Raw genomic sequence first — 112,099 nt, 5'->3', positions numbered from 1 at the left:
TGGTGGCCGCTCTCCTCGTCGGCACCGCGACACCCGCCGCCGCACTGACCAAGCCGGTCATCAACGGGCCCGTGTTCAACGACCCGCTGGGCTCGCCGGCGCAGCAGAGCGCGATCTTCACCCAGCTCGTCCGGCTGATCGACGCGACGCCCGCCGGGGCGACGATCCGCAGCTCGATGTACGAGTTCCAGGACCAGGAGGTCGCCGACGCGCTGCTCGCCGCCGACCGGCGCGGCGTCAACGTCAAGCTCATCGTCGACGAGTCGACCTATGAGGGCGCCGCGGGCGTCGCGTACGACAACCCGGTGTACCGGGCCCTCAAGGCCGGTCTTGGAAACAATGACGCCGCGCGCTCCTGGATCGTCGTCTGTGACGACAAGTTCGAGGACGACGACGGCGTGGACGACGTGGTGCGCGGCTGCCTGAGCGTCGCCCCGCCCGCACCGGCGTACAACCACAACAAGTACTTCATCTTCTCGAGGATCGGGCCTTTCGACGACGGCACCAGTTACTCGAAGGTCGTCTTCCAGACCTCCTCGAACCTCTCCGACTGGTACAAGGTCGAGTCCTTCAACGACGCTGTGACCTTCGTGAACCCCACGGTGTACGACGGCTACGCCTCGTACCACGAGAAGCAGCGCGTCGGGCGCACCCTCGCAGGCGGCAACAACCACGTGTACTTCTCCACCCCGACCGGCTCGACCTACCGGGCCTTCTTCTTCCCGCGTGGCGACGCCTCGTACAACAACCCGGCCACCGACACCATCGTCAATGCCCTGAACGAGGTCAGCTGTGCCTACACCGGTACGGACGGTCGACGGCACCAGACCGACATCCGCATCGTGATGCACGCTTTCTACGGCTCGCGCTTCCAGGTCGCCGACAAGCTGGCCCAACTGCGCGGCAGGGGCTGCTGGATCGACATCATCTACGCCGAGACCGACTCCAAGATCACCAACAAGCTGGCCGCAGCCGGCATCCAGCACCGCAGGTGCCGCATCCCCAACGGCCCGGGAATCGACGTCCGTCCGCACAACAAGGAAATCCTGATCGACGGCGACTACGGCGGCGACATCACCCCGCGCGTCTACACCGGCAGCGCCAATCTGTCCGGGTCGTCGCTGCGCTCGGCCGACGAGGCAATCGTGCGGATCGTCAGCGCGTCGTACCACGCGAAGTATCTGAGCACCTTCTACAAGATCCGTGCCGCCTGCGGCGGTTGACGGGCCGTCACTTTCCGGGTGCCTGAGTGAAGCGGTCGGGCGGCGCGTCCAGCCCGGCCGCCGGCCCGTGCGACCAAGGGGCCCGGACACCGGCCTTGATCCTGTCAGGTAGCGAGTTCCGCTTGGCGAAGGCTGCGGAACACCGGCGGGGTCGTCCAGCCGCGCAACGTGGCGTGAATCGCCGATCGGAATGCGGCCTCGGCCGTGGCGGCGTCGAGGGCCCCAGCCAGTTCGAGAGTCACGAGCCCGTGCAGGGTGGCCCAGAGCGACAGGGCGATCGACGTTGCTTCGCCGACGAGGACCGACGCCGCCAACGCGCGATCGATCGCCGCGAGGAGCGGACGGATCGGGTCACTGGCACCGACCGCCCCCGACGGGTCGAAGGACTGCACACCCCCGAACAGCACCGTGTACAGGTGGCTGTGTCCGCGCCCCCAGTGACGGTAGGCGACGGCCAGCGCGTACAGGTCGGCGAGAGGGTCCGCGGAGGTCTGTACCGCCGACACGTCCTGGAAGAGGCCGGCGACGGCTCTGTCGCGCACCGCACCGATGAGCCCGTCCTTGCCGCCGAACAAGGAATACACCGCCGTCGTCGACGCCTCGGCAGCGGCGGCCACGGCGCGGACCGTGAGCGACTCCCGCGGACGGGTGGCGAGCATCTCGGTCGCGCACACCACAAGCCGCTCTTTGACGGCCTCGTCGTTCGTTCTCGGCCTACCCACGACGAGCAGCCTACCCTCTCTGATAACGTCGTTTTGAAACAGTGTTCTGAAACTCTCGGAGGTCCGCCGTGCCCACGTCCGCCATACGTCTCCTGCGCTGCACCGGAGGCTTACTGCTGGCCCTGGCCGGCGTCGCGATGCTGGTCGTCGTCTTTCTCGCACTGATCGCCCTCACGGACGGGGCAGGCTCGGGGCTCGCCGCATGGTTGACGACCCTTGGAGCCGGGGCCGCCCTCGCCATGTGGCGGGGTCGGCGCCGCACATGGCCGGCGCGGCTCGTGCCGTTCCTGCCGGTGGTTGTCGCGGCAGCACTGACGGCGTCGGTCTGCATCCCGAGCGTGCCGACAGCCCGGCGGTATCCGCCCGCCCTGCCGTTCGTGACCACGCAGCACTGGAGCCTGACCACAGGCAGCCGGGTCGCGGTGTACCACTATCCGCCCGCGAACCCCGGCCCCCGGCATCCCATCCCGTTCGTGTACCTCAACGGCGGACCGGTCCGTGGCATCTCGGTGCTCGACCACCGGTTCCTGCAACTCCTGGCACGCCAGGGCTACGACGTCTACGCCTACGAACAGGCCGGTGGCGGACGAAGCGACCTGCTTCCCATGGGCCAGTACACGATCTCCAGGTCGGTCCGCGACCTCGCCGCCTTCGTCGACCGCCTGCACAAGGGCAAGGCCGACATCCTCGGATTCTCCGCAGGCGGGGCCGTGCTCACCCGAGCCCTGGCCGACCCGAGCGTCGCCGCACGCTTGCACCGGGCGGTCATCGCCGAGCCCGGCCCCATGGACGGCCCCACCGCACACATCACCGGGCACAAGGGCCGAAAATCCGCACGGGGCCTCGCGCCGGCCATGACCGGACCGCGATCGACGCACGTCCCCCGGTACGCCGTGGCATTCGGCCTCATGCGACTCGGCCTCCTCACCCCCGACACCGGACTGATCGGACAGGCCGAAGGCGACAACGCCTTCACCGCCGCGGACCTCGGCAGCGACACCGCATCCGCCTACTGCGCGCGCGACGCGCACCGCATCCCCGCCGAGGACACCGCACAGAACTTCTCCTTCAGCCCCGCCGCCAGCGTCCGCGTCCAGCAGACGGTCAAGGACTCGCCCTCCATCGCACCGCAACTGAGGCAGTCCCGGACCCCCGCGATGCTGATGATCGCCGAGTGCTCCTCCCAGGTCCGTCAATGGGCGACCGCCGTCCTGGCCGATGACCCCGCCATCCAGCGCACGCAGTACATGCCCGGAGTCGGACACCACATGTGGAACGGCCTGGACGGTAACGACGGCCGAGCCGCCGCTGTCATCACTGCGTTCCTTCAGGACATGCCGGCCCCCCTGTCGAACTACCCGACCCGCGACGAGATCCCTGGCTTCCTGCGCGATCACAAATGACGATGTGCGGCCCGTCACCGGCAACGGCGCGCGAACCCTCGAAGCCGTCCGGGCCCTGCCCCAGATACGGCCAAGGACGGCCCCTTGGTCCGGAAAGGGCCCGCCCTCATACCCACGCCGTATTCGGCGCTCCGCCTCGAGGAGGAGATGAGGGCGCTGCCTCGTGCGGTGCCACCAGGCAGGAGTGCGGGCACGGGCACGATGCCCCGGGGCATCTCCTCCCGCCAGGCTGGTCGTCCACCCGAACCCAGACCTGGAGATCCGTTTCTCGTGGCTACCTTGCTCTATCGGATGGGCCGGACCGCCTTCCAACGGCGCTGGCTCGTGGCGTTGTTGTGGGCCGTGGTCCTCGGCGGCGTCGGCCTCGGGGCCGCCAAGGCTCCCGCCGCCTCCGACGACGGCACGTCCTTCATGCCCGGTATCGAGGCGCAGAAGGCCTTCGACCTGATCGGGGAGCGCTTCCCCGGCTCGGCGGCCAACGGCGCCAACGCGCGGATCGTGTTCATCGCACCCCGCGGGGAGAAGGTGACCGCGGCCGGCAACCGTGCCGCCATCGACGCGCTCGTGACGGAGGCCGCCCACGAGCCGCAGGTCTCCGCTGCCGTGAACCCGTTCACGGCGGGCGCGGTGAGCAAGGACCGCTCCACCGCCTACGCCACGGTGAACTACAAGGTGAAGGCCGACGACCTCACCGACGCCGACAGGACCGCCCTGGAAAAGACCATCGACAAGGCGCGCGAGTCCGGCCTCACGGTCGAGGTCGGAGGCACCGCACTCGCCGAGCAGCCCGCGGCGGGCGGCTCGGCCGAGGCCATCGGTATCGTCCTCGCCGCCGTCGTCCTGCTGATCACCTTCGGGTCCCTGGCGGCCGCTGGACTGCCGCTGCTCACCGCGGTCATCGGCGTCGGGGTCAGCATGGCCGCCATCATGGCCCTGGGCAGCACCTTCGGTCTGTCCATGACCACCGGGACGCTCGCCACGATGCTGGGACTGGCGGTGGGCATCGACTACGCCCTCTTCGTGGTCTCCCGCTACCGGGAGGAGCGCGCGAACGGGCACGAGCCACGCGAGGCGGCCGGCCTCGCCGTCGGCACCGCGGGCTCCGCGGTGGTCTTCGCCGGCCTCACGGTCGTCATCGCGCTGGCCGGCCTGTCGGTGGTCGGCGTTCCGATGCTGACCAAGATGGGGCTGTGCGCCGCAGGCGCCGTCATCGTCGCCGTCCTGGTGGCCCTCACCCTGGTCCCCGCCCTGCTCGGCATGTGGCCGAACGCGGTCCTCGCCCGCCGTACACGCAAGCGCGGCCCAGCAGTTGGGCGGTCCGACAACGCCGGTTCCCGCTGGGCGCGGTTCGTGCTGCGCCGCCCGGTGGCGGTGCTGGTGGCGTGCGTCGCCGGCCTGGGCGCCCTCGCCCTGCCCGTCACGCAGCTGGAGATGGGCATGCCGGGGGCCGAGTCCAAACCGGTCTCGTCGACGGAACGGCGTGCCTACGACGCGCTCGCCGACGGCTTCGGCGCGGGCTTCAACGGGCCGCTGACGATAGTGGCGGACGTCAGGGGCGCGGCCGACCCCAAGGCGGCCGTGCAGGAGATCACCAAGGAGATCGGCGCCACCCGCGGGGTCGTGTCCGTCTCTCCCGCGCAGTTCAACAAGGCCGGTGACGCCGCGCTCTTCTCGGCGGTTCCGGCCACCGGTCCGAACGAGGAGAAGACCAAGGAGCTCGTCCAGAGCATCCGTACGGAACGGGCCGGTCTGGAGCGCAGGACGGGGGCCACGTTCGAGGTCACCGGCAGCACCGCGATGAACATCGACGTCGCGCAGGCGCTGCAGGACGCACTCGTGCCCTACCTGGCCGTCATCGTCGGCCTGGCCCTGGTCCTGCTGCTGGTCGTCTTCCGTTCCGTGCTCGTACCGGTCAAGGCCGCCTTCGGGTTCCTGCTGTCGGTGCTGGCCGCCCTCGGCGCGGTCGTGGCGGTCTTCCAGTGGGGCTGGGGAGCGGGGCTGCTGGGCGTGGAGCAGTCCGGGCCGATCATGAGCCTGATGCCGATCTTCCTGGTGGGCATCGTCTTCGGCCTGGCCATGGACTACGAGGTGTTCCTCGTCGCCCGTATGCGGGAGGCGTACGTGCACGGGGACCGCGCCCCGCAGGCGGTCGTCACGGGCTTCCGGCACAGCGCACGGGTGGTCGTGGCCGCGGCGGTCATCATGATGGCGGTGTTCTCCGGGTTCGTCGGCTCCGGCGAGTCCATGATCAAGACGATCGGTTTCGGGCTCGCCGTCGCGGTGCTGTTCGACGCCTTCGTCGTCCGCATGGCGCTCGTGCCCGCCGTACTCGCCCTGCTCGGCGACAAGGCGTGGTGGCTGCCACGGTGGCTGGACCGGCTGCTGCCCGACGTCGACGTCGAGGGCGCCGGGCTCACCACACGCTCCGCGCCCGGCGCCGGTCCGGCGGCTGTCGAGCCCGCGCCGCAGGAACCGGCCCGTACCTGACGTGACGGGCACGCGCGGGCCGCGGCGTCAGGCGCACGACACCCGTGGCCCGGGCGTGCCCGAGTAATCTGCCTTGGGAACCATCTCGGAGCGTGATGAGCACAAACTGGCAGCGTCGGGCAGCGACCCGTCCGAAAGCCGTCGAAGCGGCGAAGCTGGTCCTGCTCTTCGCCCTCACGGTCGCCGGCGTCCTCCTCACCTGGGCGGTCCTGCCCGAACGGCCGGCCCTGTGGCCCGGCATCCTCCTGTCCGCCCTCGCCTGCGCCGCACTGCACCGGCGCCGCAGCCACCCCCTTCAGGCCTTCGCGGTCACCTTGCTGTGCACCATGGGACTGGGTGCCGTCGGCTATCTCCTGACTCCCGGGGTGATGGGTCCGCTCCTGGTCGCGCAGTACGCCACGAGCGTGCGCACACCCCGCCGCACCACCTGGAACAGTGCGCTGACGGCTGCGGCCGGCATGGTCGGCGCGGGGCTGTTCGGCAGGGCCTTCCACGGCTCGGTGATCCTCGTCGTCGTCAACCCGGCGGCATGGGTGCTGCTGTCCGCGGCCTTCGGCAGCTACATCCGGGTGCGCCGCGAGTACGCGGCGGCCCGCGCCGAGCACGCCGCCCGCGAACGGGAGGAAGAGGCACGCCACCGGGTGATCCAGGAACGTATGCGCATCGCGCGGGAGTTGCACGACGTGGTCGCCCACCACCTGACCCTGGCCGACGCCCAGGCCGCCACTGCGGCCCACCTCTCCCGGACCCACCCCGAGCAGGCCTTCGACATCATCGGCAGGCTGCCCGAGACGACCGCCGCGGCACTGCGCGAACTCAAGGCCACCGTCGGGCTGTTGCGCGAGGACACCGACACAGCCGACCTGGCCCCCGCGCCCGGACTGCGCCAACTGCCCGAGTTGGTCGACGCCTGCTCGGCGGCCGGTCTGGAGGTGACGGTCGCCGTCGAAGGGCAGTCGCGTCGGCTCACCCCCGTGCTCGACCTGACGGCGTACCGGATCATCCAGGAAGCACTCACCAACGTCACCAAGCACGCCGCCACCCGCACCGCACAGGTACGCCTCTCCTACACCCCCCACTACCTGACCCTGACCGTCAGCAACGACACCGCGCCCGACCGGCCGGCAGCCGCACCCGGCCCCGGAGGCGGATTCGGTCTGCTCGGCATGCGCGAGCGCGCCACCGCCGTGGGCGGCACCCTCCATGCCGGCCGCCGTCCGCAGGGCGGCTTCGAGGTCTCCTGCGCGCTTCCCCTCGACGGCCACTCCGGCGGCCATCCCGACAGCGACGACGACAGCCACGACCACAGCCACGACGAAGGCCCCGCCACATGACCATCCGCGTCCTGCTCGCCGACGACCAGGCCCTGCTCCGAGCCACCTTCCGCATCCTCATCGACTCGGACCCGGAGCTGACCGTCGTGGCGGAGGCCGCCGACGGACAGGAAGCCGTCGACCTCACCGCAAGCCACCGGCCCGACGTGGTCATCATGGACATCCGTATGCCGAACGTCGACGGAGTGGCGGCGACCGCCGCCATCTGCTCCCGGCCGGAGCTGTCGGCGACGCACATCCTCATCCTCACCACCTTCGAGAACGACGAGAACGTCGCCACGGCCCTGCGCGCGGGCGCGAGCGGCTTCCTCGGCAAGGGCGTCAGCCCCGAGGTCCTGCTGTCGAGCATCCGCACCGTCGCGGCCGGCGACTCGCTCCTCTCCCCGGCCGCCACCCGGACCCTGATCACCCGCTTCCTGGCCACCCCGGACACCGACGACTTCCTCGCCCTGCCCGAGGCGGTCAAGGCCCTGACCGACCGCGAACGGGAGGTCATGGCGCTGGCCGCGCACGGCAGGTCCAACGCCGAGATCGCCGAGCGACTCGTCCTGAGCCCGCTGACCGTGCGCAGCCACATCCAGCGGGCCATGACCAAACTCGACGCCCGCGACCGCGCCCAGCTCGTCGTCATCGCGTACCAGAGCGGCCTGGTCAAACCCCGTCCGGATACGGGCAGTTGACGCGCCGGGGCTCCCCACCGCAGCGGCGGGGAGCCCCGAAGACGGTTCGGCGGTTCGCTGCGGCTACCGGGACACGAGCGCGTCCTGGGTGTTGTTGTTGCGGCGGATGCGTTCGCGGACCAGGGAGACGGCGATCACCAGCGCGGCGACGAGCACCGAGAGCAGTACCTGGATGCGTCCGCCGCCCTTGCTGTCGTCGGTGAGCATGTAGACGAGGACGAACGAGATCATCGCGATCGTGGCCCACGTCAGATACGGGAACAGCCACATGCGGACGACGAGCTTCTCGGGGGCCTCGCGCAGGATGATCCCCCGCATCCGCAGCTGCGAGAAGCAGATGACCAGCCAGACGAAGAGCGCGACCGCGCCGGAGGAGTTCAGCAGGAACTGGAAGACCGTGTCCGGCCACAGGTAGTTGAAGCCGACCGCGACGAAACCGAAGGCCACCGAGGCCAGGATCGCCGGCTGCGGGACACCCCGGGAGTTCGTCCGCACGAAGGAGCGCGGGGCGTCGCCGCGCTGCCCGAGGGAGAACGCCATCCGGGAGGCGGTGTAGAGGCCGGAGTTGAGACAGGACAGCACCGCGGTCAGCACGATGAAGTTCATGATCTCACCGGCGTGCGGGATGCCGATCGAGTCGAGGGCCGCCACGTACGAGCCCTTCTTTGCGATCGCGGGGTCGTTCCACGGCAGCAGCGAGACCACGACGAGGATCGAGCCGACGTAGAAGACGCCGACCCGCCAGATCACGCTCCTGGTGGCCTTGGCGACCGCCCGCCGCGCGTCGGCGGACTCACCGGCGGCGAGGGTGACGATCTCGCTGCCCATGAAGGAGAAGACGACCAGCAGGATGCCGGTGAGGATCGCACCGGGCCCGTTCGGCAGGAAGCCGCCGTGCGCGGTGAGGTTGCCGAAGCCCGTCGCGGCATGGTCGGAGCCGGGCAGCACACCGAAGATCGCCAGGCCGCCGAGCACGATGAAGCCGGTGATGGCGACGACCTTGATGCCGGCGAACCAGAACTCGAACTCGCCGAAGGAGCCGACCGAGGCCAGGTTGGTGATGGTGAGCACGACCATCACGATCAGCGCCCAGGCCCACTGCGGCACGGCCGGCACCCACCCCTCGAGGATCACGGCACCCGCCGTCGCCTCCACCGCGAGCACGACGACCCAGAAGAACCAGTACAGCCAGCCGATCGAGAATCCGGCCCAGCGGCCGAGCGCCCGGTCCGCGTAGGCGGAGAAGGAGCCGGAGGTCGGGTTCGCCGCGGCCATCTCGCCGAGCATCCGCATCACGAACACGACCAGGGCGCCGACCAGCGCGTACGAGAGCAGGATGCCGGGCCCGGCGGCGGCGATGCCGGAGGCGGAGCCCACGAAGAGACCGGCACCGATCACCCCGCCGATGGCGATCATCGACAGATGGCGGTTCTTGAGACCAGGCCGCAGAGCTGCCTGTTCGGAAGTCTGACCACTGGTGGGAGGAGCGGTGGCGGGCGCCACAGAACCAGGGGGACGTGAAGTCATGTCGACATCCATTGAGTGGTTGGGAGGGCCATGAGGGGCACGGGGGAGCGGCGTCATGGTCCTGGCGATTCCCGGAAGCGATCACGGCCCGGAGCGGCTGTGGGGAAACCGTGCTCCGTTTCCTTGTGGGAAGTGAGCCGTTTCACTTGCGGAAATGGATTTGCGCAAGCGTATGGGCGGCTGTGGGGCGACGTGTTTGTTCCCGGGGACGAAGTCGTCCTCAATGGCTGTACGGCCGGACAATGCGCAGTGGGCCTCAGACGCCGGGCGGCAGCCGCAGCTGGAGCATGGCGAGCAGGCGCTGGTCGGGGCGGCTCAGATCGAGACCGGTCAGCTCCTCGGCCCGGCGAATGCGGTAGCGCAGTGTGTTGCGGTGTACATGCAGCTGGGCGGCGGCCGCCCGGACGTCACCGAAGCAGTTGAGGTAGGCCAGCAGGGACTCGGCCAGCTGCCCTTGGTGCCGGCTGTCGTGGGCGACCAGTGCGGTCAGCCGCGGGTCCCGTATCTCGGGGTGCGCGGCGAGCAGCGTCAGCATTTCGCTGATCAGTACCTCCGCCTGGATGTCCGGCAGCGCGGCTACCGCGGCCAGGACGCCGGCGCCCATCATGGCGTCGAGGATGCGGTCGGCCTCGTGGCGTGACTCGGGGGCCTGGCCGAGTCCGGACACCAGGCAGCCGATCGAGCCGCGCAGCGGCAGGCCGAGATGGCGGTGGGCGGCGTCGGTGATCTCCTGGGCCCAGCTGCGCAGCGTGTCCGTGTCGATGCTGCGGGGCAGCTGGGGCAGCAGCACGTAGATCCGCGGGTCGACCTGGGTGACCAGTGCGCTGCGGTGCCGGGCGGCGATCTGCACCGAGATGAGGTTGGTGACCTCGGTGTGGGTCAGCTCCGGGGCGGTGACCGCCTCGGCGGTCCCGTACGAGAAGCCCAGCACGGCGGCCGGGCGGCCGGCGTCGAGGCCCAGGTGGGTGGCGAGCGGCTGCGGGCCGGTGCTTCCCTCCAGCAGCCCGGCCAGCAGGGTCCGGGTGAGGGTCAGGTCGTCGGAGAGTTCCCGGCGGCGGCGCACCAGGTGGTGCGCGGCGACCCGGGCGGCACCCAGCAGCGCCCGGTCCGAGTGCTCGGACAGCGGCGTCGAGCCCTCCTGCACCCAGATGGTCCCCAGCTGCCGTTCCCCGGACCGGATGGCCACCGCCAGCCGGCGCCGGATGCCGAGCTCCGGGTGGCTGTCGATACCGATCACCTTGTCGCTGGAGTGCAGATGCTGGAACACACCCCACTCGCGCAGCTTCGCCAGATACCCCTCCGGGCCCTGCCAGCCCAGGATGGAGCGCCGCCGCAGGTCGTCGATCTCGTCGGAGTCGGTGGAGCGGGAGTAGGCCAGCACCCGGTTGGCGGCGTCCTCGATGCTGACGATGCCGCCGGTCAGCACGGCGGTGGTCTGGGCGAGCAAGAACAGGTCGCCCTCCTCGGCCCCTGCCTCGTTCTCGCCCGGCGGTGCGTCGTCGAGGGCGGCGCGGGCCAGCGCGTTCACCTGCTCCCAGCGTGCCTCGCCGCGCAGGGACAGCAGGGCGACCCCGGCCTCGGCGGCGGTCTCGCTGAGGGCGGCGGCCTGGCCGGCACCGTCCAGTTTGACCACGACGGCGGCGGCTTTGTCGCGCCCGGCGGCCCGCAGTGCGGGAAGGGCGGCCCGGCCACGGGCACCGATGGCGAGGACCAGTTCGCCCGGCCGCGCCGTCGGCGGGTCCTCGGGATCGAGCAGCGCCACGCCCTGGATCTCGACGTCCAGTCCGGCGGGAGCGGCCTGCACCTCCACCAGCGAGTCGCCCAGGGCCATCAGCAACTGGCGCAGGCTGACGCCGGCAGGGGGCGGAGAGTCCGCGGCCGGATCCATGATCGTCGCCTCTGCTGGGAGCCACGCCGGAGCTCTGATGCTAACCGTCCCGGCCGGGAGGACCGAACCGGAGCAGTGCGGCCGGTCCTGTGAGCGGCCGAGGTCAGCTGCGCGGGGAGCGGCGGACGGTCAGCACGGCGATGTCGTCGTGGCGGCGGCCGGTGTCGGCGAACGCGCAGGCGTCCTCGTGCAGCGCCCGGGGCAGTTCGGTGGGGGAGAGGCCGAGGTGCTTCGTCAGCCGCTCGTCGAGCGGGTAGAACGTGCCGTCGTCGGCGCGGGTCTCGGTGAGGCCGTCGGTGGTCAGCAGCAGTGTCGCACCGGCCGGGAAGTCGAACCAGTCCACGGTCGTGGGTTCGGCGGCCAGTTCGGCGAGACCGAGCGGGACGCCCGAGTCCAGCGGCGGTGTGGTGACCAGGCCCTCGTGCATCAACCGGGGAGGAATGTGCCCGCAGTTGACGACCTGCGCCTCGTCGCCCGCGTCGACGCCGACGATGAGCGCGGTGACGAACCGCTCGTCGTCGCCGGTCTGTTCGGCGTAGGAGTTGTGGCGGACGACCGCCGCGTCCAGGGCGTCGACGAGCGCGGTGAGCGTCGGCTCCCGGTGGGCCGCCTCACGGAAGGCGCCGATGACGGCGAACGCGGCGCCCACGGCGGCCAATCCCTTGCCCTGTACGTCGCCGATCAGCACCCGGGTGCCGAACGGCGAGGAGACGACGTCGTAGATGTCGCCGCCGACGAGCCGGTCCTCCTGCACGGGTTCGTAGACGCCGTTGACCAGGACGTCGTCGGTGACCAGGGGCAGCGGGTGCAGGATGTGCCGCTGCATGGCCGCGGCGGTGGAGCGCAGCCGCAGCATCTCGTGCTCGCGCCTGATGCGCCGATGACAGGCGTAGACGGAGGCCACACCCAGCGCGAGGGTGAACAGGACCAGCAGGAGCCGGTCGAGCCAGTGCCCGCCGGCCGGGGCCCGCACCAGCGCGGTGGTGGTCACGACGAGCGAGGTCCACGCGGCGACGAACCCGGTCTGGCGGACGGTGCACAGTGCCGAGGCCGTCCCCGGCAGGAAGACCAGCAGCCCGAGCAGCCACACCTCGGACCCGGAGAGCACCCCCAGGACCTCCACCAGAACCGTCACCGACACCACACCGGCGACCAGTTCGGCGTTGCTCGGGGGCTCGATGGCGTCGAAGACTTCGGCGGGTCTCTTTCGGCGGCTACCGGTCATGGGGACTCCCGGGCAGGTGGTGATCACCATCTACGTTATTGCAGGCCGGGCCGCGTGTGAGAGGCGCCCCGCCCGGTGACCGGTTCCCGGGCGGGGGGCTTCGAGGGTGCCGAGGGGGTCGACTAGTCGACGTCCACCGGGCCGTCGTCCGACTTCTTCTCCTTGCCCGAGTGCAGCTGGAGCAAGCCGCTGGCGCTGGGCTCCTCGGGGCGGCGGCTGTCGGTGGCGTCCTGGCTGTTCAGGTTCTGCCGGACCGAGTCGAGGATGGTCAGACCCTGGGAGACCAGGCCGGCGGCGATCTCGCCCAGGCCGTCCGCGCCGTTGAGGACATTGACGTTGGCGCCCGCCAGGCCGCCGGCCGCCTCCTTCACGATCTGCGGAAGCTGGTCGATCAGCATCCGGTCTAGCGCGACCCGGTCGTAGGAGGCCGCCGCCTCGGCCTGGATCTTCATGCGCTGCGCCTCCGCGGCGGCGAGCACCCGGACCCGCTCGGCCTCGGCCTCGGCGGGCTTCACGATCTCGGCCACCAGCTGCTGCTGACGCAGCTTGGCCTGGCGCTGCGCCAGTTCGGTCTGCGCGGCGAGCACCTCCTGCTGGGCGTGCGCCTGCGCGAGCGGTCCGGCCTGGGCCGCCTGTGCCTGCGCGCGGTCCACCTCGGCCGAGTACTCCGCCTTCACGATGGCGGTCTGCCGGGCGTACTCGGCCTGCTTGCGGGCCGCCGCCTGCTCCGCCTCGACCGAGGCCTGGGTGGCCTGGGCCTGGGCGATCTGGGCCTGCCGCTGGATGGCCGCCTTGTGCGGCGCGGACATCGCGTCGATGTATCCGGCGTCGCCGTCGTCGATCGACTGGATCTGCAGCGAGTCCACGATCAGGCCGATCTTCGCCATCTCGGTCTTCGAGGTGTCCAGGACCTCCGCGGCGAGCTTCTGCCGCTCGGTCACGATCTCCTCGACGGTCATCGAACCGATGATCGCCCGCAGGTGACCGGCGAAGATCCGCCCGGTCAGGACCGACATCTGCTCCTGGTCGGAGAGGAAGCGCTGGCCGGCGTTGATGATGCTCTCGTGGTCGTTGCCGACCTTGAACGCGATGACCGCGCGGACGTGCAGGGCGATGCCCTGCCGGGTCACGCAGGTCTCCGTGACCTCGGACTCGCACATCGACAGGGTCAGGAAGCGGGTCTTGCGGAAGAACGGGATCACGAACTTGCCGTGCCCCGTCACCACTCGGAACGGCGCGCCCCCCAGTCCCCGCCTGCCTCCCGAGATCAACATCGCCTCGTCGGGAGCGGGAACGCGGTATCCGAACATGTTTCTTTCTACTCCTCAGTCTGCGCCGGCGGCGTCGCCGTCGAGCGCGTCCAATGGATCCACCCACTCGATGACGCCGACCTCACGGCATCCGCGCGACTCGATCACGAGCACTGTCGCCCCCGTGGGCAGGGGATCTTCGGACCAGGCGAGGAAGGTCTCCGAGCCGCCTCTGACCCGCACCAGGATTTCGCCGGGCCCCGCGGATCCGCGGGTTCCGACGAGCACCTTCCCCGTGCAGCCGATCACGGCTTCGTCCTGCGGCATCATGGCCGCTCTCCTATGTTCTGGCCCACGATTCAGACGATAGACCTACCTGGGGCGGGGACCCAACGGGCATGTCGATTCGGCGCGCGCCGCAGGGCTGTCCTCGTCCGTGGCAGACGAGGAGTTCCGTTCCCGGAACCGGTGGATTCCCTTTGCCGGAAAGGCCAGTTGCCTGCGTCCCGCCTCTGGCCCCGGAGACATACCGGGCGGTATACAGGCTGCGTCGCGTGTGATGCCCGCGCCCCCGGTGCCGGCTCCGCGCGACGTCCGGGTCTCAGGGGGAGGAATCGCATGGCGGACGACACGCGTTCGGGCTCAGCGGCGAGACGTCGGCGGAGGGGGATCGCGGTGGGGGCGGCGCTCGGAGGCTGCGCCCTCGTCGCGGCGTCCACGACGCCTGCCGCGGCGAACGGCGGGGGACACGGCCGGGACACACACTATGTGTCGCTCGGGGACTCCTACACGGCGGGCCCCCTCATCCCGCAGCAGGTGGACGCCAACTGCGCCCGCTCCGACCACAATTACCCCTCGATCGTGGCGGCGGAGCGCAAGGTGACCGCGTTCAAGGACGTCAGCTGCAGCGGCGCGACGACCGACAACATGTGGAAGGCGCAGGGCACCAACGAGCCCCAGCTGGACGCGCTGAACCGGGACACCGACCTGGTGACGGTCCAGATCGGCGGCAACGACGTCGGTTTCAGCTCCATCATCGGCACCTGCGCCCGCCTCAGCTCCCAGGATCCGACGGGAGACCCGTGCCGGCGCTACTACGCCTCGTCCGGGATCGATCAGCTGGCGGTCGACATCGCGCGGACCGCGCCGAAGATCGACGCGGTGCTGCGGGCCGTGCACGCCAGGGCGCCGCACGCCCGGGTGCTCGTCGTCGGCTACCCCGACCTGCTGCCCGACGACGGCAGCGGCTGCTACCCCTCGGTGCCGTTCGCGGCCAAGGACTTCCCCTATCTGCGGGACACCGGCAAGCGACTGAACCTGATGCTTCGCCTGGTGGCCGAGTGGGACCGCGCGGAGTACGTCGACACCTACGGGCCCACGCGCGGCCATGACATGTGCAAGGCGCCCGACGTCCGCTGGATCGAACCGCTCCAGCCGGCCTCGCCCGCCGCCCCCGCGCACCCCAACGCCAAGGGCGAGGAAGCGATGGCGCGTGCCGTTCTCGAACGTCTGGACAAGGGGCGCGGCCGCGGCTGAGCGCTGCGGCGCCGATGTTCGTCACCATTCGTGTGACGTTGGGTACGGGACTGAATGAAAGGTGCTGAACGGGCAACGTTCCCCTTCATGCTCCGATTCATGCCCAGCATCAACAGTCCCCAGCAGGTGATTCGATGACGACGGCGACCAGGGCGTCCCGGTCGCCGTCCGCCACCGCAACCCCGGCCACTACCAAGAGTTCTCCGCCCGCTCCGGCGCCCTCGCTGCCGTCCCTCACCGGCCTGCGGTGGGTCGCCGCGCTGCTGGTCTTCGGACTGCACGTGCACAACTTCCACTATTTCGACGGCACCGCCGGGTCCATCGTCACCTGGGCGTTCGGGGCCGGCGCCACGGGCGTGTCGTTCTTCTTCGTGCTGTCCGGGTTCGTCCTGACCTGGTCGGCCCGGCCGGGCGACCGCGCACCCGCCTTCTGGCGGCGGCGCATCGCCCGCATCCTGCCGGTGCACCTGGTCACCGCCGCGATCGCGCTGCTCATGGCGTACACGCTGGCCCACCAGTCGAAGCCGACCCTGCGCCAGGGACTGGCCAATGTCCTGCTGGTGCATTCCTGGTGGCGCCCCTGGTGGCAGACGCTGGACCCGGTCAGCTGGTCACTGGCCTGCGAGGCCTTCTTCTACGCCGTCTTCCCGCTGCTGGCGCTGCTGCTGCGCCGTCTCGGCGCCCGGGGGGCGGCGGCGCTGGCCGGTGCTTCGGTGCTGGCGGTCCTGGTCCTGGCGTGGGCGGACGCGCACCACTGGCTGGACCAGCCGATCGCCTCCCTCCCCGCCGCGCGCCTGCCCGAGTTCGTCCTGGGCGTCGCCGTCGCCCGGCTGGTGCTCCTCGACCGGTGGCGCGGACCCGGCCTGGAGGCCTCGCTCGCCCTCGCGATCATCGGCTACTTCTTCGTCCCGCACGTCACCGACGGCTACGCGCCCACCACCTGCACCGTCATCGGCTTCGCCCTGCTCATCGCGGCGGCGGCCGTCGCGGACCTGCACGGTCTGCCCTCGATGTGGCGCCACCCGCGACTGGTGCGGCTGGGAGAGCTCTCCTTCGCCTTCTACATGGTCCACCTGCTAGTGCTGCGGGCCGGGACCAACCTGCTCGGCACGAAGCCCCTCTTCGGCCCGACGGCGGGGCTGACCGTCACCGCGGTCGCGTTCGCCGTGTCCCTCGGCCTGTCCTGGGTCCTGTACGAGGCAGTGGAACGCCCCGCGAGACGCCTGCTGCTCCGCGGCCGCCGCTCTTCCGAGCACCGGCCGGTCGTGCGGCAGCCGGACGGCCAGGACTCCTAGGACGCGCTGTCGCGCAGGCCCAGCCGCAGATGCTCCACGTGGTACAGGGCCCGCTCGAGGAACCGCAACTGGTGGGAGCAGGCGGACTGTTCCATGCCCACGGCGTCGGCGAGTTCGGTCGCCGGGCAGCGGGCCTCGTGCAGGCGGGCCCGGGCCCGGGCCGGCCGTCGAGGGCGGCTGACGTCCGCTCAGGCGAGGCGGGCCGCGCCCGGGGATGCGGCGGTGCCCGGCAGCGGGGTCCGCGCCGGTCGGCCTGCGAGTACCTCGAGGATGTTGTCGACCGCGAGGTCCACCATGGCGGCCCGCGTCGCCTCGGTGGCCGAGCCGACGTGGGGGAGCGTCACCACGCGGGGGTCGCCGACCAGCGGCGACAGCTCGGCACCCATCGGTTCGCGCTCGAAGACGTCCAGGCCGGCCGAGTGGATGGCCTCGTCGCGCAGTGCCGACAGGAGCGCGTCCTCGTCGACGACGCCGCCCCGTGAGGTGCTGACCAGCGTGGCGGTGGGCTTCATGGCGGCCAGTTCGGCGGGGCCGATGAGGTGGCGGGTCTGCGGGGTGAGGGGGACGTGCAGCGAGACCACGTCGGACTCGGCGAGCAGCGTGGGCAGGTCCACGGAGGTGGAGAGGGTGTCGGCGGGGGCATACGGGTCGTGGTGCAGCAGCCGCATGCCGAAGCCCTGGGCCCGGCGGGCCACCGCCCGGCCGATCTGGCCGTAGCCGACCAGGCCGAGCGTCGCGCCGTGCACGTCCAGACCCAGGTAGTCGCCCATCCGGAACATGTCCCACTGCCCGGCGGCCAGCGAGTCGCGGGCCGCGCCCAGCCGCCTGCGGGCCATGAGAACGAGGGCGAAGGTCAGGTCCGCGGTGGTCTCGGCGAGCACGCCGGGGGTGTGCGTGACGACGACACCGCGCTCGGCCGCCGCCTCCTGGTCGACCGCGTCGTATCCCATGCTCGCGAGGGCCACGACCCGCAGCGAAGGGCCTGCGGCGTCCAGCAGCGCGGCGTCCACCCGGTCGTTGCCGAGCGCCAGGATCGCGCTCGCGCCCTCCGCCGACGCGGCCAGGTCCGCACGAGGGGGACCCACGACATCCGCGTGCAGGGCCAGGCGGGCCATGCCGTCGCCGGGAAGGCCCGCACGGGTGGCAAGCACACGCTGCTTCATCTGTTTCTCCTGTGGCTGTCCAAGCCGTATCAATTCAACGGCGGATATGCGTGAGGAACGTTAGCCAGCGCACCGCGGAGCAACAAATAATGGATTTGCGTGACGCTATCGGGAATTCATATCCAACTCCGTGATCAGTTCATGGAACAGGTCGTGCACCGCGAGAGCCGGCTCCGACAGCGGCTGGCTGTCCGACGTACACAGCGACAGCTTGACGGGGATGGCCGGGTCGACGATCCGCCGCACCACCAGATTCCGTACGTCGAGGATCGCCCGCGCCGCCGACCAGGGCAGCACCGTCGCCCCGAGGTCGGCGCCGACCGCGCTGACCAGGGTCAGCACCGACTCGATCTCGCCGACCACCCGCGGCTTCAGCGAGGCCTGCTGGAAGGCGCCCTCGACGACCTGGCGGATGGTGTGGATCCGGCTGGGCAGCAGCAGGCCCACGTCGGCCAGCGCCTCGAGGGGCACGTCGCCGTCGCCGGGCGGCAGGGCCGCACCGGGCGCGGCGATCAGGAACAGGTCCTCGGTGCGCAGCGGTTCGAACTGCACCCCGCGCACGGGCCCGGCGCCGTAGATGAACGCCATGTCCATCCGGCCCGTCATGATCGCCTCGCTGATGACGCCGCCGAAGTTCTCGTTGATGTGCAGCAGGATGTCGGGGTAGCGCTCCCGCACGCTGGTCAGCAGCGGCAGCGCGAGGGCCGCGCCCATGCTGTACGGGGCCAGGCCCACCGAGACGTTGCCGGCCGGGGCGCGGCCCGAGACGTCGACGGCCGCGTGGGCGAGCTCGACCTGGCGCAGGATGAGCTGGGCGTGCCGGTACAGCGCGCGGCCGGCCTCGGTCGGGGCGACTCCGCGCTTGCTGCGGATCAGCAGCTGCTGTTTGAACTGGGCCTCGAGCGCCGAGAGCTGCTGGCTGAGCGCGGGCTGCGCGATGTGCAGGATGTCGGCCGCGCGCGTGATGCTCCCGGCATCCACGATCTTGACGAACGAGTAGAGACGCCTGGTGTCCATGCGCGGCCTTCCAGCGTGGGGCGGGGCCTCATCGTAGGGGGACGGCCATCAGGGCGACCCCCGGCGCTGGTGACGCGGGTCATATGCAGCGGTGATTACGTCACGCAGAATGCATATTTGCCGCCACGTCCCGTTGGGATTACGTTCACCGAAACGCAGATTTCCGGCCGCCCGTCCGGGAAGTCCCCGCATATTACGCCGGGCAGCCCCCGCGCGTTACGAATGAATTTCCGACGGCCTTGCAGGCGCCGTTCCCTTCCTTTTTCTGGAGGAAACCCATGACCCACACGGTCGATCTCGTGGCCGACCTCGGCGAGGGTTTCGGCGCCTACACCATGGGCGATGACGAGGCCCTCCTCGACGTGCTGACCTCGGCCAATATCGCGTGTGGATTTCACGCCGGCGACCCGCGGATCATGGACGCCACCGTCCGCCACTGCGTACGGCGAGGCGTCGCCGTGGGCGCGCACCCCAGCTTCCCCGATCTCGTCGGGTTCGGCCGCCGCGCGATGGACCTGTCCCCGGACGAGGTCCGCACCGACGTGCTCTACCAGGTCGGCGCACTGCAGGCGTTCGCGGCCGCGCACGGCACCCGCGTGCAGCACGTCGCCCCGCACGGACGGCTCGGCAACCTGGTCGCGGTCCGCGCGGACTACGCGGCCGCGGTGACCGACGCCGTCGCCTCCCTCGACCCCTCGCTGATCGTGCTCGCCCAGGACGGCGAACTCGCCGACGCGGCACGCGCGCGTGGCCTGCGCGTCGGCATCGTCGGGATCGCCGACCGGGCCTACCGCGACGACGGCACGCTGGTGCCCAGGAGCGAGCCCGGCGCCGTCCTCCACGACGAGCAGGAGATCGCCGAGCGGACCGTCCGGATGGTCACCGAAGGCGTCATCCGCAGCGTCGGCGGCCAGGACATCCCCGTCCGCTGCGACACCGTGCTGCTGCACGGCGACACCCCCGGCGCCATCGCCCTCGCCCACCGCATCCGCGAGGAACTGCTCGCCGCCGACATCAAGATCACGCCGCTCGCCGACGTCCTGGACGGCCGCGATGCCTGACACGGACGGCGACCTCGTGATCGTCGACTGCGGAGACTCGGCCGTCGTGGCCCGGGCCGTGAGCGGCGACGCACAGCGCGACTGGCAGCTCGTGCACGCCCTGGCCGACGCCTTCGACGCGGTCCGCCTCGACGGGGTGCACGGGATCGTGCCCACGTACGACGCGCTGCTGGTCGAGTTCGACTGCGCGGGCACCGACCACGAGACGGTACGGCGGGTGCTGCGGCGCGAGGCCGACCGGCTCGGCGAGAATCCGGAACGGGCGGTTGCGGCACGGCGGTTCGTGGTTCCCGTGGTCTACGGGGGTGAGCACGGTCCCGATCTGCCGGTCGTGGCCGAGCAGTTGGGGCTCACCGAGCAGGAGGTCGTGGAACTGCACTCCGGTGCCGACCTGACGGTCCGCTGTCTCGGCGCACCGGCCGGCGCCCCGATGATGGACGGCCCGGCGTTCCCGAAACCCGTCCCCCGGCTGGCCTCGCCACGCACACGCGTCCTGCCCGGATCGGTCGCGGTGGCCGGCCGGCAGGCGGTCATCTGCCCGATGCCGTCGCCCGGCGGCTGGCCGCTCCTGGGCCGTACGCCGCTGTCCGTGCTCGACCTCGACGCCGACCCGCTCACCCCGTACCGGCCCGGCGACACCTTCCGCTTCCGGCCGATCACCCCCGACGAGTGGGACGACCACGTCGGCGTACCCCTGGCGGCGGCCCATGGCTGACACCCTCACCGTCCACCGGGCCGGTCTCGCCACCGTGCAGGACCTCGGCCGCTTCGGACGCTCGCGCCACGGCCTCCCCGTCAACGGCGCCCTCGACCAGCACTCCGCCCGCGTGGCCAACGTGCTGTGCGGCAACGACGAGGGCGCGCCGCTGATCGAGATCACCGCCCTGGACTTCAGCTGCACCCCCTCGACCGATGTGCTGGTGGCCGTGACCGGCGCACCCGCGGATCTGACCGTGGACGGAGTCGCGCACCCCCAGTGGGAGCCCGTCTCGGTGCGCCGCGGCCAGACGATCCGGATCACCGGCATACGGCTCGGCATCCGCGTCTACCTGGCTGTGCTCGGTTCCCTCAACACCCCGATGTTGCAAGGCAGTTGTGCACCGGACACGATCCTCGGCTTCGGCCACACCCTGCGCGACGGCGACGAAGTCGGCCTGCGCACCCCCTGCCCGCCCCTCGACCACCCGCACTTCCGCCTCCCGCTGTTTCGCCTGAAGGCCCCGGTTCCGCGCTTCCACGCCACATGGACGATCGACGTCACGGACGGCCCAGACCGCGCCGAGTTCGGTGAAACCGCAGAACGGCTCTTCCGGTCGCCGTACACCGTCAGCGCGCAGAGCAACCACATCGGGCTGCGCCTGGGCGGCGACGTGCCGCGGCGGGTGGCGAGGGGCGAGGTGCTCTCCCGCGGTGTCCCGGTCGGCGCCGTGGAGGTCCCTGCCGGAGACGAGCTTCTCGTCCTGCACCGCGGCCGCGGTGTGACCGCCGGCTACCCGGTCCTGGCGGTCGTCACGGCGACCGGTCTGTCCGTACTGGGGCAGGTTCGGCCGGGCCAGTCCCTGCGCTTCCGGCACCGCAGCATCACCGAGGCGGTGACCGCCCACCGGGCCCAACGCCACGCCGTCGACGCCCTCAAGGCACGCGTACACACGGTCTTCGGCGCCCTGCGCATCCCCGTCCCCCCGTAAGCCGCCATCCCCGTCCCCCCACGTAACCCGCACCGCCCCCTGGATCAGACACCCGCACCGAGCCGTGAGCACCCCCTCCCCGTCCCACCTCCAGACAGGAGACGCCATGAGTACCGTGGCCGCCGCTCAGCCGGTACCCAACACAGTCGACCCGAGAACGGCGAGGAAAGTCACCCTCGCCGGCTGCGTCGGCATCTTCGCCGAGCTCTACGACAACGGAATCTTCGGCTTCATGGCCGGGACCCTGGCCGCGGTCTTCTTCCCCGGCTCGGACAACGCGACCGCCGTCCAGTTCGTCTTCATCGGCTACGCCGTCTCGTTCTTCTTCCGCCCGCTCGGCGGCATCATCTGCGGCCACCTCGGTGACCGCATCGGCCGGCAGCGCATGCTCGTCTTCGTCATCATGCTGATCAGCATCGCGACCGCGGCCATCGGCATCCTGCCCTCGCACGCGAGCATCGGCGTCGCGGCGCCCGTCCTGCTCATCCTGCTGCGCGTCGCGCAGGGCTTCTCGGTCGGCGGCGAGGCCTCCGGCGCCATGAGCTTCCTCGCCGAGCACGCCCCGGAGGGCAAGCGCGGCCAGTACACCAGCTACGCCCAGATCGCCTCGTTCCTGTCCCTGCTCACCGGCACGCTGATCGCCGCCGCCATGACCAGCGGCCTCGGCGCCGACCGCATGGAGGCCTGGGGCTGGCGCATCCCGTTCCTGCTCGCGATCCCGCTCGGCATCACCGGCATCTACATCCGCAAGCGGATCAGCGACACCCCCAACTTCACCCGCCTGCAAGAAGGCGGCGGCCTGTCCAAGAACCCCCTCAAGGAGGCCTTCTCCTCCGCCGAGCACCGCCGCGCGATGCTGCTCGCCCTGTTCATCCCGCTCATGAACGGCTCCGGCTACTACGTCCTGTTCAGCTACATGCCGACCTTCATGAACACCGAACTGCACTTCAGCAAGGTGCAGGGCCTGCTCGTCACCGCGACCAGCCTGGTGGCCATCTCGATCGCGATCCCGTACATGGGCCGCCTCTCCGACCGTATCGGCCGCAAGAAGGTCCTCGCGGGCGCCGCAATCGCCATGGCCGTAGCGGGAATTCCCTGTTACCTGCTCATAGGCACCGGCAGCGTTCCCCTCGCCATCCTCGGCGCCTGCATCATGGCGGTCATCTTCGCCGGGCACACCGGCGTCATCCACATCCTGCTCGTCGAGCTCTTCCCCACCCGGGTCCGCTACTCCGCCTACGGCCTGGGCTACAACGTCTCCGCCGCCCTCTTCGGCGGCACGGCGCCCCTGCTGATGACGTACCTCATCGACAAGACCGGCAACACCAACATGCCCGCCTTCTACGCCGTCGTCACCGCCCTCGGCACGCTCCTCGCCGTGTCCCGGGTGAAGGACAGGGCACATCTGCCGCTGCGCGACGCGTAAATCCCCATCTCCTCAGCACCCCTCACACCACCCCCCACATCTCTCCGGAACTCTCTAGGAGTACATCCCCATGCCCTTTTCCGACTACAGGACCGCCCTGGTCACCGGTGCCTCCACCGGAATCGGAGCGGTGGTCGTCGAACGGCTCGCCAAACAAGGGCTCCAGGTCCATGCCATCGCCCGTAACGCCGAGCGGCTCGACGACCTCGCCCGGCGCACGGGCTGCATCCCGCACGCCGTCGACATCACCGACACCGCGGCCCTGACCGAGACCCTGAGCGGCCTCGACATCGACGTCCTGGTCAACAACGCCGGGGTCTCCCGCACCGGAAACATCCTCACCGCCGACGAGTTCGCCGTCGATGAGCAGATCGCGGTCAACATCCAGGCCGTACTGCATCTCGTACGGCTCCTCATGCCGGGGATGGTCGAACGCGACCGCGGCCACATCGTCAACATCAGCTCGATCGCCGGCGTCTACAACTTCGGCGGCAACACGATCTACCACGCCACCAAGGCGGCCGTGCACACGCTCTCCCGCCAGCTCCGGGTCGACGGGTACGGCCGTCGCATCCGGGTCACCGAGATCTGCCCGGGCCGGGTGGAGACGGAGATCTTCGGCCGTCTCCTCGGCGACATGGAGGAGGCCCAGCGCCAGTTCTACGACGGCTACGAGTCCCTGAAACCCGAGGACATCGCCGACGCCATCGAGTTCGCGGTCGGCTCCCCGCGCCACGTGAACATCGGCCACGTGGAGATCCTGCCGACCTTCCAGGTGCCCGGCGGCCTCAACTTCGAGAGGCGGAACGACTGATGACGACCGCCGAGCGCGTACGGCGCATCAAGCCCTCGCCCAGCACCGCGGCCGCCCAGCGCGTCCGCGAACTCAAGGCCCAGGGGCTCCGGATCCTCGACCTCACCGTGGGCGAGCCCGACTTCGACACCCCCGACCATGTGAAGGCCGCCGCCATCGAGGCGATCCGGCAGGGCGACACCAAGTACACGCCGGTCAACGGCACCCCCCAACTCCGGGCTGCCATACGGCAGAAACTCAAGGAACGGCACGGACTCGACTACCCGGCCGACCGGATCGCGGTCGGCGGGGGAGCGAAGCAGGTCATCTTCCTCGCGCTGATGGCCACCCTGGACGCGGGCGACGAGGTGATCATCCCGGCCCCGTACTGGGTGTCGTACCCGGACATGGTCCTCGCCAACGACGGCACGCCGGTCGTCGTCGACTGCCCGGAGACGGACGGCTTCAAGCTCACCCCGCGGCGGCTGGAGTCGGCCATCACCGACCGCACCCGCTGGGTGATCCTCAACGCTCCGAGCAACCCCACCGGAGCCGCCTACACCACGGCCGAACTCACCGCCCTGGCCGAGGTGTTGCTTGAGCACCCGCACATCCAGATCCTCACGGACGAGATCTACGACGAGATCTGGTACGAGCCCGGCGAGGTCCCCAGCCTCGCCGCCGTCGAACCCCGCCTGACCGACCGGGTGTTCCTCACCAACGGCGTCTCCAAGACGTACGCGATGACCGGCTGGCGCATCGGCTACGGCGCCGGTTCCGCCGAACTGATCGCGGCCGTCAACGCTCTGCAGTCGCAGATCTCCTCCTGCCCGTCGTCGGTCAGCCAGGCCGCGGCCGCCGCCGCACTCACCGGCGACCAGGCCTTCGTACGCGAATGCGTGGCCGCCTACCGCGCGCGCCGCGACCTGACGGTGAAGCTCGTCAACGACATCCCGGGCCTGTCCTGCACACCGCCCAGCGGCGGCTTCTACGCCTTCGTCAACTGCACGGGCGTACAAGGCAAACGGACACCGGCGGGCGAGGAGATCCGCTCCGACGAGGACTTCGCCCGCCACCTCCTCGAATCGCAGCAGGTGGCGGTGATCCACGGCGCGGCCTACGGCTCGCCGGGCTACTTCCGCATCTCCTTCGCCACCTCGACCGACGTCCTGACCGGGGCCTGCGAGGCGATCGCCCGCGCCTGCGCCGACCTGTCCTGAAGGAGCGACATGATCCGCGTCAACACCAAGTTCGACCGGCCGGACCCGGAACTGGTCGAGCAGCTCGGCAAGTACTCGGCCGCCACCATCCACGAGGCACAGGGCCGCCTCGGTGCCCTCGACTCGACGATCAAGCCGGTCGACCCCGCGATGTCCCTGTGCGGCCCGGCCTTCACGGTGCGCTGCGCTCCCCGCGACAACATCATGCTGCAGGTCGCCATCGCCCATGCCCAGCCCGGCGACATCATCGTGGTCTCGGCCGGCGAGTACGCGGAAGCCGGCTCCTTCGGCGACGTCCTCGCCAACGCCTGCGTCGCCAAGGGACTCGGCGGACTTGTCACCGACACCGGCGTCCGCGACACCCAGGAACTGCGCGAACTCGGCTTCCCCGTCTTCTCGTTCAGCGTCTGCATGAAGGGCACGGTGAAGGAGACGGTCGGCCCGATGGCCGAACCGGTCCTGATCGGCGGCGAGATCGTCAACCCGGGAGACGTGATCCGCGCGGACGCCGACGGCGTGGTGGTCGTCCGGCGCGACGACGTGGCCGACGTGATCCGCAAGTCCCAGGAGCGGGTGGAGGCCGAGGACGCCTACATCGCCGCCTACCGCTCGGGGAAGAGTGTGATCGAGGTCAGCAACCTCGCCGCGGTGCTGGAGGCGAAGGGGCTGGTCATCGACGGCCACTGAGGCTTTCGTCCTTCAGCTCGGGAGGCGTTCCGCCAGGCGTCGACGCGCCCGCTGTACGTATGAGCCATCAATCCCGTTGCGCGAAGCGGCATTTCATGGCCTCTCCCACAGGCCGGTACGGTCGGATTCATGGGGTGGATATTTCAGACGGCCGAAGAACTCGCGGCTGCTTTGCGTGCCGGTGAAGTGACCTCGGCGGAACTGACCGACGAGGCGATAGCCCGTATCGAGCGGGACGACAAGGCGATCAACGCGATCTGTGTGCCGGACTTCGACCGTGCACGGGCCGCCGCGCGCGGTGCCGACCAGGCGCGCGCCCGCGGTGAGGACCGGCCGCTGCTCGGCATTCCGGTGACGGTCAAAGAGTCCTACAACGTCGCCGGGCTGCCCACGACCTGGGGCATGCCGCTGCACCGGAACTACCTGCCGGCCGAGGACGCGGTGCAGGTGTCGCGGCTCAAGGCGGCAGGCGCGGTGGTGCTCGGCAAGACCAATGTGCCCTTGGGGCTGCAAGATGTGCAGAGCTTCAACGAGATCTACGGCACCACCAACAACCCGTGGGATCACGGTCGCACGCCGGGTGGATCCTCCGGCGGATCAGCGGCGGCCCTGGCATCCGGATTCGGCGCGCTGTCCATCGGCTCCGACATCGGCGGTTCGTTGCGCACCCCCGCACATTTCTGCGGTGTCTACGCACACAAGCCGACACTCGGGCTGGCGGCGCCGCGCGGTATGGTCCCGCCGCCCGCGCCGGCCTTGCCGGCCGAGCCTGACCTCGCCGTCGTCGGTCCGATGGCGCGCACTGCCCGCGACCTCACGCTGCTGCTCGACGTGATGGCCGGGCCGGACCCGCTGACGCTCGGTGTGGCGCACGACTTGACGCTGCCGCCCGCGCGCCACGAGCAGCTCCGCGACTTCCGGGTCCTGGTCCTCGACGAGCATCCGCTCATTCCGACCGGGTCCGCTGTGCGGGCGGGCGTGCACCGGGTGGCCGACGCGCTCGTCGACGGCGGCGCCCGCGTCGAACGGCACAGTCCACTGCTGCCCGATCTGACCGAAGCCGCGGTGCTCTACACGCACTTGCTGTTCTCGAGCATCACTGCACGTTTTCCCGACGAAGCGTACGAGCAGCTGCGGACCCACGCCGCCGCACTGAGCGCAGACGACCGGAGTCTCGATGCGGCGCGGCTGCGCGGCATGGTGTTCAGCCACCGCGACTGGCTCGAGGCGAACAACCGTCGCGAGCTCCACCGCCACGACTGGCGGCAGCTCTTCGCCGAGTTCGACGCCGTGGTGTGTCCGATCACGCCCACGCCCGCGTTCCCGCACGACCACAACCCTGATTCGAGAGACCGCCGCATCGACATCGACGGCGTCGGGTACCCGTACCTCGACCAGCTCGTCTGGGCCGGTCTGGCCACCATGCCGGGCCTGCCCGCCACCGCCATTCCAGCGGGTCGGTCCCCCGAGGGGCTGCCGGTGGGAGTGCAGCTCATCGGTCCGATGTTCGAGGACCGCACCCCGCTGCGGCTGGCCGAACTGCTCGAGCAGAAGATCGGCGGCTTCCAGGCACCGAAATAGGGCAACATCCGCCGCTCGGCAGCGGACACTAGGCCCGCGGGCGCGCCGCCGGTCCCGGCGCCACCGTGACCTCCGTCGGGGAGAGCGCGGTGTGCTCGTCGGGGCATTCGACGACGACGCGCACCGGGGCGCCGCAGTCGCGGTGGCGGATGTCCAGGACCGGGCCTTCGGGATCGCCGACGTAGGTCTCGCCCCACTGGCGCAGGGCCACCAGGACGGGCCACAGATCGCGGCCCTTGGGGGTGAGGCGGTACTCGTGCCGGGTCCGGCTGCCGTGCTCCCGGTAGGGGACGGTGGCCAGGATCCCGGCCGCGACCAGCTTGCGCAGCCGGTCGGAGAGGACCGCCTCCGACAGCCCCATATGGCGGCGGAAGTCGTCGAACCTGCGGACCCCGTTGAAGGCGTCGCGCAGGAGCAGCAGCGTCCACTTCTCGCCGACCAGGTCGAGGGTGCGCTGGACCGTGCAGTTCTCGGTGCTCATCTCGAGCCACTTCATGCCGCCATGGTAGGACACCTGGCTTCGACATTGACAGTCAGCTGAATGGACAGCTAGCTTCGAGAAACATAGCCAGAGGGTCAGGGAGGAAGCGCAGCCGCATGGAACGCTCTCGTACGTACGACTGGGACGACCCCGCGATCTCGGCGGCCACCGTCGGGCAGGGCTCCGGCCTGCACTTCCTCCGCGAGATCCTTGCAGGCCGGCTGCCCGCGCCGCCGATCGCCGCCACGCTCGGCATGGATCTCGAAGAGGTGGACCACGGGCACGCGGTGTTCTCGCTGGTGCCGGGGGAGGAGCACTACAACCCCATCGGCAGCGTCCACGGCGGGATCTACGCGACGATGCTCGACTCGGCGGCCGGCTGCGCGGTGCAGTCCACCCTGCCGCAGGGCATGGGCTACACCTCGCTCGACCTGACCGTGAAGTTCCTGCGCCCGATCACGGCCGACACGGGCAAGGTCCGCGCGGTCGGCAGCGTCGTCAGCAGCGGCCGGCGCACCGCACTCGCCCAGGCGCAGCTCCTCGACCCGGCGGACCGCCTCCTCGCGCACGCCACCAGCAGCTGCATGCTGTTCCCGGTGCCGGGCGCCTGAGGCCCGACTCCCGTCCCGCTCAGCCCTGTTGCTGCCGGTCGTCCATGCCGGCCATCAGGGCCTGATGGCTGCGGCGCACATGCTCACGCATCACGCGCTCCGCGCCGTCGCCGTCCTTGGCGAGGATCAGGTCGAGGACGCGGTGGTGCTCGTGGTCGGACTCGCTGAGCCGGCCCGGCTGGGACAGTGACGTTCGCACGAGGCGCGCGTAGGCGAGCTGGTTCATGAGCGTGCGGTAGTGCGCCTCCAGCTTGGTGTTGTCGGCGCCGGCCACCAGCAGGTCGTGGAACTCGTGCACCAGCTGCGCATACTGCTCGGCGTCCCCCTTGCGCACGGCCTCGTCGGCCTCGCGCATGTTCTCGGCCAGGCGCTCCACCTCGGGCACATTGCCCCGGAGGGCCAGCAGTCGCGCCGCGGCGCCCTCCAGCAGCTCCTTCATCTGGAACAGCTCGGTGATCTCCCGCCGCGACGGCACGGCCACGAAGGTGCCGACCCGGGGCCGCACCTCCACCAGCCCCTCGATCTGCAACTGCTTGAGGGCCTCGCGGATCGGGGTGCGGCTGACGCCGAACGTCTCCGACAGCGCCATCTCGGAGAGGCTGGAGCGCGGCGGCAGCTCACCGGAGATGATCATCTGGCGCAGCTCTTCGGCGACCCTGGCCTGCATGCTGGTCTGCTGCAACGGCTTCCGTGCCCGTCCCGTGGGTTCTTGCATGGTACGTGAACGTAATGTGCCCGCCCGTTCGACGTCAACCGTCCTCGTCGCCGACGGCTGCCATGCAACGCGCTTCATGGATGCGGAGCCGCCCCGGCGCTCCGAGGGCGTGGAATGTCGAGAACCGCATCCCATGACCTTCGCTCTCCCGCTGTGCCATGGCAGTGAGGCTAGGAGTCCGGACCGGCAGCGTCAATGGGTAACGGCCCGGAAACAAGTCTGACCTGTGGATTTGATCGTCACCCCAGTAATTGCACGGCTTTTTTGCGCGAGGTGTTGACAGCGCCCTACCCCCTCCTTACGGTCCTCTGCCATACAAGAGCTGACTGAGGACCCACCATGACCCACACTCTTGACGGCACCGCTGCGCCGGACCGGACCTCCCGGGTCCGCTCCGCGTGGCGGGCCGCCTGGGACCACGGGCAGGTCGAAGCCCTGGACGACCTGCTCAGTCCCGCCTATGTCCGCCGTCGCGGGCCCGCGTCCGCCGCGCAGGACCGTGACCAGCTCAAGGACTCCATCCGTGCGGTGCGCCGGGCCTTCCCCGACCTGCGCACCGAGATCGAGGACATCGTCGAGGACGGCGACCGGCTGGCGATCCAGTGGCGCAGTACCGGTCGGCACACCGGCGCCTTCCTCGGCGTGCCGCCCACCGGAAGGCCCGTCGAGGTGTCCGGTGCGACCTTCGCCCGCTTCGACGGGCCGTCGGTCGCCGAGGAGTGGGTGACCTTCGACTCCCGCCAGCTCCTGGAGGCGCTCGGGATCATCACCACCGGCCACCGGGCCGCCGCGGACCCGGATCTCGTACGCGGGGTGCACCGCAAGTTCATCACCGGCGTGACCGTGGTGACCACGGACGACGACGGCACACCCAAGGGACTGGCCGTCAACGCCTTCTCCAGCATCTCCCTCGACCCGCCGATGGTGCTGGTCTGCGTTCAGCGCAGCTCGGCCACACACCCCGCCCTGCACCGGGCGAGCCACCTCGGCATCAGCATCCTGGCCGCCGACCAGCTGGATGTGGCGAAGATCTTCGCCTCCAAGGGCGACGACAAGTTCGCCCAGGTCAGCTGGACGCCGGGCGGCTTCGGGGCTCCGCTGATCGACGGCTCCTGCGCCCAGCTGGAGGTCGGGATCGGCCAACGGCTCGAGGCCGGCAGCCACACCGTGTTCACCGGCCGGGTGGTCTCCGCCCGCCACGACGACCTCGCCCCGCTGGTCTACAGCGGAGGCGGCTTCTTCGACATCTCGCACACGGCGCCGTTGCCGTGGTGATTCTCTCCCTCAGGAGCACGCCATGACAGAAGGAACACCGGCGCCGGTCTACGGCAGCGCGGTCACGAAGGTCGAGCCGTTCGGTGTCGACCACATTCCCGACAACGAACGGCACGGCAGGCCGAGTTCGCAGTTCTTCGTGTGGTTCGCGGCCGGCCTGAACTTCCCGATCATCCTGCTCGGCTTCAGCGCGGCCTGGTTCGGGCTGAGCTTCTCCGCCGCCGTCACCGCCATCGTCATCGGCGCCGCGCTCGGCTCGCTGCTGATGGCCGTCATGTCCCGGATGGGCGTACGGCTCGGTGTGCCGCAGCAGATCCAGGCCCGCGGCCCGCTCGGCTTCTTCGGCAACTTCCTGCCCGTGGCCTACATCAACGTCTTCGCCGGCGTCGGCTGGGCGGCGGTCACGGTCATCCTGGGCGGCAAGGCGTTCGCGGAACTGACCCATCTGCCGTTCTGGCTGTGTGCCGGTGTACTCACCGCCGTCGAGCTGGTGGTGTCGATCTACGGCTACAACATGATCAACTACCTCCAGAAGGTGCTCACTTACGTCCTCACCCCGCTGTTCCTCCTCATCACCGTGGCCGCGGTGGTGCGCGGCGGCAGCCTCTTCCACGCCGACCCGAAGGCGTCCGGCTACATCGGCTCCACCGGCGGCTGGGTCACCTTCGGCGGCTGGTTCCTGTCCTTCCTGGTGGCCTGGGCGCCCTTCGCCTCGGACTACTCCCGCTACCTGCCCGACACCCCCGAGGTCGTCACGCGCACCGCCTGGTACACCGGGCTGGGCAACTTCGTCACCATCTGCTGGCTCGGCATCCTCGGCGTGGTCGTCGGCGGCAGCGCGACCAGCTCCGACTCGATCACCGCCCTGCACCAGCTGGCCGGCCCCTTCGCGATCCCCGCCCTGCTCGCCGTCGGCCTGTCCGCCCTGGCGCAGAACTTCCTCAACGTCTACGGCGGCGCCATCTCCGTCCAGACCCTGAAGATCCCGGTCAGCCGCTCCCAGGCGGTCACCGTCATCTGTCTGCTCGCCTACGCGATCAGCCTGTGGGGGGAGTCGGGCACCGAGGCCAAGTTCAAGGTGTTCCTCAACCTCACCGCCTACTTCATCGCCCCCTTCGCGGCCGTGCTGCTGCTCGACTTCTACCTCGGCGGGCGCTCCGACCCGTCCCGCATCGCCGAGCTGTACGACCGGCGCCGGGTGCTGGACTGGGGCTTCGTCGCCTGGGCCGGCGGGGTGGCCGCCTCGGTGCCGTTCTGGCAGTCCAGCTTCTACACCGGCCCGTTCTCGAAGGCGTTCCCGGGCGCGGGCGACCTGAGCATGTTCGTCGCCGCCGGCGCGGGTGCGGTGTTGTACCTGCTCACCTACCGGCTCAAGCCCCTGTGGGTGCGCGATGCGTCGGGCGGCTCGCCCGATCTGACCGCCAACGAGCCGTCCACCGCCGTCTCCTGACGGTGAATCAGGGCCGGGTTCCGCCTCTTCGGGGCGGGGCCCGGCCCTTCGGTCTGTACGGACCCGCAACTGGCTGCGGGTCTGCCGCAGGCTACGGACCTGCCACTGACTACGGGCCTGCCCCCTGGCTTACGGGGACCTTCCACGGCGGAAATCTCTCCGTAACGCCGGGAGTGTCTACTCGTATGCAACAACGATTAATCACAGTGGACATCCGGTATCGAGCAGGGAGGGCCCCATGACGACCGACCCCGAAGCGGACACCCCCGATCTCGCCGAGCTGGTCCGCGCCGACGGCATCGAGTTCGTGCTGGCCGTCTTCGTCGACCTGACCGGCAAGCCGTGCGCCAAGCTCGTCCCGGCCCAGGCCGTCGAGGAACTCCGCGACGAGGGCGTCGGGTTCGCCGGGTACGCGGCCGGCGCGCTGGGCCAGCAGCCCAGCGACCCCGACGTCATCGCCCGGCCGGACGTCTCGTCGTACACACCCGTCCCGTTCATCAAGCCCGGCCTCGCCCTCGTCCACTGCGACCCGTACGTGGAGGGCGAACCCTGGCCGTACGCCCCGCGCGTCATCCTGCGCAGGCTGCTGGAGCGGGCGGCCGAGCAGGGGCTGTCCCTGTCGGTGGGTGCCGAGGTCGAGTACTTCCTCGTCAACCGGGACGAGCACGGCGTGCTCAGCGTCGCCGACGCCAAGGACACCGCTGCCCAGCCCTGTTACGACGCCCGCGGGCTGACCCGCATGTACGACCACCTCACCGCGGTCTCCAGTGCCATGAACTCCCTCGGCTGGGGCAACTACGCCAACGACCACGAGGACGGCAACGGCCAGTTCGAGCAGAACTTCAAGCACGCCGACGCCCTCACCACCGCCGACCGGGTCATCACCATGCGGTATCTGGTGTCCGTGCTGGCCGAGCAGCGCGGCATGACCGCCACGTTCATGCCGAAGCCGTTCACCGACCGCACCGGCACCGGCATGCACCTGCACATGTCGCTGTGGCGCGGAGAGGACCCCACCTTCCCCGATCCCACGGACGGGCGAGGCCTGGGCCTGTCCCCGCTCGCCTACTCCTTCGTCGCCGGGATCGTCGAGCATGCGCGGGGGCTGCAGGCCGTCATCGCGCCGACGGTCAACTCCTACAAGCGCACGGGTGCGGTCTCCACCCGCTCCGGCGCCACCTGGTCGCCCCGCCTGGCGGGCTACGGCGGCAACGACCGTACCCACTTCGTCCGAGTCCCCGACGGCAACCGCATCGAGCTGCGCGGCGGAGACGGCGCCGCCAACCCCTACCTCGCCGCAGCCGCCACCCTCGCCGCCGGCCTCGACGGCATCGAACGCGGCCTCGACCCGGGCGAGCCCGGCGCGGCCGGCAAGGGCCCGGAACTCCCGCCCACCCTGCTGCACGCCGTGGAGGCGCTGCAGGCCGACGACGTGATCAGCGGTGCGCTGGACGCGGCGGGCACCGGGGTGAGCCGGTACTTCGCGGACCTCAAGCGCGAGGAGTTCTTCGACTGGCACGCCACGGTCGGCCCCTGGGAGCTGGACCGCTACCTGACCGCCTTCTGACCGTCGTCCGACGTCATCCGACCGCCTTCTGAAGGGACTTGAGATGTGCGGAATCGTGGGGCTCCATCTGCGTGAGCCCTCACTCGAACCACGGCTCGGCGAGCTGCTGACCGCGATGCTGGGGCAGGTCGTCGAGCGCGGACCCGACTCGGCCGGTGTCGCGGTCTACGGTGATCCGCGCCTTTCGCCGAAGGGGCGCGCCGTCGTCTCGCTGCTCGGCGTCACGCCCGCCGAGGCCGAAGCGGCGCTGCCCGGTGCGGTGGCCGTCGGGGCCGACGCCACCACGGTCGTGCACGCGGATCTGTCGATCACCGGCCTGCTCGCGGTCGTCGCGGATGCGCTGCCGCACGCCACCGTCATCGGCTCCGGCACGGACATGGCCGTACTCAAGGGGACCGGAAATCCGGTGGAGTTGGCCGAGGCCTTCGGGCTGCCGACCGTCACCGGCTGGCAGGGCGTCGGCCACACCCGCATGGCCACCGAGTCCGCCGTCACCCCCGAAGGCGCCCACCCCTTCTCCGTCGGGCCGGGCCAGTGCCTCGTCCACAACGGGTCCTTCGCCAACCACGCCACCATCCGCCGCGAACTGCGCGCCCAGGGTGTGGAGTTCGACAGCGAGAACGACTCCGAGGTCGGCGCGCGCTTCGTCGCCCACCAGCTGGAACAGGGCGCCGACCTGGAGAAGGCGCTGCGGCTGCTGTGCGAGCGGTTCGACGGCTTCTACACGCTGCTGGTGTCCACCGGCGACTCCTTCGCCGTCGTCCGCGACGCCATCGCCTGCAAGCCGGCGCTGGTCGCGGAGACCGCGGACTGGGTCGCGATGGCCTCCGAGTACCGGGCGCTGGACGTCCTGCCGGGCATCGAGAACGCCCGCATCTTCGAACCCGAGCCGGAAGAGGTGTACGTATGGCGACGCTGATCGACCTGGCCGAGACCCCGGTGCGGGAGCTCAACCAGGCTCTGCACGCCCCGGGCGCGACCGCCTGGCGGATCCTCAACCCCCGTGGCGCACACGCCGTGGCCTGCGGCATCCGGGAGGATCTCGCCGTCGACATCGAGGGGCACGTGGGCTACTACTGCGCCGGCATGAACCAGCGCGCCACGGTCACCGTCCACGGCAACGCCGGCACCGGAGTCGCCGAGAACATGATGTCCGGCACGGTGCGGGTGCGCGGCAACGCGTCCCAGTCGGCCGGGGCCACCGCCCACGGGGGGCTTCTGGTCATCGACGGGGATGCGTCTGCGCGGTGCGGTATCTCCATGAAGGGCGTGGACATTGTCGTCGGCGGCAACGTCGGTCACATGAGTGCGTTCATGGGGCAGGCCGGGCGGTTGGTGGTCTGTGGTGATGCGGGGGATGCGTTGGGGGACTCGTTGTACGAGGCCCGGATTTATGTCCGCGGCACGGTGAAGTCGCTCGGCGCGGACTGTGTCGAGAAGGAGATGCGGGCCGAACACCTCGCGGAGCTGGCCGAGTTGCTGAAGGCGGCCGAGCGGGACGAGGACCCGGCCGAGTTCCGCCGGTACGGGTCGGCCAGGGCGCTGTACCACTTCAAGGTCGACAACACGGCGGCGTATTAGCTCCGCTGGGAGGCCGCTATTTGTCTGCGGGCCTGCTGTGGCTGGTCGCGCCCGCGCGGCGGAGCCGCATATCGATACAGCCCCGCGCCCCTAAAAACCGGGGGCGCCCCAACCCGCCTGTTAGGAGCTGAACCTTGGAACCCGCATCCCACGGTCTGCGTGAGTCCGCGACCTTCGACCGCGCCACCATCCACGCCATCCAGCGTGCCGCCGAGACCGGTATCTATGACATTCGCGGTTGGGGGGCCAAGCGCCAACTCCCGCACTTCGATGACCTGTTGCTGCTCGGTGCCTCCATGTCCCGTTATCCGCTGGAGGGTTACCGCGAGCGCTGCGACACGGACGTCGTCCTCGGTACCCGGCACGCCAAGTATCCCCTGCACCTGAAGACACCCGTCACCATCGCCGGCATGAGCTTCGGTGCCCTGTCCGCCCAGGCCAAGGAGGCCCTCGGGCGCGGTGCCAGCGAGGTCGGTACGTCCACGACCACGGGCGACGGTGGTATGACGCCGGAGGAGCGCGGGCACTCCAAGCACCTCGTCTATCAGTACCTGCCGTCCCGTTACGGCATGAACCCCGACGACCTGCGCGCCGCCGACGCCATCGAGGTGGTCCTCGGCCAGGGCGCCAAGCCCGGCGGCGGAGGCATGCTGCTCGGCCAGAAGATCACCGAACGGGTCGCCGGCATGCGCACCCTGCCCATCGGCATCGACCAGCGCAGCGCCTGCCGCCACCCCGACTGGACCGGTCCCGACGACCTCGCCATCAAGATCCTGGAGCTCCGTGAGATCACGGACTGGGAGAAGCCGATCTATGTGAAGGTCGGCGCGACCCGGACCTACTACGACGTGAAGCTGGCCGTGCACGCGGGCGCCGACGTCGTGGTCGTCGACGGTATGCAGGGCGGCACGGCCGCCACCCAGGACGTCTTCATCGAGCACGTCGGCATCCCCACCCTGGCCGCCCTGCCCCAAGCCGTGCGGGCGCTGCAGGAGTTGGGCGTGCACCGCGAGGTCCAGCTGATCGTCTCCGGCGGTATCCGGGGCGGCGCCGACATGGCCAAGGCCCTCGCGCTCGGCGCGGACGCGGTCGCCGTCGGCACGGCCGCGCTGATCGCGCTCGGCGACAACCACCCGAAGTACGACGCCGAGTACCGTCAACTGGGCTCCGCGGCGGGCTACTTCGACGACTACCAGGACGGCCGCGACCCGGCCGGCATCTCCACCCAGGACGAGGAACTCGCCGCCCGCCTCGACCCGGTCGAGGCCGGTCGCCGCCTCGCGAACTACCTCCGCGTGATGACCATGGAGGCCCAGACCCTCGCCCGGGCCTGTGGCAAGGCCCACCTCCTGCATCTCGAGCCCGAGGACCTGGTTGCCCTTACCATCGAGTCCGCCGCCATGGCCCGCGTCCCGCTCGCGGGTACGAACTGGATCCCCGGGGAGGGTCTGTGATCGCCGTCGTAGGTGCCGGGCTGATGGGCGCGGCCACCGCCTGGCAACTCGCCCGGCGCGGCCACGAGGTCACGCTCATCGAGGCGTACGACATCGGCCACAAGCACGGCAGCTCGCACGGCAGCTCACGGATCATCCGGCGGGCGTACGCCGACCCCTTCTACGTAGGGCTGACCGGGCAGGCGTACGAGCAGTGGCGGGAACTGGAGGACGACAGCTCGACTCCCTTGCTGCGCAGGACCGGTGGCCTCGACATGGGCGAGGAGCGCGACCCGAAGGCGATTGCCGAACTCCTCGCCGCTGCCCGAGTGCCCCATGAACTCCTCGGCCCGGAAGAGGCCTCGGAGCGCTGGCCGTACATCCGCATCACGGGCCCGGTGCTGTACCACCCGGACGCGGGCGTGGTCGACGCCGACCAGACCGTCGCGGCCTGCGTACGGCGGGCGATCGAGCACGGTGCGCAGGCGATCATCGGTGCGCGCGTCACCGGCATCGAGGTCCAGGGCGGCGAGCGGGTGCTCCTGCGCACCGACGACGGACACGAGGTCGTCGCGGACACCGTGGTGATCGCCGCGGGCCCCTGGCTGCCCGAGCTCGAACTGCCCGTCCCGCTGCCGCCGTTGGAGGTCACACAGCAGCAGGTCTTCCACTTCCGGCAGCGGGATCCGTCCGTGCAGTGGCCGACGCTGATCTGGGACGGGGCGCTGCACCTCTACGGCCTGCCGTCGGGCAGCGACGGCGGCCCGCTGCCCACGGTCAAGGTCGCCGAACACGACCGCGGCACCCCCACCACCGCCCGCACCCGCAGCGGGGTCGTCGATCCGTCGTCGCGGACGCGGGTGAGCGGCTTCGTCCGCGACCGTCTCCCGGGCCTCGATCCCGACCCGGCCGCGGAAGCGACCTGCCTCTACACCACCACCCCCGACGAGGACTTCCTCCTCGACCGGCACGGCCCCTTCGTCGTCGTCTCCCCGTGCTCCGGACACGGCGCGAAGTTCGCTCCGCTCATAGGGGCCATGGCCGCCGACCTCGCGACCGGCCGCGCCGAGCCCCACCCCCGCTTCCGGCTGGGGCGCTCGGCATAGGATGCGCCGGTGACCGAGCACCCCGAACCCGCAGCGGAAGCCGACGACAAGGCCCTGGAGCGCATCATTGCGGTCCGGGCCCGTGAGTACCGGCAGGCGGCCGGGGTCTCGGTCGGCGAGATGGCGCAGCGGGTCGGCATCTCCAAGGCCATGCTGTCGAAGATCGAGAACGCCCAGACCGCGTGCAGCCTCACCACCCTCTCCCGGCTCGCACGCGGTCTCGACGTGCCGGTCACCGCCCTGTTCCGCGGCATGGACGACGAACGCGAGGCGGTCTTCGTACCCGCCGGCCACGGCGCCCGGATCGTGCGGCGGGGCACCAGGGTCGGCCACGAGTACGCCCAGCTCGGCTCGCTCCGGGGCGCCCACAAGCGGATGGACGCCCTGCTGGTCACCCTCACCGAGGAGAGCGAGGTCTTCCCGCTCTTCCAGCACGCCGGCACCGAGCTGCTCTACATGCTCGAAGGCGTCATGGTCTACGGCCACGGCAAGTCCAGCTACACCCTGCACCCCGGCGACGCCCTCCAGTTCGACGGCGAGGCCCCGCACGGCCCGGAGACGCTGCTCGAACTCCCCATCCGCTTCCTCACCGTGACGGCCTTCGGGGACAGCCCCCAGCACTGAAACCCGGGCTTAATCAGCCACGGAGCTGTCCTGTAACGCACCTTCGGTCTACTGCGGTGAAACACTGTTTCCCTCGGCTGGACTTCTCTGCGGAGTGTGCGCATGGACACCGGAAGTACCGCTTGGATGCTCGCGAGCACGGCACTCGTCTGTCTGATGGTGCCGGGCCTCGCGCTCTTCTACGGCGGCATGGTCGCCGCCAAGAGCGTCCTCAACATGATCATGATTACCTTCGGCTCGGTCGCCCTGGTCGGCTGCATCTGGGTCGTCTACGGCTTCTCGGCCTCGTTCGGCGACTCGATCGGCGGGGCCGGAATCCTCGGTGACATCACCGAGTACTTCGGCATGAGCGGCGTAATGAAGGACGATCCGAAGGCCGTCATCCCGCTCTCGGTCTTCGCCGCCTTCCAGGCCCTGTTCGCCGCGCTGACCGCCGCCCTGATCTGCGGTGCGATCTCGGACCGCATCAAGTTCGGCGCCTGGATGACCTTCACCGGCATCTGGGTGACGCTGGTCTATCTGCCGGTCGCGCACTGGGTGTTCGCCTTCGACGGCAAGGGCGTCGTGGGCGGCTGGATCGTCAACAAGCTCGGCGCGATCGACTTCGCGGGCGGCACGGCCGTCCACATCAACTCCGGCGCGGCGGCCCTCGCCGTGATCCTCGTCCTCGGCAAGCGCATCGGCTGGCAGAAGGAGGGCGGCCAGGAACGCCCGCACAACCTGCCCCTGGTGATGCTGGGGGCGGGCCTGCTCTGGTTCGGCTGGTTCGGCTTCAACGGCGGCTCCGCGCTCACCTCGTCCAACGCCGCCTCGGTCGTCGTACTGAACACCTTCACCGCGACCTGCTCCGCGATGCTCGGCTGGCTCGTCGTGGAGAAGCTGCGCGACGGCCACGCCACCAGCCTCGGCGCCGCGTCGGGCGCGATCGCCGGCCTGGTCGCCATCACCCCGTCCTGCGGGGCCGTCTCACCGCTCGGCGCACTGGCGCTGGGCGCGATCGGCGGCGCGGTCTGCGCGCTGGCCGTCGGCCTCAAGTACCGGCTCGGCTACGACGACTCCCTCGACGTCGTCGGCATCCACCTGGTCGGCGGCATCACCGGCACCCTGCTCGTGGGCGTGCTGGCCACCTCCGACGCCCCCAACGGCGTCGACGGACTGCTCTACGGCGGCGGTCTCGGCCTCCTCGGCAAGCAGGCCGTGGGCGCCTTCGCCGTCCTGGCGTACTCCTTCGGCGTCACCTGGCTGATCGCCAAGGCCCTCGACAAGACCATGGGCCTGCGGGTGCGTCCCGAGGTCGAGGAGGGCGGCGTCGACGTCCACCTGCACGCGGAGAGCGCCTACGACCTCGCCCATCCGCCGGTCGCGGAGCCGGCGCCGGCTGCCGCCGTCACCGCCGGATAGGGAGGCAACCCCTCCGCCGCCCAGCCATTGCGGGCCCGCCCGGGACGCCCGAGTCTGGGAGCAATGCCGGGTCGGCAGGGACTCCCAAGGAGGCGGCGATGGCGGCGGACAGCGGCACGGTGGGCGCCGAGCGGCAGCGGCTGGCGGAGGCCGACGCCTCCCGGGCGGCCTGGCGCCGCTGGGGTCCCTACCTCAGCGAGCGCCAGTGGGGGACCGTCCGGGAGGACTACAGCCCCGGCGGCGACGCCTGGTCGTACTTCACCCACGACCAGGCACGCTCCCGCGCCTACCGCTGGGGCGAGGACGGCATCGCCGGCATCAGCGACGACAAGCAGCGGCTGTGCTTCGCGCTCGCCCTGTGGAACGGCCGCGACCCGATCCTCAAGGAACGGATGTTCGGCCTGACCAACGCCGAGGGCAACCACGGCGAGGACGTCAAGGAGTACTACTTCTACCTCGACAGCACGCCCACCCACTCGTACATGAAGTACCTGTACAAGTACCCGCAGGGCGAGTTCCCCTACGGCGACCTCGTCGACACCAACAAGGCCCGCGGCCGCCGCGACTTCGAGTACGAACTGCTCGACACCGGCATCTTCGACGAGGACCGCTACTTCGACGTCTTCGTCGAGTACGCAAAGGCGGGACCGGAAGACCTGCTGATCGAGATCACCGCGCACAACCGCGGCCCCGACGAGGCCACCCTCCACCTCCTTCCGACGCTCTGGTTCCGGCACACCTGGTCCTGGGCCGGCGGCACCGCCGTACCGAGCCTGCACCGCACCGCAGACGCCATCCGCGCCGACCACAAGGAACTCGGCCCCCGCTGGCTCTACTTCGACCCCGACACCCCCGCCCTGTTCACCGACAACGAGACCAACAACGAGCGCATCTTCGGCAGCCGGAACAGCACCCCGTACGTCAAGGACGGCATCCACCGCTGTGTCGTCCACGGCGAGACCACGGCCGTAAACCCCGCGCAGACCGGCACCAAGGCCGCCCTCCACCACACCCTGACCATCCCCGCCGGCGAGAGCGCGACCCTGCGTCTGCGCCTGTCCGACACCGAACTCGCCGCCCCCTGGGCGGAGTTCGCGGACACAATGGACGCACGCCGGACCGAGGCCGACGCCTTCTACGAGGACGTCGTCCCCGACGGCATGGGCGAGGACGAGCGCCGACTGGTGCGCCAGGCGCTCGCCGGGATGCTGTGGAGCAAGCAGTACTACTACCTCGACGTCGAACGCTGGCTGGCCGAGCACGGCGTCGACCCGCTCTCCGCCGACCCGAACATCCGCAACAGCGCCTGGTACCACATGGTCAACGACGAGGTCATGTCGATGCCCGACGCCTGGGAGTACCCCTGGTTCGCGGCCTGGGACCTCGCCTTCCACACCCTCGCCCTGTCCATGGTCGACATCGGCTTCGCCAAGGGCCAGCTGGAGTTGCTCCTACGCCGCCTCTATCTGCACCCCAACGGCCAGATCCCCGCCTACGAATGGAACTTCGGCGACGTCAATCCGCCCGTGCACGCCTGGGCGGTCCTCTTCGTCTACGAACTCGAGAAGCACCGCACCGGCCGGGCCGACCGCGCCTTCCTGGAGAACGCCTTCCAGAAGCTGAGCAAGAACTTCACCTGGTGGCTCAACCGCAAGGACGCCGACGGCAACAACGTCTTCCAGGGCGGCTTCCTCGGCCTCGACAACATCGGCGTCTTCGACCGCAGCGCGCCCCTGCCCACCGGCGGCCAGCTCGACCAGGCCGACGGCACCGCATGGATGGCGCTGTACTGCCAGAACCTCCTCGACATCGCCATCGAACTCGCCGTCGACAACCCGGTCTACGTCGAGCAGGCGCAGATGCTCTTCGAGCACTTCGCCTGGATCGCCGTCGCCATGAACCGCATCGGCAAGGACAACGCCAGCCTCTGGGACGAGGAGGACGGCTTCTTCTACGACGTGCTGCGGCTGCCCGACGGCAGCGCCACCCCGCTCAAGGTGCGGTCCCTGGTCGGCCTGATACCGCTCGCGGCGACCAGCGTGATCGGCGGCCGCGCCGACCGGACGTTCCCCGAACTCGTCGAGGGGGCAAGGGAGTTCATCAGGCGGCACCCGGCCGTCGAGGCCGTCGTCGAACAGCACGACCTGGGGACGGCCGACGAGAACGGCCGCTACCTCTTCGCCCTGTTCGGCGAGGACCGGCTGCGCCGCATCCTGGCCCGCATGCTCGACGAGGACGAGTTCCTCGGCCCGCACGGCATCCGCTCCCTCTCCCGCTACCACGCCGAGCACCCGTACCACTTCGACGTCAACGGGCAGACCTACGGCGTCGGTTATCTGCCCGCGGAGTCCGACTCCGGCATGTTCGGCGGCAACTCCAACTGGCGCGGCCCGGTCTGGTTCCCGATGAACCTCCTGCTGATCCGCGCCCTGCTCAACCTGCACAGCTACCACGGCCCCGACTTCACCGTGGAGTGCCCCACCGGATCCGGACGCCACATGAACCTCTACGAGGTCGCCCGCGAGATCTCCGACCGGCTCACCGCCACCTTCCTGACCGGCGAGGACGGCCACCGCCCGGTCCACGGCGCACAGCCCAAGTTCGCCAAGGACCCGCACTGGAAGGACCTGCTCCTCTTCTACGAGTACTTCCACGGCGACAACGGCGCGGGCCTCGGCGCCTCCCACCAGACCGGCTGGACCGGACTGGTGGCGGCCACCGCGACCCTGTTCCACGCCATCAGCGCCGACGACTGGCACCGCGGCGGCCGCGAGTCCCTGCGACCCGTGGACGAACGGTTCGAGGGCGCGGGCGAGGAGGAACCCCTGTCATGACCGTCATCTACGAGATCAACACCCTCGTCTTGCTGGGCGAGTTGAGCGGACGGTTCGGGCGCCCCGTCACCCTGGGCGACGTACCCGGCGAGGTCTGGGACGAGATCGCCCGCCCCGGCATCGACACCGTCTGGCTGATGGGTGTCTGGGAGCGCAGCCCGGCCGGCCTCGCGATCGCCCTGCGCGACGAATCCCTGCTCGCGTCGTTCCGCCAGGCGCTGCCCGACCTGACCGAGGCGGACATCGACGGATCCGCCTACTGCGTACGCAACTACGTGGTCGACGCCTCCCTCGGCGGCCCCGACGGCCTGGCCGAGGCCCGGGCCCAACTGGCCGCCCGGGGCATGCGGTTGATCCTCGACTACGTGCCCAACCACGTGGCCCCCGACCACCCCTGGCTCACCGACCACCCCGACCGCCTGATCAAGGGCAGCCAGGAGGACCTGGCCCGCTCGCCCGAGGCCTTCCTCGAGGTCGGCGGGCACATCTACGCCAACGGCCGCGACCCGTACTTCGCCCCCTGGCACGACGTCGTCCAGCTCAACGCCTTCAGCGACGACCTGCGCACCGCGGCCGTCGACACCCTCGTCACCATCGGTGACCAGGTGGACGGCGTGCGCTGCGACATGGCGATGCTGCTGATGAACGACATCTTCGCCAAGACCTGGGGAGACCGTGCCGGACCACCCCCCGCGGACGACTTCTGGCCGTACGTCGTCGCACGCGTCCGCGCCCGCCACCCGGACTTCCTCTTCGTCGCCGAGGCGTACTGGGACCTCGAATGGGCCCTTCAGCACCAGGGCTTCGACCACTGTTACGACAAGCGGCTCTACGACCGCCTCCTCCACGAGGACGCCGACTCGACCCGCACCCACCTCCAGGCCGACCTCACCTACCAGCGCGGCCTGGTCCGCTTCCTGGAGAACCACGACGAACCCCGTGCCGCCGCCACCCTCCCCGAAGCCCGCCACCGCGCAGCCGCCGTCACCGTCGCCACCCTGCCCGGCGCGACGCTCTGGCACGAGGGCCAGTTCGAGGGCCGCAAGGTCCGCCCACCGGTCTTCCTCTCCCGCCGCCCACAGGAACCGGTCGACGAGCAACTCCGCGCCTTCTACAGCCAGTTGATCGCCGCCGCGGCCGCCGTACGCGACGGCGACTGGCGCCTGCTCACCACCACCGGCTGGCCGGACAACGACACCCACCACAACCTGCTCGCCTGGAGCTGGACCGGCCCCGACACCCGCCACCTCGTGATCGTCAACTACTCCGACACCCCGGCCCAGGGACAAGTACCCCTGCCCTGGCCCGACCTGGCCGCCCGCCCCCAGCGACTCACCGACCTGCTCACGAACCAGACGTACGACCGCGACGGCGACGCCCTGCTCGCCCCCGGTCTCTTCGTCGACCTGCCCGCCTGGCACGCCCACGTACTGCGCCTGACCTGAACAGCGGCCGTGATAGACAGCGACCATGACCCACGCACGCACAGCCGGCGGTCTCCGATGACCGCCGGCATCGACACCCCGGACCGCCGCGGCCGCACCGGCCTGGACCGCACCGGCCTCGACTTGACCGGCAACCCCCGCGTGAAGGTGCGCGAGGTGAAACTGCTCTCCAGTCACTGGTACGTCGAACGCGCCACCACCTTCGACTACCGGCACACCGACGGAAGCTGGAGCACCGAGCAGCGCGAGACGCACGACCGCGGCAACGGCGCCACCATGCTGCTGTACGACGCCGACCGTGAAACCGTCCTGCTCACGCGGCAGTTCCGCTTTCCCGTGTACGTCAACGGACACCCCGACGGCATGCTGGTCGAGACGCCGGGCGGACTCCTGGACGACGATGACGAGCACCCCGAACTCGCCGTACGACGCGAGGTGGTGGAGGAGACCGGCCACACCATCGGCGACGTCCAGCACGTCTTCGACGTCTACATGAGCCCCGGCTCGGTCACCGAACGCGTCAGCTTCTACGCCGCCGCCTACGGCCCCTCGACCCGCACCCACGAAGGCGGCGGCCTCGACGAGGAGGGCGAGGACATCGAGATCGTCGAACTGCCCTTCCGCCGGGCCCTGGAGATGATCCGCACCGGCGAGATCGCCGACGCCAAGACGATCATGCTGCTGCAGTGGGCGGCCCTGGAAGGGCCGTTCAGCAAGTAGCACAGAGCCCCTTGACTTGAAGTGCGCTTCAAGCTGAAGACTCCCGTTCGTACCCGAACACCCGGGTGCGGACGGGAGAACACCCATGAAGTACCGCACGATCGGAGCCGACCCGGACAACCGCCGTGAGGTGAGCGTTCTCGCCCTGGGGGCGATGCTCATGGGCTCACGGACGGACGAGGAAACCTCCTTCGCCCTGCTCGACCGCTACGTCGAGGCCGGCGGCAACTTCATCGACACCTCGGACAACTACGCCTTCTGGGTCGACGGCGGCCAGGGCGGCCAGAGCGAGGAACTCCTCGGCCGCTGGCGGCGCAGCCGCGGCATAGGCGACGAGATCTTCATCGCGACCAAGCTCGGCGCCCGCCCGCTCGCCCCCGGCACCAGCTTCACCGACAACCCGGAGGGCCTGTCGGCGAAGGTGATCCGCGAGTCCGCCGAACGCAGCCGCGAGCGCCTCGGCGTCGACAAGCTGGACCTGCTCTACGCCCACATCGACGACCCCACCGTGCCCCAGCGCGAGACGGTCGAGGGCTTCGCGGAACTGGTCGCGGAGGGCACGGTCGGACTGCTCGGCGTGAGCAACCAGGCCGCCTGGCGGGTGGAGCGGGCACGCGCGATCGCGGCCGCGGCCGGTCTGCCGGGCTACGAGCTGCTCCAGTACGAGCACACCTACCTGCGCCCGCGCACGGACGTACCCAGCGACATGTTCCCGGACGGCAGCCTCGGCCACGCCGGCCCCGACCTGGTCACCTACCTGCGCGCGGAGCCCGGCCTGACCCTGGTCGCGTACTCGCCGCTCCTGAAGGGCGCCTACGTCCGCCCGGACAGGCTGCCGTCCGACTACGACCACCCCGGCACCCCGGCCCGCCTCACCGCGCTGCACGAGGTGGCGCGCGAGACCGGAGCGACCGTCAACCAGGTCGTCCTCGCCTGGCAGCTGGGCGGCAGCCTCCCGATCATCCCGCTGGTCGGCGCCTCGTCCGTGTCCCAACTGGAGGAGAACCTGGCCGCGATCGACCTGGAACTGACCCCGGACCAGCGCTCTCGCCTGGACGCCGCGCACTGACCCGAAGCCGCGCGCCACAGCCCGCCCTCACTTGGGCGGCAGGCCCGCGGCGAAGGCGTACCCCTCGTCGATCCACTCGCCCAGCGCCGCGTCCTCGGCGAGGGCGGACGAGTCCACGACGACCCAGCCGCGCATCGGGCGGCCCGTCATGTCGAACAGCCGGGCACCCGGCCGGGCCAGCGCGGCGTCCGTCGCGTCGGGGCCGACGCGGACCATCAGGTCGTCGCCGCTCACCCCGACGGCCATGTTCCCGTGCAGCAGGAAGGCGATGCCCCCGAACATGCTCCCCCACTCTCGGCTTCGCTCGAGCGGGGGGACCCCCACCTCGGCCACGCCCGCATCGTCGCCCAGGTGCTGCCGGATCCGTTCGGCGAGTCCTTCGTCGTACGCCATAAGGGGCCTCAATCCGTGCGTTCCGTGCGTTCCGTGCGTTCCGTGTGTTGCGGGTGTTCCGTTCGGTGCGTGAGTCTTCGTTCGAGGTCGCGGAGGTCCTTGCGCAGGGAGGAGCGGACCCGGCGGGTCAGGAGCGGTGCCGCCAGCCGGTAGAAGCCGCCCGGGCCGCCCCGGACCCGGATGCGGGCCAGGGTGCCGGCCGGGTGCGGCTCGAAGGAGTAGGTGACGTGCATGGGCATTGGGCCTGCCACCGACATCATGTCCAGCAGCCGCGGGACGTCGTGCGCGGCCACGCGCAGGACGTAGTCGATGCGCCGGCCGAGGAAGAACGCCGTCCGGGTGACCTCGGCACCGACGCCGAAGCCGCCCCCGTCCGCCTCCCGGGTCAGCTCGGCGGTACGAATGCCCTGGGTCCACTCGGCGTCGTGATGCCAGTCCATGGCGTACGCCGCCACCCGCTCGGGCGGCAGCGGGATCACGCGTGCCACGGACACGTCGACCGTCACCCTTCCAGGATCCCCGCGCCGGGCTGCGGGCGCGCGGCGTACATCGATATGACGGGTGTCTTACGCCGCCGCGCCAGAGCAGGACAAATCCCCGCCCGGGCGAGACGCTGCTGCTGAGCCGCGGCTCGGACCGGCCCCGGCATCCGCCCCGGCGGTCCCGTGCGAAGGAGTGCGTCCATGACCGCAACGCCCCAGACCGACGACGCCTACCGCTTCGACGACCTGAGCGCCCTGTTCATCAACTGCACACTCAAGCCGTCGCCCCAGCAGAGCCACACCCAGGGGCTGATCGACAAGAGCGCGGAGATCATGATGGCGCGCGGGGTCACCACGTCCGAGGTCCGCGCCGTCGACCACGACCTCGCCCCCGGCGTCTACCCGGACATGACCGAGCACGGCTTCGCCACGGACGAGTGGCCCGCGCTGTACGAGCGGGTGATGGACGCGGACATCCTGGTCATCGCCGGGCCGATCTGGCTCGGCGACAACAGCTCGGTGACGAAGAAGGTGATCGAGCGGCTCTACAGCTGTTCGTCGCTGCTCAACTCCGAGGGCCAGTACGCCTATTACGGCCGCGTCGGCGGCTGTCTGATCACCGGCAACGAGGACGGCGTGAAGCACTGCGCGATGAACGTCCTCTACAGCCTCCAGCACCTGGGCTACACGATCCCGCCGCAGGCCGACGCCGGCTGGATCGGAGCGGCGGGACCCGGACCGTCGTATCTGGACCCCGGATCGGGCGGCCCGGAGAACGACTTCACCAACCGCAACACCACGTTCATGACCTGGAACCTGATGCATCTGGCCGCCATGCTGAAGCGCGCCAAGGGCATCCCCGCTCACGGCAACCAGCGCTCCGAGTGGGACGCCGGCTGCCGCTTCGACGCGGAGAACCCTGAACACCGCTGAATCCATATCCTGCGGGCTCCGGCGGCGGACGACCGGCGCATCCGGGCCGACACTCCGGCACCATCGATTCCAACCGACCCACCGCGAACCCGGAGTCCGCCATGGCCCGCTCAGAAGCCCGCGTCATTACCGACCGCCCGCACCGCTACGCCAAGCAGCTCGCCTCCCACCTCGGCCGCCGCAGCCAGACCAGTTGGGACGAGGAGAGGGGGGAGGGCAGCCTCGTGTTCCAGAACGGGACGGGCTCCCTCACCGCGACCGAGGGAGCCCTGCTGCTCTCGGTGGAGACCGACGCCGAGCACCTCGACCTGCTCGAGGACGTCGTCGGCCGCCACCTGGTCCGCTTCGGCACCAAGGACGAACTGGTCGTCGAATGGCACCGCGACACCGGCGATCCCGGCACCACCCAGCGCAAGGCGGAGGACCCGGCCTGACCCCCCTGACAAGGGACGGCGTCAAGCCTCGCGCACGGCGGTGACCTCGGTCATCGCCCGCTCCTGCGGTAGCGCGTGAGGACGGTGGGGCCCGTCTGTTGCGCCGACTCGCACTCGAGGTGGACGGGCGGCGTGTCCGTGGGGAAGAGGCGGTCGCCCGTGCCGAGAATCGTGGGGAAGGTCAGCAGGCGGTATTCGTCGATCAGGTCCTCGGCCATCAGTGCGCGGACGACGCTCAGACTGCCGGCGACGACCACGTCGCGCTTCTCGTGCTTGACGGCGTCCGCCAGGTCGCCCGTGAGGGCCTGCGAGTTCGCCCAGGCGGAGACGTCGGTGAGGGTGCGGGTGGCGACGAGTTTCCGGGCGGCGTTCATGCGCGCGGAGAACGGGTCGTCGCGGCCCGGCCACAGCCGGGAGAACTGCTCCCAGGTGGTGCGCCCGAGCAGCAGGACCCCCTCGTCCAGGGCGGCCCCGAGCTGGAACTTGTCGCCGGCCACCGCCTCGGGGCCGTGCCGGAACATCCAGCCGCCGCCGGGTGTGCCCCCGCGGCCGTCCGGGTCGGACACGATGCCGTCCAGAGTGGTGAATGCGATGACGATGACGCTCATGGTGACGTCCTCTCGGTCTCTCGGTCGGTGGTCACCGGTATGTACCGGCGCCACCGCCCGGACTCATCGCGTGCCGCGAAACTCGTCGGAAGAAATCTCCCCGGGCAGGTCGAACGCCTCGAAGACGCCCGGGTCCGCGAACACCACGTTCCGCGCGACCAGCCCGCCGGCCACCGTGAACACCTGCAGCGAGTGCAGCCGGTGCCCACCGTCCTGGGCGGGCGTGTACGCGGCGAGCGCGGGCTCTCCGCCCGCGGTGAGCGGTCGCGTGAGCCAGCCGGTCCCGCGCATCTCGAAGACCCGCTCCATGAACAGGCCGTAGTCGCGCCGGCCGCGGTACCACAGCGGCACCGGCGGCATCTCCAGCACGGCCGCGTCGGTCAGCAGCCGCACCAGTGCGGGGACGTCGGCCGCCTCGAAGGCGCGCGCGTACCGCTGGACGACCTCCCGCGCCTCGGCGCCGTCCGGCTCGTGGACCTCGCCCGGGTCGCCCACGTCGGCGAGCGCCGCACGGGCCCGCTGCAGCGAGCTGTTGACGGCGGCGACCGTCGTCCCGAGCTGCTCGGCGACCTCCGCGGCACTGAACTCCAGCACCTCCCGCAGCACCAGCACCGCCCGCTGCCGAGCCGGCAGCACCTGCATCGCCGCGACCAGCGCCAGCCGCAGATCGGCCCGCGTCTCGACGTCGTACCGGGCGTCGGGGAACGGCTGCAGCCACGGGATGTCGAAGGCCGGCGTGAGCGGCACCCCCGGGTCCTCGCTCGGCGCACCGAGCCCGGAGGGCAACGGCCGCCGCGCCCGCCCCTCCAGCGCGGTCAGGCAGACATTGGTCGCGATCCGGTACAGCCACGTCCGCTCCGATGCACGCGAGGCGTCGTACCGCTCACGGGCCTTCCACGCGCGCAGCATCGTCTCCTGCACCAGGTCCTCGGCCTCGTGGAACGAGCCCACCATCCGATAGCAGTACGCCACCAACTCGCCCCGGTACGGCTCAAGGTCCATGGGGCTCATCATGCCTGGCATGCCTACGTGCAGCCGTCCTCACCCCGCAGATTAGGGTGCGGTGGTCGCAACGGGACCCGGACGGGTCCAGTACAGGAAGGGGGATGTGGTGAGAGGTCGAACGGCGAGCGCCCTGTGTGCCGGGGCCGTCGCCCTGCTGGTCGGCGCCTGCGGTGGTGACCCGAAGGCGCTGCCGCGCATGACGGCTGCGGACGTCCTGGGTCACTGGACAGGCGACTGCGGATCGACGCTCACGGTCGAAGCGGACCGCACCTTCACCGTCCGGGACTTCCCAGTGGACTACGCGCTGGTCTCCGGAGCCGTGCAGCGCCTGACGGCCGGCCATGGGACGTGGTACCTCTATGCAGGGGGCACGGGGGACACCGCGCAGACTTTCGACCTGAAGATCGGCGAGCAGTTCTACGACCTGGACTATGTCCGCAGAGGGGACTCGATCGCCCTCCGCATCGCACTCGGCGACCCCGACGACAACCGGTGGTGCGAGTTCCACCGCCGCTCCCGCGCCTGACCGGCAAAGGAATCGCTTCCCCGCGCTGAAGCGGCCAAGCTGGTTCTGCTACTGAACGAGCCGAAGGAGAGCGGTCCCATGAGTGCACTCCCCACCGAACGGTCCGTCCGCTCCACCCCCGAAGGCCTCCTGTGGGAGCCCAGCGAACGCTGGGTCCGCGGCCGCAAGGGCGAGGTCACCGTCGTCGACAGCCGCCGCCCCGTCCTCGTCTGGGAACCCTCGCTGCCCGTACCGCAGTACGCCTTCCCGCGAGGCGACGTACGAGAGGACATGCTGCGCCCCGCGAAGAACCCGCGCACGGGCTCCCACACCGGATCGAAGATCTTCTACGACCTCGAGGCCGACGGCGAGCTGCTGGAGAACGCCGCCTGGACCTTCCCGGCCGCCGAGCTGGCCGATTACATCGCCTTCGAGTGGTTCCGGCGCAGCGGCAACGGCCTGGACCACTGGTACGAGGAGGAGGAAGAGATCTTCATCCACCCACGGGACCCGCACAAGCGGGTGGATGCCATCCCGAGCAGCCGGCACGTCCAGGTCTCGGTCGACGGCATGGTCGTCGCCGACACCCGCCGGCCGGTGCTGCTCTTCGAGACCGGTCTGCCCACGCGCTACTACATCCCGCGCGAGGACGTCCGCCTCGACCTGTTCGAACCCACCGACCACCACACCGGCTGCCCGTACAAGGGCACGGCCGGCTACTGGTCGCTGCGCGGCGAGGCCGACGTACCGCCGAACCTCGTCTGGAGCTACCCGGAGCCGCTGCCCGCCGTGGGCGTGATCAGGGATCTCCTCGCGTTCTACAACGAGGTCGTCGACATCACCGTGGACGGGGAGCGGGTGGAGCGCCCCGTCACACCGTTCAGCACGATGCTCAAACTGAGTAGCCGACGTGGGCGAGGGCCTGCCTGAGCAGCACTCCGTGCCCGCCCGGCATCTCGCTCTGCACCGTCTCCGAGACGGCCTCCTGCGGGCTGAACCAGACCAGGTCCAGGGCGTCCTGCCGGGGCCGGCAGTCGCCGGTGACCGGGACGACGTAGGCCAGGGACACCGCGTGCTGGCGCGGGTCGTGGTACGGCGTGACGCCGTGCGTCGGGAAGTACTCCGCGACGGTGAACGGCTGCAGGGAGGCCGGGATCCGGGGCAGTGCCACCGGGCCGAGGTCCTTCTCCAGGTGGCGCAGCAGGGCGTCACGGACCCGCTCGTGGTGCAGGACGCGACCGGAGACCAGGGTCCGGCTGACCGTCCCGTCCGGGCCGATGCGCAGCAGCAGGCCGACGCTGGTGACTTCGCCGCTGTCGTCGACGCGCACGGGCACGGCCTCGACGTACAGGATCGGCATACGGGCGCGTGCCAGCTCGAGGTCGTCGGGGCTCAGCCAGCCCGGCGTGGTTTCGGTCATGTCAGACATTGCTTGATCATACTTTCAGGAGGGGCCGGAAAAGCGGTAGACCCGGCGCGCATTGTGTGCTCCCGCCCACTCGGCGATCCGCAGCGCGTCGGACAGGCTCAGTTCGTCGGCGTCCACCCGGTCCTGCAGCAGACCGGCCAGACCGCGGCGGAAGGCGAGCGCGCCCAGACAGTAGAACTCGGCCACACCGTACGCGTCGGAGCTGTACAGCAGCTTGCGGAACGGCGTGATCTCCAGGGCCTCCTCCAGGACCGCCCGGGCGCGCGCCGGGCCGACGTAGTGCAGGGTGAGGCCCACATCCAGGTAGACGTGCTCGAACACCGCGGCCAGATAGGCGGCCTGGCGCTGGTACGGCCAGCAGTGCAGCAGCAGCACCGGGATCGTGCCGGCGGTCTGGTGCAGCCAGTCGGTGAGATGGGTGGGGTCGACCCGGTGCAGACGGATGTCGTTGTCGCCGAAGCCGGTGTGGAGCTGGAGGGGCAGGCCGAGGTCGACCGCGGTCCACAGCAGGTGTCGTACGAGGACGGGATCGTCCAGCCGGCCGCCGCGCGCCAGCCACTGCCGGGCCGCCTCGGTGACGTCCGCGACGGATGGACGGGCCGGATCCAGGTCGAAGCCGGTACGGTACGCGGCCACGGACTTCACCGCCACCACGCCCGGCCGCTGCACGGCCTCCAGCGCGGCCGCCTGAAAGGCGTCACCGTAGTCGTCGGCCTCGACGCCCTTGGCCGCCACCGCCTCGGCCACACCTTCCAGCCGTACCACCTCGTACGCCGTCCCGCCCGCGGTCTGGGCCAGCTCCGCGGGCGTGGTGAGGCGGTCCGGTGCGTACCCGGTGTCCACGCAGAACGTGCTCGTCCGCGCGGCGGTGAGGAAGCGGCGGTGCACCTCGTCGTGGCCCAACTCGGCGCGCCGGGCCAGGTATTCGTCGGGCGGTGCGTGGCGCGGAAGGTCCAGCAGGGGAGCGCAGTGGCGGCGGACTGCCACGCCGACCGGGCTGTCGAAGGGCGAGATCCCGGGCCAGGCCGCGCCCTCGGTGATCAGCTCCTCGAAGCCCTCCCGGGTCAGGCCGGCGGTGACGACGCCGTGGCAGTGGTGGTCCACCAACTCCAGTGCGTCGAGCGCCTCTTGGACCGGGCCGCCCATGGTCAGTACTTCCAGCGGTAGGCCGCCGCCACCCGCTCGTCGTCCAGTCCGTCGACGGCGGCGATCTCCCCTTGGCGTACGGCGATCACGGCGTCCGCGAGGACCGGGCCGAGCGTGGCCCGCAGCAGTTCGTCCTTGCGGAACTCCTCGACGGACTCGGTCAGGGAGACCGGCAGGCGGCGTACGCCCCGGGCCGCCGCGTCCGCGGGTTCGAGGCGGGCCGGATCGCCGGTGATCTCCTCGGGCAGGGGCGCGGACGACGTCAGGCCGTCCAGTCCGGCTGCGATGAGGCAGGCGAGGGCGAGATACGGGTTGGCGGCCAGGTCGACCGGCTTGACCTCCAGGTTGGCGGCCTGCTCGCGCAGGCCCGCTGTGCCCGTGACGACCCGCACGGCGGCCTCGCGGGTCTCGCGGCCCCAGGCGGTGAACACCCCGGCCCACTGGGAGGGTTTGAGCCGCAGATAGCTCGCCGGGCTGGGGGCGGTCACGGCCGTGAGGGCCGGGAGGCGGGCGAGGACTCCGGCCGCGAACGACTCCGCGTCGGCCGTCATGCCGTAGCGGCCCTCGCCGCCGGAGTGCAGGTTGACGCCGTCGCGCCAGGCGGAAAGGTGGACGTGGCCGCCGTTGCCGACGCCCTGCGCGAAGACCGCCGGGGCGAACGACACCACGAGTCCGTGGCGCCGGGCCACCGCCCGGATCGTCTGCCGCACCAGCACGCTCCGGTCGGCCGCCGCCACCGGGTCGAGGGCGCTCACCGAGATCTCGAACTGCCCGGCCGCGTACTCGGGATGGATCTGCTCGACGTCCACGTCCTGCGCGGCGAACGCGGCCAGCAGGTCGGCGGTGTAGTCGCTCAGTTCGACCTGGCGGGTGGCGCTGTACGCGGGCCCCGAGGTCGCGGGCACGAAGTCGCCGCCCTCCGCCGGCCCCTGCCCGACGGCCCACTCGATCTCGATGCCGGCCTTGAAGGTGAGGCCGTGCCGTTCGGCGGCCTCGGAGACGACGCGGCGCAGGACCGTGCGGCTGCAGCCCGGATGCGGCTCGCCCTCCTGCGTGATCCGGTCGACCGGCGCCCAGGCCCAGCCGGACTGCCCGGCCAGGACGACGAGTTGGTCGAGGTCGGGGTAGAGGCGCAGGTCGCCGTCCGGGGAGCCCAGGACGTCCGTGGAGACGATCGAGTCGTTCGCCAGGAACGTGTCGAACACCGGTGACATGCCGACCCCCCAGGCCGCCGCCGAAGCGAGCCTGGCCGGCGGGATCGTCTTCACCCGGCCTACGCCCGCGGTGTCGACGTAGGCCAGGACGATGCCGCGCACGCCCCGCTCGATCAGCTCGCCGCCGAGTACGCCGGCCCGCTCGACTTCACCTGGGCGCCCGCCGGGGACGGGATCGGCAAGGGTGGTCATAGGTCCTCCACGGTCGGCACGTCCGTCAGGTGTCTCTCCGTCAGGGTTTCACGGCCACCGCGCCGAACTGCGGTACCACGGCGGGCGATCCGGGTTCGGCACGCCACTGCGAGCACGACACCAGACCCGGCTCGAGGAGGTCCAGCCCGTCGAAGAACGCGGCGATGTCCTCGCCGCTGCGGGCGGTGATCGGCGGGGTGGCGTTCTCGTTCCAGAACTTCATCGCCGGGATCTGGCCCGCGCCGCCCAGGGCGTCGTCGAAGGTGGGGTGGGTGAGGACCAGGAAGCTGCCGGCGGGCACCGCGGCCACGACCTTCCGTACGATCTCCCGCGCCTTCTCCGTGTCCAGCACGAAGTTGAGGATGCCCAGCATCATCACCGCGACCGGCTCGGTGAAGTCGAGGGTCCGGGAGGCGCGTTCGAGGATGGCGTCGGGGTCGTGGACGTCGGCGTCGATGTAGTCGGTGACGCCCTCGCGGGTGCCCGTCAGCAGGGTGCGGGCGTGGGCGAGGACGATGGGGTCGTTGTCGACGTAGACGATCCGTGCGTCGGGTGCGACCCGCTGGGCGATCTGGTGGGTGTTGTCCGCCGTCGGCAGCCCGGTGCCGATGTCCAGGAACTGCCGCACCCCGCGCTCCTCGGCCAGGAACCGCACCGCCCGGCCCAGGAACCAGCGGTCCGCGCGGGCGATCTCCCGGATGATCGGGAACATCCCGGCGACGTGCTCGCCGACCTGCTGGTCGATCTCGTAGTTGTCCTTGCCGCCGATCCAGTAGTTCCACACGCGCGCGTTGTGCGCCACACCGGTGTTCAGCCTGGCCGACCCGCCCGGGGTGTGGCTCTCACTCACAACTCTGCTCCTTCTGTGCACGCCTGCGGCCGTCGCCGCCATTGTGCCGCCCGGTGATCACCCTGTCCCGGGAATGGGCCGATCAGGTGTGCGGCCTCTGCCCGGGTGAGCAGGACCATGCCGTACGGCAACTCGAACGCCCCGCCCGGCATGCCCGCACATCCGCCCGCGGCGACACTGACCCCATGCCGACCTATACCGAGGAGTGACCATGCTGCCCGGATTCCTCGCCAGGGCGGTCGAGTTGCTGCTCGGCCGGGAGGGCCGCTCGCTGCATGTGAAGGCGGCGGGCGGGGCGACGGCCGTGCTGGGCGTGGTGATGCTGGTCGGCTCGTGGGCCGTGGTCGCCGCCGAGCACGACGCACTGCGCGCCAATCTGAGGACGTACCCGCAGGCGCTGTGGTGGTCGATCGAGACGGCGACGACCGTCGGGTACGGCGACTTCTACCCGGTGACCCCCGGCGGCCGCATCATCGGTGCCGTCGTGATGGTCGTCGGTATCACCACGTACGGCATGGTCACCGCGGCCCTCGCGACCTGGTTCGTCGGGCGGGAGCAGAAGCGCCGCCACCATCTGGCGCTCCGTGCCCACGAGTTGGGCGAGGAGAGCCTCCATGCGCTGCACGAACGCTTCGACCGGCTGGAGCGGATGGTGGCCGGGAACGGCGAGCGGAGATGAAGGCGGGAGCGCTCCTTGCTACCCGTGAGTACCCTGCCGTGTGACTTGCGTGACGGCTGAGGTACGGTCCCCCGGGGTCCGCGAGCACCCGCACGGCGCGGACCGTTACGGGCGGTGTCGAAGGGGGCGGCGGAAGCATGGAGTTCCACTTGGTCGACGAGGGCGGCGCGGAGCCGGCCGGCACGCGGCTGGAGGCCCTGGCCCCCGAACCCCTGCTGACCCGGGACTACGAGACCCGTCCCGCCCTCGTCTACGAGCGGCTGCGGGAGCGCCACGGCCCGGTCGCACCGGTCGACCTGCTGGGGGTGCCCGCCTGGCTCGTGCTCGGCTACCGCGAGTCGCTCCAGGTGCTCCAGGACGATGCCGGCTGGCCCAAGGGCCTGGAGAACTGGCGGGCCCGCTCGGAGGGCCGCGTCCCCGCCGACTGGCCGCTCGGCCCCTCCCTGGAGGTCAACCACGTGCTGATCCAGGGCGGCCCGGGCTACCGCACGCTGCGCGGCGCCTGGGACGCGGCCCTGCGCCCCTTCCAGGACCCGCGCAACCCGCAGGCCAAGCGGCTGAAGTCGGCCGTCACCGGCTACGCCGACGAGCTGATCACCCTGCTCGCACAGGGCGGCGGCACGGGCCTGGCCGACCTGTCGGCGCAGTTCTCCCGCCCGCTGCCACTGATGGCGGCGAGCCATCTGCTCGGCTTCCCCGGCTCGCAGGGCGACGACGCCCTGATGGACATGTGGCGGGTGCTGGACGCCGGCCCGGACGCCGAACCCGCCCTGGAACGCCTCCTGGTGACGCTCACCGAACTCGCCGCCGCCAAGATCGAGAAGCCGGGCGACGACTTCCCCTCCCACCTGCTGGCCGCCCACCCTGACCTGTCGGTCGACGCGCTGGCCCGCGAGCTGTTCATGCTGCTCGGCATGACCTCCGACCACGTCGGCATCCTCATCTCCAACACGGTCGTCGAGGTGATCGCGGGGGAGAGCGAGGGCGGGGTACGCACCACCCTGTCCGCGGGGATGGTGCGCGAGACCATGAACCGCGTGGTCATGCGCAAGCCGCCCCTGGTCAACTTCGTACCGAGGTTCGCGGCCGCGGACACCCCGCTCGGGAACTACACCATCCGCGCCGGCGACCCCGTATGGGTCTCCTCCGTCGCCGCGCACGCCGACCCCCTCTTCGCCGGCCAGATGGCACCGGGCTCCAACATCAGCAGCCGGGCGCACCTGGCGTGGGGCGCGGGCCCCCGCCAGTGCCCGGCCCGCGAACTGGCGTCAACCATCGCGGCAGCGGGCGTCAGCCGTGTCTTCGAACGGTTCGGGCACCTGGAGCTCGCCCTCCCCGTCGACCAACTGCCATGGCGCTCCTCGCCGTTCATGCGGGGGCTGCGCTCGCTGCCGGTGCGCTACGAGCTTTCCGGGCCGCCGCTGCCGGTCGTGCCGCCGCCCGTGGCGGACGTACCGGATGCATCCGCCGTACCGGACCAGGCCGCCAAGCGGCGCTCGTCGCTGTGGCGCTACCTGACGGGTCTGATGCGGTCCGGAAGCTGACCGTCTGCGCAGCTCGCGTAGGGTGACGGGACCGCCGTAAGCCGTCCGGCGCCCCGTCGCGCCCTACCGGAAGCAGGTCATGTCCTCCGCCGTCTCTCCCCTCCTCACCGCCGCCGACCTGCCCACCGGCTCCGCCGACATACGCCTCGTCGTCACCGACATGGACGGCACGCTGCTGGACGACGCCAAGCGGATCCCGCCCGGCCTGTGGGAGACGCTGGCCGAACTGCGCCGGCGCGGCGTGCTGTTCAGCCCGGCGAGCGGGCGTCAATACGCCACGCTGGCACGGGAGTTCGCGGAGGTGGCCGACGGCATGGTGTTCATCGCGGAGAACGGCACCTACGTGGTGCGGGACGGCGTGGAGCTGAGCTCGGACCCGCTGGAGCCGGGCGTCGCGGCCGGCGTCGTGCAGGCCGTACGGCGGCTGGTGGCCGAGGGCCCCGAGAACGCAGACGTGGGTGCCGTCGTCTGTGGCAAGCGGTCCGCCTACGTCGAACGCAGCGACGAGGCGTTCCTGGCGGAGGTGCGCAAGTACTACGTCGAGCACCGTGTCGTCGAGGACGCCACCGCGCTCGACGACGACGTCATCAAGGTCGCCCTCTTCGACTTCGGCTCCGCCGAGCGCACCACCGCCCCCGCGCTGGAGCCCTTCACCGCCACCCACCAGGTCGTCGTCTCCGGCGAGCACTGGGTCGACGTCATGAACCGCACCGCCAACAAGGGCACGGCCCTGCGCCGCCTCCAGCAGGAGCTCGGCATCACCCCGGCCCAGACCATGGTCTTCGGCGACTACCTCAACGACCTGGAGATGCTGGACGCCGCCGACTGGTCCTTCGCCATGGCCAACGCCCACCCGGACGTCATCGCACGGGCACGGCATCTGGCGCCGTCGAACAACGACAACGGCGTAGTGCGTACGATCGCGCGGGTGCTCGGCCTGGACGTCTGAGTGCTCAACTGCCCTGCGCATACCCGTTCTGCCACGCCCAGGCCGCGATCTCGACCCGGTTCCGGGCATTCAGCTTGAGCTGGACGCTGGAGAGGTGGGTCTTGACCGTGGAGAGGGAGACGTACAGCTCGGCGGCGATCTCGGCGTTGGTGCGGCCGAGGGCGACCCGGCGGACCACGTCGAGCTCACGGTCGGTGAGGGACTCGGCCGGTGCCGCGGGCCGTGCGCGGATTTCGGTCTTCGGGTCGGCGGTCAGGTGCTTGAGCAGGCGGACCGTGACCGAGGGGGAGACCAGCGAGTCGCCGGCCGCGGCGGCGCGCACCGCCTCCGCGAGGAGCGTCGGCCCGGAGTCCTTGAGGAGGAACCCGCAGGCGCCGCCGCGCAGCGCCCCGTACACGTACTCGTCCAGGTCGAAGGTGGTGACCACGACCACCCGCATCGGGTCGGCGACGTCCGGCCCCGCCAGCAGCCGGGTGGCCTCCAGGCCGTCCAGCTTCGGCATCCGGATGTCCAGCAGGCACACGTCCGGACGCACCCGCCGGGCCAGCGCGACGGCCTCCTCGCCGTCGGCCGCCTCCGCGACCACGGTGATGTCCGGCTGGGCGTCCAGGAAGAAGCGGAAGCCGGTGCGGACCATGTCCTGGTCGTCGGCGATGAGGACGCGGATGGGGGCGCCGGACGGGGTGGCGGGGGCGGGGCTCGTCATGTCTCGATCATGCCTCAGGGGAGTTGTGGCGCAGCGGCCACCGGTCGGTGACCGCTCCGGCTCGTGTGTCAGTCCGCGGTCTGGGCCGGATCGTCCGTCACCCTGCGCAGCAGCGGTCTGCTGCCGCCGATCGCCGCGAACATGGCCAGTGCGCCCACGGCCACGCAGGCGGCCAGTTGCAGGGCGCCGGTGAGGTCGAGCGAGGCGCCGAACGCCTTGTTCAGGCGGTAGGAGGCGTAGACACCGATGGCGGTGGTGCCGCCGGCCAGGACGACCAGCGGGAGGACCGTCTCGCGGACCCGGGCCCGGTCCAGCACCTTCAGCGGGGTGCCGGCCAGCCGCAGCAGGCCGTACACGCGGCGCCGGTCCAGGACGCCCGCGGCGGCGGTCAGACCGGCGGAGGCGGTGGCCACCAGGAAGCTCAGGGCCAGGGTGGCGGTGCTGACCTCGGCGAACCGGTCGATGGCCGAGCGGTCGCCCGCGGTGGCGTAGTCCTGCGTGTACGGCAGTCGGGACGTGCCGAGCGGAGTGAGGGCGGTGACGGCGGCGTCGATGCGCTCGGGGCCGCCGGAGACGCGGGCGACCAGGCCCGGGAGGCCGCTGGTCAGGCTGTCGAAGTCGTCCTCCTGCACGGTGGTGACGGTCGCCTTGACGCCCGCCTCGCGCAGCAGCGTGCGGGCCTCGGCGGTGGCGTGCCGGGCCGCGGCGGCGTTCGACGTGACCACCGCGACCTGGCCCCGGAACTGGGAGCCGTCGGAGCCGACCATGCTGACGGCGAAGAACCCGGCCGCGAAGCCCGCCAGCACCAGTCCGCTGACGGTGCGCCAGGCGCCGCGCGGGTCGTCGCTGAGCCGTCGCGCGGCCAGCAGGGTGGCCGGGCGGCGGGCGAAGCGGCCCGCGATCCGGCCCAGCCGGTCCACGACCCAGGGGCCGAACAGCCAGAACGCGCCGTAGAACAGCAGCAGGAGAGCGACCACCTGCCGGGTCTTGAGGCCGCCGCCGTTCGTGGACTGGAAGACGTACAGCAGCACCGCCACGAACACCACCAGCCGGATGACACGGGTGCGCCGCGGGTTGGCCTGCTGGGCCACGCCCAGCGGGGAGGTCGCCACCTGGCGGAGCATCGACACCGCGCTGACGGTGATGAGCGCGGTGACCGCCAGGACGACGGCGGCGAACCAGGGCACGCCCACCCACAGTTGGCCCGTGTACCAGCTGCCGATGCCGAAGGGGATCGCGGCGAGGGCGGGCAGCAGCGCCGCGTACAGCGCGGCACCCGCCAGCGCTCCGGCCGCACCGACGGCCGAGGCCTCGGCGGCGGTCATGCCGATGATCTGCCGCGGGGTGGCCCCCGCCAGCCGCAGTGCGGCGAGCCGCGCCTCGCGCCGGGCCGCGCCCAGCCGCCCGGCGGCTGCGGCCAGCACGGCCACCGGCATCACCAGCAGCGCCACACCCAGCAGCGCGGTCGACTGGTCGGTGTACGTGAACAGACTCGCCTGGCTGCCGTTGAACCCGCTGACCTTGGCGCGCGCGACCTGGTTCATGTCGTACATCCCGTTCCCACCGGCCGCCGCGGAGACCGCGGGGTCGCTCGCCGCCCGCCCCACGACGGCGACCAGCTCGTCCGGCGAGGCGAGACCGGCGGCGCCGATCGTGCCGTAGGACGTCACCTTCGGGAAGCGGTCGGCGAGTTGGGCCGCCGGGAGCTTGTGCAGCAGCTCGGCCAGGGCGGGGGAGACGTACACCTCGCCCTTCTTGGGGAAGCTGCTCAGCCCGGGCGGTGCGGGGGTGGCCCTGCGGTCGGGCAGCTGGGCCAGGTTCACGACGGTGAGGGGCTCGTGGCGGACGTACGTCGTGGCGAGCGCCTGGACGGCGGTGGCGTGCCGGGCGGGCTCGGGGGTGCGCCAGGCGGTGCGGTCGGCGCGGGCACCGGAGCCGAGGGTCGCGGCGAGCATGACCAGCAGCACGAATGCGCCGACGGCGGCGGCTCCTGCCGCCAGCAGCTGGCTCTGCAGGCCGCGGCGGCCGGAGGACCGGGCGAGGTGCCAGGTCAGGGGCAGGACGGGGGAGCGCATGTCGGTTCTCCGGGGGTGAGGTCTTGGGGCGCGGCCGGCGGCGCTCAGGCGACGGTGTACTGGCTGTGGTTGCTGATCCGGCCGTCGCGGACGTGCAGGATCCGGTCGCAGTGGGCGGCGACGTCGGCGTCGTGCGTGACCATGACGAGGGCGGCGCCCTGCTTGCGGGTGACGGAGGTGAGCAGCCGTATGACCTCGGTGCTGGTGGTCTGGTCGAGGGCGCCGGTCGGCTCGTCGGCGAAGACCACGTCGGGTTCGACGGCCAGGGCGCGGGCGATGGCGACCCGCTGGGCCTGCCCGCCGGACAGCTGGCCGGGGCGGCGCTGCTCGAGCCCGTCGAGGCCGAGCGGCGCGAACCAGCGGCGGGCCTGCCGGACCGCCTGCCTGCGCGGCATGCCCTCCAGCATCAGCGGCAGCGCGACGTTCTCCTCGGCCGGCAGCTCCGGCAGCAGCTGGCCGAACTGGAAGACGAAACCGAAGCGCTTGCGGCGCAGGGCACTGAGCTTGTTCTCGCTCAGACCGTCGATGGCCTGCCCGCGCAGCAGCACGGTGCCGCCGTCGGGGCGGATGATCCCGGCGAGGGTGTGCAGCAGAGTGGACTTGCCGGAGCCGGAGGGGCCCATGATGGCCAGCGAGTCCCGCTCGCGGACGTCCACGTCGACACCGTCCAGGGCGGTGGTCGAGCCGTACTTCTTGGTCAGGCCGAGTCCGGCCAGAACGGTGCTCACGATGTTTTCCCCAGTCCTTCCAGTCCTTCTCAGCGCTCGAACTTCCAGGTGACGGAGTCGCTCGTGGACTTGACCACGGAGACCCGGATGTCGACGCTCCTGCCGCCGCCGGTCTTGCCGGTGCAGGTGATGGAGGCCCCCGCGACCGCCTTGAGACCGGTCGGGCAGGTGACGCCGGAGACCTTCTTGCCGACCCAGGGCAGCGGGTGGTACTTGCTCTCGGTGCGACCCGCGACGATCCGGGCGGCCAGGGCCTTGTGGCCGTCCACCTTGACCGTGCTGTACGCGTCGAGCTCGGAGGTGGACTCGGTCCCGGAGAGCAGGTAGGTACCGAGACCGCCCAGAGCGACCACGGCGGTCGCCCCGCCGACGGCACCGACGAGGAACTTGCTGAGCTGCATCACGCGCTCCTGATGGCTGGGGGAGGACGCCTCCGGCGAGGTGGCCCTCCGATGAGGTGGCTCCACCCTCGCCCGCGGGCACGTGCGCGCACCTCGGTCATACGGCCATGGTCGGCGCCGCGGCCCCTCGACCATTCGGCCGATCCGGGCGCCGCCGGGCCTCGCCTACGGTGAACCGCATGACCTCCATCTCCGGCCGGGGCTGCGCCCACGGATTCGGCGTCGGCTTCCTGCTCGCGGCGTCGGTCGCCGACGTCCTGATCATGGGCGCCGCCGGCGATCGCGTGGGGCCCACCGCCGTGCTGCTGCTGGTCGGGCTCGCCGCCGTACTGTGGCCGGCCCGGCGACGCCCCGCCTGGCTCACCCCGCAACTGCGCGCCATCGCACCGGCATTGCTGTCCGGGCTCCTCACGGTGGACGTGCTGCTGAGCGGCCGGGAGGCCCTGTTCGGCCCCGGCGAGGTGGCCGTCCTGCTGTGCGTGCTGTTCATCGCCGTACGGCACTGCCCGCCCCGCTGGGCCGTGGTGTGCGGTCTGCTGGACGCAGTCGCGCTGCTGGCCACGCCGGTCCGCGACTCCCACTCGCTCAAGGACGGCGGGACCCTCGGCTTCATGGTGGGCGGCCTGGTCCTGGCCGGGCTCGTGGCCGGCCTCGCGGCCTATCTCCGCTCCCTCGACTACCGCCGCACCGTCGCCGTCGCCGACACGCGCCGTGAGGAGCGGGTGGCGATCGCCGCCGACCTGCACGACTTCGTCGCCCACCACGTCACCGGCATCCTGGTGCAGACCCAGGTGGCCCGCATGATGGCAACCACCCAGCCGGACGACCTCGACCCCGTCCTCGCGGGCATCGAACGCGCCGCGACCGAGGCTCTGGCGTCGATGCGCCGCACGGTCGGGGTCCTTCGCGACACCGGCGAGGAGGCCGACCGCCGCCCAGTCGGCGACCTGGCGGGCATCACCGGCCTGACCGAGGCCTTCGCGAGCCCGGTCCAGAAGGCCGCCCTGCACCGCGACCCCGCCGTCCCCGACGACCTTCCGCACGAGGTTCAAGCGGCCGCCTTCCGCGTCGTGCAGGAGGCGCTGACCAATGTGCGGCGGCATGCCGCCGACGCCACCGAGATCACCGTCGGCCTGGGATACGACGACGCCCGACTGTCGGTGTCGGTCGCGGACGACGGCCGAGGCGGCACCCAACTCCCGGCCGCGGCACACGGCGGCGGCTTCGGGCTGGTCGGCCTGAAGGAGCGGGTGACCGCGCTGGGCGGCGAACTGCACGCGGGGCCGCGGGCCGGGGACGGCTGGGAGGTGCGGGCGGTGTTCCCCGCGGGCCGACGCTGACGCAGGGAGCGGGGCCGTCGCCTGCGGCTCTGGCGCCACGGTCCGCCCCCGCTGTTCAATGGTGCTGCACATGTCCGCCCGAGAGGCCCGAGAGGGGAGCAGCCGTGGCTGCTGCCGCCGTGCCGCCCGTCGGCGCACGCATCCGGCAGGTACGCCTGGCCAAAGGCGTGAGCCTGCGCGCCCTCGCGCGGGAGATCGGCGTCTCCGCGAGCCTGGTCTCCCAGATCGAGACCGGCAAGAGCCAGCCGTCGGTGAGCACGCTGTACGCCATCACCACCGCCCTGTCGGTCTCCGTGGAGTCGCTCTTCGACGCGTACGAGGACGAGGCCGCCGCCTCCCCGGTCCTGGCCGCGTCCGCCGCCCCCGCCACCGTGCTGCACGCCCTCGCCGCCTTCGCCGCCGACCCGGGCCGACGCATCGGACCGCTGGTCACACCGGGTGAGCGGGAGCGGCTGGAGCTGGACTCGGGCGTCGTGTGGGAGCGGCTCGGGCATGTTCCGGGCACGGATGTCGACTTCCTGCTGGTGACCTACCGGCCCGGCGGCTCCTCCTCCAGTTCCGGCGGATTGATGCGGCACATGGGCACCGAGTACGGCTATCTGACCTCCGGCGAGCTCGTCCTCACCCTCGGCTTCGACGAGTACACGCTGGGTCCCGGCGACGCCGTCTGCTTCGAGTCGACGACCCCGCACCGCTACCGCAATGATGGAGCTGAGCCGGCCGTCGGCGTCTGGTTCGTGTTCAGCCAAAGCGTTCAGTAGCACTTGACACTCGCGAGGCGTGGTCGTTCACTCCGAAGTGGGGGTGGTCGCCATGGCGATCCGTACGTTCGGACCCAATGCCGTCGACTGGGAAGAGCGCATCGACCTGGACCGGCTCCGCAAGGAGCGGCTGGCCCGGCTGCACGACACCCTGAACCGCTCGTCGCTCGGTGCCGTGCTCAGCTTCGACTTCGCCAACATCCGCTACATGACCGCCACGCACATCGGCACCTGGGCGATGGACAAACTGATCCGCTTCGCCCTGCTGGTGCGCGGCGGCGAACCGGTCGTCTGGGACTTCGGCTCCGCCGCCCGCCACCACCAGCTCTACAACCCGTGGCTGGACTACAGCGACGGCAAGGGCGGCCCGCCCACCGGCGCCCGGGCCGGCATCTCCACCCTGCGCGGCGCCTTCCACCCGGAGGCGGGCATCGCCGAGGACGTGGCCCGCAAGATCGCCACCGAACTGCGCGAGCACGGCCTTGCGGGGGAGCCCCTCGGCATCGATGTCGCCGAGATGCCGATCCTCGCCGCCCTGCGCGCCGAGGGCATCGACGTCGTCGACGGCCAGCAGGTCTTCCTGGAGGCCCGCCGCACCAAGACCCACGACGAGATCGCCCTGCTCACCCAGGCCTGCGCGATGGTCGACGCGGCCTACGAGGAGCTCTACGGCTACCTGCGCCCGGGCGTGCGCGAGAACGAGTGCGTCGGGCTCGTCAGCAAGGTCCTCTACGACCTCGGCAGCGAGTACGTCGAAGGCGTCAACGCCATCTCCGGCGAACGCTGTTCACCCCACCCGCACGTCTACAGCGACCGCCTGATCCGCCCCGGCGACCCCGCCTTCTTCGACATCCTGCACAGCCACCTCGGCTACCGCACCTGCTACTACCGCACCTTCGCCGTCGGCAGCGCCTCCCGCGCGCAACGCGACGCCTACGTCCGCTGCCGCGAGTACATGGACGAGGCCATCGCCCTTGTCCGACCCGGCGCCACGACCGCCGACATCGTCCAAGTCTGGCCGCGCGCCGAGGAGTTCGGCTTCGCCGACGAGACCGCCGCCTTCGCCCTGCAGTACGGGCACGGGGTCGGCCTGTCGATCTGGGAGAAGCCCATCTTCAGCCGTCTGGTCTCCCTCGACCACCCCGAAGTCCTTCAAGAGGGCATGGTGTTCGCCCTGGAGACCTACTGGCCGGCCGCCGACGGCTGGTCCGCGGCCCGGATCGAGGAGGAACTGGTCGTCACCGCCGACGGCTGCGAGGTCATCACCAAGTTCCCGGCGGAGGAGCTGCTGGTCGCGGGCCGCAAGTACTGGACCGTCGGCGGCGAGCTCAACACCCGGCGCGAGGCCCAGTCCCACCTCAACACCCCTATCAACGGGGGCAGTTGATGGTCGACCGCGACGAACTCCTCACCCTGTACGAGCAGATGGCCGTCATCCGCCGTACGGAGAAGGCCGCCCACGACCTGTTCCTGTCCGGCCTGGTCAAGGGCACCACCCACCTGGCCGCCGGGCACGAGGCGATCGCCGTCGGCGCGAGCGCGGCCCTGCGCCCCGACGACTACGTCTTCGCCACCTACCGCGGCCACCACCACGCGATGGCCCGCGGCGCCACCCCCGAGGAGTGCCTCGCCGAACTCATGAGCCGCGCAACCGGGTTGTGCAAGGCCAAGGGCGGCTCCATGCACCTCACCAAGGCGTCCGTGGGGATGCTCGGCTCCTACGCCATCGTCGGCGCCCACCTCCCGATGGCGGTCGGCGCCGCCTGGTCGGCCCGGCTGCGCGGCACCGGGCAGATCGCGGTGGCCTTCTTCGGCGACGGCGCGACCAACATCGGCGCCTTCCACGAGGCGCTCAACCTGGCCGCCGTATGGAAGCTGCCGGTGCTGTTCGTCTGCGAGAACAACCTGTACATGGAGTACACGCCGATCGCCGACGTCACGGCCGTCGCCCGTCCGGCGGCCGACCGGGCGCCCGCGTACGGCATCCCGGGCGAGGTCGTCGACGGCAACGACGTCGTCGCCGTCCAGGAAGCGGTGGCCCGCCTCGCCCGGCGGGCCCGGGCGGGAGACGGGCCCGCCCTGCTGGAGGCCGAGACCTACCGCCACTTCGGGCACAGCCGCGCCGACCCGGCCACCTACCGCCCGGCCGAGGAGGTCGAACGCTGGCTCAAGCACGACCCGCTGGACCTCGCCCGCGGACGCCTCGTCGAGCTGGGGGTGGCCGAGGAGACGGTCACCGCGGCCGACGAGCGCGCCCGTGACGTCGTAGAGAAGGCGGTCGAGGCGGCGAAGAACGCGCCGCCGCCCGATCCGGGCGAGGCGCTGACCGACGTGTGGGCGGACGGAGGTGCGGCATGGCGGACGTGAGCACGGACCGTGACGTCATCACCTACCGGGAGGCGGTCGCCGAGGGCATCGCGCGGGAGATGCGCCGCGATCCGTCCGTCGTCTGCCTGGGCGAGGACATCGGCGAGGCGGGCGGGGTGTTCAAGACGACCGCCGGGCTGTTCAAGGAGTTCGGGCCCGAGCGGGTGTGGGACACGCCCATCTCCGAACAGGCCATCGTGGGTGCGGCGATGGGCGCCGCGATGACCGGGATGCGGCCGGTCGCCGAGATCATGTTCTCCGACTTCCTGGCCTGCTGCTGGGACTACCTCGCCAACGAGATACCCAAGGTCCGGTACATGACGGGAGGTCAGGTCACCGTGCCGCTCGTGGTGCGCACCGCCAACGGCGGCGGCCTCGGCTTCGGCGCCCAGCACTCCCAGGCCACGGAGAACTGGGCCCTCACGATCCCCGGACTGAAGATCGCGGCCCCCGCGACGCCCGCCGACGTCATCGGCATGATGGCGGCGGCGATCCGCAGTGACGACCCCGTGGTCTTCTTCGAGCACAAGGGGCTGTTGGCGAGCAAGGGAACTCCTCCACCGCCGGACCACGTGGTCGAACTGGGCCGTGCCGCCGTCGTCCGCGAGGGCGCCGACGTGACGCTGGTCGCCCTGGCCTCCATGGTGCCGGTCGCCTCGAAAGCCGCCGAACTTCTCGCCGGCGAGGGCATCGACGCGGAGGTCGTCGACCTGCGCTGCCTCGTCCCGCTCGACACCGCCACGGTCCTCGCCTCCCTCGCGAAGACCTCGCGGCTCGTGACCGTCGAGGAGAACCCGTACCAGGGCGGCTGGGGCGCCACCCTCGTCTCGGTCGTCGCCGACGAGGGCTTCGCCCTGCTGGACGCGCCGGTGCGCCGGGTGGCGGGGGAGTGCGTGCCGCTGCCGTTCGCCGACGCACTGGAGGAGCAAGTCATTCCCACCGTGGACAAGGTCGTGGCGGCCGTCCGGAGTCTCGCCGCGTACTGAACACCCCTGAGGAGGAAGCGCGATGACCGATCGGATACTGCTTCGCGGGGGGCACGTGCTCTCGATGGACCCTGCCGTCGGGGACCTGCCGAGGGGTGACGTCCTCATTGAGGACGGGAAGATCGCGGCCGTGCAGCCGGAGATCAGCGCCGAGGCCGAGGTCCTCGACATGACCGGCCGCATCGTGATCCCCGGCTTCGTCGACACCCACCGCCACACCTGGGAGGCCTCGATCCGCGGCGTCGCCCCCGACGCCACCCTCGACGACTACTTCGTCGACATCCTCGACACCTTCGCCCCGCTGTACACGCCCGAGGACGTGTACGCGGCCAACCTCGCCGGCGCCCTGGAATGCCTCAACGCCGGCATCACGACGCTCGTCGACTGGTCCCACATCAACAACACCCCCGAGCACCCGGACGCCGCGATCCGGGCGCTGACGGAGACCGGCATCCGCGCCCAGTACGCATACGGCAGCGCCAACACCTCCCTCGCGGACTACTGGTTCGAGAGCAAGATCGCGATCCCGGGCGACGACGTGCGGCGGATCCGCGCCAAGTACTTCTCCTCCGACGACGGCCTGCTGACCATGGGTCTCGCCACCCGAGGCCCCGGATTCTGCGTCAACGACGTCGTCACCTCCGAATGGACCCTCGCCCGCGAGCTGGACATCCCGATCACGGTGCACGTGGCGATGGGGCGGCTCGCCGGCCGCTTCGGCATGGTGAAACAGCTCCACGACCTCGGCCTCCTCGGCCCGGACACCACCTACATCCACTGCTGCCACCTCAGCGAGGAGGAGTGGCGGATGGTCGCCGACAGCGGCGGTACGGTGTCGATCGCGCCGCAGGTGGAGACGCAGATGGGGCACGGCTGGCCGCCCGTGATGGCGGCCATCGAGCACGGACTTCGGCCGTCCCTGAGCATCGACGTCGTCACCACCGTGCCCGGCGACATGTTCACCCAGATCCGTGCCGCCTTCGGCGCCGAGCGTGCCCGGGTCAACGCCGACTGCTGGCACTCCAACATGCCCGTCCCGAACACCATGCTGACGGCACGTCAGATGCTGGAGATCGCCACGAGCAACGGCGCGCATGTCGCGGGACTGGAGCACCGCACCGGTTCCCTGACCCCCGGCAAGCGCGCCGACGTCGTCGCCCTCGACGCCACGGCACTGAACATCGCACCGGTGCACGACGCGGCGTCCGCGGTCACACTGTGCGCGGACGTCTCCAACGTCGAGACGGTCATCGTCGACGGCGTGATCCGCAAGCGCGACGGCAGGCTCACGGCCGACGTCGCACAGGCCCGGCGACTCGTCGAGGAATCCCGCGACCGGCTCCTCGCGGCGAAGGAAGCGAAGCCGAAGGAATGACACGGCATCTGGTACGGCGGGCCGCCGGGGTGCCCGAACCCTCGTACGACCAACTCGGTTACCGGCGGCGGGAGTTGGTCGGCGAAGGCGACGGCAGCGTGCACACCGGCTTCGGCCTGTGCGAACTGCGGCCGGACGGCGCGGTGTCGGCGCATGTGCACTCCTACGAGGAGAGCTTCCACATCCTCGACGGCACGGTGATTCTCGACGTGCCCGAGGGCTCGTACCTCCTCGAGGAGGGCGACTACGGCATCCTGCCGACCGGCGTCCCGCACGCCTGGCGCGGCGCCGGCGACACCCCTGCCCGCTGGGCGGACATGCTGGCCCCGGTCCCGCGGGCACGCTACGGCCACGACACCCAGGCCGTGCGTGACCTGCCGGTGAGCAACCCCGCCCGCATCGACGTCCGCGACCCGCGCACCCGCTCCTTCGGCCACTTCGAGCCCGCCCAGATGGACCCGGGCAAACAGTCCCAGGACCTCCTCGCCGTCTCGGCGAGCATGCGCACCGCGCTGCTCGTCTACAGCGGCATCACGGTCAAGATGATGGTCGACAGCGACCTCGGCGCGGTCGCCTCGACGATGTTCATGGTCCAGTACGCGCCCGACGGCGTCGCCGGCATGCACGACCACCCCTTCGAGGAGACGTACTACTTCCTCGAAGGGGAGGCGGACGCGGTGTTCGACGGCGAACGCTACCGGCTAGGACCCGGCGACTGCGCCTGGGCGGGCGCCGGTTGCGTGCACGGCTTCGCCAACGCCGGTACGGGCCCGCTGCGTTGGCTGGAGACTCAGGCACCGCAGCCGCCGCCGCGCCACTCGTACCGGTTCACGCGGGACTGGGAGTACCTGAGGGAGGCCCTGGAGTCATGAGCAGCGTCGTTGTCGTCGGCGGTACGTCCGGCATCGGCCGCGAGTTCGCCCGCGCCCGCGCGCAGCGGGGCGACGAGGTCGTCCTCACCGGCCGCGACCTGGACCGCGCCGACGCCGTGGCCAAGGAGATCGGCGCCCGCGGCCTCGCCCTCGACCTGTCCCGGCCGCGCGAACTCGCCGCAGCGCTGGCGGATGTCGGACGCGTCGACCACCTGGTCCTCGCGGGCGTCTCCCGCGACGAGAACCGGGCGACCGACTACGACATCGCCGCCGCCCTGCGCCTGGTGACCCTCAAGCTCGTCGGCTACACCGAGGTCGTCCACGTGCTGCGCCCCCGCATGACCGACGACAGCGCGATCGTCATCTTCGGCGGTCAGGCCAAGGAACGCCCCTACCCCGGCGCGACCACCGTGGCCACGGTCAACGCGGGCGTACGGGGCCTGGTCAACACCCTCGCGGTCGAACTCGCGCCGGTCCGCGTCAACGCCGTACACCCCGGCGTCGTCGGCGACAGCCCCTACTGGCAGTCCAAACCGGAGGAGGTGCTGGCCGCCCTGCGCGCCAGGACCCCGACCGGACGGCTCGCCACCATGGCGGACGTGGTGGATGCCGTGGACTTCCTGCTGCGCAACAGGTCGGTCAACGCAGTGGAGTTGAGCGTGGACGGGGGGTGGCTGCTGGGGTGAGCGAGAGTCGTGACATGAAGCCGCACGTCGCGGTGATCGGCACGGGCCGGATGGGCGCGGCCATGGTGGTACGGCTGCGCGAGGCGGGCTTCGCGGTGACGGCGTACAACCGCACGCGCACCAAGGCCGAGGCGACCGGGGCCGCCGTCGCCGCCACGCCCCGCCAGGCGGCCGCGGCGGCGGACGTCGTCCTCGTCTCCCTCGCCGACGACTCGGCCGTGCGGGAGGCGTACGGCGGGGAGGACGGCATCGCCGCCGGGCTGCGCGCCGGGACGGTGGTCGTGGAGACCAGCACCGTCGCCCCCGAGACGGTGACCGACCTGGCGCCCCTCGTCGAGAAGGCGGGCGCAGTCATGCTGGACGCCCCCGTCTCGGGCAGCGTCGTCTTCGTCGAGCAGGGCAGGCTCACGGTCATGGCGGGCGGCGACCCTTCGGCCCTGGAGCGGGCTCGCCCCGTACTGGACGTCCTGGCCGCTCATGTCGTCCACGTCGGCCCGAGCGGTACCGGCGCGGCGATGAAGCTGGCCGTCAACTCCCTTCTCCTCGGCCTCAACCAGGCCCTCTCCGAGGCGCTCGTCCTCGCCGAACGGGCGGGGGTGTCCCGGGAGTCGGCGTACGAGGTGTTCGCGGCCGGCGCCGCGGGGGCTCCGTTCGTGCAGTACAAGAAGGACGCGTATCTGCACCCGGACAGCGCCACGGTCGCCTTCACCCTAGAACTCGTCGCCAAGGACCTCGACTTGGTCCTCGCCCTCGCCGAGCGCGTGGGGGCACCCATGCAACAGGCATTCACCAACAGGCGGTTGGTGGGTGAAGCGGTGGCGCAGGGCTTGGGCCGACGGGACTTGAGTGCGCTGGCGGAATTCCTCCGCGGGGGCGTCCGCGATGGCGGGCAGCCCTGAGTCAGCCCTTGACGCCGACGCCCCCGTACAGCGACACGGGCCCCTCACCGTCCGGAGACTCGTCCACGCCGAGCTCGGGATGCCAGTCCACCACGGACACGATCCCCGGCTCGATCAGATCAAGTCCCTTGAAGAAGCCGCCCATTTCGGCGTGCGTGCGGGCCACCAGGGTCACGCCGCCTGCCGCGTAGGCCTCGATGCCCCGCCGTACGTTGTCCGGCTCGAAATCGGCCGTCATCGCGGACAGGACCAGGCAGCTGCCCGGCGCGAGGGCGTCGACGAGGGTGCCCACCAGGTCGTAGGCGCCGTCCTCGTCCGCGATGAAGTGCAGCAGCGCGATCAGGGACAGCGCGATCGGGCGGTCGAAGTCCAGGACGCGGCCCGCCTGTTCGAGGATCGCCGCGGGATCGCGCGCGTCGGCCTGCAGGTACTCGGTGACGCCCTCCGGGGTGCCGCGGAGCAGGGCGCCCGCGTGGGCGAGGACGATCGGGTCGTTGTCGACGTAGACGACGCGGGCGTCCGGTGTGACGCGCTGGGCGATCTGGTGGAGGTTGGGCTCGGTGGGGATGCCCGTGCCGATGTCGAGGAACTGGCGGATTCCCGATGCCTCGACGAGCCTGCGCGTGGCGCGCTGCATGAACCGGCGGTTGGCACGGGCGGCCCGCGGCGCGTCCCCCTGGATCGACGCGATCTGCCGGCCCAGCTGCTCGTCGACGGGGTAGTTGTCCTTGCCGCCGAGGAACCAGTCGTAGACACGGGCCGGGTGCGGCCTGGTCGTGTCGATCCGCTGTGCGGCCGGCTCGGTCCCGGTCACGTGACGCTCCTCTGCTCGACAGTCCCCGACTGTCCCGACTGCACTCACTGCACTGACAGGACGTGCGAGAAGTGTTACACGATCATGCTGCGCGGCGGAGACCGTGTTCGGCCACCTCCATGTGGAGTGCGCCCGCATCAACGCGGCGACCGGCACGGGCGGTTCGGTGTCCGGGGCGAGCCGGACCAGCACGGAGAACCCGCCTGATCGAGGACGAAGGTGTCGTCATCACCGAGGCCGGCAACCCCCCGACGTCGCGGCAGGAGCACGGCCGATGGAGACCAGCGTGGTCCCGCGCCATCTCGGGCGCCTCAGTCCAGCGACCGCCGGGGGGCGGAGCCGGGCACGCCGATCCAGTTCGTCCCGCCCAACGGCAACGGGACGAACCCCGGCTGGCTGCGCGAGGCGCCGGTCATGCCCCGGCCCCGCGTTCTGGTCACCTTGCGCGGTCGGACCTTGGCGTTGAACGGACCTCACGTCGATTCCGTGACGTCCGCTCCCGCCGGCGCGGTCGCCGGCCAGGTGCGGGGAAACGGCACGCGCAGGGATTCCGCCGCGACCGGTGTGTGCTCGGCCGTCGCGCGCAGCCGCCCTTCGCGCAGGACGATGGCGCCGCTGCGGAGCATCGTGTCGACCAGTTCGGCGGCGAGTGCCTCGGGTGTCCTGGCCAGCAGCCGGGCGGCATCGGTGAGCCAGGCGCGGGCGTGCAGGTAGGGCTCGACCTCGGCAGTGGGGATTCCGTCCCGGATCATGAGGGCGAAGGCGAAAATCCGGCGGGCGCCGTACCAGACCGCTCCGGTCGGGTCGTCGACGAGGCGCTGGGCGCGGCGCATGGCGGTGGCGAAGGCGGCACTCGGGTCGGCGGGGATCGGTCCGTGTGCGGGCAGCAGCAGGCGGGGGTGGAGGTCGGCCAGTCGGTGCAGGGAGGCGAGTGCGGTGGTGGCGGCGTCGGGTCCGTCGAGGGCGAGGTTGACCCAGCCGACGTCGTAGTCCGACAGTGCGTCGCCGACCGCCAGTAGCCGCTCCTCGGGCTGCCACAACGACAGGTGGCCAGGCGTGTGCCCAGGTGTGTGTACGACCATCCAGTCGCCGTCGCCGAGCCGGAGGACCTGCCCGTCATGGAGCGGCTCGTCGACGGTGTAGGGGCTGACCGGCTGGTCGAGGTACTCCGCCAGGCAGCAACCCGGATCCCGCCGGGCGACGGCCTGGGCGTCCGGTGTGCTTGCCGCGATGCCGGCGCCCATGGCCTGCAGTAGCGCGTTGCCCCCGACGTGGTCGGAGTGCCAGTGGGTGTTCACGACGAGCGCGACATTCGCCGCGTGCGCGCGGACCCATGCGGCCGTGTCCTGTGCGTGGCCGACGAACCCGCTGTCCACCAGGGCCGGTTGACGCCCGTGCAGCAGGATCAGATTGGCGTCGGGAAAGGGTCTGCGCTGCCAGGTCACCCAGGTCGGGAGCAGTCCGGCGCCGTCCTCCATGAACAACCTCCTCGCAAATGCGGCTAGTTGGGCGACTCACCACTCCGCGGGGCGACCCTTGAGCTGCTGCCAGTAGCGCCGATGGGCGTGCCGGGCCTGGTCACTCGTCATCCCGGCGGCAAGCTCCTTGTCGAGCGGGTCGGCGAGTTCGGCGATGTCGCGCAGGGCGGCGGCCTGACAGGCCCGCTTGGTGAACGCGTACTGCTCCACGCAGTCCTCGGGGGTCTGTTCGGCGACTGCCACGGCCCGCTCCAACAGCTCGTCGGCCGCCGCCAGTTCGTGCACCATGCCCAGTGCGAGGGCCTGACCCGCCGTGAAGATCTCCCCGAGCAGGCAGGCCCGGGAGGCGACCGGATCGCCCCAGGCATGGGCGAGCATACGGACGTACACCGCGGGCATGGGGATGCCGATCGGCACCTCGTTGAGCCCGAACCGAGCCGACTCGTCGTTGACGGCGACGCGGTGGTCGCAGACGGCGGCGGTGATCAGTCCGCCGGCGAAGGCGTGGCCGTTGACCGCGGCGACGGTCGGGCGCGGGTAGGTGAACAGCCGCATGTTCGTGGCGCGGTAGTCCTGGAACCAGGACGCGACGGCCCCCGGATCGCCCGCGAAGAGAGGGAAGTGCTCGCCGAGGTCGAGGCCGGCGGAGAAACGGGCGCCGGTGCCGGTCAGCACGACGGGGGACTCGGCGTGATCGCGTTCCAGCCGGTCGAAGGCGTCGTGCAGGTCGGCGAAGAAGGCGCGGTTCTGTGCATTGACGGGGTTGGTCGTCATGGTCACGACGGCGACGCGGCCGTGCCGTTCGATCGTCCAGCTCATGGGCGTTCCTCCGGGGTGAGGGCGGTCCGGGTCTCCAGGGCGTGCAGTACCGCCACCATGTCCTCGCCTCCGTGGCCCTGTTCGACGGTTTCGCCGTAGAGGGCGTGGCAGACGTCGAGAAGCGGGGCGGCCAGGCCGGCCTTGCGGGCGGCCTCGGCGATCAGCCGGTTGTTCTCCAGCACGTTCGTGACGGCCGCCTGTACGGCGAAGTCCCGGGCCAGCAGTTTGGGTCCCTTCACGCGGGAGACGGCGCTGGCCATGGGGCCCGCGTCCAGGATGTCCCGGAGCAGCCGTTGGTCGAGTCCATGCCGGTCGGCGAAGTGGAACGCCTCGGTCAGCCCGGTGACCATCGTGATCAGGAACAGGTTCACCGAGAACTTCATCAGCAGCGCGCCGGGCACCGGACCACAGTCGAACATCTCCTTGCAGACAGGGGTGAGCAAGGAGCGTACGGCCGCCACGGGACCGTCGTCGCCCGCCAGCATCCCCACCAGTTCGCCCTGTTCGGCCGGGACACGGGAGCCGGAGACCGGGGCCTCGACATAGCGGCCGCCCACGGCCTGGATGTCGTCCAGCAGGCCGGCCGAGTATTCGGCTGAAGTCGTGCCCATGTGGACGACCGTGTGCCCGGCGACGCGCTCGGCGAAGCCCGGGGTGCCGCGCCCCAGTACGGCGTCGATCGCAGCTTCGTCGGCCAGCATGAGGATCACGGTGTCGGCCCGGTCGAAGACCTCGGCGGGGCTCGCAGCGACCTCGGCTCCGGCGGCGCGCAGGGGGTCGCACCGGCCGGGGGTGCGGTTCCAGACGACGAGCGGCGTGCCGGCGCGGGAGAGGTTGAGGGCCATGGGCTGCCCCATGACCCCGAGGCCGACGAAACCGACGTACACGATCCACCACCACCCAGTCGACTATGACAGCGGTCATAGTAGCTGAGCTCTATGACGGCGGTCATAGGATGGGTGTCGGAGAGCTCGACGATTGGGGAGACCGAGGATGTCCGAACGAGGGCCGCGCGAGCGGATGGTCTTCAGCGCGGCCCAGCTCATCCGGCGCGACGGAGTCGCATCCACCGGCATGCGCGAGGTTGCCGCCCATGCAGGCGCGCCGCGCGGTTCGCTCCAGCACTACTTCCCCGGCGGCAAGGAGCAGCTCGTGAACGAGGCGGTGGGCTGGGCGGGGAGGTACGCGGGCAACCGGATCGACCGTTTCCTCGCCGCGCTCGCCGCACCGACGCCCAGTGGGTTGTTCGCCGAGATGGTGCGCCAGTGGACGGACGAGTACGAGGCGTCCGGATTCGCGGGTGGCTGTCCCGTGGCTGCCGCCACGGTGGACTGCGCGGAGTCCACCGTGTCCACGCGGGAGGCCGCGGCGGCCGCGTTCGCCATCTGGACTGGGCCGGTGTCCCGGGCACTGGCCGACATGGGCGTGCCCGGGGAACGGGCAGGTGGGCTCGCCACGCTCATGATCAGCGCCCTGGAGGGGGCGATCCTCATCGCCCGGGCCGAGCGGGACGTCCGTGCCCTGACGACCGTGGTCCGGGAACTCGGCCCCCTCCTCGACGCGGCCGTGAGCAAGGACGGCTGACCGCCGCCCCACCGAAGCGTGGCCACGAACTTCCCGAGCCGGGTGATCCCCTCGCGAAGCTCGTCGGCCGAAGCCGCGGAAGGACTTCGCTCAGCTCATGAGTGTGCCTGCGTAGGCGGAGCCGGCCTGCACGATGGCGAGTTCGGGATGCAGGAGGTGCAGGAGGAGACCTCCTTCGCCGCGACGAGTACCCGGGTGACCCGGGTGGCCGAGGTGAGCCGGTGCAACGCGGCACCGGGGTCGCCAGGGCGCTGTCTCAGTCCGTGAGTACGCCGTCCAGGGACCGGGTCAGATCCGCGAAGACCTCGGCCTTGTTCGTCTCGTGGAAGACCTCGTGCCGGGCGCCCGGGTAGATCCGCTCGGTGAGGTTGCCGCCGCTGAGCTGCTCGACGCCGACGCGGCTCCCGGCGAGCGGGACCAGCCGGTCGTCGTCACCGTGCAGCCACAGCAGCGGAAGCCGACCGACGTCGCCGCCCTTGGCGACGGTCTCCAGCGTCCGGGCGAACGCCTCCACGGTCGGCCGCTTCATCGGACCGTGCCAGACCAGCGGATCGGCCGCGTACGCCGCCCCGACCGCCGGGTCCCGGGACAGCGCGGCCGGACTGATGGGGGTGTCGGGGATCTCGTCGAGGGCGAGCAGTCGCCGCGGCAGTTCCCAGTCGCCGATCACCGGCCCGGACAGCACGAGCGCGGCGAGCTCGTCGCCGTAGCGCTGGGCGTAACGGGCCGAGATCAGCCCGCCCATGGAATGCCCGATCAGCGCGACAGGCGCGTCCGGATGGGCGGACCGGGCGAGATCGGCCACGGCGTGGACGTCGGTGACCACGTCCTCGAAGTCCTCGACGAGCACGCGCTCGCCCGCCGACCTGCCGTGGCCCATGTGGTCGGGCCCGAATACGGCGGCACCCTGGGCCAGGAGGACACCGGCCACCTCGTCATACCGGCCGACGTGCTCGCCGTATCCGTGCACCATCAGCGCCACGTACCGGGGCCGCTCCCGCGGCCACTCGCGTACGGCCACGGTGCCCCGGGTGCCGGTCAGGACGTGCTCGCGGGCGTCGGCCATCTCTCCTCCAGCTGCGTCGGTGAAGGTCCCCGCCGATCTTCCCAGGGAGCCGTGCAGCGGTCTATAGTCCAAAACTAGCGGTGCTAATTAAGTGGCTGCCGCCCGGGTGCAGCCGCCGTAGCTCAGGAGTCCTGTCGTGCGTCCCGTCCACTTCGCGGCCGCCCGCCGCACCCCCATCGGCAAGCTGCGCGGAGCCCTGTCCTGCGTACGCCCCGACGATCTCGCCGCGCATGTGATCCGCGCCCTCGTCGCGGAGGTCCCCGCCCTCGACCCGGCGCGCATCGACGACGTCTACTGGGGTGCCGCCAACCAGGCGGGCGAGGACAACCGCAACGTCGCCCGCATGGCCGCCCTGCTCGCAGGTCTCCCCGAATCCGTCCCCGGCGCCACGGTCAACCGCCTGTGCGCCTCGGGCCTGGAGGCGGTCACCACGGCCGCCCGCACCATCGCCGCCGGAGAGGCCGACATCGTCCTCGCGGGCGGCTCCGAGTCGATGAGCCGCGCCCCCTTCGTCCTGCCCCGCCCCGACGAGGCCCTCCCGCACCGCATCGAGACCGTCGACACCCGCCTCGGCTGGCGCCTGGTCAACCCGGCGATGAAGGACCTGCACGGCCTGCTGTCCATGGGCGAGACGGCGGAAGAGGTGGCCATTCGCTACGGCATCCCCCGCGAACGCCAGGACGAGTTCGCCCTGCGCAGCCACCAACGCGCCGCGGACGCCCGCAAGAACGGCCACTTCGACGACGAACTCCTCCCGGTCGAGCGCCCCGACGGCGTGGTCGTCGACGCCGACGAGTGCATCCGCGAGGACACGTCGTACGAGAAGCTGTCGCGCCTGAAGCCGGTGTTCCGTTCCGGCGGCACGGTGACGGCGGGCAACGCCTCGCCCATGAACGACGGTGCCGCCGGCCTCCTCCTGGTCAGCGAGGAAGCCCTCAACGACCTCGGCCTGGAATCCCTGGGCCGCTACGTCGCCGGCGCCTCGGCCGGAGTCCACCCCGACGTGATGGGCATCGGCCCGGTCCCCGCCACCCGCAAGGCCCTCGCCCGCGCCGACTGGACCATCGACGACATCCAGGAAGCCGAATTCAACGAGGCGTTCGCGGCCCAGGCCCTGGCCTGCGTGGACCAACTCGGCATCGACCCCGACCTGGTCAACCCGAGCGGCGGCGCGATCGCCCTGGGACACCCGCTGGGCTGCTCGGGTGCGCGAATCCTCACGACGCTGCTGCACCGGATGCGGCGGACGGGGGCGGAGCGGGGGCTGGCGACGATGTGCGTGGGGGTGGGGCAGGGGAGCGCGGTGCTGGTGGACCGGCACTAGTAGGACTCCGTTAGGTCTATCCGTCGGGCCTGTTCCGGAGCATGTTGGATGTGTGGACGCACATGAAGTGAACCGTGTTCGGGCGGAGTTGGCGTTCTTCGTGGCAGATGTGTTTGCGTCGGTGCCGCGGAAGGACCAGCGGGCCAAGGGTGACTGCTATCTGCGCGGACTGATGCTGGACGGCCGCCGCAGAGTCAACGTCCTGTGGGCCCTGATCCGCGACCGGCGCCTCTACGAGGTCGCCCCACCACAGCTCGCCGGTTAGGTTCTGCATCGGAAAACGAGGCGACGAGCCTTGCCCGTGCTCGGCAGACTGCGGGCATGTCCACCGATGTCAGCGGAATGATCGAGTGCAGGCCCTTGGCCCGGAACTTCGGGGAGGACGACGAGGACGCGGTATGGCATGCCGCCCTTGACCTGTTCCTCCTCAACACCGGCAACGCCTATGACGCCTTTGCCTGCCTCTTCGGCGTCCGCAACTCCTTCGGGTTCCGACCGCTGTCCGAGGACCGCGGCCTGCCGGAGGACGCTTCCGAGGGACTGCGAGAGACCTTCAGCGCCTGGGGTGGGCCACAGGACGCGCACGGAACAACGTGGATCAGCTGGGCCGAGTTGGCAGCCGCCGACTGGGACGAGACCGATCGGTCCGGCACGCTCAGCCGAAGCGCCGTTGCCGGGACGGGGACCCACTGGGCGCCGGTCTGGGACGTGATGAGGACGCTGGCCGAGCTGCATGGCCCGGAGCACGTCCGCCTCGTGGTCTGGTTCGACTGAGCACGGAACTGGGTTCTGCCCAATGCGCACGGACTGAGCTTGACTTCTCCATTGGGAAGCCACTGCGGCGCTCAGTTTGCCGCTTCATCTTCGGGCCGGGGAATCGCGGTGTTCCCCAAGCCGGTGAAGCCGTGTCTCCGGTCATCCACGCGGGGCGGGCCAGGAGTTGAGGGGCAGCGGGCCGCGGTCGATGACGGTGCGGATGCAGAAGGTGCTGCGGGCGTCGCGAACGGGACCGATGGCCAGGATCTGGTCGGTGAGCACCTTTTCGAAGGTGCGAAGGTCCGGCACGGCTAGCTCGACGAGGAAGTCGGCGTCGCCGGAGACCACATGGCAGGCGACCACGTGGTCGATCGCCTTCAGCGCCTCTTCGACCACCTGGGAGGTGGTGCGGGAGTGCTCGACCTTGAGGGAGAGGAACACCGTCAGCCCGAGGCCGAGGCGCTCGCGGTCCAGATCGGCCCGGTAGCCGGCCAGGACCCCGTCCTCCTCCAGCGCCTTGGTGCGGCGCAGGCAGGACGAGGGTGACAGGCGTACGGCCTCGGCGAGGTCGACGTTGGGGGTGCGTCCGTGGCGCTGGAGGTGGTCCAGGATCGCCCGGTCGATGCGGTCGTACAGGGGGCGTGGCATGAAATGCAGCGTATCGGCTGTATCGGCGAACAATCGTGCGCTGTGGCGCCGTGCAGGCACTTACTACGCCATCGTGTGCCGGGCTCGGCGGCGCATTCTGGTCACGCGCTGCGGCCGCGAAGCCGGTCCCGCTGCCGCCTCCGTACTCCCTCTCACTGCCATCGGACTGCCACATGCACACCTTCCCCCTGGAACCCGACCGCGCCACGATGACCGAGATGGGCCGTCTCGTCCTGGACCGTGTCGTCGACCGCACCGACAAGCTCGCGGCCCGCCCCGCGACCAGCCCCCTGTCCCCGCAGGCCGAGACCGACCTGGTGGAGTCGTTCCTGGCGCCGCCGCCCGCCCGGGGCGGCGACCTGAAGGCTCTGCTCGCACGTCTGGACGAGGCCGCTGACTGCGCTCTGGAGACGGCCGGGCCCGGCCACCTGGCGTACATCCCGGGCAGCGGTCTGTACTCGGCCGCGCTCGCCGAGTTCTACAACCGTGCCGTCAACCGCTACGGCGGCCTGGCCTCGGTCGCCCCGGCCCTCGCCGCGCTGGAGGAGAGCGTGATCCGCTGGATGGCCCGCGAGGTGTGCGGCCTCCCGGAGGGCAGCGGCGGCCTGTTGACCAGCGGTGGCTCGATGGCGACGTTCTCCGCGACGGTCGCCGCCCGCCACCACAGGCTCGGTGAGGATCTCGCCGGGGGCACCGTCTACACCACCGCCTCCGCCCACCACTCCGTCGCCAAGGCCGCCCGCCTCGCCGGCATCCCCGCCGCCCACATACGGACCGTGCCGCACACCCCGGACCTGCGGATGGACCCGGAGGCCGCCGCTGCGATGATCCGCGCCGACCGCGACGCCGGGCTACGGCCGTTCCTGCTGGTGGCCACCGCCGGCACCACCGACACCGGCACCGTCGACCCACTGCCTCAGCTGGCCGACCTGGCCCGCCGGGAGGACGTGTGGTTCCACATCGACGCGGCCTACGGAGGCTTCTTCCGGCTCACCGCACGCGGCGCAGAACGCCTCACCGGTTTCGAGGAGGCCGACTCGATCACCCTGGACCCGCACAAGACCCTTTTCATGCCGTTCGGCACCGGCGCCCTGGTCGTCCGCGACCTCGCCGCCCTGCACGCCGCGCACAACGGCACCGGCAGCTACCTCCAGGACATGGGGGCGGCGGGGAGCGTCCCGGACTCCGGCCGGCTCGGGCCCGAGCTGACCCACGAGATCCGCGGTCTGCGGGCCTGGCTCCCCCTGCACCTGCACGGAGTGGACGCCTTCCGCGAGGCTCTGGACGAGAAGCTCGACCTGGCCGAACACGTCCACGACACGCTGTCCGGCGTCGCGGAGCTGGAGGTCCCGCAGCGCCCGGACCTGTCCACCGTGATCTTCCGCGTCCGCCCCGCCGACGGCAGCCGGGCCGCCGCTGAGCGGGCCGATGAGGCGAGTCGCCGGCTGCTGGAGCGGATCAACGGCCACCGGCGCATCGTGCTCTCCAGCACGGTCGTCGACAGCCGCTACACCCTGCGCGTCTGCGTGGTCTCCCACCGCACCCACCACGACCGCATCACCGAGGCACTGAAGATCATCACCGCCGAGGCCAAGCGCCACACCACCGCGTAGCGATCTCCGGCCACCTGCGATGCTCAGAGAAGCCAACTGAAGTGCTCAGTCCCACTCGGGAACTTTGAGCGCGTCGGCGACCTTCCGGGCCATCGCGGCCGGCTCCGGCGGGAAGCGGTCCGGCGAGCTGAGGTCGTCGCAGAGCCTGGCCCGCAGCCCGTGCAGGCACCCAGCCGTGAACAGCGCCTGTGGGGCGTCCTCGGGCCGCTGCGCCTGCTCTGCCTGAGTGGGGCGCGGGGTGCCTGCGGTGAGCGCCATGTGGTGAACCGGCGCAGGACGGGCCAGGTCGGGCCCCTCGAACGGGCGCCAAGTAATAACCCACGTCGGTGTGAGGCACTCGTTGGCCGGGCCTGGTGGTTCGTTTCGCCACGGCAGGCTGTCCTTGAGGGCCGATCGGGTCGTATGAAAGCCAGGTTCTTGCATGGGTATCGCGTGAGTTGCCCCGCCGTCGCTTGGTTGCCGGTCGACTTCTCCTTGCTGATCGGGCAGATCGAGGCTGTTCTGGCCGAGTTCGTGGACGTCAAGGCCAACAGCGCCGCCACGCACGGATTCCCGGCCGAGATCACCGAGACACTCCGCGGGTTCCTGTCGGCCGGGGGGAAACGGCTCCGGCCCCAGCTGTGTGTCCTTGGCTGGCATGCCGCGGGCGGGACCTGGCCCGCTCCCCCCACGGTCGTTGCGGCAGCGGCTTCCTTGGAGATGTTTCATGCCTTCGCCCTCATCCACGACGACGTCATGGACGACTCCGACAGCCGCCGCGGCCAACCCACAGCCCACAGGGCCTTCGCCGCGCACCAGGCCGGCCGGACGGATGCGGCCCGGCTCGGCGTCAACGCCGCGATCCTGCTGGGAAATCTCGCACACGCCTGGTCCGACGAGCTCCTCCACACCGCGGGCCTGACCCCCGCCCAGCTCACCGCCGCGCATGAGGTCGTGGGCGTGATGCGCACCGAGCGGCGAATAGTCCGCAGCAACCGTCGGCCCTCATCGTCATGGATCTCACGGATGCGTACTCGTTGCTCGGGTTAGTTCGGCGTCATACTGATCGGCGTCAAAATGAAACGCGGGGGGCCGCACCTTGTCCATGGGCGCCCGCCAGTCGGACCACTCCACAATCCCGCCGTGCCGCTGCACGAACACGGACAGGTAGCCACAGCATCCGCCCGTGCACTCGGGCTCGCCCAGCACTACACGTTGCCCCTCGCCGGTCGCCCAGAGGGCACCGTGACCGTCGGCGGGCAGCGCCTCCTCCGCAAACGGGCCGCGGCCTCCCTCTCCAACCGCCTCTGCCACCACTTCCTCACCGTCGATCAGGAACTGCAACTGGGCAGCCCAACGGGGGCCCGGTGGCAACGCACTGACCTCAAGCCGATTGCACACCCGAGCACCCTACGTGGGACCTCGCCGCACAGGTTCTTCTCTACGACCGGGTGTGTGCATCCGGCCAGCCACCAGTCGACGCCCCAAGAGGCGAACGTTGGCTGATGCGGCACTAGATATCCCTTTGTCCGGGAGGCGCTTCAGGACGGCACTTCTCGACGCCGGTCCGGGCAATTCAGCCCGTCCGGCGTTTGAGGACGAGGCCGTTCAGGCCGAAGCGGGGGCCCGGGGGCGGCAGCCCCCAGCACACCACCGCCGGGTGCCAACCAGCGAGACGGTACTTACACGCCCCGTTGGCTGCACATAGCATCGGTCCCCGCATGAACACGATGACGCTCTGGCACATATCCGGCTGGGAGTTCGCCGCCCTCGCCTTCGCCGCCCTCCTCGTCGGCTTCTCCAAAACAGCCGTGAGCGGGGCGAACACAGTGAGCCTCGCCATCTTCGCGGCGGTCCTGCCCGCCCGCGCCTCCACCGGCGTACTCCTGCCCATTCTGATCGTGGGCGACGTTCTCGCCGTCCTCACCTATCGGCGGCACGCCCACTGGCCCACGCTGTGGCGGCTGTTCCCGGCGGTCGCGGCGGGCGTCGTGGTCGGCACCGTGTTCCTGGTGTGGGCCGACGACGGGATCGTACGGACGTCGATCGGCGCGATCCTGCTGCTGATGGCGGGCGTGACGGTGTGGCGGCGGCGCACGGCGGAGGCCGACGAGGAGCCGGACTCGGTGGCCACGAGGTCCGGCCGGGTCAAGGCCCGCTCGTACGGCGTCCTCGGCGGCTTCACCACGATGGTCGCCAACGCGGGCGGCCCGGTGATGTCGATGTACCTGCTGTCGGCGGGCTTCCGGAAGCTCGGTTTCCTGGGGACGTCGGCGTTCTTCTTCCTGATCGTGAACGTGTCGAAGGTGCCCTTCAGTGCCGGCCTCGGCCTGATCGACGGACGCTCACTGCTCCTTGACGCCGCACTCGCGGTGTTCGTCGTGCCCGGTGCGTTGTTCGGCAAATGGGCTGTGAACCGAATCAACCAGCGACTCTTCGAACAACTCGTGATCGCCGCGACGATCGTGGGCGGCCTGCAGCTGCTGCTGCGTTAGCCGGGCTACTGCTCCGCCGAGCCGCGCAGCAGCCCGGGCAGATCCGCGAAGGACTCGATGACGTGATCGGGCGTACCGCTCGCGTCCCGATGCGTCTCGGGCAGGTACTTCCCGGTCTTGACCAGCACCCCGGTGATGCCGACGTGCTGCGCGGCCAGCACGTCCGACTCGATGTCGTCCCCGACCATCACCGCCTCGCCCGCATCGACCCCCAGCCGGGCCAGCGCCGCCTCGAAGAACGCGGCCGACGGCTTCCCCGTCACCTCGGCCTCGGTGCGGGCGGCCTGCTCCAGCCCGGCGAGGAACGCACCGGAGTCCAGCTGCAGCCCGGCGTCGGTACGCCAGTACAGATTCCGGTGTACGGCCACCAGCCGCGCCCCGCGCTGGAGATACCCGAAGGCCCGGTTGAGCGCCGCGTAGCCGAACTCGGGACCGGCGCCCCCGACGATGACGACGTCCGGCACGGAGTCGCCTGGCACGGAGTCACTGTCCACGTCGGCCGGATCGACCAGCTCGACGCCCTCCAGGTCCTCCCCGATGTCGCCGCTGTTCAGCAGCGCGCACCGCGCCCCGGGGTGGTGCTCGGCGAGATACGCGGCCGTGGCGACGGGTGCGGTCAGGATGTCCTCCGCGGCCACCTCGAACCCCGCCTCACGCAGCGTTCCGGCGATGGACGCCCGCGTCCGTGACGTCGTGTTGGTCACCAGCGCGACGCCGAGCCCGGCGCCCCGGAGCTCCCGCAACGCCTCCACGGCCCCCGGCAGCGGCTCCCAGGAGACGGTCAGGACCCCGTCGATGTCGATCAGGACGGCACGTACAGACTCCATGGCTGGACGATAGCGGCGGACGAGTCGGCGGGCCGGGAATGCAACGGGGGGAGACGGCGTTACAAGAACTGAGATTGACATGCCCGGATCAAATACCAGGGGTCCGTGGCGTGGGCGAAGGGAGAACCTCATGGCACGCAGCACCGCGCGCCCCGTCGTCAGGCTGAAGTCGACGGCCGGAACCGGCGTCACTTACGTGACCCGCAAGAACCGGCTCAGCGACCCCGACCGGCTCGTCCTGCGCAAGTACGACCCGGTGGCCGGCGAGCACGTCCTGTTCCGCGAGGAGCGCTGAACCAGCCACAACCGCCAGACCGAGGCCCTCGCGACCTGAACCGTCAGGCCGAGGCCCTCAGGAGGAGAACCCCATGAAGCCCCGCATCCATCCCGACTCCCGCCCCGTGGTCTTCCGCGACCGCGCCGCGGACGTAGCGTTCCTGACCCGTTCCACCGCCGACTCGTCCCGGACGATCGAGTGGGAGGACGGCAACACCTACCCGCTCATCGACGTCGAGATCTCATCGGCGAGCCACCCCTTCTACACCGGCAAGTCGCGGGTCCTGGACACCGCCGGCCGAGTGGAGCGCTTCGAGCGCCGCTACGGCCGGACGGCCACGGCCGGGCACTGACCGCGCCCCGGCGCGTGCGAGACGAGGAGAGCAGAACCATGAAGGTGCGCAAATCCCTGCGCTCACTGAAGTCCAGGCCCGGGGCCCAGGTGGTCCGCCGACGCGGCGTGGTCTTCGTCATCAACAAGAAGGACCCGCGCTTCAAGGCCCGCCAGGGCTGACGGAGTTCGGCATCGGACGGCCGCCTGGTACCCCACCGGGCGGCCGTCCCATGCTGTGGACGGATGCACCCCTGCGACAGCCACCCCGCCCCCCACCTCGTACGCTCCCCCCATGTCCCCCCACGTCCTGATCCTCGGCGGCACCACCGAGGCCCGCGAACTGGCCGCCGCCCTCACGGCACGCCCCGGCGTGCGCGTCACCACCTCCCTCGCGGGGCGCGTGACCCGGCCGGGCGCGCTGGCAGGGGACGTACGCGTCGGAGGCTTCGGCGGGGCGCAGGGTCTGGCCGACTGGCTGCGCGAGCAGCACGTGGACGCCCTCGTCGATGCCACCCACCCCTTCGCCGAGGGCATCACGGCGAACGCGGCGCGGGCCGCGGCGGCGAGCGGAGTGCCCGCGGTCGTGCTGCGCCGCCCGGGCTGGCGGCCGGGCCCCGAGGACCGCTGGCACATGGCCACCTCCCTGACCGCGGCCGCGGACCTGCTGCCGCGGTTCGGTCCGCGGGTGTTCCTCACCACCGGCCGCCTGGGTCTGTCGGCCTTCGCGCACCTGACGGACCGGCACTTCGTCGTACGGTCGGTGGAGCCCCCCGAGCCGCCGATGCCGCCGCACACGGAAGTACTGCTCGCGCGCGGCCCGTTCACGGTGGCCGACGAAACGGCGCTCCTGCGCGAGTGCCTGGTCGACGTCCTCGTGACGAAGGACAGCGGGGGAGAGGCCACGGCCGCCAAACTCACGGCCGCCCGCCAGCTCGGGCTGCCTGTCGTGGTCGTACGCCGGCCGCCCTTGCCTGAGGGCGTCAGAGTGGTGCCCGACGTGGCCGGGGCACTGCAGCGGCTGGGGCTCAACTCGCCCTGAAGCAGCCGCAGATGGGGCCGACGGGGAGCGCGGCGGCTTCTCGTCCCGTTCGCCGGTCCAGGTCTCTCAGTGCGCTCCGACCGGCTCCGGCTGCGCCGGCTGTTGTGGCACACCGGTGGTCAGGTCCTCGACCAGCAGTCGCTTCGCGATCGTGTCCACGGCGGCGCGCAGGTCGGTGCCCGAGGGGCGGCCGATGTCCTGCTGGACCCGTTCCTCGAGCCAGTTGCCCCAGGCCTTGCCGATGACCGCCGCCTCGCGTGCGCCGGCCTCGGTGTGGGAGACGAGGTAGCCGTCGCGGGTCAGAAGGCCCTCCTCGACCATGCGGTCGAAGACCGGCAGCAGCACCTCGGGCGGCATGTGGCGACGAGCGGCGATGATGCTCAGGCTGGCGTGGCCCACGATCCGGGTCATCAGCTCGACCTGCATCACGGCCCAGGCACCGGCGATGTCGAGCCGGGTGTCGGACCCGGCCATGATCCCCCGTACGGTCTCCAGATCCGTACTGCCGATGATCTTGCCCACGGCCGCCTCGAGCAGCCGCTGCGAGTCCGCGCCGTGCGGTGACGCGAAGCCCTCGCCCATGTCGGTGGAGCCCTTGCGGGCACTGTCGCGCAGTTCGACCTGCTTGAGGAAGAGAGAGATCACGAAGCCGATGGCGGCGACCGGCACGGTCCACAGGAAGACGGTCTGGATGGTGTCGGCGTAAGCGTCGATGATCGGTGCGGCGGTGGCCGGCGGCAGCTTGTGCACACCCTCGGGGCTGGTCGCCGCCTTCGCGATGACCGCCGGGGGGACGGTGCCGGTCCTCGCGGCGGCCACGATCCCGTCCGTGAGGTTGGGCTTGAGCGCGTTGGTATAGATCGTGCCGAACACCGCGGTGCCGAACGAACTGCCCAGCGTACGGAAGAAGGTGACGCCGGAGGTGGCGGTGCCGAGGTCGGCGTAGTCGACGGTGTTCTGCACGGCGATCGTCAGGACCTGCATGCACAGTCCGATGCCGGTGCCGAGCACGAACATGTACAGCGACTCCAGCCAGGCACCGGTCCCCGGCCCCATGAGCGACATCAGATACAGGCCGAGGCCCATCACCAGCGAGCCGACGATGGGGAAGAACCGGTACTGGCCGGTCTTGCTGACCACATTGCCGCTGAACACCGACGCGATCAGCAGCCCGATCACCATCGGCAGCGTCCGTACGCCGGAGATGGTGGCGGAGTCGCCGTCGACGTACTGCAGATAGCTCGGCAGGTAGGTCATCGCGCCGAGCATCGCGAAGCCGACGATGAAGCTGAGGATCGAGCAGACCGTGAACACCGGGTTGGCGAACAGCCGCATGGGCAGCATCGGTTCGCGCGCCCGGGTCTCCGCCCAGCAGAACAGCCCGAGTGCGATCGCACCCCCGACGAACAGGCCGATGATGACGCCCGAACCCCACGCGTACTCGTTGCCGCCCCAACTGGTCGCCAGGATCAGGGCACTTGCCCCGACGGCGACGAGCGCGATGCCGAGGTAGTCGATGACGGGCCGGGACGCCGACTTCACCACCGGGATGGTGCGGGCGGCCGCGGCGACCACGACGATCGCGATCGGCACGTTGACGTAGAACGCCCAGCGCCAGGTCAGATGGTCGGTGAACAGCCCGCCCAGCAGCGGCCCGATGACGGTGGCCACCCCGAACACGGCTCCGATCGCGCCCTGGTACTTGCCCCGCTCCCGCAGCGGAATCACATCGGCGATCAGCGCCATCGCGGTGACCATGAGCCCGCCGGCGCCGATCCCCTGCATCGCCCGCCAGGTGATCAGCAGCGACATGTTCGTGGCCAGACCGCACAGGAACGAGCCCGTGATGAACACGATCGCCGACACCTGGAAGACCACCTTGCGGCCGAACAGGTCGCCGAACTTGCCGACCAGCACGGTCGAAACGGTCTCCGCGAGCAGATACGAGGTCACCACCCACGACATGTGCGCGGCACCGCCGAGATCCGACACGATCGTCGGCAGGGCCGTGCCCACGATCGTCTGGTCGAGGGCGGCGAGCAGCATCCCGAGCATGATCGTCACGAAGACGACGTTGCGGCGGCGCGGATCCAGCACGGGCGGCTGCGGGGCGGCGGCAGGCGGGGCGGCATCCTCGGTCACTGTCACGAGGTCACGATCACACCGGTGGACTACCGGCGCATGCGGGACCGGTCCGCTCGGGTGGCACGGGCGCCACCGCTTCCGCGGGCTACTCCTTGGGGTTGCGGCGCAGCAGATACGTGTCCATGATCCACCCCTTGCGCTCCCGGGCCTCGGCCCGCAGCCGCTCGATCCGCGGCGCGGCCTCACCGAGCGGCCCGGAGACCAGAATCTCGTCCGGCGTACCGATGTACGCGCCCCAGTAGATGTCGATGTCCTCGTCGGCGTACTGCCGGAAGGTCTGGTGGGCGTCAAGCATCACCACCACGTCGTCCACCCCCTCCGGGAAGCCCTCGGCGAGCCGCCGCCCGGTGGTGATCTGGACCGGCCGGGCCACCCGATTCAGCCCCGTACGATGCCGGGCGACGAGCGCGGAGACACTGCTGATGCCGGGCACGACGTCGTACTCAAAACCGACGACCCCCCGCTCCCGCACCTCCTCCAGAATCCCGATCGTGCTGTCGTACAACGCCGGATCCCCCCACACCAGGAACGCGCCGCTCTCGTCCTCGCCCAGTTCCTCGGCGATCAGCCGCTCGTAGATGTCGGCACGGGCACTGCGCCAGTCCCCGACGGCGGGGGAGTAGGCCGCACCGCCGGCCTTCCGGTCCCGCTCCGGATCCCGCGCCTCGACCACCCGGTACGACGCCCCCTGCGGTATGTGCGCGTCGAGCATGTCCCGGCGGAGCCGAGTGAGGTCGTCCTTCACCTCACCCTTCTCGAGAATGAAGAACACGTCCGTGCTCCGCAGCGCCCTGACCGCCTGCAGGGTGAGCTGGTCGGGGTCGCCCGCGCCGATACCGATGACATGAATCTTTCGCACACCCCGAGTCTGCCGCACACCACTGACAGTCCGTACACCGCGTCCCTACCGAGCGGGTACGGACGGCCGCAGGCCCTACGGGGTCCGCCCGCGCAGCCGCGGCGCCCGCGCCCCGGCATCGACGGCCCCGCCACCACCCTCGACGTCGTCCGCCAGCTCACGCCCCCAGCCGACCAGCCCCACCAGATCCATCCCGTACGGCCGCTGCCGCCCCGATTCCGCCGTCCACTGCTCCACGGCCCCCGCACCCCGCCGCAGCAGCCGGGCGCCGCCCGTGACATTCCCGCGGGCCGCATGTGTGAGCCCCACGGCAACCTGCGCCAGGCCCCGCCACAGCTCCCGCTCCGCCTCCGGCCCCGACTTCCAGGCATCCTCGAACACCTCGTGCGCATGGAAGGGCCTACCGGCATCCAGCAGCTCCTGCGCCTCGGCGACGGTCTGCTCCGGAGCGCGTACGACGCCCTCGGGCTGCCGGTCCACCCCGTCCGCGCCGTACGGCAGCGGCCGCCCGAGCCCGTCCCGCGGCCGGGCATTGCGCGCCCGCCCCTCACCGTCCCGGTCCCGCGCCCCGGCCACCCGGCCCGACGACGCGCCGCTCCTGCGTCCCGTACTGCCCATACACCCGATTGTCCCGCGCCCCCGGCCCGCTTCGGCACCACCGTGCACGTGGGGTAAAGTGCTGTCCGCGCGATCACGCGGTTCACCGCGGGAAGCGCACCGGGACGTGGCGCAGCTTGGTAGCGCACTTGACTGGGGGTCAAGGGGTCGCAGGTTCAAATCCTGTCGTCCCGACAACTATAGGGAATCGTTGTCGCAGGTCAGGGCCTTGGATCACATCATGTGAGACGAGGCCCTTGATCGTTTCCAGGCTCTCGTCTCACAATTTCTCGCGGTTGGAAACGGTCACAGGCGGACGACGACGAGGGCGATGTCGTCCTGGCTGCCGCCCGTGACGCCCAGATGGGCCAGCAGTCCGTCGGCGAGTTCTTCCACCGGGAGGGTGCTGTACTGGGCGAGTGCGTCGGTCAGCCGGGCCAGGCCCGTATCGATGTCTTCGCCACGGCGTTCGATGAGGCCGTCGGTGTAGAGCACGAGGGTGTCCCCGCGTGTGTAGGACAGTCCAGCCTGGGGGCGGGGGACATGATCCGGACGGGCGCCCAGAGGCGGGTCGGTCGCCTGGTCCAGCATCTGCCAACTGCCGTCTGGATGGAGCAGTACCGGCGGTGGGTGGCCGGCGTTGTTGTAGATGATCAGTCGGCTGCGCGGGTCGATGAGCACCTTGACGACGGTGGTGGCCAACGCGCCGTCGACCGCCCGGGCGTACAGACCCAGTACCTCAAGGGCCTGTGCGGGACTGGGAACGGCACGAATGGCTGCGCTCAGAGCACTACGCAGCATGCCCATGACGGCAGCGGCCTCAAGGCCGTGGCCGACGACGTCCCCGACGGCGACGGAGTAGCGGTCAGGTGGCAGATCGACCACGTCGTACCAGTCGCCGCACACGTTGAGCGATCCAAGAGCCGGCAGGTAGCGCACGGCGATGTCTCGGTCGTGCCGGGCCAGGTCGGGCGAGCGGAGCATGACCTCCTGCAAGGTGACGGCGATTTCGCGTTCGCGTGCATGCGCCTGGCGCAGCTGCTCGTTCAGCTGTTCCAGGTCACGCGACCGGGCATACACCTGGGCCGCGATCCCTGTTGCGTGCTTGCTCAGCGGCTGGGTGAGCTCGTGGATGACGGGGGAACGCATGAACTCGGTGACGTCGTCGGCCCGCGCGATGATCCATTTCACCGTCCCGTCCGGCCCCAGGACGGGGCTGGACATCCCGCACCACCATCGCTCCTCGAGCTCGCCGGGCCGTCTGCCAACGGGGATGTCGAATCGCTTCGGTGCCACCACATCGGGCTCGCGGGAGTCCAGCACGCGTCTGAGTGAGGCGCCGAAGTCACGCGCCGCGGCCGGAGCGGCAGGAGTGTCCGGGAACGCCTCCAGGATGGACCGTCCGACCAGCTCCTCGCGGGTCCTGCCGGTGACCTGGAGGTAGGCCCGGTTGGCGTAGCGGACCACCAAGTCGGCGTCCAGCACCAGGTACGAGTTCGGCGCGGCGTCGAACAGCTCCGCGAAATCGATCTCCGCTGTCGTCACGCGCGTGACCTGCCGATCTTTACGAGCGCGACCGTTTCATCTCCAACCTACGAGGTGTCCGCCAGGTACGCCTGCCGGACGACTGCCGGTCCGACAAAACACCGGACCAGACGGAAGCGTGCCCTTTGATCTTTTTTGGAGACCTGTTGGCGCCGGCCTTGCGGCGGGCGCCATGTGGCCAGGAGCCGCAGCAGACCCGGCATCCGCGGGGACGTGGAGCCCACCGGGCAGGAGACCATCCCGCGCCGGTGGCACTCTCACATTGCAGTGGTTACCGGGCTGCTCGTGGCATCCGGGCGCGGCTACTGTCGGCTCCGGAGTGTGACTGCAGGGTGCCGCCGATGGCGAGGGGGCCGGCCGTGAACAGTGCCTCATTGAAGGCTTGCCCGGTGGGCGCCGCGCCGATCGGGAAGGCGGAGACGGCTCGACCGCCGACGATCGAGGTGGAGATGTAGTCGCCGACCATGCGCCCCTGGTTGGTGCTCGCGATCTGCGAGAGCGGGAACTGCCCGCTCAGCGTGGTCGCGGTGCTCCAGGACGAGCCGCCATTGCCGGAGGAGATGTAGCCGACCTGGAGGCGGCACGTGGTCGACGAGCAGGCGGCGACCGGGTAGCGGTAGTAGTACAGGCCGAGTCGGGTGGTGGCCCCGGAGGTGGTGCGGTCGACGCCGAGGCCGGGGAGGAAGTGGTCGACGCCGCTGGCCGTGGAGTCGATGGGGATCCGGGTCACGGCAGTCCAGGTGGTGCCGTTGGCCGAGGTGGAGTAGACGATGTCGTTGGCCGAGCAGTTGACGCGGAAGCGGCAGTCGTGCCAGGCGACGAAGATCCGTCCGCTGCCGTCGACCTCGGCCGAGGAGATTCCGCCAGGGGCCCGCAGACCGCCCGCGACCGTGTGGGCGGTGACGGAGGCGACGGGTGAGGTGCCGCTCCAGGACACGCCGCCGTTGGTGGAGTTGAACGCACGGATGGCGCTTCCGTTGGCGGAGTACGGGACGACGACGGTGCCGTTGGGCTGGACGAGCGGCTGCCCCGCGAGCCCGCTCGGCGTGCCGAGCGGCGAGAGGGGGCTCTGCCAGGTGAGACCGCCGTCGGTGGAGGTGCTCATCACGATCCGGTTGCCGGACGAGGCGATGTCGGCCTCGATGTAGCAGCGACCGTAGAACGGGCTGGTGGCGGTGTTGTCGCAGACGATCCACGACTTGTCGTAGTTCTGGCCGTCGAAGCCCATTGCCCTGATGGGGTTCTGCCAGCTCAGGCCGTTCGCGGACCGGCTGACGGTGACGCCGGCACCGATGACCCCGCTCGAGGTGGAGTTGATTGCGAGCCCGGCGACCACCCAGGTGCCGTGCCGGGCGTCGTAGGCGACAGAGGGGTCGGAGACGCGGGAGAAGGCGCCGCCCTGGTAGACGGTGATGCCCGGAATGGTCCCGTGCTGCCAGCTCACCCCTCCGTCAGTGGAGGTGGCCCATCCGAGCCCGGACGCCCCGCCGCCGAAAAAGCGGCCGTTCTGCGCGGCGGAGACGACGGTGTTGCCGAAGGTGAACGTGTCCGGCTCCACCACGGTGGCGTGCTGGCTGGCGGTGTTGGTGAACGGGTCGGTGTCGATCTGCGTCAGCCCGGGCGGCGGCGGTGGCGGGGGCGGTGTGCCGCCGAGCTGGACATCGTCGTACAGGGTGAACGTCGGATCGCCCGGGTAGTTGTCGTCGTGGCTGATCAGCCGGAGCGTGTAACTGTGCCCCGGTGTGACCGCGGTCGTCGTCTGCCGCCAGCCCTGTCCGGTGGTGCAGGTCCTCGGCAGTGCGGTCGCGGTGGTGCCGGTGGTGTTGTCCGTCAGCGTCGCCGTCGCCCAGTCGTACGTCAGGGTGTCAGGGCAGCTGACGTTGTACCAGAAGGAGAGCTGGCTCTCGCCGGTGGCCGCGTTGAAGGTCTGGGCGATCGAGGAGTCGCCGCTGGTGGGGCTGGTTCCGCCGACCCGGGCGGCGTACGTCCCGCTGTGCGCCCCTGTGGAGACTACGGCGGTCGTGCCGGTGGGCGTCCAGCCGGCCAAGGTCCCGGTCTCGAAGCCACCGTTGGACACGGCCGCCGCGGCCGGCGGGGCGAGAAGAAGGGACGCGAAGCTCATGGCGGCGGTCGTGACGAGAGCAGCGAAGCCGCGTGTGCGCAGGTCAGGTAGCAAGTACACGACGGGATACTGTGCGGATGCCGCAAGGGACGGGGCACGACACGGGTGAGTCCACCCCATACGAGGGGGCTCACTTCGGCCGCCCAGCCCAACCGGTCGCCGTGTTGTCCCGGTCAGCGGGCGTCGGCCCGGCGTGGGCGGATCACCTACAAGGGGACCGGCAGCAACCAAAGGCGATGACGAGTCCGATCGCCGGGAGAAACACGTGTCGCACCGACGGCTCGCTCGTGCAACTCGACCTGCTTACGCCGATGCTCCTCCCGATCTGCAAGAAGCGAGACTGAGTGGTGCTGGCCCCCAACTCCCCGGCCGGGGCCACTCGCCGACGCAGCCTCAGCGCTGCGAACGTACCTACGTCCTGACGTCTGGTCGCTGTGCCGGATCACGGCCCAGCACGGTGGTGGGCTGAACTTGCCCGAAGGCTTCAAGGGCCTTGCACATGCGGTGACTCGCTGGCTCTCGGTCGAAGCGCGACGACTCGGCTGAGTACGCTGGACACTGACGGCTCTTCACAGATGAGAGTGTGGTCCTCGCCGCTGGGACCGGCGCGTCGGTGACGGGATAGGCGTCGATGTCTCCCGAGGATGGACGTTCTCACACTGCCCATCTGGATGCTCTCGACATGCCCGACGCTACCGTCGCGGCGCGCCCCGATCATGGGTTCACGCGCGCTGATCTGACCACGTTCTGCCGTCTCGATGAGCTCGGACTCGAGGTGACCGTCCAGCGTCTCGCACCCGACCGGGCCGTGCTCGCCTGTCGGGTCCTCGAACCCGACCAGTGGTGCCGCCGCTGCGGTGGCGAGGGGACCGTGCGTGACACGGTGACCAGGCGGCTCGCACACGAGCCGCTCGGCTGGCGGCCCACAACGTTGGCGGTCACGATCCGCCGCTGCATCGCGCGGTCCCTGTCGCTCGAAGTCCCGACAGCGGACGACAGTCGCTGACCGGTCTCGTGTCGCCGGACGAGGATAGCGATCACAGCGATCCGGATTTCCCTCAGCTAGGACCTTCTGCGTTTTCGAGCTTGGCCCAAATCCGGGTGATGGCAGCAATGTCATCGTCGTCGAGGGGATCGATGAAGTGTCTCTTGACCGAATCCTCGAAGGTTCGTCTGACCGTCTCGGCGAAGTGCCGTCCGCTTTTCGTGAAGCTGATGAGCGATACGCGCCCGTCGCCTTGGTCGGCGCCACGCTGGAGGTGCCCGGCATCGATCAGATTCTGGACCAACCGTGATGCTCGAGTGGGGCTCACGCTGACAAGCTCGCCAGACAGAACTCGAACCGACTGAGGCTCGGTTTCCAGGAGCCAGCACAGGATCTCGACGGTGCTGAACGAGATCTTGTGCTGGTCCATCAGCGCGGCGTCGATCCGCCCGGTCACTGTGGCGTGGGTGAACAGCAGCGCAAACCAGCCCTTGACTTGGTCCGGGGAAATGATTCGCGGTTGCGACACGGGTGCCTTCACACCCAGCAGCATACCCGGAAACTGAGTGCTCTCCCAGTTAGGTGCGCGCGCACGCATCTGGTACGGTGGGCGTGTAGTCACGAACGGGAGAACAGTCCCGTTTGCGGAGCGCTTCGCACAACCGGCGCGTACTCGCCGGCCCGCGTGCCCCGCAGGGTCCGCGCACCGTTCGGCCGTTCGACCGACAGAAGGATGAAGGTCAACATGCCCAAACTTGATGGCAAGGTCGCCGTGATCACTGGAGCAACCTCTGGGATGGGGTTGGCGACGGCCAAGTTGTTCGTCGCCGAAGGCGGTGACGTGTTCATCACCGGACGAGACAGGCGCAGACTGGATGAGGCGGTCGCCTCCATCGGCCACAACGTGACGGGCGTACAGGCGGACTCGGGAAATCTCGACGACCTGGCTCGCTTGGCCGAGACCGTGCGGGAGCGTCACGGACGAGTCGACGTCCTATTTGCGAGCGCCGGCCTCGGATCGGTTTCGGACCCGCTGGGAAGCATCACCCCGGATGCGTTCGATGCGCTGGTGGGCGTGAACTTCCGCGGCACTGTGTTCACCGTTCAGTACCTGCTGCCGCTGATGAGCGACGGTGCGTCGATCATCCTGAACGGCACGACCAGCGCGACCAAGGGCATTCCCGGTGCCGGGGTCTACTCGGCGAGCAAGGCCGCCGTGCGTTCACTCGCCCGCACCTGGGCCGCGGAGCTGAAGGTCCGCGGCATCCGGGTGAATGTCGTCAGTCCCGGTTCGATCGACACCGCGCTCTTCAGCACCGTATCCCCCGAGATTCGGGAGCAGATCACCGCAGCCATCCCGCTGGGACGGCTGGGAAGCAGCGAGGAAATCGGGGCTGCTGCGCTGTTCCTGGCCTCCTCGGACGCCAGCTTCATCACCGGCGCAAACCTAGTCGTCGACGGCGGGTTCAGCCAGATCTAACAGCGAGCGACGACCAGAGAAGCGCCTCATGTCGGCGCTCCGACCTAACCGCACCAGGGGCAGAGAAAATGAGCAGTAACGAGCCCTCCAGGGCCCCCGCGTCTCAGTCGTCGCGAAAGCCGACGCAGCGCAATCGACGGTTCCTCACAATCCGTACCACGAGCGACGGTGGATGGCTCTGGGCGTCGTCGTCACCGCCCAGTGACCACACACGAACGACTGAAGGAGACGTCGATGCCTGACTATGGTCATCCCCTGCGTTTCGCAACGTTCATTGGTCCCACGAACTCCCCGGCGACTCGTCCGGTCGAGTTGGCGCAGCTCAGTGAGCGGCTCGGTTTCGACTTCGTGACCTTCCAGGATCATCCCTACCAGTCGAGCTTTCTCGATACCTGGACTCTGCTGAGCTGGGTGGCCGCGCGGACCGAGCGCATCGGTCTGTCTGGCAATGTGCTCAACTTGCCGCTGCGTCAGCCCCCCGCAGTGCTCGCCCGCGCGGCCGCCAGCCTCGACCTGCTCTCCGGTGCTCGGATCAGCCTCGGGCTCGGGGCCGGCTTCTACTGGGATGCGGTGCAGGCGATCGGCGGACGTCGATTGACCCCGTTGCAGTCAGTGGCGGCGTTGAGCGAGGCGATCGACGTGATCCGCGGGGTGTGGGACGCCGACGGGCCCGGACGACTGGATGTCGACGGGGAGTTCTATTCGGTCCACGGCGCCGAGCGCGGACCCGCGCCCGCACACGAGATCCCGATCTGGCTCGGAGCCCACAAGCCGAAGATGCAGGGCCTGGTGGGACGTAAGGCCGATGGCTGGTTGCCGTCGCTGCCGGTCATGGAGCCAGGCGGCCTCCAGAAGGGAAACGCGATCATCGACGACGCCGCGCGGGCCGCTAACCGCGACCCCCGCGAGATCACCCGGCTGCTGAACATCTTCCCGAGTCAGCAGACCGCGGAGGCACTGGCCCAGATGGCCGTCGAGGACGGTGTCAGCGTCTTCATCCTGGCCAGCGACGACCCGTACGTACTCGAACGCTTCGCCGCGGAAACTATCCCCGCCGTACGCGAACACGTCGCCCGCGAACGCTCTTAGCACTCCGCCCTGCGCGGCCAATGCTCTCGACGCAGCCCACCACACCGGCAAGACCCCTATTACCCAGCAGTTGATCGATAGACAGCAAAGGAAAACGTCATGACCACCATCAGCATCATCGGCTCGGGCAACATGGCCACCGCCATCGGCACCCGGGCGGCGAAGCACGGCCACACCATCGAGCTCATGAGCCGCAACACCGTCAAAGCTCAGGCGCTGGCCGACCAGATCGGCAATGGAGCCACCGTCGGCGTGTTCGGTGCAACGCCGGCAGGTGACATCGTCATCGTGGCCGTCCCGTACACCGGCGCAGTCGACGCGGTCATTCGCTACGACGGCGCGTTGGCCGGCAAGATCCTCGTCGACATCTCCAATCCCTTCAACACCGACGCCGACGGGCTCGTGACTACCCCAGGTCGCTCGGCGGCCCAGGAGATCGCCGCTGCCGCCCCCGAGGGCACACCGGTCGTGAAGGCGCTGAACTCGATATTCGGCCACGTCCTCGCTCACGACAAGCCCCTGGACGCGTTTCTTGCCGGCGACGACGCAGAGGCGAAAGCCCAAGTCGCGGCGTTTCTGAAGAGCATCGGCTTGCGGCCTCTCGACGCCGGAGGGCTCCAGATGGCGTCGGTCCTTGAATGGACCGGCCTCCTGCTAATGGGGCTGGCCCGCCACGGCGCCGGCTTCGACATCGCCCTCGGCGCAGAATTCAACTGAATACCTGGCTGTCTCGGCTGCCCCGTGCTGATCGGGTGAGGTAGTTGGGCGGCTGTGTGACTGGCACGGCCTCGGTGATCCGACGGCGACCGGTGTTCAAGGACGTCGTTCCTAGGCCGACATCGAGCAGTAGCAACGACAGAGTAGGTGCTTTCGAGAAGGGAAGCAGAACTATGACAACGGTTGGATTCATCGGAAGTGGGCAGATCGGGAGCGCCGTCGCGCGGCTCGCCATCGAAGCCGGGCACCGGGTGGTGCTGAGTAACTCGCGCGGTCCCGAAACGCTCGCGGACTTGATTACGGAACTGGGGCCGCAGGCGTCGGCCGCGTCGAGCACGGATGCCGCGGCGGCCGGCGACATCATCGTGGTAGCGGTGCCAGTCAGGGCCTTTCCTAGGCTGCCCGCCGCGCCACTAGTCGGGAAAACAGTCATCGATACTTGCAACTACGGCCCCGAGCGGGATGGGCCCATCCCCGAACTCGACGACAAGTCGCTGACCTCGAGCGCACTACTGCTGCGCTATCTCCCGGACGCCGTGCTGGTGAAAGCGTTCAACAACATCTTCTTCAAGCACCTGCTGTCACTCGGCCGCCCGGTAGGAGCGGCCGACCGTTCCTACCTGCCGATCGCCGGCGACTCCACTGAGGCCAAGGCGACGGTGGCCGAGTTCATCGACTCGATCGGCTACAGCGTGGTGGACACAGGACCGCTGGCCGACAGCTGGCGGCAGGAGACGAGCACGCCGGTGTGGGGGACGCCATATGGACCATACTCGGAAGAGGAAGGCCGGCCGGTCGGCGCGAATGCGATCCGCGCCGCCCTGGCCAGGGCGGCGCGGTAACCGCAAGTCGGCGCGCGCCGCAGCACTTCTCGCTGCTCCCGCAAGGCCCATGAACGCGTGCAGCAGGTGCACAAGATGGTCCCATATAGGGGCCTGAGGAAGCGGGCTCTAACAGATGAGAGTGTGGTCCTCGCCGCTGGGACCGGCGCGTCGGTGACGGGATAGGCGTCGATGTCTCCCGAGGATGGACGTTCTCACACTGCCCATCTGGATGCTCTCGACATGCCCGACGCTACCGTCGCGGCGCGCCCCGATCATGGGTTCACGCGCGCTGATCTGACCACGTTCTGCCGTCTCGATGAGCTCGGACTCGAGGTGACCGGCCAGCGTCTCGCACCCGACCGGGCCGTGCTCGCCTGTCGGGTCCTCGAACCCGACCAGTGGTGCCGCCGCTGCGGTGGCGAGGGGACCGTGCGTGACACGGTGACCAGGCGGCTCGCACACGAGCCGCTCGGCTGGCGGCCCACAACGTTGGCGGTCACGATCCGCCGCTGCATCGCACGTGTGGCGCCAAGACACCACCCGCGCCGCAGAGCCGCGAGCCAAGCTGTCACGTCGCGGGCTGCGGTGGGCGCTGGAGGCTCTGGTAGTCCAGCACCTCACCGTCGCCCGCGTCGCCGAGGGCCTCGGCGTCGCGTGGAACACCGCCAACGACGCCGTGCTGGCCGAGGGCAGGCGGGTCCTGATCGACGACACCACCAGGTTCGACGACGTCCGGGTCCTAGGCGTGGACGAGCACGTGTGGCGCCACACCAGGAAGGGGGGCAAGTACGTCACCGTGATCATCGACCTCACCGGGATCCGCGACGGCACCGGCCCAGCCAGGCTGCTCGACATGGTCGAGGGACGACCGAGAACGGGTGGAAGCGGCAGGGACACGGGGCCTGAGGTGGACGCTCTTGGGGGGCGTCATCGCCGGTCGACGAGACCGGGGGATGCACGCTGCGACGGCCTGGTCGCGCATGAGTGCGCCGTGGGGTGCGGATTCAACTCCTGTACGTAGGGCGGACGTTGGCTACGCGATCCTCGGCGGCTGGCGGATCGGTCGGGAAGCCGCCCTGTCTCTGTCGCTGGACACCCGCGGCTGCGTCGCAAGGCGCGTTCAGGCTTCGCGACCGACTGCGCGCTCTTGCTGCGGAGTCGCGTTGACGAATATGTCTGCTCCGGCGCTTGCGCGTACATTTTGGACTGTGGACGGCACTGCCGATGCTTTGCTTCGCGATCTTGCTCGGGAGCTCAGGCCTCGAGCCGACCAGCTGGTCGGCGTGATGACGCAGCGCTTCCGCACCTAAGGCTGCCCTAGGGCCGTTGTGGCAGACACGCCGCGCCTTCTGGGCCGATCGCGCCGCCCACGAGGCGCAGGTGCGGGAGAACATCCTCTCCCTGGCCGCCACCCGGGCACGACATCTCGGGAACGACCCGGAGACCGACCGCTACGACCCCGACCTGTGGACCGACGAGTTCGCCTTCCTCAACCGGCCGGGACGGGCCGAGATCCAGGTGGAGCTGTTCTGCGACTACCGCACGAACATGGCCGCGTACCCGGCCTGGCAGCGGTGGCTGCGTCGGAACCAGCCCCGCACGCTGGTGCTCTGGGGACGCCACGACGCGTCGTTCCAGGCACAGTAGGCCGATTCCTTCCAGGCCGACCTGCCCAATGCCGAGGTCCATCTGCTCGACGGCTGCCACTTCGTCCTGGACACCTGCGCAGCTGAGACTGCCGGGCTGATCCGGGGCTTTCTGATGCCGAGGGCGCAAGGCGACCGAGCCCGGATCGCCTGACCCGCCGGACCGGGGCGAGTTGCGGGATCACGGACGGAAGGCCGCCCACGCCAGTATCAGTACTCGAGGCCCGCCGCGATGCCTGCCCCAGGAATTTCCCGGAACCCGTAGGCCGCCCGCCCATCGACTGCGGGACCTTCCCCTTGGGGGCCACGGTGACGGTGATCGTCTGGCCTGCCTTCACCTTTCCCCGTAGCCGCCGTCGGCCAACTGCCGTCCCTCAGCGTCACCGAGGGCAAGTACGCCTGTACGGCACGTCGGGCAGGTAGGTTTTCCATGCCCTTGCGGACAGTCCGGACCCCGCGCGCCGGCACACTTGTCGGGCAAGGAGGTCGGGGTTGAGGGAGTAGGTCTGAACGGGCACGTGGGCGCCGGCGGCGTAGAGGGTGGTGTCGTCGGTGCTGAAGGCGAGGCTGCCCACGAGGTCTCCCGGGGTGGGGAGGGCGGACCCGAGCAGTCGGCGGGACGCCACATCCCACAACTGCACAGTGCCACCGTCGCCGCCGACGGCGAGCGTGCTGCCGTCATGGGAGAACGCGAGGGCCGTCACCTCCCCGCTCTCGGCCGCCTCACTGTCGGCGGTGGTGCCGGTCAGCACGCCGAGACGGTTGCGCGCGGCACTGTCCCAGAGGGTGACGCGCCCCAGGTCGTCGCCCACTGCCAGGTAGGTACGGTGCGGTCCGAAAGCCGCGGCACTGATCATCCCCTCACCGAGCTCACGGGGTTCCATCCTTCGTGAGGCAATGTCCACGACCAGGCCGGGCTGGGTCACCAGCATGCGGCCGTCAGGGCGCAGGGCCATGTCCATACCGCCCTCGGTGGTAGGGCCTGTGAGCGTGTACTGATCTCTGCGGACCGAGGTGATGAGCTCTTTCCGGTGCAGGTCCCACACCTCCACAGACGGTGGTGTGGTGTCCCGGTAGGCCAGCAGGGTGCGGGCATGGGCGTCCAAGGCGAGCCCGGTCAGCCCGAAGATGTCCGCAGGCTTGGGCCGGAGCGTGATCGTCGCGTATGGGCGGTGGGTGGCGATGTCCCACACGGTGAGGCGTGGTCGACTCGGCGTTCCTGACTGGTCTGCTTCCCGGACGACGCCACTGGCGACGTACCGGCCGTCGGGGCTGAGTGCCATGAGGTCGGCGCATTCGGGTGTGTCCTGCCGGCCCCCCACGGGGCAGTGCTCTGTCGTCGGTTCGAAGACGACCCGGCCGGTGCGGGTGTCGAGTATCTGGAGCCTCTCCGCGCCGTCGGCAGGGCGCAGGCGGGCGAGGGTCCGGCCGTCTTGGGACAGCGTGGCTTTGTCGGGCTGCTTGGTGTCCCACTGGCTGGTCGTGGCGCGCCCCAGGCTCAGTGTCCGGACGATCATGCCGCCCTGGTTGAGGTAGCGCACGGCTCCTGCCGCACTGTCAAAGGCAAGGCCGACCTGGGCGTCGGTGGTCAGTTTTTGGCTCAGCACGGGAGCATCCGGGTATGCCATACGCCAGACGAGCAGTTGGCAGGCGCCGACGGCGACGAGGAAGGAGCCGCGCGTCGAACTGCATCTTGGTCATCCCGTCGGCTTCGAGGTAGGGCAGGCTGTGTCCCGTGGAGAGATCCCACCGACGGATCTTGTCCTGAGCCAGGACCGTGAGGGTCGTGTCGTCCGGAGCGATGGTGAGTGCAGTTGCGGAGCAGGCGTGATGGGTGTTCGACGCCCATGGTGCGTGCAGCGCCTTCCGGCCGGCCGAGATGTCCCAGACCTGCAGGGGGCGGGCGTCCGTGCACAGGGCGAGCCACTTGTTGTCGCCGCTGACGGATGCCAACTGCAGGGATTCGCCGTCCTGTTCAGGTATGCGCAACTGAACCCGGTGATGGCGCAGGTCCCACACCTGGAGGGACGGGTCTGATCCGTCCGGGCCGTCGTCCTCCACGACGAGCATCTCACCGTCGGGGCTGAACGACGCCGTGTGGGGTATGTCCAGGTCGAGCGTCGCCGTCACATGTGCAGTGCGCACGTCCCACAGCTTGATTCTGCCCTCGAGCGTCACCAGGGCGAGCGTGAGACCGTTCGGGGCGATGACGACCGAGGTATCGCCGTCCAGCAGCTTGCCGGGCCCCGGAAAGGAGCCCGAGAGGCGATGGGTGCGCAGGTCCCAGGTGTTGACCCGGTCCGCGGTGACGGATACGAGTGACCTTCCGTCCGCCGTCATGGCGCGTAATACGGTCGGGATGCCGCCGTTGTAGTCGAACTTCGTGCCCGGCACGGAGAAGACATCGTCCTCGCGCTGTGTCACGGCCCCGAGCAGGGCAGACCGGGTCTCGGTCGAATCATTCAGACGCCAGGCGGCCAGGCTGAGCTGCATCGCTGTGACCGGGTCGGAGAAACGCATGCTCGTGGCGACCGCGGCAAGGCGGCGGGACTCGGCCTCCAAGTGGCGGCGGCCACTGGTGCGAGTCTGCTGCCAGGCGATGACTCCCGCAATGAGGGCGCACGTGACCAATACGGCCAAGCCAGTGATGAAACCACGTCGCCGGCGGTGTTCTCCGGCGCGAGCGGCGCGGCCGGCGGTCAGAAACGCCTGTTCCAGCCCGGTGAGCGTGGCGAATGGTTCAGGCGCGGCGAAGTGCTCTTCGGCGACGGCCAGGCGTGTGCCCCGGTATAGGGCACCTGGGTCACGCTTGAGATCGTCCCAGGTGCGTGCGGCCTCGGTCAGGCTGCGGTGGATGCGTAGGTGTTCCCGGTCGGTGTCGATCCAGGCGCGCAGGCGGGGCCAGGCAGTGATCAACGCTTCGTGGGCCAGATCGACGGTGTCGTGCTCCAGGGTGAGCAGGCGGGCGCGGGCGAGGTGTTCGAGGACCGTGACCGTGTCGACAGGTTCGCTGAAGTCGAGTTCCGTGCGTGGAGCGGGTCTTCTGGTGTCCGGGGTTCCCTCGCCCGGGGTGATGAGGCGCAGCAGAATACGGCGGGCGAGGTCAGCCTGCGACGGGGTCAGATGAGTGTGAACGTCTTCGGCGGTGCGGGCGATGGCCCCGTGGAGACCGCCACTTGCCTCGTACGCCTGGGTGGTCAGCGCGCGGCCTTTGCGGCGGCGCCAGGTCTCGAGCAGGGCGTGGGACATCAGGGGCAGGGCGCCAGGTTCGCCCTCCACCTCGTCGAGGATGTGCGCGGTCAGTCCGCGTTCCACGATCATTCCCGCGGCCAGGGCGGGCTTGGTGATGGCCTCGCGCAACTCGGCACGGCTCATCGGGCCGACCAGCACGGTCCCGTCCTGTAACGCAGCGGTCAGGGCGGGGTGTTCGGCGCAGCGGCCGAGGAAATCGGCCCTCACAGCGATGACGACGCGCAGACGGCTCGTGGCGTCCGTGGCGGACAGGAGCTGGTCGATGAACTGATTGCGTTCGGCCGGGTCGGTGCAGAGGGTGTAGAGCTCCTCGAACTGGTCGACGATCAGCCATGTCTCATCGTCGGCGTCCTTCGGTATCAGCCGTTGCTCGTGGACGCGCAGGGGATGCTTCCCGGGAGTGAGGACGCGCACCGCCGCCGGCCGCGGACCGCTCACCTCCGGGCTACGCAGAAGCGGGATGAGGCCGGCGCGCAGCAGGGAGGACTTGCCACTGCCCGACGGACCGAACACAGCCGTGAACCGGCGGGAGCGCGTCAGTTCGAGCAGGCGGTTGGTGAGCTGGTCACGGCCGAAGAACAGATCGGCGTCGCCGGGCTCGAAGCGAGCCAGCCCCCGGTAAGGAGGCCTCGCGTCTTCGCCGGGACCGCGAGGCTCGGCAGCCTCCTCTGCGGCTGCATCACGCCACCGCTCTTCCCACTCCTCTGCATCGCCACCGCAGGCTCGCACGTACGCCAGCACCACAGGCAGGGTGGGCAGCCGCTCTCCTCCGGCCGCCTGCGACAGGGTGCTCGCCCCCTGCCCGGTGCGCTGCGCCATCGCCCGGTAGGTGGGACTCCCGGCCTCCGCACGGAGTTTGCGCAACTCGGCCGCGAACCGCGCCACCGGCCCTGCGCTCGGATCGAGTTGACTTTCAGGACGCCCCGCCATCGACAGCTCACCCCCACCGTCTGCCTCCCCCGTGGATACAGCCGAGTGCTCGCACGTTACGCAGCCCGCAACAGGAGGGGCAACCTGAGCCGTTGTCTTTGGTCACGTGCCACGCCCGGGCCCCCTCACCTGCATCGCGGCCATTGATCAGGGTGGCAGAACCGGCTGCCCATTCAATCCCGGGGCCGTTGAACTCGATGTCGCAAGCACCGGCCGCGGCCCGCAAAGCGTGGGTTCATGGCGGCCGTTTGTCCGCCCATCCGCCTGCCTGGAAGGAAAAGTTGAGCATGACCAAACTCAGGCGTTCCGCACTCGCTCTCGGTACCGCTGCATGCGCCGTAGCGATGGCATCGGGACCGTCTACCGATGCCATCGCGACCACCGCACCGCAGGCCCCGGCCCAGCAGCACGCACAGGCCCACCAGAACAGCAGTACCGCTCCGGGCGAGATACAGACGCAGAGCTACTGGTGGGGCACCGACAAGACAGCCGGCGACTGCAAAGTGTGGCTCAATCGCAGCGGGAAGTTCTTCCAGATGCTGGGCGAGTCCTGGGGCCACGCCTGCACCGTCTCCTTCGCCCGCTACCACAACGGCACCCTGGACCTGAGGGACCCGAGGAACGTCCCTTCCAACCAAACGATCTCCAGCGACTGGTACTGGCTCGGCTCCGGTTATGAGGTCTACGTCTTCGTCCACGACAACACCACAGGTGCGTCGAGCGGCGGCGGACCGTTCACCTTGGGGTGACCGTCCATACCGCAGTCGAAGCGCCTTTACTTCCGGGGCATGACTGACGGCCAATCCTGCCGCGGGCGGCGGGGGTCTCTCGGTGATGTGCCGGCCGGCGACGACAGCGCTGATCGATGGTCCCGGCGCCGACACCACTGCCAAGAAGGCTGAGGCCGGTGTGTTGCAGCACGAGCGCACCGGCCCGGTCTGGCAGGCGGCGCGCTATGGCCGGTCGGCGCTGGGCGCTCGTGTGCCCAGTATTGGCGTGGCCCGGGGGCCTCGCCTGCGCCTACCTCGGCAACACCTCGTACGAGTTCTCCGCCACTACCCCGACCTGCAGACCGACGAGTTCGCCTTCCTCAACAGGCCGGGACGGGCCGAGACCCAGGTGGAGCTGTTCTGCGACTACCGCAAGCGCATCCGCGGGGGCTCGGTCCGCGAACCTGGACACGGCGACCCTCCGAACAGGGCCGCCCCGCACGCAAGTTGACCTGCCGACCGGTACGTCCGGGAAGCGGTCGCACCACCCGAGCCGCGCGACTAGGCTCTCGTCGGGATCACGTACCGCCGATGAAGGTGCCGGGACACGGGGGAAGTACGGGCATGGCCGATGTCAGGGTCGAGACGGTTGCGCTCGACACAGCCGGGAACAGGCAGATCGCCAGCAGAACACGGGCGACGTCGTCCCTCGGCGAGCGCGCCTCCGAGATCGAGGAGGCGATCGTCCAGGCCTCTTCCATCGCCCAGCAGTCCCTGGCGCAGGTCCCCGAGCGTGACGGCTGGCGGATCACCAGCCTGGACGTCACTTTCGGTCTGACCCTCGCGGCCGAAGCCGGGGTCATCCTGTCCAAGGCCTCGGCGGAGGCCTCGTTCGAGGTCACCCTCACTGTGGAGCGCACCCCGGGGAACCCGTGACGGGCACGGGCTACTGGGTCGACCTCTACCAGGCTCAGCAGCGGCTGGGCGGTGGCTTCCTGCTTACCCGCCGGTTCGTGCTCACCGCACTGCACTGCCTGCGCGGACTGTCCCTGGACGAACATGTCGACATCGAACTGGCCGACGGGGAGCGGGTCGAGGGCCGCGTCTGCCGCCAGGACAAGGAAGCCGACCTGGCCTTGGTCGAGATCGGCGCCGGGCACCAGGTCACCCTTCCGATCCCCGCGGCCGATGTCGCCCGCGACGGGGATCGCTGGCGCGGCCCCTACCGGCCCGCCGCACACGACGTACACCTCAGCGGCCGGGTCAGCGCCGGGGCCGCACAGCACCTCTGTGTCGGGGGTGCGACCATCGAAGCACTGCAGCTCACGGCGGACCAGCATCTCGGTGACTACTCCGGCTACTCGGGAGGGCCGGTCGAGGGTGTGGGGAACGACGGCACCCGGCAGCCCGCGGTCGTCGGCATCCTCATCGAGCAGGCCCCCGACCGGGCCTCTGACACCCGCGCCGCCAACGTGCTCTTCGCCGCCACCATCAGGGAGGCGATCCGCCGCTTCGACCACCTCGACGTCGTCCACCTCATCGACGTCCTCCGGCCACCGGCCCCGGACCACGACGTCCTCGTCCAGGACGGTACGTCGCCCGCCCGGTTCGTCGGCACGGAGGCGCTGCTGCTCCAGCTCGACGCCTGGGCGCAGCGCAGCCTCATCGATCCGTCCCAGATCGCCGAGCTCAAGTTCATGGCTGTGAAGGCGCTCATCGACGGTGGAGGAAGCGAGGGTGGCGCATGAACGACGTCTGGCAGGACGCGCTCTATTACGCAGCGCTCGCGGTGCAGGGCGACAGCGCCGCGGCCGCGCAGGCCATGCATGCCGTCGCACGTCTGCGCACGGACGACCGCGTGCTGCACCACCCGGCCCTCAGCCAGGATCTGGCCCTGCTCACCGCGCTGCTCGACAGCCTCGGCCGACAGAGCTCGTCGCAGGCCCTCCTCCAGCATGTGGTGTCCCGTTTGGCGTGGGACACCGACGGGCTGAACCTCGACACCGCCTCGCGCAACAAGCTGGCCGTGACGCTCGCTGATCGCGGGCATCTGGCCGCCGCCGCGACCGTGCTGTCCTCGGCGTTGCAGTTCGACCCGGGCGGCGACGCGCCGGCCGCGAGAACGCTGGCCAATCTCGCGGCGCTCAAGATGCGGCTGAGAGACACCGAAGGGGCCGAACGAACGGCCACGCAGGCCCTGGAGCGGCTGGCCGCGGCCGAGCACCCGGAGGAGGAGCCGGATGTACGCCTCCTGGTGATCTCCGTTCTGACGGAGGCGGCGCGGCGCCAGGACCGCCACGAAGTCGCGGACCGGTTGCTGGACGACCTCGAACGCGCCGTCCGCCGTCTGGTGGCCCTGTTGGGCGGCGAGCACCCGCAGTCCCTGTCGGCGCTGGTCGCCCTGGCCACCGCCGAGTTCGAGTCGGCGCGGGCCGCCGGAGACCGTGACCGAATGCAACGCGCCGCGCATGTCCTGGCAGTGGCGTCCCAGAAGGCCGCGGCGACGATGGGAGCCCACCATCCGCAGTCGGTCGCCGCGCTGCTCAGCCTCGCCGCGGTCGAAGGAGGAACGGCCGCAGAAGCGCGGGATGACCGCGGGATCGACGAGGCCAAGGCCCTGCTCACGGAGGCCGCGCGGCGATGGGGCGTCATGCGGCGGGGCGCGGATCGTGCTCCCCGAGCCCCCATTCCAGCGCCCGAGCCCCAACGGCCTCGGGAAACCGAATTCCGGCGACCGGCGCCCGAGCCCCCAAGGCGTCGGCTACCCGAGGTCCGGCAACGGGCGCCGCAGCCCTCCGCCGGCAGGCCCGCGGTTATGGACAGGGCACTGGGCCGGCGCGACGAGGGCAGGCCGGCGCTGCGTTTCAGTGTGCTCGGTCCAGTGCGGGTGTGGCGCGGTGCGGAGTCCCTGTCCACCGGCTCCCCGCAGCAACGGGCCCTGCTCGCCGCCCTGTTGCTGCGCGATGGCCGTACCGTCACGACGACCGAGCTGGTCAAGGCGCTGTGGGGCGAGGAGCCTCCGTCGCAGGCCCTCGCCGCCGTTCGCACCTACGCGTCCCGGCTCCGCAAGGTGCTCGACCCAGGGGTGCTGGTCAGCGAGTCCGGCGGGTACGCGCTGCGCACCGAAGCTGGATCCGTCGATCTGGCGCATGCGCAGCGCCTTGTGGCAGATGCAGAGAAACTCCTTTTTGCCGGCGAACGAGCGCAGGCGCGTGGCATGTTCAACGAGGCCCTCGCGCTTTGGGACGTAGAGGTATTGGCAGGCGTGCCGGGCCCCTATGCCGAAGCACAGCGCGTCAGATTGGAGGAGTGGCGGCTTCAACTCTGCGAGAAACGACTGGGCTTGGACCTGGAGCTCGGCCATCATGCGGAGGCGGTCCTGGAGCTCACCGCACTCACCGCCGCCCACCCCTTGCGCGAGGGCCTGCGCGAGTTGCTCATGCTCGCTCTGTACCGAAGCGGACGCCAGGCCGAGGCCTTGGCCGTGTACGCGGACACCCGGCGCCTGCTCGCCGACGAACTCGGGGTGGACCCGCGCCCCGGCCTGCGCGACCTGCAGCAGCGGATCCTTGCCGCCGACCGGAGCCTTGAGGACACGGCCGAGCCGCGCCGCGAAGCGAGAGCGAGCGTAGTGCGGCCCTCGCAACTGCCCGCGACCGTCCCTGACTTCACAGGTCGCGCAGCTTTCGTGAGCGAACTCGTTGAACTCCTCGCCGACTCCACTGGTGCCGTCCTGGCCATCTCCGCCTTGGCGGGCATCGGAGGCGTCGGCAAGACCACTCTCGCCGTGCACGTCGCCCACCAGGCACGCCACACCTTCTCCGACGGGCAGTTGTACGTGGACCTGCAAGGGACCGGCGCCCGGCCGACGGAGCCCGAGACGGTCCTCGGGTTCTTCTTGCGTGCTCTGGGCATGGAGGACTCGGCGATCCCCGACTCGCTGGAGGAACGCTCGGCGCTGTACCGCTCGGTCCTGAACGGCCGCCGGGTGCTGGTGCTCCTGGACAACGCCCGCGACGCCGCACAGGTACGGCCGCTCCTCCCCAGCACAGAGGGCTGCGCCACCCTCGTTACCAGCCGCGTCCGCATGGTGGATCTGGCCGGGGCTCATCTCGTGGACCTCGATGTGTTGAGCCCGGACGAGGCGCTGCAACTGTTCAACAGGATTGTGGGGGGCGAACGCGTCCAAACCGAACACAGTGCTGCCCTCGACGTGGTCGCAGCCTGCGGGTTCCTTCCGCTGGCGATCCGGATCGCGGCCTCGCGCCTCGCGGCCCGCCGCACCTGGACCGTGTCCGTGCTCGCCGCGAAACTCTCCGACGAGCGCCGCCGCCTCGACGAATTGCAGGCCGGGGATCTCGCGGTCAAGGCGACCTTCGAGATGGGGTACGGGCAGCTGGATCCGGCGCAGGCACGCGCCTTCCGTCTTGTCGGCCTCGCCGACGGACCGGACATCTCCCTCGCCGCGGCCGCCGCCATACTCGATCAGTCGCCCGAGAACGCGGAGGACATCTTCGAAACGCTCGTCGACACCGGCTTCCTGGAGTCGGCGGCACCCGGCCGCTATCGCTACCACGACCTCACCAGGCTGTATGCCCGCGCCTGCGCGGAACGAGACGAACACCTCCCCAGCGAGCGGCAGACGGCGCTGAGCCGCCTCCTCGACTTCTATCTGGCCACCGCGACCGGCGTGTACGCCGTCGAGCATCCCGGTGACCGAAGCGTGCAGCACCTGGAACCAGCCCGGTATCCGGGCGTCGAGTTCTCGTACCTGGACGACGCTCGGCGCTGGCTGGCATCCGAGGCACAGTGCATCATGTCCTGCGCCCGCCAGCTCGCTTACGGCTCCGAACTGCGCAGGTCGATCGATCTGCTGTGGAGCGTGAAGGACATCGTGGGATCCGGGAACTTCCGCCAGTACCAGGACACGGCGGCCGCGGCGCAGCGTGCCGCACGCGAGGCGCGCGACGCCCAGGCCGAGGGGCGTGCCTGTGCCGCGCTCACCGCAGTCCACCTGACGGCGGGGAACCTGCGGGAGGCCGATGCGGAGGCGCAGCGGGCGTTGGCGCTGGCTGTGGCGATCGACGACCCGGTGACCAGCGCCTGGGTGCCGTACGACCGCGGTGTCATCGCGCTCCAGGAGCGCCGCTACACGGAGGCGGATCGCTGTCTGCGGAAGGCCCTGTCACGGTTCCGCGAGGACGACAATCCGTTCGGTGTGGCCAGCGCACTGTGCCAGCTCTCCCATGTCGAGGCGAGTTTGGGCAACGTCCGCAGCGCGGTCGCGCTCGCGGAGGAGGCCATCGAGCGGCTCGGCTCCGAGGCCGACACCCTCGCCCTTGCCGAATCACGGTACGCGCTGGGGCTCGCCCTGTCCGCCGCGGGGAAGATTCCAGAAGCACTGGAGCAACTGGACCAGGCGCTCGGGATCTACCAGGAGTGCGCGCAGGCGCTGGGGGAAGGCATGGTGCACCACCGTCGCGCCGAGATACACCTCGGTGCGGGCCGGCCCGCACAGGCGGCTGCGGAGGCCGAACAGGCGCTCGCGGTGCTGGGACGGGTGGGGGGCGCTCGGCGCAGAGCCGATGTTCTGGTCGTGCTGGGCGACGCCATGGAGGAGCGGGGGGAGTCCGCGCGGGCCCGGACCTGCTGGGCTGAGGCCCTCGCTGTGTACGAGCACGTGTCCGGGGCGGAGGGGTACGAACTGCGGGACCGCCTGAACGCACGGCTGGGCGGCCGGGCCGCGGGAAGGGAGGCAGATCGCCCCACGGGGAGGTGATCCGCGTCGCCCGCAGTGCCGACGTTCTCCGTGTCGCCGGTGATCGGGATGTGCCGGAGGCTGTGCAGCTCAGAACCTTGATCCCGTGTGTAAGCGGGGCACGGGGCCAAATCTGGGTCGAAATTGGTCGTTCGTGCACGGCGAGGTGCCTGCAGGCAGGTCCTGTTCCAACGACCCCCCACCGAACTGGACGTGCGATGCCTGGGGAGCGCGTCGGTGCAGATGTGGTGCACGGGGCGGTCAGTTGGGCGGCATGAGGTGGAGCGGCCTGCCGTTGTCGGTATCTGACTGTGGAAAGGGTCCGGGTTGACCTCCGCAGTGTCCTTGTGGGTTGGGCTCGGGTTCCCGTCCCATGAGCACACCTGCTATGAACTCAAGCGGACGGGGTTCCGTCATCTGGTAATGGAGCAGTCGACGTCGTGCACCGTGACGTTCCCGCCGCAGACCGCACACCAGTCCTCCTGATCATCACCCGTGCCCCCAGCGTCCCTCGCCGCACGGAAGAAGGCGATGTCGAGGCGTTCGCTGCCGTCCGGCTGGGAACCCGGCCCGGGCCGCATGCGTACGCATACACCTACCTGTCGAACACCGCATCGCTGCCGCTGCCGGTCTCCAACCTGACCAACCTTCGGGCGTTCAAGGCTGGCGGGCCGAGCTTCACTCGGTTCGCCGTCTTGATGGCGCTGCCCTGGCTGGTGGCCGTCATCGCTGAGCACGTCGGCCACCGTCGTCGGTAGTGCAGCTTCCCCCGCGCGGGGCCCGTGCTCGTTTCCACCTCGGAGGAGCGGCTGGCCGAGGCGTTGCCGACGGTTCAGTTCTCCCAACTCATCCCGCTGGGCGTCCTTGCGGCGACCTGGCCCGAGAGTCAGGTCGGGCTGGTCATCGACGCCGGCGCCACCGAGTCCTGCCCCCTGTCTCCGAGCGGGGCACGGTGCGCCCGCTGCTCCTCTGTTGGTGACGTGCCCTGTGGTGGTCGGATCTGTGAGCTGGCTGACGGGATCGTCCGAGGTGCGGGGCCGGATACTCTGGCGGGATGATCGAGAATCTTCCTCCCTGTCCGAAGTGCTCCTGTGAGTACACCTACGAGATGAACGCCCTTGTGGTGTGCCCCGAGTGCGGCCACGAATGGGTTCCCGCCGAGACCGGTACCGAGGGCGGCGATGGTGCGGGGGAGCGTGTCATCAAGGACGCGGTAGGCAATGTGCTGCAGGACGGCGACAGCGTCGTGGTCGTGAAGGCGCTCAAGGTCAAGGGCAGCCCCTCAGGGATCAAGGCCGGCACGAAGGTGCG

The 112,099-nt window shown here is 70.4% G+C and carries 106 protein-coding genes, 1 tRNA gene and 5 pseudogenes (1 of these 112 cut by a window edge); 72 read left to right on the top strand and 40 right to left on the bottom strand.

Annotation, left to right across the window (positions count from 1 at the left end; translation table 11 throughout):
• Positions 1–1,223 carry the 3' portion of a phosphatidylserine/phosphatidylglycerophosphate/cardiolipin synthase family protein gene (locus tag ACFY10_RS12485; protein WP_390665050.1) on the top strand. Its footprint begins 76 nt before the window's first position, so the window shows 1,223 of its 1,299 coding nt (coding positions 77–1,299); the start codon falls outside the window, past its left edge; the stop codon is at positions 1,221–1,223.
• A gap of 104 nt (positions 1,224–1,327) precedes the next feature.
• On the opposite strand, the gene ACFY10_RS12480 is transcribed toward ACFY10_RS12485, so the two are convergent.
• The gene (locus tag ACFY10_RS12480; RefSeq protein ID WP_390665049.1) at positions 1,328–1,945 is read right to left on the bottom strand and encodes a TetR-like C-terminal domain-containing protein; all 618 of its coding nucleotides are present in this window, start codon (positions 1,943–1,945) and stop codon (positions 1,328–1,330) included.
• A gap of 68 nt (positions 1,946–2,013) precedes the next feature.
• Between ACFY10_RS12480 and ACFY10_RS12475 the strand changes: the two genes are divergently transcribed.
• The 4 genes from ACFY10_RS12475 to ACFY10_RS12460 all read left to right on the top strand — a co-directional run bounded on the left by ACFY10_RS12475 (position 2,014) and on the right by ACFY10_RS12460 (position 7,849).
• Positions 2,014–3,348 carry an alpha/beta hydrolase gene (locus ACFY10_RS12475; protein ID WP_390665048.1) on the top strand — a complete coding sequence of 445 codons (1,335 nt, stop codon included), beginning with the start codon at positions 2,014–2,016 and terminating at the stop codon, positions 3,346–3,348.
• Between the two features lie 270 nt (positions 3,349–3,618).
• The gene (locus ACFY10_RS12470; RefSeq protein ID WP_390665047.1) at positions 3,619–5,835 is read left to right on the top strand and encodes an MMPL family transporter; all 2,217 of its coding nucleotides are present in this window, start codon (positions 3,619–3,621) and stop codon (positions 5,833–5,835) included.
• A 95-nt stretch (positions 5,836–5,930) separates the two neighbouring features.
• Entirely contained in the window at positions 5,931–7,169 is a 1,239-nt protein-coding gene (locus ACFY10_RS12465; RefSeq protein ID WP_390665046.1) for a sensor histidine kinase, read from the top strand.
• Complete coding sequence (locus ACFY10_RS12460; RefSeq protein ID WP_390665045.1) at positions 7,166–7,849, top strand: response regulator; 684 nt, start codon at positions 7,166–7,168, stop codon at positions 7,847–7,849. The genes ACFY10_RS12465 and ACFY10_RS12460 overlap by 4 nt, the downstream gene beginning before the upstream one ends.
• A 63-nt stretch (positions 7,850–7,912) precedes the next feature.
• Here the strand turns inward: ACFY10_RS12460 and ACFY10_RS12455 are convergent, their stop codons facing one another.
• The 5 genes from ACFY10_RS12455 to ACFY10_RS12435 all read right to left on the bottom strand — a co-directional run bounded on the left by ACFY10_RS12455 (position 7,913) and on the right by ACFY10_RS12435 (position 14,066).
• A complete protein-coding gene (locus tag ACFY10_RS12455; RefSeq protein WP_390665044.1) occupies positions 7,913–9,376 on the bottom strand; it encodes an amino acid permease in 1,464 nt (487 codons plus the stop codon).
• 256 nt (positions 9,377–9,632) lie between these two features.
• Positions 9,633–11,264 carry a PucR family transcriptional regulator gene (locus ACFY10_RS12450; RefSeq protein ID WP_390665043.1) on the bottom strand — a complete coding sequence of 544 codons (1,632 nt, stop codon included), beginning with the start codon at positions 11,262–11,264 and terminating at the stop codon, positions 9,633–9,635.
• Between the two features lie 103 nt (positions 11,265–11,367).
• Complete coding sequence (locus ACFY10_RS12445) at positions 11,368–12,489, bottom strand: PP2C family protein-serine/threonine phosphatase (protein WP_390665042.1); 1,122 nt, start codon at positions 12,487–12,489, stop codon at positions 11,368–11,370.
• Between the two features lie 122 nt (positions 12,490–12,611).
• Positions 12,612–13,799, bottom strand: coding sequence for an SPFH domain-containing protein (locus ACFY10_RS12440; RefSeq protein ID WP_390665041.1), 1,188 nt, complete (start codon positions 13,797–13,799; stop codon positions 12,612–12,614).
• A gap of 15 nt (positions 13,800–13,814) precedes the next feature.
• Positions 13,815–14,066, bottom strand: coding sequence for a hypothetical protein (locus ACFY10_RS12435; protein ID WP_390665549.1), 252 nt, complete (start codon positions 14,064–14,066; stop codon positions 13,815–13,817).
• 291 nt (positions 14,067–14,357) lie between these two features.
• On the opposite strand from ACFY10_RS12435, the gene ACFY10_RS12430 reads away from it, so the two are divergent.
• On the top strand, positions 14,358–15,275 hold the full coding sequence (locus tag ACFY10_RS12430) for an SGNH/GDSL hydrolase family protein (RefSeq protein WP_390665040.1): 918 nt from the start codon (positions 14,358–14,360) through the stop codon (positions 15,273–15,275).
• A 134-nt stretch (positions 15,276–15,409) separates the two neighbouring features.
• Positions 15,410–16,570: an acyltransferase family protein gene (locus ACFY10_RS12425; RefSeq protein WP_390665039.1), complete on the top strand. Its 1,161-nt coding sequence runs from the start codon at positions 15,410–15,412 to the stop codon at positions 16,568–16,570.
• Here the strand turns inward: ACFY10_RS12425 and ACFY10_RS12420 are convergent.
• The 3 genes and pseudogenes from ACFY10_RS12420 to nac form a co-directional block, all read right to left on the bottom strand.
• Positions 16,567–16,719: pseudogene (locus ACFY10_RS12420) on the bottom strand (ArsR family transcriptional regulator); the annotation flags it as partial. The gene ACFY10_RS12425 and the pseudogene ACFY10_RS12420 overlap by 4 nt on opposite strands.
• 39 nt (positions 16,720–16,758) lie before the next feature.
• The gene (locus tag ACFY10_RS12415) at positions 16,759–17,733 is read right to left on the bottom strand and encodes a 2-hydroxyacid dehydrogenase (protein WP_390665038.1); all 975 of its coding nucleotides are present in this window, start codon (positions 17,731–17,733) and stop codon (positions 16,759–16,761) included.
• Positions 17,734–17,838: 105 nt separating this feature from the next.
• Entirely contained in the window at positions 17,839–18,750 is a 912-nt protein-coding gene (gene nac / locus ACFY10_RS12410; protein WP_390665037.1) for a nitrogen assimilation transcriptional regulator NAC, read from the bottom strand.
• A 278-nt stretch (positions 18,751–19,028) separates the two neighbouring features.
• Here nac and ACFY10_RS12405 point away from each other — a divergent pair, with 278 nt between their 5' ends.
• The 8 genes from ACFY10_RS12405 to ACFY10_RS12370 all read left to right on the top strand — a co-directional run bounded on the left by ACFY10_RS12405 (position 19,029) and on the right by ACFY10_RS12370 (position 27,206).
• Complete coding sequence (locus ACFY10_RS12405) at positions 19,029–19,811, top strand: LamB/YcsF family protein (protein WP_390665036.1); 783 nt, start codon at positions 19,029–19,031, stop codon at positions 19,809–19,811.
• Positions 19,804–20,526 carry an allophanate hydrolase subunit 1 gene (locus tag ACFY10_RS12400; RefSeq protein WP_390665035.1) on the top strand — a complete coding sequence of 241 codons (723 nt, stop codon included), beginning with the start codon at positions 19,804–19,806 and terminating at the stop codon, positions 20,524–20,526. The genes ACFY10_RS12405 and ACFY10_RS12400 overlap by 8 nt, the downstream gene beginning before the upstream one ends.
• The gene (locus ACFY10_RS12395) at positions 20,519–21,499 is read left to right on the top strand and encodes a biotin-dependent carboxyltransferase family protein (RefSeq protein ID WP_390665034.1); all 981 of its coding nucleotides are present in this window, start codon (positions 20,519–20,521) and stop codon (positions 21,497–21,499) included. The genes ACFY10_RS12400 and ACFY10_RS12395 overlap by 8 nt, the downstream gene beginning before the upstream one ends.
• 106 nt (positions 21,500–21,605) lie before the next feature.
• Complete coding sequence (locus tag ACFY10_RS12390; RefSeq protein ID WP_390665033.1) at positions 21,606–22,925, top strand: MFS transporter; 1,320 nt, start codon at positions 21,606–21,608, stop codon at positions 22,923–22,925.
• A 70-nt stretch (positions 22,926–22,995) separates the two neighbouring features.
• A complete protein-coding gene (locus ACFY10_RS12385; protein WP_390665032.1) occupies positions 22,996–23,739 on the top strand; it encodes an SDR family oxidoreductase in 744 nt (247 codons plus the stop codon).
• The gene (locus tag ACFY10_RS12380; protein ID WP_390665031.1) at positions 23,739–24,938 is read left to right on the top strand and encodes an aspartate transaminase; all 1,200 of its coding nucleotides are present in this window, start codon (positions 23,739–23,741) and stop codon (positions 24,936–24,938) included. The genes ACFY10_RS12385 and ACFY10_RS12380 overlap by 1 nt, the downstream gene beginning before the upstream one ends.
• Before the next feature lie 9 nt (positions 24,939–24,947).
• Entirely contained in the window at positions 24,948–25,625 is a 678-nt protein-coding gene (locus ACFY10_RS12375) for a 4-carboxy-4-hydroxy-2-oxoadipate aldolase/oxaloacetate decarboxylase (RefSeq protein WP_390665030.1), read from the top strand.
• A gap of 129 nt (positions 25,626–25,754) precedes the next feature.
• On the top strand, positions 25,755–27,206 hold the full coding sequence (locus ACFY10_RS12370; protein ID WP_390665029.1) for an amidase: 1,452 nt from the start codon (positions 25,755–25,757) through the stop codon (positions 27,204–27,206).
• 28 nt (positions 27,207–27,234) lie between these two features.
• Here the strand turns inward: ACFY10_RS12370 and ACFY10_RS12365 are convergent, their stop codons facing one another.
• Positions 27,235–27,702: a winged helix-turn-helix transcriptional regulator gene (locus ACFY10_RS12365; RefSeq protein ID WP_390665028.1), complete on the bottom strand. Its 468-nt coding sequence runs from the start codon at positions 27,700–27,702 to the stop codon at positions 27,235–27,237.
• Between the two features lie 101 nt (positions 27,703–27,803).
• Here ACFY10_RS12365 and ACFY10_RS12360 point away from each other — a divergent pair, with 101 nt between their 5' ends.
• Complete coding sequence (locus ACFY10_RS12360) at positions 27,804–28,298, top strand: PaaI family thioesterase (protein ID WP_390665027.1); 495 nt, start codon at positions 27,804–27,806, stop codon at positions 28,296–28,298.
• Between the two features lie 19 nt (positions 28,299–28,317).
• Here the strand turns inward: ACFY10_RS12360 and ACFY10_RS12355 are convergent, their stop codons facing one another.
• Positions 28,318–29,013 carry a GntR family transcriptional regulator gene (locus tag ACFY10_RS12355; RefSeq protein ID WP_390665026.1) on the bottom strand — a complete coding sequence of 232 codons (696 nt, stop codon included), beginning with the start codon at positions 29,011–29,013 and terminating at the stop codon, positions 28,318–28,320.
• Between the two features lie 339 nt (positions 29,014–29,352).
• Between ACFY10_RS12355 and ACFY10_RS12350 the strand changes: the two genes are divergently transcribed.
• From ACFY10_RS12350 to ACFY10_RS12290, 13 genes are all read left to right on the top strand, one after another.
• Positions 29,353–30,288 carry a flavin reductase gene (locus ACFY10_RS12350; RefSeq protein WP_390665025.1) on the top strand — a complete coding sequence of 312 codons (936 nt, stop codon included), beginning with the start codon at positions 29,353–29,355 and terminating at the stop codon, positions 30,286–30,288.
• 22 nt (positions 30,289–30,310) lie between these two features.
• A complete protein-coding gene (locus tag ACFY10_RS12345; protein ID WP_390665024.1) occupies positions 30,311–31,738 on the top strand; it encodes a purine-cytosine permease family protein in 1,428 nt (475 codons plus the stop codon).
• Between the two features lie 238 nt (positions 31,739–31,976).
• Positions 31,977–33,305 (top strand): type III glutamate--ammonia ligase, encoded by a 1,329-nt coding sequence (gene glnT, locus ACFY10_RS12340; protein WP_390665023.1) that lies wholly within the window; start codon positions 31,977–31,979, stop codon positions 33,303–33,305.
• 43 nt (positions 33,306–33,348) lie between these two features.
• The gene (locus tag ACFY10_RS12335; protein WP_390665022.1) at positions 33,349–34,224 is read left to right on the top strand and encodes a glutamine amidotransferase family protein; all 876 of its coding nucleotides are present in this window, start codon (positions 33,349–33,351) and stop codon (positions 34,222–34,224) included.
• A complete protein-coding gene (locus ACFY10_RS12330; RefSeq protein ID WP_390665021.1) occupies positions 34,212–34,886 on the top strand; it encodes a glutamate synthase in 675 nt (224 codons plus the stop codon). The genes ACFY10_RS12335 and ACFY10_RS12330 overlap by 13 nt, the downstream gene beginning before the upstream one ends.
• A gap of 134 nt (positions 34,887–35,020) precedes the next feature.
• Positions 35,021–36,340 (top strand): FMN-binding glutamate synthase family protein, encoded by a 1,320-nt coding sequence (locus tag ACFY10_RS12325; protein WP_390665020.1) that lies wholly within the window; start codon positions 35,021–35,023, stop codon positions 36,338–36,340.
• Positions 36,337–37,425: an N-methyl-L-tryptophan oxidase gene (gene solA / locus ACFY10_RS12320; RefSeq protein ID WP_390665019.1), complete on the top strand. Its 1,089-nt coding sequence runs from the start codon at positions 36,337–36,339 to the stop codon at positions 37,423–37,425. The genes ACFY10_RS12325 and solA overlap by 4 nt, the downstream gene beginning before the upstream one ends.
• A gap of 9 nt (positions 37,426–37,434) precedes the next feature.
• A complete protein-coding gene (locus ACFY10_RS12315; protein ID WP_390665018.1) occupies positions 37,435–38,049 on the top strand; it encodes a helix-turn-helix domain-containing protein in 615 nt (204 codons plus the stop codon).
• Between the two features lie 102 nt (positions 38,050–38,151).
• On the top strand, positions 38,152–39,450 hold the full coding sequence (locus ACFY10_RS12310) for an ammonium transporter (RefSeq protein WP_390665017.1): 1,299 nt from the start codon (positions 38,152–38,154) through the stop codon (positions 39,448–39,450).
• Between the two features lie 98 nt (positions 39,451–39,548).
• Positions 39,549–42,284, top strand: coding sequence for a glucosidase (locus ACFY10_RS12305; RefSeq protein WP_390665016.1), 2,736 nt, complete (start codon positions 39,549–39,551; stop codon positions 42,282–42,284).
• Positions 42,281–43,729, top strand: coding sequence for an alpha-amylase family glycosyl hydrolase (locus ACFY10_RS12300; protein WP_390665015.1), 1,449 nt, complete (start codon positions 42,281–42,283; stop codon positions 43,727–43,729). The genes ACFY10_RS12305 and ACFY10_RS12300 overlap by 4 nt, the downstream gene beginning before the upstream one ends.
• Positions 43,730–43,786: 57 nt before the next feature.
• Entirely contained in the window at positions 43,787–44,449 is a 663-nt protein-coding gene (locus ACFY10_RS12295) for an NUDIX domain-containing protein (RefSeq protein ID WP_390665014.1), read from the top strand.
• A gap of 85 nt (positions 44,450–44,534) precedes the next feature.
• Complete coding sequence (locus ACFY10_RS12290) at positions 44,535–45,518, top strand: aldo/keto reductase (protein ID WP_390665013.1); 984 nt, start codon at positions 44,535–44,537, stop codon at positions 45,516–45,518.
• Positions 45,519–45,545: 27 nt separating this feature from the next.
• On the opposite strand, the gene ACFY10_RS12285 is transcribed toward ACFY10_RS12290, so the two are convergent.
• A complete protein-coding gene (locus tag ACFY10_RS12285; protein WP_390665012.1) occupies positions 45,546–45,911 on the bottom strand; it encodes a TfoX/Sxy family protein in 366 nt (121 codons plus the stop codon).
• Positions 45,912–45,919: 8 nt separating this feature from the next.
• Positions 45,920–46,417 (bottom strand): SRPBCC family protein, encoded by a 498-nt coding sequence (locus ACFY10_RS12280; protein WP_390665011.1) that lies wholly within the window; start codon positions 46,415–46,417, stop codon positions 45,920–45,922.
• A gap of 177 nt (positions 46,418–46,594) precedes the next feature.
• Here ACFY10_RS12280 and ACFY10_RS12275 point away from each other — a divergent pair, with 177 nt between their 5' ends.
• Both ACFY10_RS12275 and ACFY10_RS12270 read left to right on the top strand, forming a co-directional pair.
• Positions 46,595–47,326: a flavodoxin family protein gene (locus tag ACFY10_RS12275; protein ID WP_390665010.1), complete on the top strand. Its 732-nt coding sequence runs from the start codon at positions 46,595–46,597 to the stop codon at positions 47,324–47,326.
• A gap of 101 nt (positions 47,327–47,427) precedes the next feature.
• A complete protein-coding gene (locus tag ACFY10_RS12270) occupies positions 47,428–47,760 on the top strand; it encodes a DUF2218 domain-containing protein (RefSeq protein WP_390665009.1) in 333 nt (110 codons plus the stop codon).
• A 50-nt stretch (positions 47,761–47,810) separates the two neighbouring features.
• On the opposite strand, the gene ACFY10_RS12265 is transcribed toward ACFY10_RS12270, so the two are convergent.
• Together ACFY10_RS12265 and ACFY10_RS12260 are read right to left on the bottom strand one after the other, a co-directional pair.
• Positions 47,811–48,368, bottom strand: a complete 558-nt coding sequence (locus tag ACFY10_RS12265) for a dihydrofolate reductase family protein (RefSeq protein WP_390665008.1) — start codon at positions 48,366–48,368, stop codon at positions 47,811–47,813.
• A gap of 63 nt (positions 48,369–48,431) precedes the next feature.
• Positions 48,432–49,370, bottom strand: a complete 939-nt coding sequence (locus ACFY10_RS12260; protein ID WP_390665007.1) for a sigma-70 family RNA polymerase sigma factor — start codon at positions 49,368–49,370, stop codon at positions 48,432–48,434.
• A gap of 109 nt (positions 49,371–49,479) precedes the next feature.
• On the opposite strand from ACFY10_RS12260, the gene ACFY10_RS12255 reads away from it, so the two are divergent.
• Positions 49,480–49,899 (top strand): hypothetical protein, encoded by a 420-nt coding sequence (locus tag ACFY10_RS12255; protein WP_390665006.1) that lies wholly within the window; start codon positions 49,480–49,482, stop codon positions 49,897–49,899.
• A 78-nt stretch (positions 49,900–49,977) separates the two neighbouring features.
• A complete protein-coding gene (locus tag ACFY10_RS12250) occupies positions 49,978–50,808 on the top strand; it encodes a DUF427 domain-containing protein (RefSeq protein WP_390665005.1) in 831 nt (276 codons plus the stop codon).
• Here the strand turns inward: ACFY10_RS12250 and ACFY10_RS12245 are convergent.
• From ACFY10_RS12245 to ACFY10_RS12230, 4 genes are read right to left on the bottom strand one after another with little or no spacing between them, the layout of a single operon-like run.
• On the bottom strand, positions 50,771–51,307 hold the full coding sequence (locus ACFY10_RS12245) for an NUDIX hydrolase family protein (RefSeq protein WP_390665004.1): 537 nt from the start codon (positions 51,305–51,307) through the stop codon (positions 50,771–50,773). The genes ACFY10_RS12250 and ACFY10_RS12245 overlap by 38 nt on opposite strands.
• Before the next feature lie 15 nt (positions 51,308–51,322).
• Positions 51,323–52,453: an amidohydrolase family protein gene (locus ACFY10_RS12240; protein ID WP_390665003.1), complete on the bottom strand. Its 1,131-nt coding sequence runs from the start codon at positions 52,451–52,453 to the stop codon at positions 51,323–51,325.
• A 2-nt stretch (positions 52,454–52,455) separates the two neighbouring features.
• A complete protein-coding gene (locus ACFY10_RS12235; RefSeq protein ID WP_390665002.1) occupies positions 52,456–53,859 on the bottom strand; it encodes a glutamine synthetase family protein in 1,404 nt (467 codons plus the stop codon).
• Between the two features lie 40 nt (positions 53,860–53,899).
• Complete coding sequence (locus ACFY10_RS12230) at positions 53,900–54,709, bottom strand: SAM-dependent methyltransferase (RefSeq protein WP_390665001.1); 810 nt, start codon at positions 54,707–54,709, stop codon at positions 53,900–53,902.
• Between the two features lie 53 nt (positions 54,710–54,762).
• Between ACFY10_RS12230 and ACFY10_RS12225 the strand changes: the two genes are divergently transcribed.
• The 4 genes from ACFY10_RS12225 to ACFY10_RS12210 all read left to right on the top strand — a co-directional run bounded on the left by ACFY10_RS12225 (position 54,763) and on the right by ACFY10_RS12210 (position 57,881).
• Positions 54,763–54,918 (top strand): hypothetical protein, encoded by a 156-nt coding sequence (locus ACFY10_RS12225; RefSeq protein ID WP_390665000.1) that lies wholly within the window; start codon positions 54,763–54,765, stop codon positions 54,916–54,918.
• 2 nt (positions 54,919–54,920) lie between these two features.
• On the top strand, positions 54,921–55,388 hold the full coding sequence (locus tag ACFY10_RS12220; protein WP_390664999.1) for a potassium channel family protein: 468 nt from the start codon (positions 54,921–54,923) through the stop codon (positions 55,386–55,388).
• 137 nt (positions 55,389–55,525) lie between these two features.
• A complete protein-coding gene (locus ACFY10_RS12215) occupies positions 55,526–56,932 on the top strand; it encodes a cytochrome P450 (protein WP_390664998.1) in 1,407 nt (468 codons plus the stop codon).
• Positions 56,933–57,011: 79 nt separating this feature from the next.
• Positions 57,012–57,881: a Cof-type HAD-IIB family hydrolase gene (locus ACFY10_RS12210; protein WP_390664997.1), complete on the top strand. Its 870-nt coding sequence runs from the start codon at positions 57,012–57,014 to the stop codon at positions 57,879–57,881.
• Positions 57,882–57,885: 4 nt separating this feature from the next.
• Here ACFY10_RS12210 and ACFY10_RS12205 read toward each other — a convergent pair whose 3' ends face one another.
• The 4 genes from ACFY10_RS12205 to ACFY10_RS12190 all read right to left on the bottom strand — a co-directional run bounded on the left by ACFY10_RS12205 (position 57,886) and on the right by ACFY10_RS12190 (position 61,791).
• Positions 57,886–58,587, bottom strand: a complete 702-nt coding sequence (locus tag ACFY10_RS12205; protein WP_390664996.1) for a response regulator — start codon at positions 58,585–58,587, stop codon at positions 57,886–57,888.
• A 68-nt stretch (positions 58,588–58,655) separates the two neighbouring features.
• Entirely contained in the window at positions 58,656–60,662 is a 2,007-nt protein-coding gene (locus ACFY10_RS12200; protein WP_390664995.1) for an ABC transporter permease, read from the bottom strand.
• A gap of 44 nt (positions 60,663–60,706) precedes the next feature.
• On the bottom strand, positions 60,707–61,390 hold the full coding sequence (locus tag ACFY10_RS12195) for an ABC transporter ATP-binding protein (protein ID WP_390664994.1): 684 nt from the start codon (positions 61,388–61,390) through the stop codon (positions 60,707–60,709).
• A gap of 29 nt (positions 61,391–61,419) precedes the next feature.
• Positions 61,420–61,791 carry a DUF4333 domain-containing protein gene (locus ACFY10_RS12190; RefSeq protein WP_390664993.1) on the bottom strand — a complete coding sequence of 124 codons (372 nt, stop codon included), beginning with the start codon at positions 61,789–61,791 and terminating at the stop codon, positions 61,420–61,422.
• A 179-nt stretch (positions 61,792–61,970) separates the two neighbouring features.
• On the opposite strand from ACFY10_RS12190, the gene ACFY10_RS12185 reads away from it, so the two are divergent.
• The 9 genes from ACFY10_RS12185 to ACFY10_RS12145 all read left to right on the top strand — a co-directional run bounded on the left by ACFY10_RS12185 (position 61,971) and on the right by ACFY10_RS12145 (position 71,077).
• On the top strand, positions 61,971–63,131 hold the full coding sequence (locus ACFY10_RS12185; RefSeq protein WP_390664992.1) for a sensor histidine kinase: 1,161 nt from the start codon (positions 61,971–61,973) through the stop codon (positions 63,129–63,131).
• Positions 63,132–63,235: 104 nt separating this feature from the next.
• Positions 63,236–63,892 carry a helix-turn-helix domain-containing protein gene (locus ACFY10_RS12180; protein ID WP_390664991.1) on the top strand — a complete coding sequence of 219 codons (657 nt, stop codon included), beginning with the start codon at positions 63,236–63,238 and terminating at the stop codon, positions 63,890–63,892.
• A gap of 52 nt (positions 63,893–63,944) precedes the next feature.
• Positions 63,945–65,279, top strand: a complete 1,335-nt coding sequence (locus ACFY10_RS12175; RefSeq protein ID WP_390665548.1) for a M24 family metallopeptidase — start codon at positions 63,945–63,947, stop codon at positions 65,277–65,279.
• Positions 65,279–66,259, top strand: coding sequence for a thiamine pyrophosphate-dependent dehydrogenase E1 component subunit alpha (locus tag ACFY10_RS12170; RefSeq protein ID WP_390664990.1), 981 nt, complete (start codon positions 65,279–65,281; stop codon positions 66,257–66,259). The genes ACFY10_RS12175 and ACFY10_RS12170 overlap by 1 nt, the downstream gene beginning before the upstream one ends.
• Positions 66,247–67,245, top strand: a complete 999-nt coding sequence (locus ACFY10_RS12165) for an alpha-ketoacid dehydrogenase subunit beta (protein ID WP_390664989.1) — start codon at positions 66,247–66,249, stop codon at positions 67,243–67,245. The genes ACFY10_RS12170 and ACFY10_RS12165 overlap by 13 nt, the downstream gene beginning before the upstream one ends.
• Positions 67,246–67,267: 22 nt before the next feature.
• A complete protein-coding gene (locus ACFY10_RS12160) occupies positions 67,268–68,620 on the top strand; it encodes an amidohydrolase family protein (protein ID WP_390664988.1) in 1,353 nt (450 codons plus the stop codon).
• Positions 68,617–69,492, top strand: a complete 876-nt coding sequence (locus ACFY10_RS12155) for a cupin domain-containing protein (RefSeq protein ID WP_390664987.1) — start codon at positions 68,617–68,619, stop codon at positions 69,490–69,492. Before ACFY10_RS12160 ends, ACFY10_RS12155 begins: the two co-directional genes overlap by 4 nt.
• Complete coding sequence (locus tag ACFY10_RS12150; RefSeq protein ID WP_390664986.1) at positions 69,489–70,178, top strand: SDR family NAD(P)-dependent oxidoreductase; 690 nt, start codon at positions 69,489–69,491, stop codon at positions 70,176–70,178. Before ACFY10_RS12155 ends, ACFY10_RS12150 begins: the two co-directional genes overlap by 4 nt.
• 14 nt (positions 70,179–70,192) lie before the next feature.
• A complete protein-coding gene (locus tag ACFY10_RS12145) occupies positions 70,193–71,077 on the top strand; it encodes an NAD(P)-dependent oxidoreductase (protein ID WP_390664985.1) in 885 nt (294 codons plus the stop codon).
• A 1-nt stretch (position 71,078) separates the two neighbouring features.
• Here the strand turns inward: ACFY10_RS12145 and ACFY10_RS12140 are convergent, their stop codons facing one another.
• The 4 genes from ACFY10_RS12140 to ACFY10_RS12125 form a co-directional block, all read right to left on the bottom strand.
• A complete protein-coding gene (locus ACFY10_RS12140) occupies positions 71,079–71,891 on the bottom strand; it encodes an SAM-dependent methyltransferase (protein ID WP_390664984.1) in 813 nt (270 codons plus the stop codon).
• Between the two features lie 473 nt (positions 71,892–72,364).
• Positions 72,365–73,369, bottom strand: a complete 1,005-nt coding sequence (locus tag ACFY10_RS12135; RefSeq protein ID WP_390664983.1) for an MBL fold metallo-hydrolase — start codon at positions 73,367–73,369, stop codon at positions 72,365–72,367.
• 36 nt (positions 73,370–73,405) lie between these two features.
• Complete coding sequence (locus ACFY10_RS12130) at positions 73,406–74,188, bottom strand: enoyl-CoA hydratase/isomerase family protein (RefSeq protein WP_390664982.1); 783 nt, start codon at positions 74,186–74,188, stop codon at positions 73,406–73,408.
• Positions 74,185–75,075, bottom strand: a complete 891-nt coding sequence (locus ACFY10_RS12125) for an NAD(P)-dependent oxidoreductase (protein WP_390664981.1) — start codon at positions 75,073–75,075, stop codon at positions 74,185–74,187. The genes ACFY10_RS12130 and ACFY10_RS12125 overlap by 4 nt, the downstream gene beginning before the upstream one ends.
• 106 nt (positions 75,076–75,181) lie before the next feature.
• On the opposite strand from ACFY10_RS12125, the gene ACFY10_RS12120 reads away from it, so the two are divergent.
• Entirely contained in the window at positions 75,182–75,772 is a 591-nt protein-coding gene (locus ACFY10_RS12120; protein ID WP_390664980.1) for a TetR/AcrR family transcriptional regulator, read from the top strand.
• 256 nt (positions 75,773–76,028) lie between these two features.
• Here ACFY10_RS12120 and ACFY10_RS12115 read toward each other — a convergent pair whose 3' ends face one another.
• On the bottom strand, positions 76,029–76,838 hold the full coding sequence (locus ACFY10_RS12115) for an alpha/beta hydrolase (protein ID WP_390664979.1): 810 nt from the start codon (positions 76,836–76,838) through the stop codon (positions 76,029–76,031).
• A gap of 136 nt (positions 76,839–76,974) precedes the next feature.
• Between ACFY10_RS12115 and ACFY10_RS12110 the strand changes: the two genes are divergently transcribed.
• From ACFY10_RS12110 to ACFY10_RS12100, 3 genes and pseudogenes are all read left to right on the top strand, one after another.
• Positions 76,975–78,162 (top strand): thiolase family protein, encoded by a 1,188-nt coding sequence (locus ACFY10_RS12110; RefSeq protein WP_390664978.1) that lies wholly within the window; start codon positions 76,975–76,977, stop codon positions 78,160–78,162.
• A 52-nt stretch (positions 78,163–78,214) separates the two neighbouring features.
• Positions 78,215–78,355: pseudogene (locus ACFY10_RS12105) on the top strand (IS701 family transposase); the annotation flags it as partial.
• Positions 78,356–78,483: 128 nt separating this feature from the next.
• On the top strand, positions 78,484–78,936 hold the full coding sequence (locus ACFY10_RS12100; protein ID WP_390664977.1) for a hypothetical protein: 453 nt from the start codon (positions 78,484–78,486) through the stop codon (positions 78,934–78,936).
• A gap of 141 nt (positions 78,937–79,077) precedes the next feature.
• Here ACFY10_RS12100 and ACFY10_RS12095 read toward each other — a convergent pair whose 3' ends face one another.
• Entirely contained in the window at positions 79,078–79,566 is a 489-nt protein-coding gene (locus ACFY10_RS12095; protein WP_390664976.1) for an Lrp/AsnC family transcriptional regulator, read from the bottom strand.
• Positions 79,567–79,739: 173 nt separating this feature from the next.
• Between ACFY10_RS12095 and ACFY10_RS12090 the strand changes: the two genes are divergently transcribed.
• Positions 79,740–81,179: a pyridoxal phosphate-dependent decarboxylase family protein gene (locus ACFY10_RS12090; RefSeq protein ID WP_390664975.1), complete on the top strand. Its 1,440-nt coding sequence runs from the start codon at positions 79,740–79,742 to the stop codon at positions 81,177–81,179.
• A 45-nt stretch (positions 81,180–81,224) separates the two neighbouring features.
• Here ACFY10_RS12090 and ACFY10_RS12085 read toward each other — a convergent pair whose 3' ends face one another.
• Positions 81,225–81,437 carry a hypothetical protein gene (locus tag ACFY10_RS12085; protein ID WP_390664974.1) on the bottom strand — a complete coding sequence of 71 codons (213 nt, stop codon included), beginning with the start codon at positions 81,435–81,437 and terminating at the stop codon, positions 81,225–81,227.
• 198 nt (positions 81,438–81,635) lie between these two features.
• On the opposite strand from ACFY10_RS12085, the gene ACFY10_RS12080 reads away from it, so the two are divergent.
• The gene (locus ACFY10_RS12080) at positions 81,636–82,208 is read left to right on the top strand and encodes a polyprenyl synthetase family protein (protein WP_390664973.1); all 573 of its coding nucleotides are present in this window, start codon (positions 81,636–81,638) and stop codon (positions 82,206–82,208) included.
• Here the strand turns inward: ACFY10_RS12080 and ACFY10_RS12075 are convergent.
• Complete coding sequence (locus ACFY10_RS12075) at positions 82,179–82,502, bottom strand: hypothetical protein (RefSeq protein ID WP_390664972.1); 324 nt, start codon at positions 82,500–82,502, stop codon at positions 82,179–82,181. The genes ACFY10_RS12080 and ACFY10_RS12075 overlap by 30 nt on opposite strands.
• A gap of 377 nt (positions 82,503–82,879) precedes the next feature.
• On the opposite strand from ACFY10_RS12075, the gene ACFY10_RS12070 reads away from it, so the two are divergent.
• The gene (locus ACFY10_RS12070) at positions 82,880–83,653 is read left to right on the top strand and encodes a sulfite exporter TauE/SafE family protein (protein ID WP_390664971.1); all 774 of its coding nucleotides are present in this window, start codon (positions 82,880–82,882) and stop codon (positions 83,651–83,653) included.
• Between the two features lie 5 nt (positions 83,654–83,658).
• Here the strand turns inward: ACFY10_RS12070 and ACFY10_RS12065 are convergent, their stop codons facing one another.
• On the bottom strand, positions 83,659–84,480 hold the full coding sequence (locus ACFY10_RS12065; RefSeq protein ID WP_390664970.1) for an HAD-IIA family hydrolase: 822 nt from the start codon (positions 84,478–84,480) through the stop codon (positions 83,659–83,661).
• A gap of 130 nt (positions 84,481–84,610) precedes the next feature.
• Between ACFY10_RS12065 and rpmG the strand changes: the two genes are divergently transcribed.
• The 4 genes from rpmG to ACFY10_RS12045 all read left to right on the top strand — a co-directional run bounded on the left by rpmG (position 84,611) and on the right by ACFY10_RS12045 (position 86,129).
• Entirely contained in the window at positions 84,611–84,775 is a 165-nt protein-coding gene (gene rpmG, locus ACFY10_RS12060; RefSeq protein WP_390664969.1) for a 50S ribosomal protein L33, read from the top strand.
• Between the two features lie 73 nt (positions 84,776–84,848).
• Positions 84,849–85,109: a type B 50S ribosomal protein L31 gene (locus tag ACFY10_RS12055; protein ID WP_390664968.1), complete on the top strand. Its 261-nt coding sequence runs from the start codon at positions 84,849–84,851 to the stop codon at positions 85,107–85,109.
• 38 nt (positions 85,110–85,147) lie between these two features.
• Entirely contained in the window at positions 85,148–85,270 is a 123-nt protein-coding gene (gene ykgO, locus ACFY10_RS12050) for a type B 50S ribosomal protein L36 (RefSeq protein ID WP_266801006.1), read from the top strand.
• A 112-nt stretch (positions 85,271–85,382) separates the two neighbouring features.
• Complete coding sequence (locus ACFY10_RS12045; protein WP_390664967.1) at positions 85,383–86,129, top strand: cobalt-precorrin-6A reductase; 747 nt, start codon at positions 85,383–85,385, stop codon at positions 86,127–86,129.
• Between the two features lie 66 nt (positions 86,130–86,195).
• Here ACFY10_RS12045 and ACFY10_RS12040 read toward each other — a convergent pair whose 3' ends face one another.
• The 3 genes from ACFY10_RS12040 to ACFY10_RS12030 form a co-directional block, all read right to left on the bottom strand.
• Positions 86,196–88,277 (bottom strand): MDR family MFS transporter, encoded by a 2,082-nt coding sequence (locus tag ACFY10_RS12040; RefSeq protein ID WP_390664966.1) that lies wholly within the window; start codon positions 88,275–88,277, stop codon positions 86,196–86,198.
• Positions 88,278–88,359: 82 nt separating this feature from the next.
• Positions 88,360–89,133 carry a precorrin-6A synthase (deacetylating) gene (cobF, locus tag ACFY10_RS12035; RefSeq protein ID WP_390664965.1) on the bottom strand — a complete coding sequence of 258 codons (774 nt, stop codon included), beginning with the start codon at positions 89,131–89,133 and terminating at the stop codon, positions 88,360–88,362.
• A gap of 75 nt (positions 89,134–89,208) precedes the next feature.
• On the bottom strand, positions 89,209–89,751 hold the full coding sequence (locus ACFY10_RS12030; protein WP_390664964.1) for a DUF309 domain-containing protein: 543 nt from the start codon (positions 89,749–89,751) through the stop codon (positions 89,209–89,211).
• 100 nt (positions 89,752–89,851) lie between these two features.
• On the opposite strand from ACFY10_RS12030, the gene ACFY10_RS12025 reads away from it, so the two are divergent.
• Positions 89,852–89,925, top strand: a tRNA-Pro gene (locus ACFY10_RS12025).
• A 111-nt stretch (positions 89,926–90,036) separates the two neighbouring features.
• Here ACFY10_RS12025 and ACFY10_RS12020 read toward each other — a convergent pair.
• Together ACFY10_RS12020 and ACFY10_RS12015 are read right to left on the bottom strand one after the other, a co-directional pair.
• A complete protein-coding gene (locus ACFY10_RS12020; protein WP_390664963.1) occupies positions 90,037–91,275 on the bottom strand; it encodes a PP2C family protein-serine/threonine phosphatase in 1,239 nt (412 codons plus the stop codon).
• A gap of 271 nt (positions 91,276–91,546) precedes the next feature.
• Positions 91,547–93,457 carry a hypothetical protein gene (locus ACFY10_RS12015; RefSeq protein ID WP_390664962.1) on the bottom strand — a complete coding sequence of 637 codons (1,911 nt, stop codon included), beginning with the start codon at positions 93,455–93,457 and terminating at the stop codon, positions 91,547–91,549.
• Between the two features lie 622 nt (positions 93,458–94,079).
• Between ACFY10_RS12015 and ACFY10_RS12010 the strand changes: the two are divergent.
• Positions 94,080–94,349: pseudogene (locus tag ACFY10_RS12010) on the top strand (ISL3 family transposase); the annotation flags it as partial.
• A gap of 106 nt (positions 94,350–94,455) precedes the next feature.
• Here the strand turns inward: ACFY10_RS12010 and ACFY10_RS12005 are convergent.
• Positions 94,456–94,923, bottom strand: a complete 468-nt coding sequence (locus ACFY10_RS12005; protein ID WP_390664961.1) for a MarR family winged helix-turn-helix transcriptional regulator — start codon at positions 94,921–94,923, stop codon at positions 94,456–94,458.
• 204 nt (positions 94,924–95,127) lie between these two features.
• Between ACFY10_RS12005 and ACFY10_RS12000 the strand changes: the two genes are divergently transcribed.
• From ACFY10_RS12000 to ACFY10_RS11975, 6 genes and pseudogenes are all read left to right on the top strand, one after another.
• The gene (locus tag ACFY10_RS12000; RefSeq protein WP_390665547.1) at positions 95,128–95,862 is read left to right on the top strand and encodes an SDR family NAD(P)-dependent oxidoreductase; all 735 of its coding nucleotides are present in this window, start codon (positions 95,128–95,130) and stop codon (positions 95,860–95,862) included.
• 234 nt (positions 95,863–96,096) lie between these two features.
• Positions 96,097–96,951: an LLM class flavin-dependent oxidoreductase gene (locus tag ACFY10_RS11995; RefSeq protein WP_390664960.1), complete on the top strand. Its 855-nt coding sequence runs from the start codon at positions 96,097–96,099 to the stop codon at positions 96,949–96,951.
• A 99-nt stretch (positions 96,952–97,050) separates the two neighbouring features.
• A complete protein-coding gene (locus ACFY10_RS11990; protein ID WP_390664959.1) occupies positions 97,051–97,668 on the top strand; it encodes an NADPH-dependent F420 reductase in 618 nt (205 codons plus the stop codon).
• Positions 97,669–97,841: 173 nt separating this feature from the next.
• Positions 97,842–98,510 (top strand): NADPH-dependent F420 reductase, encoded by a 669-nt coding sequence (locus ACFY10_RS11985; protein ID WP_390664958.1) that lies wholly within the window; start codon positions 97,842–97,844, stop codon positions 98,508–98,510.
• A 222-nt stretch (positions 98,511–98,732) separates the two neighbouring features.
• Positions 98,733–99,366 (top strand): annotated as a pseudogene (locus ACFY10_RS11980) (ISL3 family transposase); the annotation flags it as partial.
• A 452-nt stretch (positions 99,367–99,818) separates the two neighbouring features.
• A complete protein-coding gene (locus ACFY10_RS11975; RefSeq protein WP_390664957.1) occupies positions 99,819–100,139 on the top strand; it encodes a hypothetical protein in 321 nt (106 codons plus the stop codon).
• A gap of 379 nt (positions 100,140–100,518) precedes the next feature.
• Here the strand turns inward: ACFY10_RS11975 and ACFY10_RS11970 are convergent, their stop codons facing one another.
• Positions 100,519–101,679, bottom strand: coding sequence for a WD40 repeat domain-containing protein (locus ACFY10_RS11970; RefSeq protein WP_390664956.1), 1,161 nt, complete (start codon positions 101,677–101,679; stop codon positions 100,519–100,521).
• A gap of 16 nt (positions 101,680–101,695) precedes the next feature.
• The gene (locus tag ACFY10_RS11965; RefSeq protein ID WP_390664955.1) at positions 101,696–104,320 is read right to left on the bottom strand and encodes a helix-turn-helix domain-containing protein; all 2,625 of its coding nucleotides are present in this window, start codon (positions 104,318–104,320) and stop codon (positions 101,696–101,698) included.
• 287 nt (positions 104,321–104,607) lie between these two features.
• Here ACFY10_RS11965 and ACFY10_RS11960 point away from each other — a divergent pair, with 287 nt between their 5' ends.
• The 7 genes and pseudogenes from ACFY10_RS11960 to ACFY10_RS11930 all read left to right on the top strand — a co-directional run.
• Positions 104,608–105,069 carry a hypothetical protein gene (locus ACFY10_RS11960; RefSeq protein WP_390664954.1) on the top strand — a complete coding sequence of 154 codons (462 nt, stop codon included), beginning with the start codon at positions 104,608–104,610 and terminating at the stop codon, positions 105,067–105,069.
• 160 nt (positions 105,070–105,229) lie between these two features.
• Positions 105,230–105,541, top strand: a complete 312-nt coding sequence (locus ACFY10_RS11955; RefSeq protein ID WP_390664953.1) for a hypothetical protein — start codon at positions 105,230–105,232, stop codon at positions 105,539–105,541.
• Positions 105,542–105,654: 113 nt separating this feature from the next.
• A complete protein-coding gene (locus ACFY10_RS11950) occupies positions 105,655–105,966 on the top strand; it encodes a CU044_2847 family protein (RefSeq protein WP_390664952.1) in 312 nt (103 codons plus the stop codon).
• Entirely contained in the window at positions 105,963–106,778 is an 816-nt protein-coding gene (locus tag ACFY10_RS11945; RefSeq protein ID WP_390664951.1) for a trypsin-like peptidase domain-containing protein, read from the top strand. Before ACFY10_RS11950 ends, ACFY10_RS11945 begins: the two co-directional genes overlap by 4 nt.
• A gap of 1,067 nt (positions 106,779–107,845) precedes the next feature.
• Positions 107,846–110,809 (top strand): BTAD domain-containing putative transcriptional regulator, encoded by a 2,964-nt coding sequence (locus tag ACFY10_RS11940; protein WP_390665546.1) that lies wholly within the window; start codon positions 107,846–107,848, stop codon positions 110,807–110,809.
• 527 nt (positions 110,810–111,336) lie between these two features.
• A pseudogene (locus ACFY10_RS11935) lies at positions 111,337–111,540 on the top strand (arsenic transporter); the annotation flags it as partial.
• 302 nt (positions 111,541–111,842) lie between these two features.
• Positions 111,843–112,099 (top strand): zinc ribbon domain-containing protein YjdM (locus tag ACFY10_RS11930; protein ID WP_390664950.1); only part of this gene is annotated, 257 nt, incomplete at its 3' end.

It is taken from the genome of Streptomyces sp. NPDC001401, from assembly GCF_042895385.1.
Taxonomy (GTDB): domain Bacteria; phylum Actinomycetota; class Actinomycetes; order Streptomycetales; family Streptomycetaceae; genus Streptomyces.
This window is presented reverse-complemented; position numbering and strand designations above follow the sequence as displayed.

What these genes read in the sequence shown, in the direction of transcription:
- ACFY10_RS12455 (WP_390665044.1), bottom strand. Translation starts at nt 9,376, where the DNA reads ATGACTTCACGTCCCCCTGGTTCTGTGGCGCCCGCCACCGCTCCTCCC.
- ACFY10_RS12200 (WP_390664995.1), bottom strand. Translation starts at nt 60,662, where the DNA reads ATGCGCTCCCCCGTCCTGCCCCTGACCTGGCACCTCGCCCGGTCCTCC.
- ACFY10_RS12145 (WP_390664985.1), top strand. Translation starts at nt 70,193, where the DNA reads ATGAAGCCGCACGTCGCGGTGATCGGCACGGGCCGGATGGGCGCGGCC.
- ACFY10_RS12190 (WP_390664993.1), bottom strand. Translation starts at nt 61,791, where the DNA reads ATGCAGCTCAGCAAGTTCCTCGTCGGTGCCGTCGGCGGGGCGACCGCC.
- ACFY10_RS11990 (WP_390664959.1), top strand. Translation starts at nt 97,051, where the DNA reads ATGACCACCATCAGCATCATCGGCTCGGGCAACATGGCCACCGCCATC.
- ACFY10_RS12345 (WP_390665024.1), top strand. Translation starts at nt 30,311, where the DNA reads ATGACAGAAGGAACACCGGCGCCGGTCTACGGCAGCGCGGTCACGAAG.
- ACFY10_RS12245 (WP_390665004.1), bottom strand. Translation starts at nt 51,307, where the DNA reads ATGTCTGACATGACCGAAACCACGCCGGGCTGGCTGAGCCCCGACGAC.
- ACFY10_RS12085 (WP_390664974.1), bottom strand. Translation starts at nt 81,437, where the DNA reads ATGGCGCTCACCGCAGGCACCCCGCGCCCCACTCAGGCAGAGCAGGCG.
- ACFY10_RS12445 (WP_390665042.1), bottom strand. Translation starts at nt 12,489, where the DNA reads ATGACCGGTAGCCGCCGAAAGAGACCCGCCGAAGTCTTCGACGCCATC.
- ACFY10_RS12100 (WP_390664977.1), top strand. Translation starts at nt 78,484, where the DNA reads ATGTCCACCGATGTCAGCGGAATGATCGAGTGCAGGCCCTTGGCCCGG.
- ACFY10_RS12135 (WP_390664983.1), bottom strand. Translation starts at nt 73,369, where the DNA reads ATGGAGGACGGCGCCGGACTGCTCCCGACCTGGGTGACCTGGCAGCGC.
- ACFY10_RS12360 (WP_390665027.1), top strand. Translation starts at nt 27,804, where the DNA reads ATGGAACGCTCTCGTACGTACGACTGGGACGACCCCGCGATCTCGGCG.
- ACFY10_RS12175 (WP_390665548.1), top strand. Translation starts at nt 63,945, where the DNA reads ATGGCGATCCGTACGTTCGGACCCAATGCCGTCGACTGGGAAGAGCGC.
- ACFY10_RS12295 (WP_390665014.1), top strand. Translation starts at nt 43,787, where the DNA reads ATGACCGCCGGCATCGACACCCCGGACCGCCGCGGCCGCACCGGCCTG.
- ACFY10_RS12305 (WP_390665016.1), top strand. Translation starts at nt 39,549, where the DNA reads ATGGCGGCGGACAGCGGCACGGTGGGCGCCGAGCGGCAGCGGCTGGCG.
- ACFY10_RS12380 (WP_390665031.1), top strand. Translation starts at nt 23,739, where the DNA reads ATGACGACCGCCGAGCGCGTACGGCGCATCAAGCCCTCGCCCAGCACC.
- ACFY10_RS12435 (WP_390665549.1), bottom strand. Translation starts at nt 14,066, where the DNA reads ATGCCGCAGGACGAAGCCGTGATCGGCTGCACGGGGAAGGTGCTCGTC.
- ACFY10_RS12165 (WP_390664989.1), top strand. Translation starts at nt 66,247, where the DNA reads ATGGCGGACGTGAGCACGGACCGTGACGTCATCACCTACCGGGAGGCG.
- ACFY10_RS12460 (WP_390665045.1), top strand. Translation starts at nt 7,166, where the DNA reads ATGACCATCCGCGTCCTGCTCGCCGACGACCAGGCCCTGCTCCGAGCC.
- ACFY10_RS11950 (WP_390664952.1), top strand. Translation starts at nt 105,655, where the DNA reads ATGGCCGATGTCAGGGTCGAGACGGTTGCGCTCGACACAGCCGGGAAC.
- ACFY10_RS12045 (WP_390664967.1), top strand. Translation starts at nt 85,383, where the DNA reads ATGTCCCCCCACGTCCTGATCCTCGGCGGCACCACCGAGGCCCGCGAA.
- ACFY10_RS12160 (WP_390664988.1), top strand. Translation starts at nt 67,268, where the DNA reads ATGACCGATCGGATACTGCTTCGCGGGGGGCACGTGCTCTCGATGGAC.
- ACFY10_RS12115 (WP_390664979.1), bottom strand. Translation starts at nt 76,838, where the DNA reads ATGGCCGACGCCCGCGAGCACGTCCTGACCGGCACCCGGGGCACCGTG.
- ACFY10_RS12400 (WP_390665035.1), top strand. Translation starts at nt 19,804, where the DNA reads ATGCCTGACACGGACGGCGACCTCGTGATCGTCGACTGCGGAGACTCG.
- ACFY10_RS12185 (WP_390664992.1), top strand. Translation starts at nt 61,971, where the DNA reads ATGACCTCCATCTCCGGCCGGGGCTGCGCCCACGGATTCGGCGTCGGC.
- ACFY10_RS12260 (WP_390665007.1), bottom strand. Translation starts at nt 49,370, where the DNA reads ATGGACCTTGAGCCGTACCGGGGCGAGTTGGTGGCGTACTGCTATCGG.
- rpmG (WP_390664969.1), top strand. Translation starts at nt 84,611, where the DNA reads ATGGCACGCAGCACCGCGCGCCCCGTCGTCAGGCTGAAGTCGACGGCC.
- ACFY10_RS12290 (WP_390665013.1), top strand. Translation starts at nt 44,535, where the DNA reads ATGAAGTACCGCACGATCGGAGCCGACCCGGACAACCGCCGTGAGGTG.
- ACFY10_RS12205 (WP_390664996.1), bottom strand. Translation starts at nt 58,587, where the DNA reads ATGACGAGCCCCGCCCCCGCCACCCCGTCCGGCGCCCCCATCCGCGTC.
- ykgO (WP_266801006.1), top strand. Translation starts at nt 85,148, where the DNA reads ATGAAGGTGCGCAAATCCCTGCGCTCACTGAAGTCCAGGCCCGGGGCC.
- ACFY10_RS12405 (WP_390665036.1), top strand. Translation starts at nt 19,029, where the DNA reads ATGACCCACACGGTCGATCTCGTGGCCGACCTCGGCGAGGGTTTCGGC.
- ACFY10_RS12370 (WP_390665029.1), top strand. Translation starts at nt 25,755, where the DNA reads ATGGGGTGGATATTTCAGACGGCCGAAGAACTCGCGGCTGCTTTGCGT.
- ACFY10_RS12375 (WP_390665030.1), top strand. Translation starts at nt 24,948, where the DNA reads ATGATCCGCGTCAACACCAAGTTCGACCGGCCGGACCCGGAACTGGTC.
- ACFY10_RS12030 (WP_390664964.1), bottom strand. Translation starts at nt 89,751, where the DNA reads ATGGGCAGTACGGGACGCAGGAGCGGCGCGTCGTCGGGCCGGGTGGCC.
- ACFY10_RS12130 (WP_390664982.1), bottom strand. Translation starts at nt 74,188, where the DNA reads ATGAGCTGGACGATCGAACGGCACGGCCGCGTCGCCGTCGTGACCATG.
- ACFY10_RS12385 (WP_390665032.1), top strand. Translation starts at nt 22,996, where the DNA reads ATGCCCTTTTCCGACTACAGGACCGCCCTGGTCACCGGTGCCTCCACC.
- ACFY10_RS12275 (WP_390665010.1), top strand. Translation starts at nt 46,595, where the DNA reads ATGACCGCAACGCCCCAGACCGACGACGCCTACCGCTTCGACGACCTG.
- ACFY10_RS12300 (WP_390665015.1), top strand. Translation starts at nt 42,281, where the DNA reads ATGACCGTCATCTACGAGATCAACACCCTCGTCTTGCTGGGCGAGTTG.
- ACFY10_RS12270 (WP_390665009.1), top strand. Translation starts at nt 47,428, where the DNA reads ATGGCCCGCTCAGAAGCCCGCGTCATTACCGACCGCCCGCACCGCTAC.
- ACFY10_RS12000 (WP_390665547.1), top strand. Translation starts at nt 95,128, where the DNA reads ATGCCCAAACTTGATGGCAAGGTCGCCGTGATCACTGGAGCAACCTCT.
- ACFY10_RS12065 (WP_390664970.1), bottom strand. Translation starts at nt 84,480, where the DNA reads ATGGAGTCTGTACGTGCCGTCCTGATCGACATCGACGGGGTCCTGACC.
- ACFY10_RS12150 (WP_390664986.1), top strand. Translation starts at nt 69,489, where the DNA reads ATGAGCAGCGTCGTTGTCGTCGGCGGTACGTCCGGCATCGGCCGCGAG.
- ACFY10_RS12425 (WP_390665039.1), top strand. Translation starts at nt 15,410, where the DNA reads ATGACGACGGCGACCAGGGCGTCCCGGTCGCCGTCCGCCACCGCAACC.
- ACFY10_RS11995 (WP_390664960.1), top strand. Translation starts at nt 96,097, where the DNA reads ATGCCTGACTATGGTCATCCCCTGCGTTTCGCAACGTTCATTGGTCCC.
- ACFY10_RS12390 (WP_390665033.1), top strand. Translation starts at nt 21,606, where the DNA reads ATGAGTACCGTGGCCGCCGCTCAGCCGGTACCCAACACAGTCGACCCG.
- ACFY10_RS12095 (WP_390664976.1), bottom strand. Translation starts at nt 79,566, where the DNA reads ATGCCACGCCCCCTGTACGACCGCATCGACCGGGCGATCCTGGACCAC.
- ACFY10_RS11965 (WP_390664955.1), bottom strand. Translation starts at nt 104,320, where the DNA reads ATGGCGGGGCGTCCTGAAAGTCAACTCGATCCGAGCGCAGGGCCGGTG.
- ACFY10_RS12215 (WP_390664998.1), top strand. Translation starts at nt 55,526, where the DNA reads ATGGAGTTCCACTTGGTCGACGAGGGCGGCGCGGAGCCGGCCGGCACG.
- ACFY10_RS12310 (WP_390665017.1), top strand. Translation starts at nt 38,152, where the DNA reads ATGGACACCGGAAGTACCGCTTGGATGCTCGCGAGCACGGCACTCGTC.
- ACFY10_RS12090 (WP_390664975.1), top strand. Translation starts at nt 79,740, where the DNA reads ATGCACACCTTCCCCCTGGAACCCGACCGCGCCACGATGACCGAGATG.
- glnT (WP_390665023.1), top strand. Translation starts at nt 31,977, where the DNA reads ATGACGACCGACCCCGAAGCGGACACCCCCGATCTCGCCGAGCTGGTC.
- ACFY10_RS12055 (WP_390664968.1), top strand. Translation starts at nt 84,849, where the DNA reads ATGAAGCCCCGCATCCATCCCGACTCCCGCCCCGTGGTCTTCCGCGAC.
- ACFY10_RS12220 (WP_390664999.1), top strand. Translation starts at nt 54,921, where the DNA reads ATGCTGCCCGGATTCCTCGCCAGGGCGGTCGAGTTGCTGCTCGGCCGG.
- ACFY10_RS12335 (WP_390665022.1), top strand. Translation starts at nt 33,349, where the DNA reads ATGTGCGGAATCGTGGGGCTCCATCTGCGTGAGCCCTCACTCGAACCA.
- ACFY10_RS12250 (WP_390665005.1), top strand. Translation starts at nt 49,978, where the DNA reads ATGAGTGCACTCCCCACCGAACGGTCCGTCCGCTCCACCCCCGAAGGC.
- nac (WP_390665037.1), bottom strand. Translation starts at nt 18,750, where the DNA reads ATGGACACCAGGCGTCTCTACTCGTTCGTCAAGATCGTGGATGCCGGG.
- ACFY10_RS12235 (WP_390665002.1), bottom strand. Translation starts at nt 53,859, where the DNA reads ATGACCACCCTTGCCGATCCCGTCCCCGGCGGGCGCCCAGGTGAAGTC.
- ACFY10_RS12240 (WP_390665003.1), bottom strand. Translation starts at nt 52,453, where the DNA reads ATGGGCGGCCCGGTCCAAGAGGCGCTCGACGCACTGGAGTTGGTGGAC.
- ACFY10_RS12415 (WP_390665038.1), bottom strand. Translation starts at nt 17,733, where the DNA reads ATGAAGCAGCGTGTGCTTGCCACCCGTGCGGGCCTTCCCGGCGACGGC.
- ACFY10_RS12070 (WP_390664971.1), top strand. Translation starts at nt 82,880, where the DNA reads ATGAACACGATGACGCTCTGGCACATATCCGGCTGGGAGTTCGCCGCC.
- ACFY10_RS12465 (WP_390665046.1), top strand. Translation starts at nt 5,931, where the DNA reads ATGAGCACAAACTGGCAGCGTCGGGCAGCGACCCGTCCGAAAGCCGTC.
- ACFY10_RS12330 (WP_390665021.1), top strand. Translation starts at nt 34,212, where the DNA reads ATGGCGACGCTGATCGACCTGGCCGAGACCCCGGTGCGGGAGCTCAAC.
- ACFY10_RS11960 (WP_390664954.1), top strand. Translation starts at nt 104,608, where the DNA reads ATGACCAAACTCAGGCGTTCCGCACTCGCTCTCGGTACCGCTGCATGC.
- ACFY10_RS12350 (WP_390665025.1), top strand. Translation starts at nt 29,353, where the DNA reads ATGACCCACACTCTTGACGGCACCGCTGCGCCGGACCGGACCTCCCGG.
- ACFY10_RS12355 (WP_390665026.1), bottom strand. Translation starts at nt 29,013, where the DNA reads ATGCAAGAACCCACGGGACGGGCACGGAAGCCGTTGCAGCAGACCAGC.
- ACFY10_RS12430 (WP_390665040.1), top strand. Translation starts at nt 14,358, where the DNA reads ATGGCGGACGACACGCGTTCGGGCTCAGCGGCGAGACGTCGGCGGAGG.
- ACFY10_RS12395 (WP_390665034.1), top strand. Translation starts at nt 20,519, where the DNA reads ATGGCTGACACCCTCACCGTCCACCGGGCCGGTCTCGCCACCGTGCAG.
- ACFY10_RS12285 (WP_390665012.1), bottom strand. Translation starts at nt 45,911, where the DNA reads ATGGCGTACGACGAAGGACTCGCCGAACGGATCCGGCAGCACCTGGGC.
- ACFY10_RS12120 (WP_390664980.1), top strand. Translation starts at nt 75,182, where the DNA reads ATGTCCGAACGAGGGCCGCGCGAGCGGATGGTCTTCAGCGCGGCCCAG.
- ACFY10_RS12365 (WP_390665028.1), bottom strand. Translation starts at nt 27,702, where the DNA reads ATGAAGTGGCTCGAGATGAGCACCGAGAACTGCACGGTCCAGCGCACC.
- ACFY10_RS12265 (WP_390665008.1), bottom strand. Translation starts at nt 48,368, where the DNA reads ATGAGCGTCATCGTCATCGCATTCACCACTCTGGACGGCATCGTGTCC.
- ACFY10_RS12440 (WP_390665041.1), bottom strand. Translation starts at nt 13,799, where the DNA reads ATGTTCGGATACCGCGTTCCCGCTCCCGACGAGGCGATGTTGATCTCG.
- ACFY10_RS12450 (WP_390665043.1), bottom strand. Translation starts at nt 11,264, where the DNA reads ATGGATCCGGCCGCGGACTCTCCGCCCCCTGCCGGCGTCAGCCTGCGC.
- ACFY10_RS12210 (WP_390664997.1), top strand. Translation starts at nt 57,012, where the DNA reads ATGTCCTCCGCCGTCTCTCCCCTCCTCACCGCCGCCGACCTGCCCACC.
- ACFY10_RS11985 (WP_390664958.1), top strand. Translation starts at nt 97,842, where the DNA reads ATGACAACGGTTGGATTCATCGGAAGTGGGCAGATCGGGAGCGCCGTC.
- ACFY10_RS11940 (WP_390665546.1), top strand. Translation starts at nt 107,846, where the DNA reads ATGGACAGGGCACTGGGCCGGCGCGACGAGGGCAGGCCGGCGCTGCGT.
- ACFY10_RS12155 (WP_390664987.1), top strand. Translation starts at nt 68,617, where the DNA reads ATGACACGGCATCTGGTACGGCGGGCCGCCGGGGTGCCCGAACCCTCG.
- ACFY10_RS12170 (WP_390664990.1), top strand. Translation starts at nt 65,279, where the DNA reads ATGGTCGACCGCGACGAACTCCTCACCCTGTACGAGCAGATGGCCGTC.